The following is a 115,343-nucleotide window of genomic DNA, read 5'->3' as shown; positions in this document are numbered from 1 at the left end:
TTATAAATCGTTAACCCTTCTTCGGTTATTCTCCTTGCTTGCGCTAAGTTGTTAAAAAGATATAAATCGAGTACTTCAGTACGATAGGTACGATTAAATCGTTCAATATAGCCATTTTGATAAGGGCTACCGGGCTGGATATAATCAATGGCTATATCATGTGATTTAGCCCAGTTTATAAAGGTTTTTCCTGTAAATTCAGGTCCATTATCGCCCCGTATTTTTAACGGATAACCATGATACTCCGCCAATTTATCCAAATAACGAGTCACTCTACCTGCGGGTAAACTCACACCAATATCAATGCCTAATGTCTCACGGTTAAAATCATTTATCACATTGAAGGCGCTAAAACGACGTTGATTGCAACGACTATTACTCATAAAATCCATTGACTAACATTCACCTTATTTATTAGGAACCAATAGCTTTTCTGGTGTTCGTTGGGGGATACGTTTTTTGCGTTTAGCTCTAATATTAAGTTTTAACTCACAATACACCCGATAAACACGCTTATGATTCCATTTATAGCCAAGCTTTCTGATGCGATTAAAACATTTGGGAAAGCCCCAGCGTAAATGCCGGTCTGTGATAGCATTCAACACCGAAATAATCACCGAATCATCCAGTAACTTAGGTTGATAATAGTAAGCACAACGGCTTAAGCCAACAATGGCACAACTCATAGCAATAGTAACTGAATGATTTTGTTGTAGTTGCTGTGCCCACGTTTTACGTGCTTTTGTGGGCACTAAAGCTTTTTTATGATTTCTTCCTGAAGCTGGGATTTTAAGCTCAGTTCGGCAAACATCTGTTTAAGCTTACGGTTTTCAGCCTCAAGCTCCTTTAAACGTTTAATATCAGAGGTTTCCATACCACCGTATTTATCACGCCATTTATAGAAAGTTGAATTTGCCATGCCATATTTACGGCACAGTTCTTTAACGGGAATACCCGCTTCAGCTTCTTTTAAAATAGCGACGATTTGATGTTCAGTCATTTTTTTCATAATTAAATCCCCTTTACTTTTATCATAGAGAATTTTCTACTTTTTTGCTGTACTATTTTAGGGGATAGTTACAAATTCACAATACACCCGATATACCCGTTTATGATTCCATTGATAGCCGAGCTTTCTGATACGATTAAAAAATTTAGGAAAGCCCCAGCGTAAATGCCGGTCTGTGATAGCATTCAACACCGAAATAATCACCGAATCATCCAGTAACTTAGGTTGATAATAGTAAGCACAACGGCTTAAGCCAACAATGGCACAACTCATAGCAATAGTAACTGAATGATTTTGTTGTAGTTGCTGTGCCCACGTTTTACGTGCCCCAGTTGGCACTAAAGCTTTTTTATGATTTCTTCCTGAAGCTGGGATTTTAAGCTCAGTTCGGCAAACATCTGCTTAAGCTTACGATTTTCAGCCTCAAGCTCCTTTAAGCGTTTGATATCCGACGTTTCCATACCGCCATATTTTCCCCGCCATTTATAAAAAGTTGAATTACCATGCCATCTTTACGACAGAGCTCCTTGACGGAATACCCGCTTCAGCTTCTTTTAAAATAGCGACGATTTGATGTTCAGTCATTTTTTTCATAATTGAATCCTCTTTTACTTTTATCATAGAGAATTTTCTACTTTTTTGCTGTACTATTTTAGGGGGTAGCTACATGCTACATATAGAAGAAATACAGCTCAGAAGTGCGAATAATAAGCTCTGAAGTTATATTAAACATGGCGCTTTTGGAGGCAAATAGTTTAGGAGATAAATATATGACTGAATGGACAGGTGTTATGTATGGGTTTTATACTAATAAGACGATAGATGATGTGTTTTCTTCATTGATCAAAAAAATAGCATCTATTAATTATAAATATAAACGAGATAGTTTTCGAGATGAAGAGTTTCTATTTTTCTATAAAAATGATGAAATGCAAGATTCTCATCTTGAGAATGGCTATAATTTGGATATTAATGGTGAAGGTTGCTTTGGAATCGAGGCAAAAAATACAACGTTGAATGGGATCGCTACACTATTTGAATTCGATAATGATTCGGATTTTGAGCCTTATGATATAAATTTGCATTTTGATAATGTATTTTATTATGTACTTGTATTACCTGAACTAATTGAAAATTCAGTTTTTTGCCAGAATATACATAATTTATTTATTAATATTCTTCATGAGAAAAAATAGAATAAATACCTATCTAGCTACAGGTTTTACCTTGTTAATCTCGATTGGGCTGTTAGATGGATTTAATCTGTATCAGTATGCGTCTAATGGATTGACTTTAGTCGATCCGTGGAGGTTACATGCTAGCTCAACTTTTCCTTCTACTATAATAGTTAAAGATAGTGATATTATCATTGAGTACTATTATCATGGTAGGGGGCACCCTCTAGCACATGCTCACGTAAAAGGTGAAGGTGGAATGATAAGGGTTAGAGCTAATCAGAAACCAGTAAAAAGCTAACCTGAGTTAAATAAACAACGGCGCAGTGTTGTTGATCGAAATATATCAAAATTGGAAAGGGTTTAAATACAATTAAACGTTGGCTTAAATATAAAAATCATCGTAGTAGGGTATGAGGGAAAAAATAATGCAATCGTTTATATGGATTTTTCATGGAAATGAAGCTCAGTTTTGCTCAGGTGTTTATGAGGAGTTAAAACAGGCAGAAGACTTTATAAAAAGATATTGTTTAAGTGGGATTTTAACAAAGATGCCTCTAAATAAAAGTGTATATGAATGGACTATTGAAAAAGGTTTTTTTGAACCTAAAAAGCATTATCAACATAGTGGCAAGTTTATTCAAAATTTTACTAGTGCTTATTTGGTTCATTACCATTATCAAAATGGCGAGAGGATGGAATAAAAATGCTAATGACTTTGGGCTTTGTGTATTCAATATCTTCTCGATTAAGTAAAAACTCATACAGCTTATTGAACTCACGCCAAAGAAAACGACATAAGTTTAAAAGCCCTGCCTCCTTTTATTCTAAGGCGTTAAGACCAATTGCACTTCATGGTGTAATCTAGGTGGGCTTAGTTGTAGGCAGTTGATCCGCATAATGCGGTATTTTATTTTATTGAATTTGTCAACTAAACTAAAAATCATATTAATGAATTAGTAATTAATACAGTTAAATAATTAATATAATTTAAATTCCCATTATGATCCTACGCCATTTAAAGTTAGCTATCATCATAATCGATTAATCAAAAAGTTCGATTTTAATTTTTCTAGAATTGCTTCGTCCCAAATCATCCATCACTAATATTTTGAATGTGCCACTTTGTGTTGGGATCCAGTTAATTGCATTTCTTGGATCTGTTTGCCCAATAAAATTATTATTAACAAACCAGTAAAGTGTTTTTACATTGCCATCACTGGTAGCAGTAAAACTGATTTGTTCATTTTTTTGTTTTGTTGATCTAAATTGATAAACCACATTTTTAAGTGGTGAAGTTATTTTGGGTGGTTCACCTAAATAGTTTTGCGATGAACGGCAATGCTTGGTTGATGGTGGTGTTTTTTTAGGAATGCCTGCGCTTGCAAAAATAGCAGCTAAATCTGAAGGCCAGTATTCAAAAACGGCTAAGTGAGACGTTGTTAAGTCATAAGGCGGGCAAACTGCTTTACCTGTTTGGTTATCGATCATAACGGGTCTAAAAATAGTATCGGGGTTAATTGGTGACACACCCGGAATAAACCACGTTTTACCTTTTGCCTTGCACCATTGAGTAAAAAGATTACCACTGGTTAGGCAAATATCAATACGCTTTAAATTAGGCGGTAATGGGCGATTCGGTTTATGCAAGTTAGGATAATAAGCATTTATACTATCAACAATATTAAAAAAAAGTGGCGTAGCAGCATCTACACCTACAAAAGCATTATTGCCACTACCATCAAAATTACCAAGCCAAACGACCATAGCGTAATGGCCAAAAGTTCCTGCTGTCCAAGCATCACGAAATCCCCATGATGTACCCGTCTTCCATGCAACAGGAATTATTTTATTTTGCATTTTACTAAGAACATCTTGTGGGCGAGTATTTTGTTTCAGCATATCAATTGTCATAAATGCCGCTTGAGGGCTTAACAATTGTTGCGGTTCGGGTAACGTATGTTGTGGCTTGGGTAATATCGTTGGTTCCGTAAATTTTAATGGTTGCCAACGCCCTTCATTAGCTAACATGGCATACAGTCCAACTAATTCTTGCGCACTAATTTCACCGCCGCCGAGAACTAGAGATAAACCATAATGTGATTCATCAGCAAGTTTTTGAATGTGGGCATTAACTAAGAATTGATAAAAAGAGGGATTATGTAATTTAGAAGCAACCGTTACTGCAGGTATATTACGGCTATGAATTAATGCATCGGTTGCTGAGATAGGACCACGAAAGTTACGATCAAAATTTTCAGGAGTATATGCCCCAAAATCGGTGGCAACATCCTTTAGAATAGTACGAGGATGCAAAACGCCTTGATCAATGCCTAGCGCATAAATAAACGGTTTAAGTGTAGAGCCAGGTGAGCGTTTGGCAAGCGTGCCGTTAACTTGACCTTGAATAGAATTACCAAAGTAATTTGCCGATCCTAACAGCGCCTTAACCTGCATGGTTTGTGTATCAACCAAAATCACCGATGCATTATTAATGTTTTTTAAACGGCTTCGTTCAATAAACAAATTAACTTGCCGACTAATGATTTTTTGCAAATTACTATCTAACGTCGTTTTAACTTCTTGAGCATCGCTATGGTGTTGTTGAATTATCTGATTAACAAAATGAGGCGCACCAAAAGGCATTTGTTCAGGTTGACGTAAAACTAATTTTTGCAAAAAAAGAGCGGCAATATTGCTATCTACATCATATTTTTCTTGCCAGCGTTCAAATAATTGATTTCTGGCTTTTACTAATGCTTTACCTGCAAATCCCGTTTTACGATCAATACGGTATGTTGGAGATTGAGGTAGAACCACTAGCGTTAATGCTTCAGGTAAATTCACTTGCAATGGCGGCTTATTAAAATAGATTAACGATGCTGCACCAATACTCTCAATATTGCGCCCGAAAGGCGCATAATTTAAATAAGCCTCTAAAATATCATGCTTAGAATACATCAACTCTAATTGTATCGCTCGGGCAATTTGATGCAATTTACCGCCAATATTTTTAGTATTTAACTGCCAACGCATTCGTGCTAACTGCATGGTAATGGTTGATGCACCTTGACGGTTACCCCCACCCAAATAGGTTGCGCCAAAAGCTCTAGCTAAACTAAATGGATTAATACCGATATGATAATAAAACCACTGATCTTCGTGTAATAGTAATCCATTAATAATATCGGGTGAAACATCCTCTAAAGGTGTCCATAAACGATACCGATCATCCTTGGCTAATGTCATTCGAATGAGTTGGTTATTGTCATCATAATAGCGTTTTGAAAAAGTTAGTGGTTCACAAAGAGGTGGATGTGGATACAAACGAATCACAAGGATAGCAATAAATAATAGCAACAAAGCCATTAGCTTATTTTGATGACGAACAATAAATCCAATCATATTTAGTTATAAAAATTAAAATGTAATATATTTAAGCAAAAATGCCACTTATGCATTAGCATAGGTGGCGACTTAACTACATTTTATCAACCGTCTTAATACCCAACATGTCAAGACCAGTTTTAAGTGTTTTCGCTGTTAAAGAGGCTAATTTTAAACGGCTTTGTTTTAAACTTTCGCTTTCGGCTGCTAAAATAGGGCAGTTTTCATAAAAGCTTGAAAACAGCGTTGCAATTTCATAAAGATAAGCACAAAGCACATGAGGTGTTCCTTCACTAGCTACAATTGAAATAGTTTCATCAAACTGAATTAAACGCATTGCTAAAGCTCGTTCTTTGTCTGTGTCTAAACTAATTTTGCCTGTTAAACTGTCTTCGTTAATATTTTCTTTTTTAAATATGGACAGTACTCGAGTGTAAGCATATTGCAAATAAGGTGCGGTATTACCTTCAAATGACAACATATTATCCCAATCAAACACATAATCGGTAGTACGATTTTTTGAAAGATCGGCATATTTAACAGCACCAATAGCGACAGCATCAACTATTTGGGCAAGCTCACTGTCAGATAATTCAGGATTTTTGCTACGAATTAACGTTGTTGCACGTTCACACGCTTCATCTAACAAATCATTTAATTTAACGGTATCACCAGAGCGAGTTTTAAATGGCTTGCCATCTTTACCCAACATCATACCAAACATATGGTGTTCTAGTTTTAATGATTCAGGCACATACTTCGCTTTATGAACAATTGTCCAAACTTGCTCTAAATGTTGATGTTGGCGGGAATCAGTATAATAAAGTACACGATCGGCATGTAATGTTTCGTAACGGTATTTAGCGCAAGCAATATCGGTCGTTGCATAAAGGTAGCCACCATCACGTTTTTGGATAATAACACCCATTGGTTCGCCTTCTTTGTTTTTATACTCATCAAGAAAAACAACAATCGCCCCTTCACTTTCAACCGCAAGTCCTTTCTGTTTTAAATCGGCAACGATATTAGGTAGCATGCTGTTATAGATGCTTTCACCCATGGTGTCTTCAAGCGATAAGGTAACATTTAAACGTTGATAAGTGGCAATATTTTGCGTCATGGTAATATCAACTAGCTTGCGCCACATATCACGACAATATTCATCGCCACCTTGTAATTTCACTACATAATTACGCGCTTTTTCGGCAAATACTTCGTCTTCGTCATAATGTTTTTTAGCTGCGCGATAGAAAGATTCTAAATCTGATAGCGCCATGTCATTAGCATGCTCATTTTGCATTTTTTCAAGATAAGCAATTAACATACCAAACTGAGTGCCCCAGTCTCCAACATGGTTAGCACGGATAACGTGATGACCTAAAAAAGATAAAACACGAACACTGGCATCGCCAATAATTGTTGAGCGCAAATGTCCAACATGCATCTCTTTTGCCACATTAGGCGCAGAATAATCAACCACAATGGTTTGAGGTTTTGCAGGTAAAGTAATGTTAAGTTTATCACTGCTTAAAGCAACTTCATTTTGCTCAGCAATCCAACTATTTTTTAAAAAGATATTGATAAACCCAGGACCTGCAATCTCAACTTTTTCAGCAATATCATCAACATCAAGATGTTGTAAAACTGTCTGAGCAAGTTCCCGAGGTGGCATGCCTAGCTTTTTGGCAATTGACATAACGCCATTAGCTTGATAATCGCCAAATTGCACTTTAGTTGATTGCTTAATTAGCGCATCGCAGTTCTTATCTGCACCCGCCATAATCATTGCTTGCGAAACACGTTGTGTTAATAATTGTTGAATATTCACACTAAACCTAACTAATTATAATAAAATGACCAATATAATACCGACAAAGTCGATAATTGTCACTGATTGCATAAGTGGCTCGATGGTTTTTGCTTAAAGAAAAAGTGAAAAATTTAAGTAAAATCGATATTCTACTTTATGATTTATTATAAATAACCCTATTTGATTATTTGTCAGTATATTTAGGGTGTTAAAAAACTCAAGTAAAATCAATGGCTTTTCTGAATGATTTTTAAACGAAAAAATAAATTTATTTTATGGATTATGTGTTTGGAGAGCATTGGTGATTATCAATAACCCTTTTTACTAGCAAAGCTTAAAGAATCGAAATAAAGCCACTTCATACCAACAAAAACCACTAAAAAATGGAACAAAATGAAGTTATTTTATTAATTTAAGCAAATAGTGACTTATCTAATTAACTTTCATTATCTTTTTATTTAAAATTTTCTATTCAATCTCATTCTCCAATATTTAACGAGTTAGATTAAAAAATAGACACTATTCAATATCTGCAAGTTTATGACTTTGTATATTCAATAACCATTTATTATCTAATCGATTTTCGTTAATTTTTCCCAGTAGTTTTATGGTATCAAATATATTGAATGCACCATCTTTTTCACAAGGTGAAAGATAATAGCGTTTTGCCTGTATCTGAGTTTCGATATATTGGCAAAAAGCAATAAAATCACGGTGGTTTTCGGTAACAATTCGCACTTCATTGGCTGTTGGTTGGACTATTTTTTGATAGTGCGACTGGTAGCAAAATTTCGGGCTGAGGGCAATATAATCAATAAGCGCATCGACTTTGCCAAGACCGTTACTTTCAATAGCAATAAAATAACCAGCATTTTTTAATGACAAAAGTAGCTGTGGTAACGCTTTAACCCTAGTGGGTTCACCCCCTGTAATAATAATGTTTTTACTTTTGTATTCGTTTACTTTTGCTATTAATGCCTCTAAGGTAAATCGAGTAAATTGGCGAAAGTTAGTATCACACCAAGCACAATTTAAATTACAGCCTGCAAAGCGGATAAAAATAGCAGGCATTCCCGTATTATAACCTTCGCCTTGTAAAGATTCGAAGATTTCAACTATGCGAAATTCGATCATTTTGGGCTCCGATAATATTCACAATATGAAGTCGGTGTTTCCCATAATTTGATCATCGAAACAGGCAAATATCTAGATAAGCAATCAAAAATAAATTTACTCATCCCTTCGGCAGTTGTTCGGCACGGTAAGGCAAAGACTTTGCGATCCATTTCTTGCAATAATGTAGCAATACGGCACTCATTTCTATTATTTTGATTATAAAGGTAAGCGTGATCAAAAGGATCGACAATATACTTTTTAACAATCATTTTTAGATCGGCATAATCCATTACCATATCTTGACTTGAACCATTATCGATAAGATCACCGCTAATTTCGACTAATAAGCGGTAAGTATGACCATGCAGGTTATGACACTTTTTATTGTGCCCATCTAGCATATGACAAGCATCAAATTGAAACTCTTTGGCTATTTTGAACATGTTGTATTCCTAGTTTTTTTACGTGGGATGGGTTACGAACCACGGTTAGCACGCCTAACAAAATAAAGGCGTTAATATAATGGATAAAAGTTGATTTGTCATCTTTCAATACTTGTTGAAAGTGTATTTATGTATTGCAAACAATTTGATTTTGATGCTAATTAAGTTTTTAAATACTCGCTAATTTACTGTACAAATTTTATAAAAAATATTTTAAATTTGCTCTTGAAATTTAGGTTGCGACACTCATTTAGATATCATGCAAATGGGTTGAATGTATACACGTTTAACTCAAATCTATTGCTCAGGAGATAAATACGATGAGGTTAGATAAATTAACAAACAAGTTTCAACAAGCTTTAGCTGATGCGCAGTCAATGGCATTAGGTAAAGACAATCAATATATAGAGCCTGTGCATGTCCTATCAGCCATGCTTAATCAAGAAGGCAGCAGTGTAGCGCCATTGTTAGCTTCAGCGGGTGCAAATGTAGCTATTTTACAACAAGAATTAACTCAGGCGATTGATCGATTACCGCAAGTTCAGGGTGTGGGCGGGGAGGTTATTCCATCACAAGAGTTTATCCGTACACTTAATTTGTGCGATAAATTATCGCAAAAAAATGGTGATAGTTATATATCATCAGAGCTCTTTATCTTAGCTGCTTTAGAAGATAAAGGGAGCCTAAGTGATATTCTTAAAAAATCAGGTGTCAATAAAGACAAGTTTAGCCAAGCCGTCAATCAAGTAAGAGGTAGCGATAACGTGAATGATCCTAATGCAGAAGATCAACGTGGTGCGTTGAAAAAATATACCATTGATTTAACGCAACGGGCAGAACAAGGCAAACTTGATCCTGTTATTGGACGTGATGAAGAAATTCGTCGAACTATTCAGGTATTACAACGTCGTACTAAAAATAATCCCGTATTAATTGGTGAGCCAGGTGTAGGTAAAACCGCTATTGTTGAAGGATTAGCACAACGTATCGTTAACCGTGAAGTACCTGAAGGATTGCGTAATAAACGCGTTTTATCATTAGATATGGGGGCCTTGATTGCAGGTGCAAAATATCGTGGCGAATTTGAAGAACGTTTAAAGGCCGTACTTAAAGATTTAGCGAAAGAAGAAGGCCGTATTATATTATTTATTGACGAAATCCATACCATGGTTGGTGCAGGGAAAAGCGATGGTGCAATGGATGCTGGTAATATGTTAAAACCAGCATTGGCTCGAGGGGAATTACATTGCGTTGGTGCAACAACGTTAGACGAATATCGCCAATATATTGAAAAAGATCCTGCGTTAGAGCGTCGTTTTCAAAAAGTGTATGTTGCCGAGCCAACTGTTGAAGATACGATTGCTATTTTGCGAGGATTAAAAGAACGTTACGAATTGCATCATCATGTGCAAATTACCGATCCAGCCATTGTCGCTGCGGCAACGTTATCGCATCGTTATATTTCTGATCGCATGTTACCTGACAAAGCGATTGATTTAATTGATGAAGCGGCATCAAGTATTCGTATGCAAATGGATTCAAAACCAGAATCTTTAGATCGACTTGAAAGGCGTATTATTCAACTCAAACTTGAGCAACAAGCGCTTAAAAAAGAGTCTGACGATGCTAGTAAAAAACGTCTTGAGATGCTAAATGATGAACTTGCTGAAAAAGAAAAAGAATATGCATCACTTGAAGAAGAATGGAAGTCAGAAAAAGCGGCTGTTTCGGGTACGCAAAGCATTAAAGCTGAACTTGAAAAAGCGCGTACTGAAATAGAGCAAGCACGCCGCGCTGGTGATCTGAATAAAATGTCTGAATTACAATACGGTAAAATTCCAGAACTCGAAAAGAAACTTGCTTCAGCAACACAGTTAGAAGGCAAAACAATGAAGTTATTGCGCAACAAAGTGACTGATAACGAAATTGCTGAAGTGTTGTCTAAAGCGACTGGTATTCCGGTTTCTAGAATGCTTGAGAGCGAAAAAGACAAATTATTACATATGGAAGATGCCTTACATAAACGTGTCATCGGTCAAAATGAAGCGGTTGTTGCCGTAGCTAATGCGATTCGTCGTAGTCGTGCTGGGCTTTCTGATCCTAATAAACCAATTGGATCATTCCTATTTTTGGGACCAACAGGGGTCGGTAAAACCGAACTTTGCAAATCACTGGCTAACTTTATGTTTGACAGCGAAGATGCCATGGTACGTATTGATATGTCAGAGTTTATGGAAAAACACTCAGTTGCTCGCTTGATTGGCGCACCTCCTGGCTATGTCGGTTATGAAGAAGGGGGTTATTTAACCGAAGCAGTAAGGCGTCGTCCATACTCAGTGATATTACTTGATGAAGTTGAAAAAGCGCACCCAGATGTCTTTAATATCTTACTGCAAGTATTAGATGATGGGCGTTTAACGGATGGTCAAGGTCGCACGGTTGATTTTCGTAATACCGTCATAATTATGACATCAAACTTAGGATCTGACTTAATTCAAGGTCAAGTTGATCTAAGTTATGACGAAATGAAAGCCCTAGTGATGACAGTTGTAACTAAACATTTTAGACCAGAATTTATTAATCGTATTGACGAAACAGTGGTATTCCACCCATTAGGTCAAGAAAACATCAAAGCGATTGCAAAAATTCAGTTGGCGCATGTTGAAAAACGCTTAGATGAACGTGGTTACCAAATGGATATTACTGATGCAGCGCTTGAACATCTTGCTAAAGTGGGCTTCGATCCAATTTATGGTGCAAGACCGTTAAAACGCGCAATTCAACAAGAAATTGAAAATCCATTAGCGCAACAAATACTGTCAGGCAAATTAGTCCCAGGTAAAACCATTCATTTGGATTTAGTTGGTGATAATATCGAAGCTAAACAGTAAGCAAACATAAATTTACAAACCGACCTATTAGGGTCGGTTTTTTTATATTAGAATGGCGTTATCGTTTAGCAAAAAATCTTGAATTTTTTGTATAAAGAATAATAGCGTCACCCTATAATTTATGACGTTTTACATTATCAGACAAGTTAACGGTGCTTGTTGAATTACGTAGCGAGTGGCGTTTTTTATCTGTAACCGATTGATCAATTACCGCTAATCCCTTGTTATTCACTTGATTAATAAAACCTTGTTTCTTAAATTTAATTTATCAATAGCATGTATGCCTATAGCCGCCCCTAGTTTATTAGCAATGCTTGAGTAAATGAAATATTCAATTAATTTTTTGTATATTAAATAACTAAAATATACATGTTTGATGATAGTGCATAGTAAAAAGGCAAAGTAAACTTTTTATACTTAAAAAATATGTTTAGAGGTTTAAGAATAATATTATTGTTTAGTAGTAAGTTATTTTTATATCTAAAAATAAGATATATTAATAAATTTAAGCATAAATAATTTCTGGCAGCCGAATATCCCACGGCTTGTTATCAATATGCTGTACTTTTTGGCAAGCAAAAGCAAGCCCAATAGGTAAAATTTGTTGAGCTTGATAATTTGCTAGTAATCGGTCGTAAAATCCGCCACCCATCCCCATACGATAACCTCGTTGATCAAAAGCCACGAGTGGTGTAAATACGACATCAAGTTGATGGTAAGGCAGTATCTTTGATTGATTTAATTCAGGCTCTAATATACCAAATTTATTTTTAATAAGTGAAGTTTGTTTAGTATATTGCAAAAAAAGCAAATCTGTAGGTATCAAAGGATTGATAATGGGTAAGTAAACAGATTTATTTTGTTCCCATAAATATTCAATAATGGGCTTAGTTTCAACTTCGCCATCAAATGATAAAAATATAGCAATATTGTTTGCTGTTTTTATCGCTTGATGATGGGCGATTTTTTGGTATATAGCTTGTTGCGCAATGTCGCGTTCAGTAGGGGGTAATTGCCGTCTTTTTTGACGGATAATTTGCCTAATATTCATCGGTTTTTACAGTAGCTGAAAGGTCGAAGAAGCACTCCAAGATGCCGTTAGGGTCGTAACCCTTGAACCCAAGGTTCAAGGTGAACATCGTGTTTTAATTTTTAGGTTTCCTTACAAGTAAGGCATACACACCAACTAAAAGTCACTTCGTTCTAAAGATAAGAATATCGGCTCAGGGGACTAACCCATATCGCGAGCATCTCAGAGATAGATATCATAATACAAAATTTGACGGATCATACAAGACTATTTGTATTAAATTTACAATTAACTACATTAATTGTTGGTATTTAGGGCAGAATCAAGTAATTGTTGTAACATTTTTAGTCGATCGCTAAATTCATTACTTTTTTCTTTTTCTTTTGTAAGTTCATAAGAAATATTCAGTGCTGCCGTCATAATAAGTTGATCACTGGTAATCTGTGGCGATTTTTCTCGTAAATTTGTTAAACGCGTATCGAGATCTTTTGCAGCACTATTAAGTGCGTTAACTTCATCAATCGGGCAATTAAATTTTAATGTTCGTCCAAAAATTTGAATAGTGACAGCTTGAGTTTCCATATTTAACCTATTGATTCATAAAATTATTAATTTTATCGATAATGTGCTTTGGATCTAACCCTATTTCTTGCCTTATTTCGTTTTGAGATCCTTGAGAAATAAATTTATCGGGCAACCCAATATTTAAAATATCACATTTTATTTTTTTCGATAATAAATATTCACCGATGCCGCTACCGGCTCCACCTTTAATACTGTTTTCTTCAATGGTGACTAGTATATTATGTGTTTGGCTAATGTGCAAAAGGACTTTTTCATCTAATGGTTTTACAAAACGCATATCAACGACTGTAGCATCGATTTGCTCTGCTGCTTGTAATACTTCGGTTAGTAAAGTGCCAAAATTAAGTAAAGCAATATTTTTTCCTTCTCGACATAATTTCGATTGCCCTAACGGGATTACTTCTAATGGTTTTAATTGTGCTCCAGTACCTTCACCACGAGGATAACGCACTGCCACAGGTCCGTTATGAAAATAACCGGTATAAAGCATTTGTCGACACTCGTTTTCATCACTTGGCGTCATAATGACCATATTGGGCACGCAACGTAAATAACTTAAGTCAAATGCTCCTTGGTGAGTTTCGCCATCCGCACCAACAATTCCTGCACGATCTATGGCAAACAATACCGGTAAGTTTTGAATGGCGACATCGTGGATGACTTGATCGTAAGCACGTTGTAAAAAAGTTGAATAGATGGCAACAATAGGTTTTAAGCCACTAATTGCAAACCCAGCAGCTAATGTAACCGCGTGTTGTTCTGCTATTGCAACATCAAAAAATTGATCTGGATAACGATTGGCAAACTTTGTCATGCCTGAACCTTCACCCATAGCAGGTGTTATCGCCATTAAACGGTTATCATTTTTCGCCATTTCACATAGCCAATCGCCAAAAATTTGCGAATACGTTGGAATTGCTCTTGTGGTGACAGGTAATATGCCATCATTAGGGTTGAATTTAGGTACTCCATGCCATAGTGTCGGATCTTTTTCAGCTGGCTCATAGCCTTTACCTTTTTGCGTAATCACATGAAGCAACTGTGGGCCTTTTAATTGGCGAACTTTTTGTAAAGTCGTAACTAAACTATCTATATCGTGTCCATCAACAGGACCAATATAATTAAAACCAAGCTCTTCAAATAAGGTTGCAGGCGTGACTAAGCCTTTTAAGTGTTCTTCCGTTTTTTTAAAGAGCTCTTTTAGAGGGGGAATATTGGCTAATACACGTTTGCCACTTTCTCGAAAAGATGTATAGGCTTTGCTTGATAAAATTTGAGTAAGATGTTGGTTAAGTGCTCCAGTGTTTGCGGAAATCGACATATCATTATCATTAACAATCACTAGCATATCGGGTTTGATATGGCCTGCATGATTCATTGCTTCAAATGCCATACCTGCTGTTAGTGCACCATCACCAATGACCGCGACTACTTGTTTTCCCGATTGTTTTTTTTGTTCGCTAATGGCAATTCCTAGCGCTGCACTAATTGAAGTTGAAGAGTGCCCTGTAGTTAGCACATCATATTCACTCTCATTACGATGAGGAAATGGATGAAGCCCCCCTTTTTGGCGAATAGTGAGCATCTGATCTCTGCGACCAGTCAAAATTTTGTGAGGATAAGCCTGATGCCCTACGTCCCAAATAATTTTATCAAAAGGGGTGTAATAGACATAATGTAGTGCGGTAGTTAATTCAACCACACCTAATCCCGATGCTAAATGACCACTTGATTGACTAACACATGTTAGTAAATATTGCCTAAGCTCTAGGCAAATAGAGGATAACTGCGACTGAGGAAAACATCTTAAATCCTCGGGCGAGTTGATTTGTTTTAACAAAGGGTAATTATTTAAATTCATTATGTGATATTTTAATTAGTTACTAATTATTGCGATTAATAATAAAACCAGCAAGGTCATGTAAAGGTTGCGTATTATAAGGTATTTGCTTAAGACTATCGATAGCTTGTTGATAAAGTTGTTGAGTTAGCTTTATCGCATTATCCAGCCCAATTAATGCTGGATATGTGCTTTTTTCATGAATGAGATCTGAACCTTTTGGTTTACCCATTATTGATTGTTCGCCAATGACATCTAAAATGTCATCTTGAATTTGAAATGCTAGACCAATTGATTCGGCGTAGTTATCAAGCATTAGTTGATAAGGCTGCGCTATTTCGCCACTAGCAAATGCACCCAAACGGATCGCTGTTTTGATTAAAGCACCTGTTTTATAGCAATGAATATTTTGCAAATGTTCCACACTAATTGACTGATGTGTAGCCAGCAAATCCAGCGATTGACCTAGGCACATGCCAGTAGCGCCACTAGCATGTGCAAGTTCGGTTATCATATTAATCTTGGCATTTGAATTAATGCGTTCACTTTTTGCTAATAATAAAAAGGCAAAACTTTGTAAGGCATCACCGGCAAGGATTGCCTGAGCTTCACCGAATTGGATATGGCAAGTTGGTTTGCCTCGGCGTAAATCGTCATTATCCATTGCCGGTAGATCATCATGAATCAATGAATAAGTATGAATAGACTCAATAGCAGCAGCAGCCTCATCTAATTTAGAAAGAGGGCAATTGAATAATTGACCTGTTAAGTAGACTAAAATTGGTCGAATTCGTTTACCTCCAGCCAGCAAGCTATAACTCATTGCTTGTTGGAGTTTTGAGCTTTCAATTTGCGCAATGCATGTAGCTAAAAACGAATCAATTCGTTCTTGTAACGGTTTTAAACTATTCATTATCATCATTTGTAAATTCTGACAGTTCGGCATCACTATTTTCAGATAATAAAATCTCAATGCGTTGCTCGGCTTGCTGTAACTGTTTTTGTCCTGCTTTGGCTAATTTAATTCCTTTTTCGAACTCATTAAGCGCTTCATCCAATGGTAGATCACCGTTTTCTAGTTGAGATACAATAGTTTCGAGTTGCTTAAGTGTTTCTTCGAAACTCGGTTCTTTGTTTTGTTTTTTTGCCATATTCAGTTCCTCTTTACGGTTGATGAGTATACACTTATTTCAAACAATCGTGAATCAAGGCTTTTGCTTATTTATAACACCACAAGCGATGTTAATGTATGTTACCCTTTGATTTAGCGATTAGCTAATTTGTAGATTAACTCTCATCTGCGTTATTCGATTCTCCCATCGCTAATAAGGTAATATCTGGGTTAATCGGTTTTTTAACTTCAATACCCATTTCACGAAATCGTTCAATTTGTCCAATTACATTGCCACGACCTTTAGATAATTTATTCATGGAATTTTGATAGGTTTGTTGAGCTTTGTCTAAACAACTGCCTAGGTTTTCCATATCTTCAACAAAGCCGCGCATTTTGTCATACAATTTACTTGCTCTATCGGCGATAAGCTCAGCATTACGATTCTGATATTCAAATCGCCATAAATTATGAATTGTTCGTAACGCAACTAACAATGTGGTTGGGCTGACTATCATAATATTACTTTTCAAGGCATCATTGATTAATGCGGGGTCATTGTCAATTGCGCTTAAAAATGCGGGTTCGACAGGAATAAACATTAAAATATAATCTAATGAGTTAATACCAATGAGTTTATGATAATCTTTTTGGCTAAGTTGTTTTAAATGGTTACGGACAGCCGCTAAATGTTCGGTCATTGCTTTTGCTTTGACTGTTTCGTCTTCGCTATTAAAATGGCGTTCATAGGCAACTAAAGTTACTTTGGAATCAATAATGACGTCACCACCTTGCGGTAAGTGAACAATGACATCGGGTTGTAATCGCTGATGACTTTCGTTAGTTAAATTGACCTGAGTTTCATATTCATAGCCTGAGCGCAATCCAGAATTATCTAGAATTTGGCTTAGGATAAATTCGCCCCAGTTTCCTTGGGTTTTATTATTGCCTTTTAGTGCATTAGTTAGGTTATTTGCCTCTTTGCTCATTTGCTCATTAAGCTGTTGTAAATTACGAATTTCATGCGTTAATGTGTGACGCTCTTTTGCTTCTTGACCAAAGCTATCTTGTACTTGTTTTTTGAAACCTTCTAGTTGCTCTTTGAGTGGCGAGAGTAAAAAATCAAGACTTTGTTTATTTTGTTGTTCAATTTTTTTACCACTGTGTTCAAAAATACGGTTAGCTAAATTTTCAAATTGAGTCGTAAGTCGTTGTTCACTATGTTCTAGTATACTTTGACGTTCTTGTGTTGCTCTTAGCGTTTCTTCTAAACGTGTTTTGAGCTCACTAATTTTAACGTTTTGCGCTAGATTTTGTTGTCGATAGTCATCTAACTCGTGTTCCAGTTGTTTTATTTGGGTTATTAATGATCGATTTTCTTCATTTTTCTGGTTTAGTTGTAACTCAAATAATTGGTGTAGATTATTAATTAATAATTTAGATTTTATTAAAATCACAAGTAGAATTAAGGCGACTATGCCAATAATTATGGCGAGCCATTCGGTTAGTCCCAAAGCGTTGAACATAATTAAGCCCTTTCAAAAGTAAATGACATGACTTCATTTAAGTTATTGCCATCTAGAGCGAGCATAATTAAACGGTCTAACCCTACAGCAACACCAGCACAGTCTGGTAGCCCTGCTTCCATTGCGGCAAGGAGTTCAATGTCAATATTTTGCGTAGGTAGATTTAGCTTGGTGCGATCTAAATTATTTTGTTCAAAACGCATTCGTTGTTCTTGTGGGTTTGTAAGTTCTTTAAAGCCGTTAGCAAGTTCAACACCTTTGTAATAGAACTCAAAACGACTCGCTACGCGATGATCTTCTGAGCTGATAGCAGCTAATGCTGCCTGTGATGCTGGGAAGTGATACACTGCAATAGGTTTATCTTGACCAATATATGGTTCAATACCAAAAGTGAACAAGCATTGTAGTAATCCATCCTTATCATAACTTTCGGTATTAATGCCAATATCCAACTGGTTTGCCGCATTGATTAATGTTGTATGATCAGCTTCTAATGGGTCAATATTCAAATAGCGTTGAAATACTTTTTGATAAGAAATACGCTCAGCAGATTCACAATCCAAAATAGTTTGCAGTAAATCATCGACTTCGTTGATCATTTGCATCATGTCAAATTGGATGCGATACCATTCAAGCATGGTAAATTCTGGGTTATGGTAACGACTGACTTCTTCATGATTACGAAAGCACTTACACATTTGGTAAATAGGGCCACTACCTGCAGCAAGTAAACGCTTCATGTGATATTCAGGGCTGGTAATTAATGACATCTTTTGCCCTTGCTGTTCATTAAATTCACCGGGTTTTAAAAAAGTAGAATGAAAAGAGCTTAAATGCACATCGGTAACTGCATATTGGCTTAAGGTTGGTGTTTCAACTTCTAAAATACAACGATCAGCAAAAAATTGACGTATTTGAGAAATAATTTTTGCACGTTTAAGTAAATTATTAATAGATGCGGAAGGTTGCCAAGTCATAAAAATATCCATGGATTTGATTAGTTACTAAAAAGAAGAAAAATAGGGCATAGGCCCTATTTTTTATTGTTGGCGTTCATTTTGCCACAAAGCAAATAAGTTGTCGTATTTTTCTTGCTGTTGCCAAATATGGTGATGTAATGCAGAAAGAATAATTGGATCTTCTAAAATTGCTAACTGTTGTTCTTTATTGATTTTTTCTAAATCAGTTTGCAGATATTGTTCAATAAGCTCAATACGTTTTTGCTGATTTTTAGTATTAGGTAAATGTCGAGAAGTGGATAATGCACAAGCAAGTGCGTTATAGATAGGATCGACTAATGCTATAATAAAGCCATGCTCAACAAATGCCGCTTCGGTTTTAACTAAATATTCTCCAGTGAGTGTGAGGGCTCTTGCTGGATGTGTTTCTTCTGGTGTTAAGAATAATCCCATTTTCTTTGCTTTCATACCAATGCTTGAAAGCCCAGATACTCTAATCACTAAAGGAGAAATGGTTAAAGGTATCAATATGGCTATATACCAATAAGTAAATTGTGGGTTTAACCAGATAATCACAGCTAACCATACAATACCTAATAATGATAATGGCCAACAAAAATAAAATGATTCCCCCCACGTTAGCGCATCATCACTTCGGGACGGAGATTTCCATTGGATTTTACTGCCCATCCAAGCTTTAAGTACAAATTTACTGTGGAAGATCATCCGGATTGGAGCTAAGATCATTGACCAAATCATTTCAACAAATATCGATAGAGTTAATTTAAGAATACCACCAACATCTTTTGCTCTCGTTCTCGCTATTATAATGCCATAGCTGAAGAATTTAGGTGCAAACAATAAAACCATCGTGGTTGAAAGTAGTTGAATAGCCAATTGCTCATCCCACCTTGGCCAAGTTGGGTAAAATTGGTTAGGTTGGAAGAAATATTGAGGTTCGGAAATATTAAACACTAATAATAATAAGGTTGAGAATATTAAAAACACCAACCACAATAATGATGAAATATAGGCCATGCCACTGGTTGCAAACATTATGCGGTGTGTCAATTTAATCCCACTTTTGAAAATTAATCTTAAATTAATCAAGTTTCCCATACACCAGCGATTGTCTCGTTTTAGATCTTCTATCATATTACCTGGTAGTTCTTCGTAACTACCATTCATATTATAAGCGATCCAAACGCCATAGCCAGCACGACGCATAAGGGTGGCTTCAACTAGATCATGCGATAAAATATGAATTGGTTCTTTCCGTTTTGGGAGCGGTGATAGTATGCAATGCTCAATAAATGGTTTTAAGCGAATCATTGCATTGTGTCCCCAATACTGTGCTTCGCTTAATTGCCAAAAGTGTGTACCAGAGCAAAAAATATCGCTGTAAATTTGGTTGGCAAATTGTTGAATACGACCGTAAAGGGTGGTCATTCTTACCGATTTTGGTGGAGATTGTAAAATACCTGCTTTAGGCGTCATTTCCATCATGGCGATCATTTTTAAAATACAGTCACCAGTCATAATGCTGTCGGCATCAAGGATCATCATATATTCATATTGATGGCCCCAACGACGGCAAAAATCATCAATATTACCGCTTTTACGTTTTACTCGGCGTTTGCGGTGGCGATAAAAAACGTTACAACCATTGTTTTGTTTTGTTGCATTAAATTCAGCCCAAGCTTTAAGTTCGTTAACATACAGATCGGGATCGTTAGTATCACTTAATATATAAAAATCACAACAAGCTGCGTGGCCTGTTTCAGCTAAAGATTGATAAGTTGCTTGTAACCCAGCAAATACTCGAGCAACATCTTCATTACAAATTGGCATGACTAATGCGGTTCGATGCTTGCTATCAATATGCGCTGCTGGATCTGTGGGAATTTGGATAGTATAACGATCTTTACCCATTACAGCTAAAATTAACCCCATAATACTGGTCCAAAATCCAATAGAGATCCAGCAAAATAAAATCGCGAATAAGGTAATAATCGCGCCTTGAATAATATAAGGTATTATGCTGTAAACAGCTAATTCAGGATTGATATCCCAATTAGCCATGAAATTGATTTTTTGCCAGCTTTGATAAGGCAATAACGATGATAGATAAGTGGTTCCGTAGTATGTTTGTACTACAATGAGTGTAAACATAATAAAACGGCGAATTAAAGCAAGGATATTAGTACCATGCTTTGCTTTGGTAATAAAGCGTTGGTTCCAGATCTGGGGTTGAATTGAAACGCGATCCATTTCAGGGTAACTTGGTTGTTGTTGCCGCTCATCAATAAAAGAACAAGTATCGCCAACCTGATTTAAACGATATTTTAAAAATTCGACATCGTCAGGTGGAATCACATTGTTTTCAAATTTCTGACGCCAAATTTTAGCGCCAGAAAGATTTGCAAAGTAATCTTTTTTCATATTTTTAGCTTATTATAATAATTATTGTGCGGGGTATTGCCCACTCCACGTTTCAGAAATCACTTCATTGGTTGCTTGCGAAGCAAGTTGTATACGAATATCTGTTGCTTTTTTATTATCTTCAACGTTGAATCGAACAATGACTCTCCAACCTTTAATTATTGGATTGTATTGCACGTCACAACTTACAATAGCACCATTATTAATGCTTGAAATCACTTTAACTGGATCTTTTTCTGATAATTCAGGGCCTGCGAAATCAATTACGTATGCATTAGAGCCATCAAGTTTACGAATTAAATTAGCTTGTTTTATATCGCCTAGCGATAAGCGTGTACTAATTGCTTGTGCAACATTATTGGGATAACGCTGTTTTTCGTTTAAGGTATAATGTAATCGATATTTAGTATCAAGCACATCACCAGCTTGGTATTGTTTTTCTGGCACCCAAAATGCAACGATATTGTCGTTAGTCTCATCAGCTGTTGGGATTTCAACTAATTCAACACGGCCTTTTTGCCAGTTGTTTAGTATTTCTACCCAAACACTTGGTCGTTGTTCATAGTGATCATCAAGATCTTGATAATCATCAAAACCTTTATCACGCTGAATTAACCCAAATGCTTTCGGGTTTTCTAAACTATAAGATGAAAACGATAAACGTTTAGGGTTATTTAATGGACGCCATATCCACTCATTATTGCTAGCTAAGATCGAAAGGCCATTAGAATCATGCATTGCAGGGCGGTAATTTAGCAATGGTGATGGATAATTAGGGCCAAATAAGAACATGCTAGTCAATGGTGCAATACCTAATTTTTTTACTGAATTGCGGAAAAATACTCTTGCTTGTACGGTGATCGTCGTATCAATACTTGGTACAAGCGTAATTTTATAAGCACCAGTTACACTAGGCGAATCGAGTAATGCATAGATAACCAAGTGTTTTTGATTAGGTTCAGGCCTTTCAATCCAATATTCTTTAAAACGCGGAAACTCCTCCCCAGACATTTCACCTGTGTCAATGGCAAGGCCTCTAGCTGAAAGACCATAATGTTGATCTTTTCCTACGGCACGAAAATAGCTGCCACCAAGAGCCGAAAAAATTTCATCATCAGTTTTTGTTGGATTATTAATCGGATAATGGACTTTAAAACCAGCAAACCCAAGATTTTTACTGCTTAGTTTATCGAGATTGATTGGGCTTAAATCAAAATAATTTGGATCATATTCGATTGGGTTAACTTTATTATCGACAATTTCATTGATTTTTATTGGAACATCAAAGTACATCCCTTCATGATAAAACTCAAGTTTGAAACGATTTTTTCGATCGCCCCAATAGGCTTTTTGATGATTGAATAGGATTTTTTGATAATCAGCAAATTGTAAAGATGCTAATTCATTTGGAATATTTTTAGATGGTTGAACATAAGCCTTTTTGGATAGTTTTTCTGCTTTTTCAGCTACATCATCAAATGAGAAAGCCCACGAAGAAAAACTAATGCAAGAAACGCAAGCCATGCAAAGCACCTTGCTAATTAGCTTTTTACTAAAAGGGGTATTGGGTAATAAGTTGTACATACAGACTCGCATTATTATCTAAAAATATTGAAGTAATTGATAATATTTTTTTTTGGATCACTCAAGCATTTTTCAACATAATCTACTTTGATCTCTTGAAGAATGCTAGGATTTTCATCGATCAGGAAGTAAGAATAGTTATCTTTGGCAATCTTTGTTTGTAAGGATAAGATATCTTGTTCAGACATTTTGAATTGTGGCTGAAAGTATTGCTTTATTTTAGTGGTATCTTTGGTATAAATTGCAGTAACAAAATCAGCCGAATACTGGCAATAATTTTTAATATTGTTTTCGGTTGCTTTTATTTTGCTTAATTCAATATTATGTTCAGCTTGATTTTCTTCAACTACTTTTTTAAGTTGCATATCATATTTTAACTTATAATTTTCGTTCAGATAAAAACTTAATACACAAGATGATGGGGTATTGTCACTTTTACAATTTAAGATGCCACGTTTAATAACATAGTTGTCGAAATTTTTATCGCCAATAATTTGCAGCAATTGAGTTTTAGCATCAACGACATAGGGGTCATTAGCTTCTGTTTGCTGTTTTAATAAAGATAGTTGCTCTGTCTTTGAAATTGCCTCGCTATTTTTTGTAGGCAAATTTTTTTTTGCACAGCCTGCGGCAAGAATAGAAATAATGGTGCATATAAGGATTTTACTTACTTTCATTTATCAAATTCCATGAGCATATTTTTAGTTATTTCGGTTAATTTCAATTCGGTTAATTTCAAAGGGAGTAACAGTATTACTCATTTAGTTGCATTTTTATAACAAAAATCACTTATAACAATTATTAATATAGCCAGAAATTATATACTCTTATTTTTTTAAATAATACCAGTAGATTAAATTAAATTTATAAAAAGCCTACATTAGATATAATTACTTCTTCCTAATATTTGCATATTTTTTTATTATCGACGGTAAATTCAGATTTATGAGCAACAGAAGGCTTAAATTTACCCTTTGCTTTTAGAAAAGCAATAAGTTGCTCGGCATTCATATTAGATTTAGAGCAGGTGTGAAATACGGCGTTTTCACCAAACTTATTTTTGATAGCACTAAATAAGGAAGATTCTGTGTAATTGTTTCCTTCCATCATATGCAATACTTCATGCCCGTGAATTGACATTAAAACCTCCTCTGCAAATTGTTGTTTATTTAATGTATAATATTCGCCATTTAGAATGGCGAAAGATAGCAAATATTATGAGTAAAAAAAAGTGGTTAGATATTAAAAATATTGTCAATTTTATTTATTGCTTCCCCCTGATTTATATCAGGAGGTAACTAATACAAATGAGGCAAAATATTCAATCGAGAATAATCTTATTTTACTCTTTATTATTAGCTAATTTTACAATAATTGATTGATTTTCGCTTTTAACTTGGTGAATTACAACTGAGATAATATCAGCAAGTTTGTAGCCAACTTTATTTTCGATTTTGATTATTCCTTCATCGGGTAGGGCAGTGATTTCTTCCTTGACTGAATGAATCATTGAAAGCGGTACAAATGCAAAAGCGCCTATATCACATAAACGAACTCGAGCTCCACCACGATTGATATCAATAATTTCAGCTGTGTAACTTTCGCCAATTTTATCTGATAAGTATTGAGCATAAAGGTTTTCAGCCATATCACGCTCAGCAAAGCGTAACATCTTTCGCCTTTCATTCATGGTTTTTAGTTGTTCTTTATCTGGTGGAATTAGTTCTTGTAAGCGAATATATGCTTTGATTAGCCGATGGTTGATCATGTCGCCATATTTACGTATTGGGGATGTCCATGTTGCATAAGCATCGAATCCTAAACCAAAATGAGGCTTTGGCTCAATTGAAAAATCTGCAGGGCTTTGAAACTTGCGAAGCCTTGTGGCTAAAAATGGGATGTTGTCGATCATCCGACGCAACTTTACGTAGCCATCAAAAGATAATAGAGATTCTTTATCAAATTCAGTAATCCCATTATCGTTGAGAAAATTTAGCACTTGTTCGATATATTTATTATCAAAACCCGAATGAATATTAAAAACTCCAAAGCCAATTTTATTTTGTAATTGTAATGTTAAAGCTTGATTTGCTAGAATCATGACTTCCTCAACGATATGATTGGCAATTCGACGAGTTTCTTTAATGATTGATTTAACTTGGCGGTTTTCATTTAGAGCAAAACGATAATCGCCATTATCTTTAAAAACGAGTGCATGAGTTTGCCGCCATACTGTGCGAATATTAGCTAAGTCAGCTAACCAGCTAAGTTGTTTTTTAATATTAGGGTTATTATTTGCTAATTCACTACTATTTTCTAGAAAATCGGAAACATTACGATAAGTTAGTTTAGCTTTTGACTCAACCCAAGCCGGCATAAAGGTGATGTCATCGGTAATAATATCGCCTGCTTGGTCAATATTTATTTTGCATATCATAGCAGGTCGTTTTTGATTCGCTTTTAATGAACATAGCTCATTAGCAAGCTCTTTGGGTAGCATGGGAATATTAAAATCTGGCAAATAAGTTGTAAAATTCCTGATCTTGGCAATATTATCCAATTCGCTATCTTGTAATATATAAGCGGTGGGGTCAGCAATAGCAACCATAAGTTGATAATGGTCATGTTCATTTTTAGAAACCGTAATTGCATCATCCATATCTTCGGTATCTTCGCTATCAATAGTGAAAAAATTAACATCAGTTAAATCTTGGCGATTATTAAGCTCTGCATCGTTAATTCCTAATACTTCGGTGTGTGGCGGGATCGTTTCTAAATCATAACGAGCTAATGTTTTTAGCCAAAGTTGGTAAGGAGAATTACTGTCAGCAACAAAACGAGTAATTTCAGCAAAAAAATGGTTACTTTTTTCTTGTAACGGGTGAGAAGTGAGCATTGCAACAACCCAATCATTTTCTTTTAGCTTTTCGCTAACTTGATTGTGTACTTTACAACGAATGGCAAAATTAGCGGGCATATTTTCAGGATAAATAACCATTGCACGATCTTGAAAACCTATTTTGCCAATAAATTTTTGTAATGCACTCTCGATTAGACATTCAGGTTCAAAAGTTTCTTTACCGTTATTACTGATTACAGCCCCAGAAACCTTATCGCCATTACAAACCTTTTTCATTTTAGCAACAGGGATGAAATAGCTTTTTTTATTATCTACATCTAAAAAACCAAATCCTTTTTCATGTGCTCGAACAATGCCTTCAACGCGTGGGGTTTGTTCATGAAGCTCTTGCTTTAATTGTGCCAGTAGAGGGTTATTTTGAAACATATGCCTTAACACTATTTAAAAAATTTGGGTTAAATTCTATCATAGTTATGCAAGTTTTGGTTATTGAATTAATCGGTAATAGCGCTGAAAATAGACGTATAATAATGCCACTTAAAATAATGGATTAAATTAGTCTATGAAATTAAATTACAAATTACAGGGTGATGGGCAGCCGATAGTGCTTTTGCATGGCGTTTTTGGCAGTTTAGATAATTTGAATATGCTAGCAAAAGATTTTGTGCAACATTATCAAACAATTCAAGTTGATTTACGTAATCATGGAAATTCACCTTGGTCTGATCAGATAAGTTATCAAGTTATGGCTGAAGATGTTGCCGAGCTTTGTCATGATTTACGCTTAAATGATGTGATATTAATTGGTCACTCTATGGGCGGCAAAGTTGCTTTGCAACTGTCACAAGTGATATCAGATACTATCCAAAAAATTGTTGCAATTGATATTGCGCCGATAAAGTATCACCGCTCAGCTAATGCTACTATTTTAAGAGTATTAGTTTATTGTCTCAAAAATCATATTACCGATAAAAAACAGATCATGAATTTAATGGAACAAGCAGGTATTAACATGCCAACCATACTTTTTTTATTAAAATCTTTTAAAAATGAAAAATGGTCATTTAATATTCAAGCAATTAATGATCAGTATGGTCATATTTGTGATTGGCAAACAATACCACCTTGGTTAAAACCCACTCTATTTATTCGTGGTGGCAATTCTTCTTACATTATTGATGAATTTTACCCAGCCATTTTTTCGCAATTTCCAGATTCAAAAATTGAGTTGATTGAAGGTGCAGGTCACAATGTTCATGCTGAAAAAACACAGCAAGTACTGAAAATTTTACATAGCTGGTTAGGGAATTAAATGGCATGAAGCCTATAAATATTAAGGTGAATTACAAAAAAGGCGTTGCTGTTGGATGGTTTGCTTATTGGATGTTTTAATCGTTATAAAAACCATTTTACATTGAGCATTATATATTTGAGTGTTGATGTTATATTGCCAACCAGAAGGGATTATTTGGCTGATAGTATAAGGATAGCTATCAAGTAGCTGAAAAGCAATTTTATTAGCACGTAAGTTGTTGGCAAAATAGCGATGTTTGTTGAACAATGTTTGTTGATAATTGATAAAACCAAGCATGATCATTGAAAATAGTAATATTGCTATCATTACTTCAATTAGACTAAAGCCAGTTATATTTTTATTATTCACAATAAATAGCCTTTTTTTCTGGGCAATAATCGAGCCAATGTCCTTTTTCCACAATCAATCGATTATTGTCAAAATGTGCAAGTGTATACAAAAAAAAGTCATCGGCCTCGCCTCTTATTAATACGTAATCATCTATTTTTAATAAAGATTGTTTTATGCATGCTTTTAAGTGATAAGTTGGTTCAGTCATACATTGCCAATTGGCTTTAGGTGGTTGCCAATTTTGGCTTATTGCCCAAGTTAAAGATGAACTGGAATGATTAAATTTTTGATAGTATTTAATTTCTATCAAGATTGTTTTTTGCCATGAGGTTATAAGTAAATTAAAACCAATTAATCCCCCCAATCCCACAGTCATTAACATCATCATCATTAAAATAGTGCTAAATCCAGATGATGGAGAATTTTTTCTAAAATAGGTTTTCATTTTTGATAATTTCAGTTACATAGTATTTAATCTGTTTGTTTTTTCTTAATTCAGCATTGATTGATAAACTAATAGCATTTGGTAATTGCCTTATTGCAAAGTGGGTTATTTTGATTTCATTTGAATCGAATAAGTTTTCCCATTTACTTCCAAAACAATCTAACGATCCTGTTCTATAGGCTATGTTGTTTTCTTTATAGCGATAAGTAAAGACATCTGACTTTGTTGGGTTGGCTCTGTTCCAAACCCAAGAATTTCGAATTTCGCTATCATATCGAAGGATAATACATTTTGCCCGTTCCTTAATTTCAATAGCTTTATCTGTCATTTTTTTTGGATCATTAGCAATAAAACCAGCTCTTTTTATATCTTTTTTCAAACCAGCTAACCCAAAATCGATGGCTTGTTGTAAGCGAATTTTTTGATAATATTGCATGATGTTTGTTTGCAATTTGATGTAAAAAGCAGTCATGCCAATAACTATTAAACTTGATAGTACCAAACCAATGAGCATTTCTAGCAAGGAATATCCAGATACTTTTAACATGGTGGTAAACTAGCTATATAACAGTTTTCCGCACAAAATCGAATGCGCCCAAGCAAAGAAACAAAAATTCTACTGGTACCTATTTTATTTTTTAATTGAAAAGACATGGTTTGTGCCATGTTGCGACGCCCTAGAATAAAAGCACTTTTATTGTTTGATAGCTCACTAATTTGAACAGAATTATTGGGCTTGACAAAATAAAGTATGCCTTCACTGCATGTAGGTGGTTTGTCAGCCTTGGTAATTGAGATACACCAAGGTGATGAAAATTGATGAATAATATAGTTTTCGTTTTTACTTGATGCTTTTATTTGTGCTTCGTATATAAAATAGGCCAATTGCTTAGTTGTAGATGCTAATTCATTTTGCAGTTGTTGTTCTTTCCAATGCTCAATACCGATAGAGGCTAAAATAGCACTGATACAAACAGTTATTAACAATTCTAATAATGAGAATCCCAAATCATGCATAGTATGTCTTTTGTAAATATTGTGAGAGTTCGAGCATATATTTGAATAAAATAACTAGTTATTTAAAGATCTGAATTTGTGATCCACTATCCAAATAAATTACGATTTTTAATAAAAAAGGTTGAATAAGGTTTTATCAAGAATACTAGCGATATTATTGGCTTTATTTATAGTGGAGTTTTAGTTTTTTACGCAAATGATAATTATAAAAAATGATAGAGAATGTGCTGAATTTAGTGATCTGCTTAAACCACTTAAAAAGCAAAGCGGATTATATTATACTGTTTATCCATTTATTATTTGCTAACGGACTTAAACGTTAAAGGAAACGAGAGATGCAACAATTACAAACTATTATTGAAGCAGCATTTGAACGTCGTGCTGAAGTAACACCATCTAATGTAGATGTAGTAACACGCGATGCAATTAACCAATGTATCCATTTATTAGATAGCGGTAAGATGCGTGTGGCCGAAAAGATTAATGGGGATTGGGTTACTCACCAATGGTTAAAAAAAGCAGTTTTGCTCTCTTTCCGAATCAATGAAAACCAACTGATTGATGGTGGTCCGACTAACTATTATGACAAAGTTCCATTAAAATTTGCTGAGTATGATGAAGCAAGATTCCAACAAGAAGGGTTCCGTGTTGTTCCGTCCGCAATTGCACGTAAAGGGGCATATGTTGCGCGTAATACTGTATTAATGCCTTCTTATGTTAATATCGGCGCATACGTTGATGAAGGTACAATGGTTGATACATGGGTAACTGTTGGCTCATGTGCGCAAATTGGTAAAAATGTTCATTTATCAGGTGGTGTCGGTATTGGTGGTGTTTTAGAGCCGTTACAAGCTAATCCAACGATCATTGAAGATAATTGTTTTATTGGTGCTCGTAGTGAAATCGTGGAAGGCGTGATTGTCGAAGAAGGCAGTGTCATTTCAATGGGTGTATTTATTGGTCAAAGCACTAAAATTTACGATAGAGCAACCGGTGAAGTACATTATGGGCGAGTGCCAGCAGGTTCTGTCGTTGTTTCTGGTAACTTACCAACCAAAGATGGCAAGTATAGCCTTTATTGTGCGGTTATTGTGAAAAAAGTAGATGCTAAAACTTTAGGTAAAGTGGGCATTAATGAGTTACTTCGTACTATTGATTAATTTACGTTTACATGTTGAAGCCGCCTAAATTATTAGGCGACAATGATTTTATTTACAATTAGTGGTTTAATTGAGAATCCTAACCATTGGAAGAGGAGAATTTATGCCTTCTTTTGATATTGTGTCAGAAATCCAAATGCCAGAAGTTAAAAATGGGGTTGAAAATGCGACCCGAGAGCTAACGACCCGTTGGGATTTTAAAAATGTTGAAGCATCGTTTGAATTAAATGAAAAAAGTGAAACGATCAAAGTTACAAGCCAATCAGATTTCCAAGTACAACAATTACTTGATATTTTACGCGACAAATTAGCTAAGCGAGGTATTGATGGTGGATCGCTTGAAATCCCTGAAGAAATGGAGCATAGCGGCAAACTCTATAGTGTTACAGTTAAACTAAAACAGGGTATTGATAAAGAGTTAGCTAAAAAGATTGTAAAAGCAATCAAAGATAGCAAAATTAAAGTACAAGCTCAAGTTCAAGGCGAACAGGTTCGCGTTACTGGTAAATCGCGTGATGATTTACAAGCTACTATAGCGTTAGTTAAAAATGGCGAATTTGGTCAACCGTTTCAGTTTACTAATTTTAGAGACTAACCTTTTATTGAATTCATATTGTCGGCAAATGTCGACAATATTGTCCTTTAAACATTACAATTTATTTTGGTAAAAAATTTCTAGGAAAAGCTATGTTTGGGCATGGAATTATTAGGTAATCACAGAAATGATTTCTTAAACACTAATGTAAGTAGCGTAAAGAGCAAGATTTTTTTTTATGAATACGTTATGCTATCTACTTGTCTACCCTCTTAATTATAACAATATTTATTATGATGAAAAAATTAGCTCTATTTTTACTTTCTCTTATCTTTTCTGGATATCTATCTGCACAAGAGCTCAATAGCGAAGCAAAGAAAGTTTTTATTGATAATTTATTATCAAAAATGACGATTCAAGAGAAAGCAGGCCAATTACGTTTGATTAGTGTTGGGGGCGATTTAACTTTAGATAAAGTGCTTGATAACATTGAAGTGGGTGAAGTTGGTGGTATTTTTAATACCATTGTCGAGCCTGATCTGTCGCAAATGCAAGAACGAGCTTTAAAATCTCCGAATAAAATCCCGCTATTTTTTGGGTTTGATGTCATTCATGGGCACCGAACCATATTCCCTATTAATTTAGGTATTGCATCAAGTTGGGATCGTAGTGTAATAGCTAAAGTGGCAGAAATATCTGCTGAAGAAGCCACGGCCGATGGATTGAACATCACTTGGGCTCCAATGGTTGATATTACTCGCGATCCAAGATGGGGGCGTGTGTCAGAAGGTTTTGGCGAAGATCCTTATTTAACATCCGAAGCGGGGCGTATTTTTGTTGAGAGAATGCAAAAACAGTCGCTTGCTGATAAAAAATCGCTTGCAACGGCTGTAAAACATTTTGCGCTTTATGGTGCAGTTGAAGGTGGGCGTGAATATAACAGCACAGATATGAGTGAACGAAAAATGTTCCAAGAATATCTTGTCCCTTATAAAGCAGCAATTGATGCTGGTAGCCGTGCAGTCATGGTTTCTCTGGTCAGTGTTAATGGTATTCCTGCAACAGCTAACCATTGGTTATTGACCGAAGTGTTGCGCAATCAATGGCATTTTGATGGTGTTGTGGTTAGTGATCATGGCGCTATTCGGGAGCTAATTAACCATGGTGTGGCTAGCGATGCGAAAGATGCGGTTCGCGTTGCGATTAAAGCTGGTATTGATATGAGTATGAATGATGAATATTTCTTACAATTTTTGCCTGAATTAGTGAAAGAAGGGGCTATTACCGAAGATCAATTAAATCAAGCTTGCCGCCGAGTTCTTGAGCTTAAATATGATATGGGGCTATTTAGTGATCCTAATCGCTATTTAGATCCAAAATTAGATATCGAGACAATGTTTTCAAATAACCGCCTACATCGTGAAGAAGCGCGAGATGTGGCTCGTCGTAGCATTGTGCTATTAAAAAATGAGAATAAGATCTTACCGCTAGCCAGAAATAAGAAAATTGCGGTAATAGGTCCATTAGCTAATTCAAAACGAGATATTTTAGGTAGTTGGTCGGGTGCTGGGCGTACTAATTTGGCGGTAACACCATTAGAAGGCATCAAAAACACAGTTAAGAACCCAAAATCAGTTAGCTACGCATTTGGTGCTAATCTTTCTGATGATGTAAATTTATATCGTTTTTTAAATTTATATGGAGAAAACACTAAATTTGATGATAGGCCAGCGGATAAAATCATTGCCGAAGCTGTTAATATAGCGAAGAAATCTGATGTTGTTATTGCCTTTGTTGGCGAAGCCGAAGGCATGGCTCATGAATCATCAAGTCGAACAGATCTATCTTTACAAGCAAGCCAAAAACGATTGCTCAAAGCATTAAAAGAAACTGGAAAACCATTGGTTATTGTATTAATGAATGGCCGCCCATTAACATTAACTGAAGAATATGCTCAAGCTGATGCAATGCTTGAAACTTGGTTTTTAGGAACTGAGGGGGGTAATGCTATTGCTGATGTATTATTTGGTCAGCATAACCCTTCTGGTAAGCTGCCGATGTCTTTTCCTAATAATGTAGGGCAGATACCTGTTTATTACAGCCATTTAAATACTGGCCGTCCACGTGGAACCGAAAATATGGGGAAATATACAACTTCGTATTTTGATAGTCCAAACGAGCCATTATTTCCATTTGGTTTTGGTTTAAGTTATACCGACTTTGCTATGGATTTTTCTTTATCTAGCTCTGAAATGGACAAAGAGGGTGAAATTGTTGTTACAGTCAATGTTGAAAATATTGGGGATAAGGAAGGTATGCAAACAGTTCAACTTTACTTGCAAGATGTTACAGCTTCAGTTAGTCGCCCTGTTAAAGAGTTGATGGGTTTTGAAAATATCACCTTAAAACCACATGAAAAAGGTAAAGTAAAATTTACTATTAAATATGACATGTTAAAATTCTGGAATGACAAAATGCAATACGTTGCAGAGCCAGGTAAATTTAATGTGTTTATTGGTAGTGACTCTACAACACAAGATAAGCAAACTTTCACTTTGCTTGATAAATAAATTTTTAATTTTTCGTCGACATCTGTCGACGTTTTTATTTCTGCGGTCAGTATTGTGTTTGAATTCGATCTTGTCCTACACTTCTTCAACAAATTGTGTTTTTGGTGATTGCTTATTAACTCAGTAAAACACCAATTATTCCCCCTCTTATGCAAGTGACTGTTCATTTGTCTCATAAATTAGTCTGTTACTGCATTTTTTCGTTGTTTGGTATTATGATTAGTAGCTATTTTGGCTTACATATTTAGGAGAAATTACCGTTGAGGTTTGTATACTGCCTACAATTTTGATTGGATTGATTAGCGGATTATTGCATTATTATTTCTGATGAAAAATGGCAAGCTGATTTTATCAATAACCCTAACCTAATATCTGGGTAACTACCATTCCGGCTATCTGGTTGTTAATTTGTACCACTTGGGTACTAGTATTGAGACTATTCAATTAGGATCCTCAACTAAAAGAATTCTTTTATTTAGCGGAGGAATATAATTGCCCGTATTGTAGAAGATAGAAGTTTTACAGTACAACAAATCGATAATATGTATCATATTATTAATCATTATACTCATGCTGGTTTAAGTATTTTATTCTTATTCGTTGTGTACGATATTATCTTCTTTGATGTTAAAACCGTGCTGAAAGTACGCAATAATAAGCAAAGGACTGATAAAAAAATCGCTTATGTACCAATTCCGAAAGGTGCATTAAAATGTCAATGTCACACTAAGTATTGGTAGGATGCTATTCATGATAGCATCCTAGTTTAGCCGCCCTCAAAATAGGACTGCAAAAAATAGAAAATTCTTTATGATAAAACTAAAAATCCCATAAACCTTTTTTAGAATATCTTTTTGTAAAAGATATTCATTAGTTGATACTGTTTTAAATTTGCAAATAATTTATTACATAAAATTCAAATTACACCTAGCGTAAATAAGGAGAGTAACTGTAGAATGGCTAACTACAAGGAGAATTACTATGCAAAATGATATTACTTTTTACCAACGCTTTAAGTCTGATATTTTGGCTGGTTTAAAAATTATTACTATTCGCGATAGGAGTGAATCACACTTTAAAGTTGGTGATGAGTTACGTGTTGGTACTTTTGAAAATAATGAATACTTTTGTAACATAAAAATAATGAGTGTTACACCAATCACTCTTGAACAATTAACTGAAGAACATGCCAAACAAGAGAATATGACATTGAGTGATTTAAAAAAGGTGATTTTAGATATTTACCCAGATGAAAGACATTTTTTTGTAATTCGTTTTTCTCTTTTATGATCATAAAAAAATACGCGTTTGAACGCGTACTTTTATTTTTGATAAAAACAATCTAATGTCATGATCTATTTAACGGTTGCACATATAAAGTTAAACCATCAACAGAAATAACCTCAACATGCTGGCCCGCGTTAAGATCTTGATTACATTTTGCTGGCCAAGTTCCATCTTTGATTTTTACTCTTCCCGAACCATTAACAATAGGGACAGTGACAATAGTTTTTATACCAATTAAATCTTGTTGAGGCTGATTGATTTCACTTTTGCTGGATTTACCTTGTCCATTCCTTCGAAGCCAAAACCACCAAAGATAAGCAGATATCACAGTCAGAATTGCAAATAAGATCCATAAAGTTGACCAAGAAAGTGGTAATGCCCAAGCCATTAAACCAACAATTATGGCTGCACACCCAGCCCAAAGCCCATACCCACTTGTGCCAATTAATTCAGCAATCAGTAAAGTACCACCTAAAGCGATAAACACCCAATGAGGTGAATTATAAAAAACCATAAAAAAATTAGTCATTACGCTACCTTCAAAATCGATTAAGTTAAAAAACTCAAACATATAATCCATGACTTTTATCAAAAAGTTTTAGGAAATATTGTGTTTAAGTATAAAGTTCGATTTCTATTTCGTATTTTTAAGCAATTCAGCAATACCCCCAATACTGCCCATTAAACTTGACGCATCAAGAGGCACCATAATAACTTTACTGTTATCAGCTGAACCAATTTGTTGTAGCGCTTCAGTATATTTTTGTGCAACAAAGTAGTTAATGGCATTTATATTACCTGCTGCAATGGCATCTGATACCATTTGGGTTGCTCTAGCTTCAGCTTCGGCAGCACGTTCACGCGCTTCGGCTTGTAAAAAGGCTGATTGTTTTTCACCTTCAGCTTTTAAAATTTCAGATTGTTTTTCACCTTCTGAGCGTAAAATTGCTGCTTGACGAATACCTTCCGCTTCAAGAATTTCCGCACGTTTATTACGTTCAGCCTTCATTTGTGCGTTCATCGCAGCAATGAGTTCTGCCGGTGGACGAACATCTCGAATTTCGATGCGCGTGATTTTTATTCCCCAAGGACTTGTTGCATCATCAACAATATTTAGTAACTTAGAATTAATGTGATCACGTTGGGATAACATTTCATCTAATTCCATACTACCTAAAACGGTACGAATATTGGTCATCATTAAATTAATCACAGCACGTTCTAATTGATTAACTTGATATGCTGCCCTGGCAGCTTCTTGCACTTGAATAAAACACACGGCATCAATTTGTACATTGGCGTTATCTTTCGATATCACTTCTTGTGATGGAATATCAAGAACTTGTTCCATCATATTAATTTTACGACCAACACCATCCATAAAAGGGATAATGATGTTTAAACCTGGTTCAAGTGTATGTGTATATTTACCAAAACGCTCAATAGTATATTGATAACCTTGGGGAACAATAGTAATGCCTTTCAAAACGGTGATTAAAGCAAGTAAAACAATAACACAGATGGCGATATAAAATACTGGCATAGTTTAATTTCCTTATATTTATAATTAAATATGACTAGTTATTCTAAGCATTATTTTATTATTTGACTAGTTATAATTGATTTTTATAATGAAATTTATGATTGTTCGAATTTGTTAATACCTATAATTCATGCGTTGATAAGTTGCAAAATGTTAAATCTCAAAATTTACCATGGGATAAGCAAAGTAAATTAGAACAAGAAATTAAAAAAAGCTATCCTTGCAGTCAAGTGCGAGACGCTTACGTTAAAAGAGGGATGGGATATTGTCGATTTGATCAAAAAATTGAAGAATAATTGAATCTTTGTTTTTTATCTCGTTTATTAATTAGGAAGTGATAAATTTTTATATGTTATTATTTACTTGACATAGAATCAATGAACTAGTTTAATAGTACAAAATTTACTTTAAACAGATAACATAATGAAACGTCAATATTTCTTTTCTCACCTTTGTCAAGTCGCTAGCTTTGGTTGGTGGTGCATTGCTTTTTGTGGGTAATGTAGTGAAGTATTGTCTTAATTTACAAAACCCGCACTAGGCGGGTTTTTTTGTTTTAAGCAAAGTAAAAATCGGTATGAATTAAAATTAAACATAAATAGAGAGACAACAATGAACAAGCACGTACTAACGCAGATCACCAAAACGATTGATTATTATCAAAATCCCGCCCAAGTGTTTTATCAATTATGTGATAGTAGACCTGCAACATTGTTGCTTGAATCTGCTGAAATAGATAATAAGCAAGGAATTAAAAGTGTCATGATTGTTGATAGTGCCTTACGTATTTCAGCAATTAACAATGAAGTAACTGTTAAGGCTTTGACTAAAAATGGCGAAAAACTATTACCTTTATTACAAAAAAACTTTTTAGATAAGTTAGATAATATCCAACTGAATGAACAAACGCTTAAATTGGTATTTCCTACTATTAATAATATGCAAGATGAAGATTCAAGGTTAAAGTCATTATCCGTCTTTGATGTATTAAGAACCTTATTAACTATTGTAGATAATACCGAACAATATGGGCAAGATGCAATTTTTGTTGGCGGCCTATTTTGTTATGACCTTGTCGCTAGTTTTGAACAGCTTCCTATTTTGCCCTGTGAGCAACGTTGCCAAGATTTCTGTTTTTATTTAGCAGAAACATTATTAGAAATAAATCATCAGGATCATGTGTCAATTTTAAAATCAACAGCCTTTACGTCTGATGCACTAGAAATTGAACGGTTGACATTAAGATTAGCTGACCTACAAGCAACGTTAAATCAACCAATGAAGCCCATTTATACAAAATCGTTTGCTAATATTAATGTGACTTGTAATAAAAGTGATGATGATTTCAACACGATGGTGAAAAAGATGCAAGATGCTATTCAGCAGGGGGAGATCTTTCAAGCTGTACCATCACGGCGTTTTTCACTACCTTGCCCTGAGCCGTTATCTGCTTATCAGGTATTAAAAATCCATAACCCAAGCCCTTACATGTTTTATATGCAAGATCAAGATTTTGTCTTATTTGGCGCATCACCTGAAAGCGCACTTAAATATACTAAAGCAACCAACCAAGTTGAAATCTATCCAATTGCCGGTACTCGTCCACGTGGATTAACCACAAATGGTGAAATTGATTTTGATTTAGATAGTAGGTTAGAACTTGAAATGCGCACCGATAAAAAAGAACTAGCCGAACATTTAATGTTAGTTGATTTAGCGCGCAACGATTTAGCACGTATTTGTAAACCCGGAACCCGTTATACCAAAGATTTGCTAAAAGTGGATCGTTACTCTTTTGTGATGCATTTAGTTTCGCGTGTGGTTGGTCAGTTACGAAGTGATTTAGATGCGCTTCATGCTTATCAAGCCACTATGAATATGGGAACATTAACAGGAGCCCCTAAAGTTCGTGCGATGCAATTAATTGCTGAATCAGAAAAAGTTAAACGTGGTAGCTATGGTGGTGCTGTTGGCTATTTTACCGCAAATGGCGATCTTGATACCTGTATTGTGATTCGTAGTGCCTATGTCGAAGATGGCATAGCGACAGTACAAGCTGGTAGTGGTGTGGTGCTAGATTCTGAACCACAATCAGAATCTGATGAATCACGTAATAAAGCACGTGCAGTTATTCGAGCTATCATGGCAGCACATAATGTAGAAGGTGTATTCTAATGGCTAATATCTTATTTATTGATAATATTGATTCTTTTACTTATAACTTGGTCGATCAATTACGCAATAGTAAGCATTGTGTGACGATTTATCGAAATACTATTCCTGCAAATGTAATTATTGAAAAATTATCACAAATGCAAAACCCTATTTTAATGTTATCACCAGGTCCAGGAGCACCAAGTGATGCTGGATGCATGCCAGAACTGTTAAAACGTTTAAAAGGTAAATTGCCCATTATTGGTATCTGCCTTGGTCATCAAGCTATTGTGGAATCCTATGGGGGATCGATTGTGCCAGCTGGCGATATTTTGCATGGTAAGGCATCTTTAATTGAGCATGATGAGCAAGCAATGTTTACAGGATTACCAAACCCACTACCTGTTGCGCGTTATCACTCTTTAAAAGGAGAAAATATCCCAAAAAATCTGACTATTAATGCGATTTTCAATAATATTGTCATGGCGGTACGTAATGATGAAGATCGGGTTTGTGGTTTTCAGTTTCACCCTGAATCGATTTTAACTATTCAAGGGGGAAAATTACTAGAACAAACTATTGATTGGGCGCTTAATTCATCAGAGAAAAAAGGAAAGTCAAAACAAGAAGCTATAGTCGATAAGCAAGAGTACAACATTCAACCTGTGCTAAATAAATTATATTTAGGGCAATTGCTCACACAAGAAGAAAGTAAAATATTATTCAATTTAGTTATTCAAGGTAAGATAGAACCAACAGTATTAGCTACTGCAATTATTAGTATGAAAGTGCGCGGTGAAACACCTGATGAAATTGCCGGTGCAACGCAGGCCTTGCTTGAAAATGCAGATGCTTTTGACGTGCCAGATTATGATTTTACCGACATTGTTGGCACTGGTGGCGATGGCTCTAATAGTATTAATATCTCAACGGCAAGTGCCTTTGTGGCAGCTGCATTAGGTTATAAAGTGGCTAAGCATGGTAATCGTGGTGTATCAAGCAAATCGGGATCCTCAGATGTGCTTTCCGCTTTGGGTATTAAATTGAATATGTCTGCACAAGCATCTCGGCAGGCATTAGACAATCTTGGCGTATGCTTCTTGTTTGCTCAGCAATATCATTCAGGTTTTCGCCATGCAGCGTTAGTTCGTCAGCAGTTAAAAACACGAACTATTTTTAATGTGTTAGGGCCGTTGATTAACCCATCTCGTCCAAAACGGATTTTATTAGGCGTATATCATCCAGATTTGATTAAACCGATTGCTGAAACATTAAAAATGCTTAACTACAAACATGCTTATGTGGTGCATGGTGCGGGTATGGACGAAGTTGCTATTCATGGTGAAACTCAAGTAGCCGAAGTTAAGGAGGGTCAAATTGACTATTTTACGCTGACTCCAGATGATTTTGGGTTGCCGACATTTACCTTAAAAGATATTGAAGGTGGGACACCTGAACAGAATCGTGATATGTTAATTGCTATTTTACAAGGTCATGGTAAACCCGCACATGAATCAGCAATTGCCGCTAATGTCGCGATGTTAATGAGCTTGTTTGGCGATTCAGATTTAAAACAAAATGCTCAGCGAGCAATCGAAATGATGCATAGTGGTAAAGCTTATTTGCTATTACAACAATTAGCCGCAAGATAACAAATGGAGAATAACATGACAATTGCAGCCTTAGCAAAAGATGTTGAAATGGCAACAGTATTAAAAAAGATCATTAAAGATAAACAGATATGGCTCGTTGAACAACAAGCCATAAGACCACTTGATACATTTAAATCAATGGTAATGCCAAGTGATCGTGATTTTTATCAGGCACTAAATCAACGCAAAAATGTGTTTATTTTAGAGTGTAAAAAAGCATCACCATCAAAGGGATTGATTCGAAATGGTTTTGATCCAGCCCATATCGCTAGAGTGTACAAAAATTATGCTTCGGCAATATCGGTGCTGACTGATGAAAAATATTTCCAAGGTAGTTTTGAATTTTTGCCGTTAGTTCGTAATCAAGTCACACAACCAGTGCTTTGTAAAGACTTTATTATCGACGAATACCAAATCTATTTAGCTCGTTATTATCAAGCCGATGCGATACTATTAATGCTATCTGTATTGACTGATGATGAATATCGGCACTTAAGCCATATTGCTCATCAACTTAACATGGGGATATTAACTGAAGCTAGCACTGAAGATGAAGTCGAGCGAGCTATTCAACTTGGTGCTAAAGTAATCGGCATTAATAATCGTAATTTAAGGGATCTGACGGTTGATCTAAATCGGGTAAAAGTGTTATCTAAATCCATTCCTGATAATCGCATAATTATTAGTGAATCGGGCATTTATACTCACAATCAGGTTAAAGAGCTCAGTACTTACGCTAATGGCTTTTTAATCGGCAGTGCATTGATGTCTGAACCTAATTTAGAACTGGCAATTCGTAAAGTGATGTTGGGTGAAAATAAAGTCTGTGGTTTAACCCGTGTCGAAGATGCTGTAAGTGCTTATCAAGCGGGTGCGGTCTATGGCGGTTTGATTTTTGCTCCAAATTCTGCTCGTTATATACAACCAGTTAAAGCTCGAACAGTGATTGCAGGAGCACCACTTAATTGGGTAGGGGTCTTTCAAAATGAAGAGATCGAAATTGTGTGCCAAATAGCAAAACAACTATCTCTATATGCAGTTCAACTGCATGGCGATGAAGATGACAATTATATACAAAAATTACGTTACCAGTTACCAAAAGATTGCCAAATATGGAAAGCATTGAGTATTGGTGATGTTATGCCCAAATATAGTAATTCATTAGTTTCTCGTTACGTATTTGATAATGGAGCTGGTGGTACGGGCAAACATTTTGATTGGTCTATACTTACTGATCATAATTTAAATAATGTCATCTTAGCTGGTGGCATTAACCCACAAAATATAAAATCAGCTATAGCAACGGGTGTCATTGGTGTTGATCTTAACTCAGGCGTTGAAGTTTTACCCGGAATAAAAGATAAACAAAAAATCCAAGCTGTATTTGAACAAATTAAATTTTTATCTAAAAAAAGGAATAGTTATGTCTAAGTTAAACCCTTACTTTGGCGAATTTGGTGGGCAATATGTTCCCCAAATATTAATGCCAGTGCTTGAACAACTTGAAGATGCTTTTATCTCTGCAATCAACGATCCAAACTTTAAGAAAGAGTTTAACGATTTATTAGTTAACTATGCAGGTAGACCAACAGCATTAACTTTATGTAAAAATCTAACGGCAGGCACCAAAACCAAGCTTTACTTAAAAAGAGAAGATTTAGTGCATGGTGGTGCGCACAAAACTAACCAAGTTTTAGGACAAGCATTGCTTGCTAAAAGAATGGGCAAAACTGAAATTATAGCCGAAACAGGTGCAGGGCAACATGGTGTTGCTTCGGCTTTAGCCTGCGCACTACTTGGCTTAAAATGCCGAATTTATATGGGTGCAAAAGATGTTAAACGCCAAGCACCTAACGTATTTAGAATGCGATTGATGGGCGCAACAGTAATTCCCGTTGAAACAGGATCTGCAACCTTAAAAGATGCCTGTAACGAAGCATTGCGTGATTGGTCTGGAAGTTATGAAAAAGCCCATTATATGCTTGGTACGGCAGCGGGTCCGCATCCTTTCCCAACAATTGTACGTGAATTTCAACAGATGATCAGCCGTGAAGCTAAACAACAAATCCTTGAAAAAGAAGGGCGCCTACCTGATGCAGTAATTGCTTGCGTTGGTGGTGGTTCAAATGCAATTGGTATGTTTGCTAATTTTATTGAAGAAAAAACGGTCAGATTAATTGGTGTTGAACCTGGCGGACATGGTATTGAAAGTGGTGAACATGGTGCTTCGTTAAAACATGGTAAGCTTGGCATCTACTTTGGTATGAAATCACCTATGATGCAGACTGATGAAGGACAGATTGAAGAATCCTACTCAATATCAGCTGGATTAGATTTTCCATCAGTTGGTCCTCAGCATGCTTACTTAGATAGCATTGGTCGAGCAGATTACGTTTCAATTACTGATGATGAAGCATTAGACGCTTTTAAGGCTTTATCACGTAGTGAAGGTATTATCCCAGCATTAGAGTCATCTCATGCTTTGGCCTATGCTATTAAAATGATCAAAGAAAACCCAAACAAAGAACAATTATTGATTGTGAACTTATCAGGCCGTGGCGATAAAGATATCTTTACCGTTTATGACATTTTAAGAGCAAAAGGAGAAGTTGAATGAGCCGTTATCAAAAACTGTTTGCAACATTGACAGCCGAAAAAAGAGGTGCTTTTGTTCCTTTTGTATCTGTTGGTGATCCAACGCCAGAACTGTCTTTTAAAATCATCCAAACCTTGATTGAATCAGGCGCTGATGCTTTAGAATTAGGCATCCCATTTTCAGATCCAATGGCTGATGGGCCAACGATTCAAAATGCCAATATACGTGCATTTAAAAGAGGAATAACCGTTGAAAAGTGTTTTGAGATTTTAGGTAATGTTAGAGCACATTACGCTAATATTCCAATAGGGTTACTTATTTATGCTAATTTAGTTTTCAAAAATGGTATCGACAATTTTTATGCCAAGTGCACCAAAGCGGGAATTGATTCGGTATTGATTGCCGATTTACCTGTTGAATATGCAAAAGAATTTACAGTGGCGGCCGAAAAATACAATATAGCGCCAATTTTTATTTGTCCACCTAATGCTAATGATGAAGTCATTAAAAATATTGCTAAGCATGGTAAAGGTTATACCTATTTAGTCTCACGTGCTGGAGTTACAGGCACGGAAAATCGTGCTAATAAACCCCTTACTCATTTATTACAAAAATTGACGGAGTTTGGTGCTCCTCCTGCTATCCAAGGGTTTGGTATTTCCGAACCAGATCAAGTTAGCGAAGCGATTAAATCAGGTGCGGCAGGAGCCATTAGTGGTTCGGCAACGGTTAAAATTATTGAGAAAAATCTTGATAATCCTGAACAAATGCTTAGCCAGTTAGCGCATTTTGTTCAAACAATGAAAAAGGCAACTAGTCAGTCATTATAGTAATAAGTAATGGTCGCAATAATAGACTTGAAAAAACGGTTATTGCGCCAATATTCATTTCATTGTTATGCTTAAATTTATTGATACCCACATCTAAAGTAACAGGTGATATTGTTTGATAACTTCAAGCATATTTAATAAAATTAATGGGATTTTAAGTTGCATTTTATTCAAAATACGGTATAATTCTCATTCATCTATCGCGGGGTGGAGCAGCTTGGTAGCTCGTCGGGCTCATAACCCGAAGGTCGTTGGTTCAAATCCAGCCCCCGCAACCACTTGAATTTTCATTCATAAACCATCTATTCTGTTATTGTTTGGAAGTTAAAATAAAGTGGCTTCATTAATAGTTAGTTTTTAAATGTAAGCCTCGCATGTCGAGGTTTTTTTGCGTGTTGAGATTTAAGCGTAAGTTTAAAAAGAATGTTGGGCTTCATGCCCTTTTTTATTTTCTGCAGTGGAGGTTTGTTTGGCTAATATAGAACAGCAATTGACCGATATCATTCAAGAACCTGTGAATGCACTAGGCTTTGAATTAGTTGGTGTTGAATACATTCGTGGCCGTTATCCTGTGTTACGTGTTTATATTGATAATGAAAATGGTATAACTGTTGATAATTGTGCTGATGTTAGCCGACAAATTAGCTCAGTGCTTGATGTCGAAGACCCTATCAAGGATGCTTATAATCTTGAAGTTTCATCGCCTGGTATGGATAGGCCTTTGTTTACGATAGAACACTATCAACGTTTTGTTGGTGAAGAAGTCGCAATTAGTTTACGTATTGCTGTTGCTAACCAGCGTAAGTGGAAAGGACGTATTAAGTCTATTGATAATGAGATGATTACATTAACTGTGGATGATAATGATGAAGTGTTTGCTTTTAGTAACATTCAAAAAGCGAATATAGTACCTAATTTTAACCTTAAATAGAGTACGGGTGTAAAGGATGAATAAAGAAATTTTAGCTGTTGTTGAAGCGGTATCAAACGAAAAAGCGCTTACGCGCGATAAAATTTTCGAAGCATTAGAAACCGCATTAGCAACGGCCACTAAAAAGAAGCACGCTGTTGATATTGATGTTATAGTAAAAATTGATCATAAAACAGGTGATTACGACACTTTCCGCCGTTGGCTTGTGGTTAATGAAGTTACGCAACCAACTAAAGAAATGACGTTGGATGCAGCACAATATGAAGATGCATCTGTCAAACTGGGTGATTATGTTGAAGAGCAAATTGAATCGGTAGCTTTTGACCGTATTACCACACAAACAGCGAAACAAGTCATTGTGCAAAAAGTACGTGAAGCTGAACGTGCCATGGTAATTGACATGTTTAGAAATCGTATTGGTGATATTGTGACTGGTATTGTCAAAAAAACCAATCGCGACAGTGTGATCCTAGATTTAGGCAATAATGCAGATGCCATGATGTCGCGTCATGATATGTTACCGCGTGAAAACTTCCGAATTGGTGACCGTGTACGTGGTATTTTATATCTAATTGAGCAAAACAATAAACCCGCACAACTTTGCGTTAGTCGTTCAAATCCAGAAATGATGGAAGAGCTATTCCGTATTGAAGTACCAGAAATTGGTGAAGAAATGATTGACATTAAAGGCGTGGCTCGTGATCCTGGTTCCCGTGCTAAAATTGCGGTGAGTAGTAATGACCGTCGTATTGACCCTGTCGGTGCTTGTGTGGGAATGCGTGGTGCACGAGTTCAAGCTGTTTCGAATGAATTTGGTGGTGAGCGTGTTGATATTGTTTTATGGGATGATAATCCAGCACAATATGTAATTAACGCCATGGCACCAGCTGATGTTGTTTCGATTGTTGTTGATGAAGATAAGCACACCATGGATGTAGCTGTCAATGCCGAAACTTTACCGCAGGCTATTGGTCGAAATGGTCAAAATATTCGTTTAGCTTCTCAGCTTACTGGTTGGACACTAAATGTGATGACTACCGAAGAGTTGCAAGAAAAACACCATGCAGAATCTTTTGCTGCAATCAATAATTTAATTAAACATCTTGATATTGATGAAGGACTTGCACAGTTATTAGTTGAAGAGGGCTTTACTTCGCTCGAAGAGCTTGCCTATGTGCCAGTTGACGAGTTGCTTGAAATTGATGAATTGGATGAAGATTTGGTTCAAGCATTGAGAAGCCGAGCAAAAGACGCATTGACAACAATGGCTCTAGCAAATAGTGGTGATAAACAACCTGCGCAAGATTTACTCGAATTGCCAGGTATGACACAAGAATTAGCCTATCAACTAGCGCAACATGACATCATTACTTTGGAAGATTTAGCAGAACAAGGTACCGATGATCTAAATGATATTGAAGGCTTAACAAGCGAACAAGCTGGCGATTTTATTATGGCTGCACGTAATATTTGTTGGTTTGCAGATGAATAATTGAGGGAAAGTAATACATGACCAAAGTATCAATCGAAACACTGGCTCAAGAGATAAACACTCCAGTGCAAACACTTTTGCAACAGTTTGCCGATGCAGGTATGAATAAATCAGCATCTGATACTGTGACACAAAAGGAAAAAGAAGCTTTGCTTGCTTATTTAAAACCTCAGCAAGGCCCAACAAAGTTAACATTGCAACGTAAAACGCACTCAACCTTAAATGTGTCGAGCGGTGGTGGCAAAAGCAAGGAAATCAAAGTAGAAGTTCGTAAAAAAAGAACTTTTGTCAAACGCGATCCAGCCGAAATTGCTGCAGAGCAAGAAAAGGCTCGTCTTGAAGCTGAGCAAAAAGCGAAGGAAGAAGCCGAATTAAAAGCCCGCAAAGAAGCTGAGGAAAAAGAAAAGAAAGCTGCGCAAGAAGCGAAAAAACGTGCTCAAGAAGAAAAAGCTAAAGCTGCGCAAGAACACTCAGTTGATCCAAAAGTGAAAAAAGCCCAAGAAGAAAAAGCACGTTTAGAGGCAGAAGCTAACGAAATTAAACGTAAAGCTGAAGAAGAAAATCGCCGAAAATTAGAGGAAGATGCTAAACGCATGGCAGAGGAAGCTCGTAAGCTAGCTGAACAATATAACGCTGTTGAAGATAATGATAATACCGAAGATGAAGATTATCATGTGACGACCTCTAAATACGCCAGAGCAGCTGAAGACGATACCGATCGTGAAGTTGAAAGTGCTCGTGGTCGAGGTCGTAACACTAAACAGACCAAGCAGAAAAAAGGTAGCAAATTATCAGAAGGTAAAGCAGAGCGAGAAGAAGCTCGCGCAGCAACACGTAGTGGTCATAAAAAGAAAGGCAAAAGTACCTTACAACAGGGCTTTAATAAACCAGTTCAAGCGGTTAATCGTGATGTTGTTATTGGTGAAACCATCACTGTGGCTGAACTAGCTAATAAGATGGCAGTAAAAGGTTCAGAAGTAATCAAAACTATGATGAAAATGGGTGCGATGGCAACCATCAATCAGGTCATTGATCAAGAGACAGCGCAACTTGTTGCTGAAGAAATGGGGCATAAAGTTGTTCTTCGTCGTGAAAATGAACTAGAAGAATTACTAATGAGTGATCGTGATACTGGTGCAGAAAAAGTCTCTCGTGCCCCTGTTGTAACCATTATGGGACACGTTGACCACGGGAAAACTTCATTACTTGATTATATTCGTAAAGCAAAAGTTGCTTCAGGCGAAGCGGGGGGGATCACTCAGCACATTGGTGCTTACCATGTGAAAACCGCTAATGGTGAAATTACGTTCTTAGATACTCCAGGTCATGCGGCTTTTACATCAATGCGTGCTCGTGGTGCTAAAGCAACTGATATAGTCGTGCTTGTTGTTGCAGCTGATGATGGCGTTATGCCACAAACCATTGAAGCTATCCAACATGCTAAAGCGGCAAATGTGCCAATGGTTGTTGCGGTAAACAAAATTGATAAACCAGAAGCCGATCCCGAGCGTGTAAAAGGTGAACTAGCCCAATATGGTGTCATGTCAGAAGATTGGGGCGGAGATACTCAGTTCGTTCATGTTTCGGCAAAAGCGGGAACTGGTATTGATCAACTTCTTGAAGCTATTTTATTACAAGCTGAAGTGCTTGAACTGACTGCATACGAATCAGGTATGGCAAGTGGCGTAGTTATTGAGTCGTTCCTTGATAAAGGTCGAGGCTCTGTTGCAACAGTACTTGTCCAATCAGGAACTTTACGTAAAGGCGACATTGTTCTTTGTGGCTTTGAATATGGGCGCATTCGAGCTATGCGCAATGAACTTGGTAAAGAAGTAACAGAAGCGGGCCCATCGATACCGGTTGAAATCCTCGGCTTGTCTGGTGTGCCATCTGCTGGTGATGAAGCCACCGTTGTACGTGACGAAAAGAAAGCGCGTGAAGTTGCTCTTTATCGACAAGGCAAATTCCGTGATGTAAAACTTGCTCGTCAGCAAAAAGCGAAACTTGAAAACATGTTTACTAACATGACAGAAGGCGATGTTTCTGAACTCAATATCGTATTAAAAGCGGACGTTCAAGGTTCTGCTGAAGCGATTTCTGACTCATTACTTAAACTTTCAACAGATGAAGTTAAAGTTAAAATTATCGGATCAGGAGTGGGGGGGATCACAGAAACTGATGCCTCTCTAGCTGCTGCATCAAATGCGATTATTTTGGGCTTTAATGTTCGTGCTGATGCATCCGCACGTAAAGTAATTGAATCAGAAAACTTAGATCTTCGTTACTATTCAGTAATTTATGATCTGATTGACGAAGTTAAACAAGCCATGAGCGGTATGCTTGCACCAGAATACAAACAAGAAATTATTGGTCTTGCTGAAGTGCGTGATGTATTTAAATCACCTAAATTTGGTGCAATTGCCGGTTGTATGGTAACCGAAGGTGTGGTTAAACGTCACAACCCAATTCGTGTTCTACGTGATAACGTGGTTATCTATGAAGGTGAACTCGAATCATTACGTCGCTTTAAAGATGATGTTAACGAAGTGCGTAACGGAACAGAATGTGGTATTGGTGTGCGTAACTACAACGATGTTCGTGTTGGCGATACGATTGAAGTCTTTGAAACTATCGAAATCAAACGTACGATCTAATTACAACATATTAATGTTATAAGCAAGGTTTAGCCTTGCTTATTCATTTTTTAAGGGAAATAGATATGGCAAAAGCATTTAATCGTTCATCTCGGGTTGGACATGAATTACAAAAAGAGATTGCAATTATCCTACAACGTGAAATTAAAGATCCACGTTTAGGCATGGTAACCGTTTCAGGTGTTGATATTTCGCGTGATCTTTCGTACGCTAAAGTTTTTGTGACGTTCTTAAATGATGATGATCCACAAGTTATCGAACAAGGTTTAACAGTCCTTAATGAAGCTAAAGGTTATATTCGTACCTTAATTGGCAAAGCTATGAGCTTGCGAATCATTCCTGAAATCAAATTCTTTTATGATGAGTCATTAGTTAAAGGTATGCAGATGTCGAGTTTGGTTGCGGATGTGATTAAACAAGATAATGAGCGTCACAAAGATTAATATTAAAAACAACCCTGATATTTGTCAAAATTTTCAGGTAAACATGTGTTTCAATATAAAAATGATGAATATAAAAAAAGCCCGCCGTGATATTCACGGCGTTTTGTTGCTAGATAAGTCACAAGGTATGACATCAAACGACGCACTGCAAAAGGTGAAAAAACTATTTAATGCCAAAAAAGCAGGGCATACAGGGGCACTTGATCCATTAGCGACAGGCATGCTGCCTATCTGTTTTGGTGAAGCGACCAAATTTTCACAGTATTTATTGGATTCAGACAAACGTTATCGAGTAATAGCTAAACTCGGCGAGCGTACTGATACCTCTGATGCTGATGGTCAAATTATTTGTAGCAAACCCGTTAACATAAGCGAGTCGCAAATTAATGAAGCATTAACGCATTTTCGCGGTGACATTTTACAAGTGCCAACCATGTTTTCGGCATTGAAATATCAAGGTAAACCACTTTACGAATATGCTCGCCAAGGTATTGTTATTGAGCGAGAGGCAAGACCTATTACCGTTTATGACAATCAATTTATCCAATTTGATACCATAAAAAACGAATTAACGTTAGAGATACATTGCTCTAAAGGAACCTATATTCGAACCATTATTGATGATTTAGGTGAGCTACTGGATTGTGGGGCACATGTTATTTATTTAAGACGATTACAAGTTGCCAATTACCCAATTGAAAAAATGGTCACTTTAGATGATTTACAAAATATGGTGTTGAAAGATGAGTTGCTAATGCCAATTGATAGCCCCTTACAAGATTGCCAAAAAGTGACATTAACTGATGAGCAAGGTAAAGACATTTTATTCGGGCGGAGTATTGAACTTGATAATAGCATACCAGTTGAAACGCAAGTAAGAATCTATCAAGGCAAACAATTTATTGGCGTAGGAACGCAACGATTTAGGCAACTGTCACCAAAACGCTTAGTATCAATCTCTTAATATACCATTGTATTGTATATAGTTTTTAGTGTTATTGGCTAAAACAAAGTTAGTAAAAAGACTATTTAAATGTATGGCTTAATAAAATATTGATTCAGCTTCAATAATATGGCATTGTTTGATTGTTTTCTTGTTATTGTGTATGCGTTTGCAAAGTAAAGTTGCAGACGCTTTCCCCATTTCATACAAAGGCTTATTTATTCGGCTTAACCTATCTAATTCATTATATTGCCTATTTTGTGAGTGACTAAGATAAGTAATGATTAATGGCTGCATAAGTTGAGCTTCACTTTCATTGGCCTGATGTAAAGCTCCTAAAACGACACTATAAGGCGATAGGTAATGTTGTTCGTTGTGGTAATTTTCATCCAAATAATTTAAATTTGTATTATCACAGCAGACAATAGCTGTTGGGGGATTATTACTATCGATTAGCCTTTTAATTGCTGATCTGCCATGCTCATAAGTAATGCAATTTGGAATAAGATAATTTGTATTAATCGTTATATTTTTTCTTAACAAAGCTTGTTTATAGCCTTGCAAAAAAAGTATGGAGCTATGATTATTGTTATCATTAAATAAAACTGCGATTTTAGTATGTGAATTATTTAGCAAATATTGCGTTATTTGGTAGCCAATGACTAAATGGTCAAAATAGACACATGCATAATTAAGCGAAAAATGATTAGCTAGGACAAAGGGCGGTAAGATTTTTTTAAAATGTCTTAATTCTGATAAATAGGGTGCATCATTAATGATTAAAATGCCTGCAAAATTGTTTTGATTAATATATTTAATTAAATAATAAATATCTTTTTTAGTTTGATAAGGAAAGCGAAAATAAAAAATGATATAACCTGCCTGTTTCAAGGTTTGTTCTAAACCACAATTTATTAAAGTTCGAGTGATAAATTGATTATCAAGTACAAGTATTTTATTTGAGCCATTAGCATTCATCGATGATTTAAAATTGTCATGAATGTCAATATTTAGTTCTTCAATGGCCTTATACACTTTAGATTGCGTCATTGGCGAGGTTAAATGGGGTTTATTTAAAACCCTTGATACTGAGGCTATTGATAAATTAGCTTGTTTTGCAATGGTTGATAGTGTGCTTTTTGCCATAATGAATAATCTTAAGTGATAACTATGGTTGATTACTTTAGCGGTAAGCTTCCAATTTGTAATCCGATAGCATTTATTTTTTGGATCTGTGTTCCAAAACATCCATCATAATTTATTTAATAAAGCTCAAATTAATATGTTTGATTGAAAATTATGGAAGCAACCATATTTTCACCTTAATACATGACCAAATAGAGTGTAATGTCAGCTTGGTAATTAAAAATATGAGTAAATAATTAATCAACAGCTAGGGATTAATGTATAGTGAATATAGCGTTAGTTATAGATATGGCATTGTGCACTATAAACAGATAAAGAGCGTGTTTTACTCAATTGACAAAAAATATATAATTGAATTACTTCGCTAATAATAAGGTAGTAATAATTATATATGAAACTAATACATTTCTTTAATGCAATGCTATTGATACTGAGTTTTTTTACTTATGGTCATACTCTTGATATTAATCCAAAATATCGTGGTGAGCCATTCTTTGCTAGGGTTGATTTATATCAATTAGAACAGGATTGTTTAAGGAACGAAGATGAATATCAAAAACTTGATAAAAAAGAAAAGATAAAATATAACAGTCGTTGCCCATTGCATAATTTAAAATTTGATTTTAAAAAATTAGATGATTTAATCAATGATAATTCTTTTGTTTATAATGGTAACGATTTTCAACTGAAATTGGGCATTGCTCTAGCTAACCCTGATAGCAAAAATCAAGAATATTTACCTAATTTAGGAAGAAATATTACATTATCTTTGATCAACAAAAATCAGGTAAGTGATAAACTATTATTAGCAAATAACGCTTTTTCTGATAATCCAGATCTTTGGCATGGTTTTCAATATTACTATATAGCACCAAGTGGCGATATTTATACATTATTGTCTATAAAATCAGAACCAGTAGAATCTCAGTCTGGAATATTTCCTCGATTGTGGAAACATTACAATATTGATACAAGTAATATGAAATTTATGCTTAAAGAAGTATTAATTGGAGCGCCAGAAGCAACTTACCAAATCATTTACCCAAATCAATTTAATACCTATTTTCATGAAGGCGCTGTTGAGTACGGTATAACATTAGAACAGTCAATTGAACTTTTTAATCAATTGCCTAATACTGGTTCTTCTGATTATAGCCTTGGTTTTAGAGTATATAATTATTATCAAGATCAGCTAAAAAAGAAAATAAAATTGCTTGATAACAAAAAACATCAGCAAGAATCGTTTTCACTGTTAAATGATAATATGAATAAAGCTTGTTTAACAACGCTAGCGCCAATTTACGAACGGGATATTGATCCTTATTTAAACAAAGTGTTGACTTGTTTAATTGAACAGCAACGACAAGCAATAAAACACATAGAAAGTGAATTAGCCAATTAGTATGGGAGGTAATAACCTATACTCATTGGTTATCATAAAATTTATTTGCAAAAGATACATTAGTTCATGCAGATTTGAATAAGACTAAATCATTGAAAGGTTAAAACAATAAAGTAAATTTAACACAATGAATTATTTATATATTTATATAAACTACTCGATAAGATATAATCATCTATTGCTACTACCAAATATCTTTTTCCGCTATATTGAACAATATAGTGGTATAATTATCGCTAAATTTTTTTATTAGTTGGGTTATAAATATGTCTGCATGGAATATTGCTATTGTTGGTGCGACAGGACAAGTGGGTTCTGCGCTAGTTGAATTATTACAACAACGTAGTTTACAAGAGAATAGTTTAAAAATTGACAACCTCTATTTAGTTGGTAGTGATAATAGTGCTGGCGAAGTTGTTCGTTATGCTGGCAAAAATTTAACTGTCACCGATAGCGCACAAATGGACTGGAGCCAGTGTCATTTTTCCTTTTTTGTGGCTAGCGCTAAAGTTAGTGAAAATTACGCGCAAATTGCGGCAGAATCGGGTTGTGTGGTTATTGATGCAAGTGGTTATTTTGCCGAGCAAGACCACATTCCATTAGTCGTGCCAAAAGTTAATAATAGTGTGTTAACCGAATATCGTAATGAAAACATTATAGCGGTAGCAAGTGCGACTGTATGCCAATTGTTGCGATGTGTTGCGTCTTTAACTGACATTGAATTATTAACTAATTTACATGCTACCAGTTTTATTCCTGCATCTTTGTATGGTAAGCCTGGTGTTGATGAGCTTGCTGGACAAAGTGCTCGTTTACTAAATGGTATGCCAGTTGATAATGAATTATTTGACAAACAATTGGCATTTAACTTATTACCTATATCGCACGAACATCATGACTCAATGTTAGGTGAAAAGTCACAAGTTAACCAAATTCGTAAAGTACTTAGTAATTATGATTTACCGGTCTCGATTGAGTCAGTTATTGTGCCGGTGTTTTATGGCGTGTCACAAGCCATTAATGTATCAAGCAGCTTGCCAATTGAATTAGATATGACCCGTTTTGGTGAGTTTGGTGTTGAGGTGCAAAACGATAACTTACCAACTCCGGTAACTGAAGTCAGCGCTGAATCAGAAAATCAGCTAACTATTAAATTATCGAATTTAAGACACAGTTATGGTCATTATGAACAAATTCAATTTTGGTCTGTTGCTGATAATATCCGTTATTTGGGTGCGCTAATGCTAATTGAGACACTTGAGATCCTCATTAATGACTACCTGTAAAATTGCTCTGGGTATTGAATATGATGGTAGTGATTACTTTGGCTGGCAACGGCAACGCGCTGTTGACTCCATCCAAGAGCGGCTGGAATCTGCGCTATCGATTATTGCTAATTCACCAATAAACGTATTTTGCGCTGGTCGAACCGATGCCGGTGTACATGCAACAGGGCAAGTTATTCATTTTGAAACCCAAACAGTGCGATCACCTAGTGCTTGGACAATGGGAGTTAATTCGCATTTACCTAATAATATTGCAGTGCGCTGGTCACAAATGGTTGATGATAACTTTCATGCTAGATTTAGCGCAACGGCTCGGCGTTACCGTTATGTGATCTATAATCACCGTTATAGACCGGCGATTTTAGCTAAAGGAGTATCACATTATTATTTGCCACTGGACGAAACCTTAATGCATCAAGCTGCACAATATTTATTAGGTGAAAATGATTTTACCTCGTTTAGAGCGGCGCAGTGTCAATCATTAACCCCATGGCGTAATATTCACCATATTGAAGTTTGGCGACAAGGTGAATATATTGTTGTTGATATTAAAGCCAATGCATTTGTTCACCACATGGTGCGCAATATTGTAGGCAGTTTACTTGAAGTAGGTGCTGGTAATAAGCATCCAAAATGGATTGATGAGTTATTACAAGCTAAAGACAGAACGCAAGCTGCTGCAACGGCAAAACCTGACGGGTTATACTTGGTTCAGGTGGATTACCCATCTGAATATCAAATACCAACACAGGATTTAGGCCCCTTGTTTCTAAAATAACTGATTAGATAAATTAGATTATTTAAAAATGAATGAATTAAAAAGATGAATGTAATGAACACTAATGAAACAAGCATAAACAAAGATTATAAAAATCAAGATACGAAAAAATCAAATCTGCACAATATCAAGCTTCCACCGCACTCAATCGAAGCTGAACAAGCGGTGCTGGGTAGCTTGATGCTTGATAATCAACGTTGGGATGCGGTATCTGAAATGATCACTGAGCGGGATTTTTACTCGCGTCATCATCAATTGATTTTTTCTGAAATGCATACCTTGGTCAGCAAAGGGACACCAATAGATTTAATTACCCTTTCAGAAAGTCTTGAAAGTAAAGACCTATTAGCCGATGTAGGTGGTTTTGCTTATTTGGCGGAGCTTTCTAAAAACACCCCAAGTGCGATTAATGTTGTTGCTTATAGCGATATTATTCGCCAACAAGCGATTTTGCGTGAATTAATTAGTGCATCAAATGATATTGCTGATAACTGTTATGCTACCGAAGGGCGCGATAGTACCGAAATTTTAGACTTGGCGGAAAGTAAAATCTTCCAAATTGCTGAAAGCCGGACTAAACAAGGCGAGGGTCCAAAAAGTATAACCGAAGTGTTAGAAGCAACGGTTGCTAAAATTGAAGAATTGTTCCAACGCCCGCATGATGGTGTGACAGGTGTTTCAACGGGTTATATTGATTTAGACAAAAAAACGGCAGGGTTACAGCGTTCCGATTTAATTATCATTGCGGCAAGGCCATCAATGGGTAAAACCACTTTTGCTATGAATTTGTGCGAAAATGCCGCACTAGAACAAGAAAAACCAGTATTAATATTCAGTTTAGAAATGCCTTCAGAACAAATCATGATGCGTATGCTAGCTTCGCTTTCACGTGTTGACCAAACGAAAATTCGAACAGGACAACTGCAAGATGATGATTGGGCAAGAATTTCAAGCACAATGGGACTATTGCTCGAAAAGAAAAATATCTATATTGATGACTCATCAGGTTTAACGCCAATGGAGTTACGCTCAAGAGCAAGACGTATTTATCGTGAACATAAAGGCTTAAGTATGATAATGGTTGATTACTTACAGCTTATGCGTGTACCGAATATTTCTGAAAATCGTACTTTAGAAATTGCTGAAATATCGCGTTCATTAAAAGCCTTGGCTAAAGAATTACAAGTTCCTGTTGTTGCGCTATCTCAGCTTAATCGTAGTTTGGAGCAACGTGCTGATAAAAGACCAGTTAACTCAGACTTACGTGAATCAGGATCGATCGAACAAGATGCCGATGTGATTATGTTTATCTATCGTGATGAGGTTTATAATGAAGCATCTGAACATAAAGGCATTGCAGAAATTATTTTAGGTAAACAGCGTAATGGTCCAATTGGTAAAGTACGATTAAAATTCCAAGGTCAATTTTCGCGTTTTGATAATTATGCTGATTCCAGTAAATATTTTGATGATGAATAACGATTAAACTTAATAAACATTAGGAGCAGCGTAAAAAATATAAAAGATATATTTTACGCTGTTATTTTTTGTTAAAACAACCACTTTAGAAACACGGTTAACGGTGAGTTTTTTTGCTAGCAATAAACTGATAAATTTGAGCAATCAAAAAGATAGTTGCTTGTAAAATAACAATGCAGGCACTGGTTGACGCATTAGCATAATAGCTTATTAAAGTACCCATAACAGTTGAAAATGCCGAAACCAATACGGCAACCATTAACATTCGTTCAAAGCGTTTTGTTAGCGAAAAAGCAATTATGCCTGGAGCGATTAGCATCGCAATCACTAAAATCATTCCAGCCACTTTCAGCGATCCTACAATAGTTAAAGCCAACACACTCAATAAACCATAATGCAGTAGCTTAACGGGCAGCCCAACAACTTTGGCTTGCACAGGATCGAAGCAGTAAAGCATGAGATCACGACGTTTAATAATAACTAAAATTGATACTATAACGGCAATGAAAATAATTTGTTTAAGTTCGTCATAACTCGTACCAAGCACATTACCAAATAAGATATGATTTAAATGTTGTGAAGTATCTACTTTTGAAAAAAGCACTAATCCAAAGGCAAACATGCCTGAAAAGACAATACCCATGACGGTATCTTCTTTTATTCGGCTATTTTCCTTAATGTAACCTGTTGCAACCGAGCAAAACAAGCCCGAAGCAAAAGCGCCTATGATGATGGGAATGCCAGCTAAATAGGCTAGCACAATGCCAGGTAAAACTGCATGCGAAACCGCATCGCCCATTAACGACCAGCCTTTTAACACTAAAAAACAAGATAGTAGGGCACACACAATACCGGTTGCTAACGAAGCGAAAATTGCGCGCTGAATAAGAGGAAGAGTAAGCGGATAATAGATATATTCCCAAAACTCTGTCATACCTGCCTCCTTTTATTTAAACGGCTTTGGTGTATCCTAAAGCGATTCACAATTAACCCTTGCTTTGGTGCAAATAAAAAGGCAGCAATAAAGATTAGCGTTTGCAATGTCACAATAACGCCACCAGTTTCGCCATTTAAAAAGTAACTGATCCAAGCGCCAATAGCACTTGTTATAGCGCCAATTAAAACTGAAATAATCAATAAGTGCGAAAATCGATTAGTCAATAAGTAAGCGGTTGCACCAGGTGTAACAACCATAGCAATTACTAAAATCGCTCCAACTGTTTGTAGTGCTGCAACGGTACAGGCGCTTAAAATGGTAAAAAATAGGATTTTTAACGGTAGTGGTTTTAATCCAATGGATCGGGCATGGGTTTCATCAAAAAAAACCACTAACAAATCTTTCCAAAAAAACAGTAATAAGATAAATGAAATTAAGATAATAATTTGGACTTGCCACATATCATTATCATCAATCCCAAGGATATTTCCAAATATAATGGTTTGAGCATTAACCGAGGTTGGGTTGAGCGAAATAATTAATAATCCAATCGCAAAAAAAGTTGAAAAAATAAAGCCAATAATGGCGTCTTCTTTTAATCGCGTAAAGGCACGAACTAAAGTAATGGCGAGCGCAGCAAGTAAACCAGTAAAAAAGGCGCCAATTGAATAAGGCAAGCACAGTGCATATGCGCCAGCAACACCTGGCACGACAGAATGCGAAAGCGCATCGCCCATCAGTGACCAACCTTTTAACATTAAAAAAGCCGATAAAAAAGCACAGGCAGCACCGACAATACTACTTACCCAAATTGCTTTTAACATAAAACCGTAGGTGAATGGTTCAAGTAACAGTTCCATTTATTATTGCCCTTTTGGTTCATTATCGTGAGGGTCAACCAGCAAATCTCGATGGGGTGAATCATGCTTACCTTCCCCATAAAAAATTGCAGCACGTTCATCGTCGGTTAAGATCGATACTTTACGAGGATCTTCATCTTCATGCAATTTATCGCCTGACAAGCTAAGATAACGCAATGCACCACCAAAAGTGGTCATTAAATTTTGTGGTGTAAAAGTGGTTTTCGTTGGACCAAAAGTCAAAACAGTTTGGTTAATTAATACCACTTGATCACAAAATTCAGGCACACTACCTAAGTTATGGGTTGAAACTAAAATTAAATGACCTTCTTTACGCAGATCTTTCAAAAGATCAATAATGGCATTTTCAGTTTTAACATCAACGCCAGTAAAAGGCTCGTCTAGCAATAGTACTTTGCCTTGTTGCGCTAAGGCGCGCGCTAAAAAAACGCGTTTTTTTTGTCCGCCAGAAAGTTCGCCAATTTGCCGATGTTTAAAATCCAACATATTAACTTTTTCAAGTGCCATATTGACTTGCTTTTGGTCTTCTTTACTTGGAATACGTAAAAAAGACATATGGCCGTATCGTCCCATCATCACCACGTCAGAAACTAACACAGGAAAATCCCAATCGACTTCTTCGGTTTGTGGCACATAGGCAATAATATTTTGCTTTAAGGCTTGTTTTACGGGGATATCATTAAAAGTTACCTTACCTCGGGTTGGGCGAACCATTCCCATAATACTCTTAAATAAAGTCGACTTTCCACTACCATTAACGCCGACTAAAGCACAGATAGTACCGCCATTTAAGCAAAAACTGGCATCATAAATTGCGGTGTGACCATTATTATAAGTCACGGTGATATCATCAACATTTAAGCAAATTTGAGTCATTATTGTTCGAATCCTTTAGCGATAGTTTCAACAGTCACTTTTAACAAATCAATATAAGTTGGCACGGGACCATTTTGTGTGGAAAGTGAATCAACATATAAAACTCCGCCATATTTAGCGCCCGTCTCTTTACTCACTTGTTTGGCGGGTTTGTCGGAAATGGTGCTTTCACTAAATATAACAGGAATACTATTTTTTCGTACAAGATCGATCAGGTTTTTAACTTGCTTTGGTGTGCCTTGTTGTTCTGCATTAATTGGCCATAAGTAAGCCTCTTTTAAATGATAATCTCTGGCTAAGTAACTAAACGCGCCTTCACTTGTCACTAACCAACGTTTGCTTTCAGGGATCTTCGCTAAACGTTCACGCAGTGGGGCATCAAGTGCTTTAATTTTGGCAATATAATCGGCAGCATTTTTATTATAAATTTCTGCATTTTTAGGGTCATATTTAACAAACGCAGCACGAATATTTTCAATATAGGTTAATGCAAGCGTCGGTGACATCCAAGCATGAGGGTTTGGATTCCCTTTATAACTACCTTCTTGAATTGGCATGGGCTCAATGCCCTCAGTGACGATAACTGACGGAACATGTTTTACATCTTCAAAAAAACGCTTAAACCATAGTTCTAAATTTAGCCCATTCCATAAAACTAAATCGGCTGAAAGCACTTTGGTAATATCTTGAGGTGTGGGATCGTATTCATGGATTTCAGCCCCTACTTTGGTAATAGATTCAACTATAGCTGCATCCCCAGCGATATTTTGCGCGATATCTTGAATCACAGTAAAAGTGGTAACCGCTTTGAATTTTTTTTCTTCTGCGTGAGCCGATTTAGACAGAGTGAGCAAAGCGATAAATGAAGTTAAAACAACCTTTAATAATGTTGTCTGTTTTTTAGATAATTTGAACTTCATTAGCGACTCCTTGGGATTAACAAATAATAAAATTGTCTAATTTTGTAAAAGTGATTCGTAAATCAAGAGCATTTTTAGTATTTGAATTAGTTGTATTACAAAACAAACATTAATGATAATTATTATCATTAACAAATGGAAGTCAAATTTTTAAAAAATCCACATTACTTATCGTCATTGATTACTAATAGAGCTATATTACTCGTTCATTCTATATAAAACTTAATTAAATAGTAGATACTTCCATCTATTTAAATAATAGCTAGAGCAAAAGATATAATTGATTAAATCACAACAATGTTGCTTTATTGAATATATCGAAAGGTATATTATTAAAAGAATCTTTATTGTTATACCTTACCTTATTTTTAAAATCAAGCGAGGGGTTAGTATGAAATTACGTAAAGTGATGATTATCGGTGTGGGGAATGTGGGCTCAACCACTGCTTATACCTTTGTTAACCGAGGCATTTGTGAAGAAATTGCGCTTGTTGATCTCAATAAAGAGTTAGCCTATGGGCATGCGCAAGATTTGTTAGATGCTGCGGCTTATCGACAAAATATGGTTAAAGTGAGTTTGCGTGAATCAACGGATTGTGCTGATATTGATATCGCAATTATTACTGTTACATCAGGCATTGCGCAAAAAAGTCGATCCGAAGAACTCGCTGGCACCTCCAAAATTGTTGCCAGTATCGTGCCTAATATGATGAAAAACGGCTTTAAAGGTATTTTTGTCATTGCGACTAACCCTTGTGATGCCATAACCTATCAAGTTTGGAAACTCTCTGGCTTACCACGCCACCGCGTGATTGGCACTGGGGTGTGGCTTGATACGGTGCGATTGCGTCGCTTATTGGGCGAACAAATGGATATTGGTCCGCAAAGCATCGACGCATTTATTGTTGGTGAACATGGTGATTCACAATTTCCGGTCTGGTCACATTCATCCGTTTATGGAATAAACCTTAATCATCTAGAAAAAAATAAAATTGATTTTGCAGCAATAGGAACGCAAGCAAGAAAAATGGGGTTTGAAATTGCTAACCGAAAGCACTGTACTGAATATGGTATTGCTAGCACCATCACCGAAATTTGCCAGCACATATTCACTAATAGCCACCGTGCATTAGCACTTAGCTGTGTTTTAAATGGAGAATATGGTTATAAAAATGTCGCTATTGGTGTGCCTGCTATTTTAGATCAGCATGGAATAAAAAAAGTCATTGAACTTGATTTTACTGACAACGAAAAACAACTCTTTGAAAAAAGTATCAATATTGTAAAAGGGTATATTGATCATATCAAATTACCGTAGCAGCACTTATTTTTATTATTGCTCAATTAGAGTACTTGCTTATCGTCATCCATTCGTAGCGAAATTCTCATTCACGCCACGAATAGGAGGGAATTGTGATCATAAAATAAATAGATTTAGATCATAATGACTAATCTTTTAAGATGATGTTAAGTTGGTTTTCAAGTTTGTAGTATTCAGCATCACTTAAAAAGTGATAATGAGTATTTCTAATATAGTGAGCAATCTTTTTATAGGTATCCAGGTTTTCGGATACTGGATAACAAGCAATATAATCATTAAAAGCTGCAACATCAGCAATATCTGCAAGCTGTGTTTTTATAAGTTGGTTTAAATAGTTTTTAAGGTCAAGGGTTTGGCAGTTTGGCGCATGTTCTTCTCGCCAAAATTGATTGTTTTTAAACTGGTAAGTTAAATTTATATCTTTTTCACGATGATAATTATTATCCTTAACATCAATAAAATACGGCAATGAATAATGGCTTTTTATATAGACATGAAATAAATTATCGAGAGCTAAAGCCGAATACAAAAACATATGATCTTCATGCCCAGTTTTCCCAGTTAAAATAAGCTCATCTAAATATTTTCCATTTTCATCAAAAGCATTTAATATAGTCAAATCTTCCATAATTCCTTCACCTTCACTATCAAAGGTAAAGCGATAGATCACAAATCGAATATTATCAATTTCAAAGCGTCCAATAGCGGTAAGCTTTTCTAAAGTAAAATAACGTCGTTCCTTATCAGAAGAATTATCATAATAACGATAATCTTCGTCATTAAAATGAAAAAACTTGCTATCTACAAATTTACCTTTCGCCAAAGCATGAGTATCAAATGGTAAGGTTAAGATGGGTAAACTTTGGTAAAAATCATCAAAAGTATCAAAGTGCTCTCTATGTTTATATTGAGATGATGCTTTTTGGGTATCGGCTAAAGAATAATGAGCATTAAACCAGTTAAATAACAATAGTGCTAATAACAATATTAATTTTTGCATGGCAAACGGTTTTCCAAGTTAATTTTTTTACCCGAAGGATATTACACGGTTTTTCTTATTTTAATATTGATTATATCAATGACTTGCATAATATAGTGTTAATAAAAGCAATTGCAAGCAGTGTATAACGTATAACCATTGATTGACATTGGGCAAGTGGTGCTTTCAATGTAAGCAGCATATTATGGTAAGCCTAGCGGAAAGTAGTGTTGATTCTCGCTGGAATGATGGCAATGGGTATTCCATATGTACCTAACCCTAACGTTGAGTATTGATAAAATACCCTAAGTTTGCAAAAAGTAATATAAAGTGAGTTTAAGTCAAGCAAGTAAAGCATCCTGTAGTAAGGTGGCGATTGAATTATGCTCCTTTAGTTAAAGGCTTTTGTAATAGCAATAAAAACGATTTTTAATCAAGAAGTTAACTTTAGTACTATGGATAAAAATCACGTTAAAAACACCAAGAAAAAAATTCAATAAAATCAATGGGTTTTCTGAACTGTTTTTAAATACAAAAATATGCTTATTTCTAAAGCGTCTAACCTTTATAAATCTTAGCAAAAAAGTAGCGGTGCTATTAATTAACATTAAGCAAGTAAAAAGCTGCTAGCCGCTATATAGCAATTATTTCGATAAATTATATGACCCATATCACATAAATTATAAAAAAAGATTTGTTGGATACTAAATCAATATAATATCTATTGAATAGGTAAAGAAAAGGAAGGAATATTGTTATGAATAAAAGTAAATTAAAATTTGCCGCGATTATAAGTGGTATAATGCTCAGTACTTCAACGGCTTTTGCTGCACTTGATGATGTAAAACAATTAAAGATGATTAGCTATAATGCCTATAATGGCATGCAATTAGATCAATCAGAAGGAAAACAAAAGTTTATTCAATGGGCAAAAGCACAAGATGCCGATATTATTGCTTGGCAAGAAATGAATTTTTTTACTCGTGAAAAGCTTGAGAAATTTGCTGCCAGTTATGGACATAAATATGCTGTATTATTGAAAGAATCCCCCAAGGATGCTGCATTTTTCCCTGTTGCAATTACATCAAAATACCCAATTATTAATGTAAATAAAGTGATTGATAATATGTGGCATGGTGCTTTATATGCTGATATTGGCAAATATCATTTTGTTGTTACGCATATGAACCCATTTTGGACAGCAAAAAGAATAGATGAAATAAATCTTATTATTGATTCAATAAAATATAGCCATGATCCTCATGGCAAATGGATTATAGCGGGAGATTTAAATTCATTTTCACCTGCGGATAAAACCGAATATGACAAAAGTAATTTGCTTGAAGATATAAAAGAAAAACAAAAAAAGCGCCCAATTTTAGAAAACCTAGTTGATGGTCAGTTAAGTTATACCGTTCAGCAAAATCTTTTAGATGCTGGGTTTATTGATGCTTTGAAGTTAAAAAATAAAAATTTTGTTGCTACCGCGCCAACTAAAGTGTTTTATGATCAAGCATCAACACCATTACGCTATGATTATATTTATATTTCACCAATGCTTAAAAATGATGTCATGGATGTAAAAGTGTTAAAAGATGAGTTTACCGATAACTATTCTGATCACTACCCAGTACAAATGATTATAAAGAATAATTAGTTTTACATTAACCTTAACATAAAACTTTTTAATATAGTGCCGTTTTTTAGCTATCTTATTTTTGCTTATTGAACAATAACGAGCTTAGTTGTTTTGCCTTTATTTTAGCGAATAGCTTTGGCTAAATCACTATCCGACTTGATGGGGGGATAGTGATTATTGATTTTAATCTTGATTGATCAAAAATAGCTTAAGTGATGGATTATGCGTTTCGTTGTGAAAGCCATAACCCAGCTCGGCTAGGTGTTGATTGAATTGGTTAATGGTTGATTCGTCGATTTCGAATGCAGCAAGCACACGTCCGTAATCGGTGCCATGGCTACGATAATGGAACATTGAGATATTCCAATTGGTACCTAGCATTTGTAAAAATTTAAGTAATGCACCTTGTGATTCTGGAAATTCAAAACTGTAAACTTGCTCTTGAATAGGCTTGCAAGGTTTGCCACCAATCATGTAGCGCACATGTAGTTTTGCCATCTCATCTTCGGTTAAATCTACAACGGCATAATTTGCTGCAGTTAATTCTTGTATGATTTCGTCCTTTTCATTGCTTTGGGCAATTTTTACACCAACAAAAACACAAGCCGATTGGTCATCGTGATAGCGGTAATTAAATTCGGTTACCACCCGCCCACCTAGTAATTGGCAAAATTTTAAAAAACTGCCTTTCTTTTCGGGAATGGTGACTGCGAAAAGCGCTTCTCGTTTTTCACCTAGCTCACAACGCTCTGATACATAACGTAAATTGTGGAAGTTTAAATTAGCACCAGATAGTATATGCGCAAGGTTTTCACCACAGATGTTATGTTGATCTACATATTTTTTTAAACCAGCAAGAGCCACAGCGCCAGAGGGCTCGGCGATTGCCCGCACGTCATCAAATAAGTCTTTAACAGCAGCGCAAATTTCATCACTATCAACGGTGATGATGTCATCAATATATTGTTGACAAAGTCTAAATGTTTCATCGCCAATTCTTTTAACAGCGACACCTTCAGCAAATAGCCCAACACGTCTTAAATCAACGGGCTTACCTGCATCAAGTGCGGCCTTTAAGCAAGCGGCATCGGCTGGCTCAACGGCGATGACTTTTATTGTTGGCATGATTTGTTTAATTAATACCGCAATACCAGCAGCAAGCCCTCCACCGCCAACAGGTACAAAGATGCGATCAAGTTTAGCATTTTGTTGTAATAACTCCATGGCTATACTGCCTTGTCCTGCAATGACGAGTGGATGATCAAATGGTGGAATAAAAATGCGGTTTTGTTGGTTGGCAAGCTCCATTGCTTTGGTTTTGGCTTCGTCAAAATTGGCACCATAAAGGAGTACTTCACCACCAAAACTTTTAACGGCCTCGACTTTTATATCGGCGGTGGTTAATGGCATTACGATTAATGAATTTATACCAAGCTTACTTGCCGAAAATGCAACGCCTTGAGCATGATTACCTGCTGATGCAGCAATAACACCGCATTGGCGTTCTTCTTCGCTCAGGCTAGCTATCATGGCTTGGGCGCCACGAATTTTAAAGCTGTGGACTAATTGGCGATCTTCTCGTTTTACAAAAATTTGGTTTTTTAATCTGGTTGAGATTTTTTCCATTTTTTCAAGAGGCGTGACATCGGCCACATCGTATACGGCGCTACATAGTGTTGCTTTTAAGTAATCGGCACCAGTGAGCTTGTTGTTGTGTTGTTTCATATTAACCCCCTAGTTTGCTTTTATCACGAACAGCGCCTTTATCGGCACTCGTCGCTAAACTGGCGTAAGCTTTAAGCGCGTATGATACATAGCGATTGCGGTTATGCGGAGTAAAGGCTTTGTCGCCACGGGCAAGTTCGGCTACGCGACGGCGCTCAAGTTCATCAGCAGGCACATCTAATACTAATTTGCGATTTGGGATATCAATATCAATCATGTCGCCATCTCGTACCAGAGCGATTAATCCACCATTTGCCGCTTCTGGCGAGATATGACCAATGGATAAGCCCGATGAACCACCCGAAAATCTGCCATCGGTAATTAGTGCACAGGATTTGCCAAGCCCCATTGATTTTAAGTAGCTTGTTGGGTAGAGCATTTCTTGCATACCAGGTCCCCCTTTTGGACCTTCGTAAATAATGACAACCACATCGCCAGCTACGACTTTGCCACCTAAAATCGCATCAACGGCGTCTTCTTGGCTTTCAAACACTTTTGCTGGTCCTTTAAAAATGAGATTTTCAGCGGCAACCCCTGCGGTTTTTACAATAGCGCCATCAAGCGCAACGTTACCATAGAGTGTGGCAAGCCCGCCATCTTGGCTATAGGCATGCGCTTTGTTACGAATGCAACCATTTTGGCGATCATCATCAAGCGTATCCCAGTAGCAATCTTGTGAAAATGCTTTGGTGGTTCGAATGCCAGCAGGTCCACTACGATACATTTTTTTTATGGATTCATCGGTGGTTTGTGTGATGTCATATTTAGCAAAAGTTTCCTCTAACGAAAGCCCAAGTACATTATGAACATTACGGTTGAGTAACCCGGCTTTGTTTAATTCTGACATAATAGCTACAACGCCACCCGCACGGTGCACATCTTCCATATGATATAATTGCGTGCTTGGTGCCACTTTACATAAGTGAGGGACTTTGCGTGATAGTCTGTCAATGTCAGACATGGTAAAGTCAATTTCGCCTTCTTGCGCAGTTGCCAATAAATGTAATACTGTATTGGTTGAACCGCCCATGGCTATGTCAAGTGACATGGCGTTTTCGTATGCGGCTTTGGTGGCAATGGAACGAGGAAGATAAGATTCATCATCTTGTTCATAATAACGTTTGGTGATTTCAACAATACGTTTAGCTGCGTTTAAAAAGAGTTGCTCACGTTGTTTGTGTGTCGCAACCAGCGAGCCATTACCAGGTAGTGAAAGCCCTAAAGCTTCGGTTAAGCAGTTCATGGAATTGGCGGTAAACATGCCGGAGCAAGAGCCACAGGTAGGGCAGGCTGACTCTTCAATGGCTTTGCTATCCTCATCGCTAACATTGGGATTGGCACTTTGGATCATGGCATCGACTAAGTCTAATTTGATGATTTGGTCAGATAATTTGGTTTTACCAGCCTCCATTGGTCCACCTGATACAAATACCGTTGGAATATTTAAGCGAAGTGAGGCCATTAACATACCCGGCGTGATTTTGTCGCAGTTTGAAATGCAGATCATGGCGTCAGCACAATGTGCGTTAACCATATATTCCACTGAATCAGCAATCAGTTCCCGTGATGGTAAGGAGTAAAGCATCCCACCATGCCCCATAGCGATGCCATCATCAACGGCAATAGTATTAAATTCTTTGGCAATGCCACCAGATGCTTCAATTTGCTTGGCGACCAGTTGTCCAATATCTTTTAAATGGACATGCCCAGGTACAAATTGTGTGAATGAGTTAACCACCGCAATGATGGGTTTACCAAAGTCTTCATTTTTAACGCCAGTTGCACGCCATAATGCGCGGGCGCCAGCCATATTTCGACCTTCGATCGAGGTTGCTGAACGATATTTAGGCATTTCTTGCTCCCAATTTTTATGCAAGTAACCGTGTGTAACGGTTTATAGTTCTTTAAAATCTATCATCAAGTTAACATGCTATCCGCCAAATGAGTTGGCGGATTTTGTTTTTATAGTTTATTTAATTGGATCTAACCAACCGTATTTATCTTCAGTGCTACCATTAAATAACCCAAAAAATGCTTGTTGAATTTGTTTGGTAATTGGACCACAACGACCAATGCCAATTTGAATGCGGTCAACACTGCGCACAGGGGTGATTTCGGCAGCAGTACCTGTCATAAACACTTCGTCGGCTAGATAAAGTGATTCACGTGATAGTATTTGTTCGCGAACTTCAATACCAATATCACGTGCTAGCGTTAATACCGCGTCGCGCGTAATACCCGGTAGTGCTGAAGACGATAAAACAGGCGTATATAAAATACCGTCTTTAATAATAAATAGGTTTTCACCAGCCCCCTCAGATAAGTGACCATGCACATCTAATGCAATACCTTCTTGGAAGCCATTAGCGCGCGCTTCTGAGCCGATTAATAATGATGATAAATAGTTACCACCTGCTTTAGCGGCTGCTGGAATGGTATTTGATGCAACACGATTCCAAGAAGATACCATAGCATCAATACCTTGATCTAATGCTTCTTCACCTAAATAGGCGCCCCATGGAAATGCGGCAATCATAACATCAGTTTTATAGCCAGCAGGTGGGTTAACGCCCATGCCTACATCACCAATAAATACGAGTGGGCGAATGTAAGCGCTTTCTAAATTGTTTTTCTTGATGACTTGGCGAGTCGCTTCCATGATTTCTTCAAGTGAATAAGGAACAGGAAAACGATAAATTTTGGCTGAATTTAATAATCTTTGTGCGTGTTCTTTATGACGAAATATTGCAGGTCCTTTATGTGTATTATAACAACGAACACCTTCAAATACCGATGTACCATAATGTAAGGCATGCGACATCACATGTACTTTGGCGTCTGCCCATGGAACCATTTCACCATTTAACCAAATATAATCAGATTTTGTTGTCGAACTCATTGTGTTTTCCTCTTCAATTTTACTATTTGATAAGCATGTATTTTGCTTTAGATATTTTTGCTTTAACGGTCAAGCATTATACTATACTTTTTTGTTTATTTAACGGCTAAAATGTTTGCTACTTTATTTTAACTTATTGTTTAGTAATAAGTTGTTGTTGAAAGCTTTTATTCAATCGTTATCACATCCTCTAATTTTTCGACTTGCTTTTGTAATGTCGAAAGCCATCTTTCAGTTGTTAGAGTGATGGTTAGAATCAATAAATTGTTTTCAATAGTTTGCATTTGCATTGAAGTAATGTGCCCACCACGATGACGGAGCACCCGTAATATACGTTCAAGCGAGCCCAATTTGTCATAAGCTTTTATGGTCAATTGATGTTGTATTTGTTCGTTCATCACTTACTCCTTACCACTTTTATCTAACATGTTTTCGTTAGCCGCTCCTGGCGGTACTAAAGGCCATACGTTTTCTAATTCGTCTATGCATACATGCAAAAGGTAAGCACCGGTTGAATTGAACAAGTTATCAAGTGCTGTATTGATTTGTGATTTTTTACTGATACTTTGCCCCGGTATGTCAAACGCTTTGGCTAACATTAAAAAGTCTGGATTGTCTGATAAATTGGTTTCACTATATCTTTCGTTAAAAAATAACTCTTGCCACTGGCGAACCATGCCTAAGCGTTGGTTATCAATTAATACAATTTTTATTGGTAATTTTTTACGTTTAATCGTGGTTAATTCTTGGACATTCATCATAAAAGATCCATCACCTGATACGCAAATCACACAATCAGTTGGTCTTGCCATTTGTGCGCCAACTGCCGCAGGTAAACCAAAGCCCATTGTGCCAAGCCCACTTGATGTAATAAAGTTTTGTGGATGATTAAAACGCATATGCTGGGCTGTCCACATTTGGTGTTGCCCAACATCTGTTGTGATAATGGTGTTGGCCAATTTACGTTCCGAAATCATTTTTAATAATGTTGGGGCGTAAATAGCTTCACCTGGGTGATCGTAACGAGTTGGGTGTTGAGCTTTTAGTTCTTCAATCTTTTGGTGCCAAGCCTGTATCGATACGCTTTGATTAAGCAATGGTAATACCTGCTTTATGTCACCTTGTAATCCTAAGTGGCTTTGGCGTAATTTATTGATTTCGGCTTGATCAATATCGATATGAAGCACTTTAGCATGCCGCGCAAATTCATTAAGATTACCAGTCACCCTGTCATCAAATCGAACGCCTAGGGCAATTAATAAATCGCACTCTTGCACTGCTAAGTTCGCCGCTTTAGCTCCGTGCATACCAATTAATCCTAAATAATAAGGATTATTAATATCCGCAACACCAAGCCCTTTTAATGTTGATACACTTGGGATTTGTGTAAACGTCATAAAGTCTCTTAGCTCAGATATTGCACCAGACAGCCCAACACCGCCACCAATGTAAAGTACTGGCTTTTTGGCTTGGGCAATCATTTCTTTAGCGTGTTTTATATCACTAGGCCAGATTGGGTATAGTTGAGTTTTATCTTGAGTGGTTTTTAATGAGGATGGTGTTAAATATTGTTGATAGTCAAGGTTGGCAAGCTGTATATCTTTGGGAATATCAATCAATATTGGCCCAGGCCTGCCTGAGCAGGCTAAATTAAACGCCTGTTCTAAGGTATTTGGTAAGTCTTTGGCGTCGTCAATTAAGTAACTGTGCTTGGTGCAGGCTAGCGATAATCCTAAAACATCAACTTCTTGAAAGGCATCGGTGCCAATTAATTTGGTCGGTACTTGTCCTGTTATAGCAACAACAGGAACCGAATCAATTAAGGCATCAGCAAGACCTGTAATGATGTTAGTTGCACCAGGTCCCGATGTAGCGATGCAAACCCCGATTTTGCCAGTTGCACGCGCATAGCCAATGGCGGCCATAGCAGCTCCTTGCTCATGCCGACACAGTACATGTTCAATGCCGCCATCATAAAGTGCATCGTAAAGAGGCATAATTTGTCCACCAGGATACCCAAAAACGGTGGTTACGCCTTTTTCTTTTAAGGTTTTTACTATCCACTGTGTTCCTAACATTTATTCCTCACTTGTGCTTTTTTTGTTCAGTTGTTATTCATAAAAAAACCCCCGCTTTTGGGGAGCGGGGGTTTTTGAGTTATGTACGAACATATTTTTAATTCAAAAAACGCCCCCGCGTTGGAATAATGACCACGCTGACAATAATAATGTTGATGAGGACGAGTTTGAGTGAAAATTTCATAATGTTGTATAATTAACTTTTTTGGTCATTTTTAAAAACTATTTCTAACAAAATACTCGTTTTAAAAAAAAGTGCAACAGTTTTTTTAGCTTTTGTAATATGAAATGAAGAATTGATAAAAAAGTTTCAGTATTGAAAACAGCGATAGAGTAAAAGCGCTAAAAACATTTTCTTGATGGTGTTAACTATTGCTACGATATTAATTATAATAAAATCATTATAATTTAATTTAAATCAATTTGTTATCAATAAAAATAATTTGCTGTACTAAGCCTGTTATCACTAGCTTAATATATCGTAATTTGCTACACTTAATCAGGTGCAAGATTATGCAGCATTTATGGCTTTGGTATTAATGCTTTTATTGACCTCCACCAAGCCAATCATGGAAAGTCACCTTTTATTATTTAGTCGCCTAAAATTTTTATTCATTTAGTTTTTATGCATTTTGTTTTTATGCATTTAGTTTAAAAGTTTGGAGCAATGATATTGAGAAATACTATTAAGCTTTAAGAAATAAATATTCTAATTTTTTAGTATCGGTAAATATAATTTATTGAATTAGTTAGGTATTTTAAAGATATAAAATATGCTTAGCAATAGGATTTTGTGATCATTAATTAATTTTATTTAAGTTATATTGAATTTGTTTTCAAATACATGGTTAACTTAGGAGAAAATTATGAGCAAACACATCTATAATCCACTTACCAAATATCATCATACTAATTTCCCAAAACAAACACAGGCTGCCCCAGCTTTACAGTGCGAAATGACCCCAACTCCAGATTGTGGCGAAAAAAGTTATCAAGGTCACGGGCGCTTAGAGGGACGTAAGATACTTGTTACTGGTGGCGATTCAGGTATTGGTCGTGCAGCGGCAATTGCTTATGCTAAAGAAGGCGCTGATGTGGCAATAAACTACCTTCCAATTGAGCAAAAAGATGCAGAAGAAGTCGCCAAAGTTATTCAAGCATCTGGACGTAAAGCGGTGCTAATTCCTGGTGATTTAAGCGATGAAGCTTTTTGCAAAAAATTAGTTGATGAAACGCACCATCAATTAGGTGGATTAGATAATTTAACCTTGGTTGCGGGTAAGCAAACTGCGGTTGAAGATATTATGGATCTCACAACTGAGCAAATTAAGAAAACCTTTGAAATTAATGTGTTTTCGCTTTTTTGGGTTACTAAAGCGGCGTTGGGTTATTTAAAACCAGGTTCAACAATTATTACTACTTCGTCCGTTCAAGCTTATCAGCCGAGTGGTAATTTATTAGATTATGCCGCCACCAAAACGGCCATTATCGCTTTTACTCGTGGTTTAGCTAAGCAATTAGCGCATAAGGGCATTCGTGTAAATAGCGTGGCACCAGGGCCTGTCTGGACTCCATTACAAATTTGTGGTGGTCAACCAAGTGATGTCATTCCAGAGTTTGGTCAACAAACCCCATTACAAAGAGCAGGTCAGCCAGTTGAACTTGCTGGTGTTTATGTACATTTAGCATCGGAAGAGTCAAGTTATACCACTGGCGAAACCTATGGCGTTACAGGTGGTATGCATATTAACTAATTGATATTTTTTACTGCAAAAGGGCGGACTTAAGTCCTTTTGCTATTAATGCTATATAATTAATGATTTAAAATCAACAGACTATTATGTATAAAATCATTATAGTCACAATATAAAAATAGAAAACCAAAAGGGAAATAAAATGAAAATTTTAAAAGTGATTACGCTAGCAATGTTAGGCTTTTTTTTAGTTAATTGTGATAATTCAAACTCAACAACTGATGATGTTAAACAAAAAAGTGAGCAAACAGGCTCAGAAATGAGTGATAAGGCAGGGCAATTAGGCAGTGAAATGAGTGATAAAGCTGGGCAATTAGGTAGTGAAATTAGTGATAAAGCTAGTAAATTAGGTTCGCAAATTGAAGAGAAAGCCGAGCAATTAAGCTCACAAGTTAGTGATAAGACCAGCCAATTAAGTTCAAAAGTAAGCGAGCAAGCTAAGCAAGTTAGTTCAGCAGTTATTGATAAAGCTCAAGATTTGTATGAACAAACAAAATCTGAAAAAGATGATATGCTCAATAAGGTAAGAGACGGTCATTATGGCGTTGCTCAAGATTTAATGCTTAAAGCGATCAAAACAAAATTACCGGCCACTATTGATACAAGTACCACTTTAGTTGATGTATCAGCTGAGAATAATACCATTAATTATAAATATAATGTGAATAATATCACTAAGGATGCATTACAAAATGAAAGCAATCAAAAAGAGGTAAAAAATAACTTAATTGAGTTTTATTGTGGTGATAGTGCAAGTATGAAGACACTACGATTAGTCTTTCCACGAGGCGCTAACCATAATTACTATATCAATAATGATAAAGTTTTTTCAGTAGATGTAAAACCAAGTGATTGTGAAGATGATTAAATATACTCTGATTAAATAAAAATATAGTAAAAATTGATACATCATAAAAGGGCTAACCAAGCCCTTTTTAAAATTCTTCACTAATTTCAAGATAATTCAGAATATAGCAAAAATAGCGCGCTAACAGGCGGCTATGGTAGAGTTGAAAAGCAGTATTATCTTAATCTTAATAACGTATTTATAGCATTTATAGTGACGAGTATTGTCTAATATTTTGACAAGAATCAATCACTCAAAAAAGTGAGTATTATGGATGATATGAGCAACTATCAATAGATTGCATTCTTTAGCTATGCATGGGGGAGTTCATCTGTTGCGTTATATCTGCTTTTATTCATTTATTATTTAATTTATTTTAGAATAAAAAAATCCAGTAATTTGATACTGGATTTGTAATTGTTTTAATATTTTTATAAGTTAATCAGTTAATTAACTGGGTAAAAATCATTTGTAACACCGCTGTTATCGTCACTTTCGTGATCGTGGCTACTTGATCCTGGTATCGCTCTAGAGCGTTCGATAGGCACATAACTACCGCTTGGTGTTTCAACTTGGCATTCCCCCAAAAAGATAGAATATTTGGTGTTGGCATGCATACTTTCACCTCTAAAATAGCAATGAGTTGCATTGTATAAATCAGTTCGGCAAAGCACAGCAATGGTTAACCAAACAATGAGTACAGCTAAAGATACCCATTTTAATTGTTTCCATATTAAAGACCAAAATCCAATTCCTCTAAAACGGCAGTAGCCTAAAATAAGTAATAGCGTTGCAATAAATCCTAAAAATTCGTATAACCAAAATAGCCACATAGTTGTCTCCCCACACTTTAGTGTGGTTGTTATTTTATACTAACTTTTCTTATACATCTATACACTTGCAATGATGTTTATTGTTACATCCATGATCCGTTACGGATGATACCAACAGCAAGTCCTTCAATGGCAAAGTTTTGTTGTTCTAAATCAACTTCAATTGGTGAAAACTCTTCATTTTCGGCAATTAAACGGACATGCTTACCTTTGCAAGATAAACGTTTAACGGTGACTTCGTCATCAATGCGAGCAACAACGATTTGACCATTTTTAACGTCTTGAGTTTTGTGTACAGCTAACAAGTCACCATCTAATATTCCGATATCTTTCATTGACATGCCATGCACTCTTAATAAAAAGTCGGCATGAGGTTTAAACAGTGAAGGATCGACTTGGTAATGGCTTTCGATATGCTCTTGCGCTAGTATTGGTGATCCTGCGGCAACTTGACCAATAAGCGGTAAACCTTCAAAATCATTTTGTTCAACAGGACTTTCAAGCAAAAGGCGGATACCTCGTGAAGATCCTGCAATCATTTCAATAGCTCCTTTTTTAGCTAAAGCTTTAAGGTGTTCTTCGGCCGCATTAGCGGATCGAAACCCTAATTTTTTAGCGATTTCGGCACGCGTTGGTGGCATACCTGTGGTTTGAATGTTGTCTTTTATTAGATCATAAATTTGTTGCTGACGTGCGGTTAGTGGCCTCATTATTTTTTCCTGTTTTTATATACAGATATATGTAATTATATACAGCTAGTGATATAAAACAACTGTTTTATTTAATTTATTTTATAATCGTGGATAAATTTTTCGAATTATAGCTATTATGTGCTATTTGGGTGAATAATTTTGTTAATTGAATTATTAACTCAAGCTTATGGTTTGAGTTACATAATCAATCTACTTGTATGCTATAATAACTTAATATTTTTGTTGGATTGGAATTGACTTTATGCCTTATGTTGTTGCTTTAAGTGGCGGTATTGCCAGTGGTAAAAGTACTATTGCCAATTTGTTTGCCAAATTAGGTGTGCCTGTTATCGATGCAGACATTATTGCAAGGCAAGTTGTGCAAGTTGGTAGCGATGCGCTTAACCAAATTGTTAAGCACTTTAGCCAAGAAATTTTGCTTGCCAATGGCGAACTCGATCGCAGTCAGTTACGTGAGATTATTTTTAATAATGATCATGAACGCCTTTGGCTTAATCATTTACTGCACCCCATAATTCAACAAGAAACTCAAAAACAAATTGCTAGGCAAAATTCAACATATGTTATTTGGGTTGTGCCACTATTGATTGAAAACAATTTACACACATTAGCAGACCGCGTATTAATAATCGATGCCCCAATCTCGTTACAATTGGCGCGATTAATAGAAAGGGATAATATTAGTCAATCACTAGCTAAAAAGATGATAGGATCGCAAGTATCTTTGCAAAAACGCTTATCTTATGCTGATGATATCATCGTTAATGATGATAATTTTACGTCGCTAACTGTGCAAGTTGATCAATTGCATCAACAATATTTACATAACTTTAATGGTAAGATTTAGATAGATGAATGACATTATTTTTGAACATCCATTAAATGAAAAAATGCGTACTTGGCTCCGTATTGAATTTTTATTAAATCAATTAAATACACATTGTCATTTTGATCAGAATAACGCATTGCTTTTTTTTCATGCATTGTCCGAACTGTTAGAAATTATTGAGCGTAATGATGTTAAAGGCGATTTGACTAAAGAACTTGAATCGCAAAAACAAAAGTTAACTTTGTGGCTAACTTTTGATTGTGTTGATCATGATCTCATTAATGAATTGATCCACCAGTTTGATTGTTTTTCAGCTAAATTTAATGAGATAGGACGCTTGGGACAGCCATTAAGAGATGATCGTTTTATTACTGCTATTCGCCAACGTTTGATGATTCCAGGTGGGTGTTGTAGTTTTGATTTGCCTTCGTTCCATTTGTGGCTCAAAATTTCACAAGAAAAGCGCGATATTCAAGTTAAAAGTTGGTTAGAGCACTTGTCAACGCTGGATAAATCTCTAACATGCTATATGCAACTAATTAGGCAAATGGGCGAATTTAAGCGATTTGTTTGTTTTAACAATTTTTTTCAAGAGACTAATGGTGATGTAAACTTGGTTCGGATTCGAATTTCGTTAGATAAAAATGTGTATCCACAAGTATCAGGTCATATGTCGCGCTTTAGTATTCGTTTTTTATCGCTAGATGTTTGCGATAACGTCAACACCGGTGAGCTTGAATTTGAATTAGCTTGCTGTTAGTACTATTAAATACTGATTATTGAAAAAGAAAGAGTCGAAATGAATAAAAATACAGCTATATTTGTTAATTGCCCAACTTGTCAAAAAAAAGTGGAATGGAATAATGATAGTCTTTATCGCCCATTTTGCAGTAAACGCTGCCAGCTTATTGATTTAGGCGATTGGGCAACCGAAGAACATCGTATTGCCGATAAAGACATCACCGAACAAGATCTTTGGAGTGAAGAAGATCTTACCAATTTTGCAGGTAAACATTGATGAAGATTTTAGGTATTGAAACCTCGTGCGATGAAACTGGTATTGCCATTTATGATGATGCCAATGGTTTGCTTGCAAACCAGCTTTATTCGCAAATTAAGTTACATGCTGATTATGGTGGTGTAGTGCCTGAGCTTGCATCACGCGATCATATTCGTAAAACCGTACCCTTAATTCAAGCGGCATTAAAAGAAGCAAATTTGCTGCCAGCAGATATTGATGGTGTGGCTTATACAGCAGGTCCAGGCTTAATTGGTGCTTTAATGGTTGGTGCATCGATTGGGCGTTCGCTGGCTTATGCTTGGGACGTCCCCGCAGTTGCAGTCCATCATATGGAGGGGCATTTGTTAGCTCCTATGCTTGAAGATAATCCACCCGAATTTCCCTTTGTGGCATTATTAGTTTCGGGCGGACATACACAGCTTATTAGCGTTACAGGTATTGGTCAATATGAACTTATTGGTGAATCTATTGACGATGCAGCAGGAGAAGCTTTTGATAAAACAGCAAAATTGCTTGGTTTAGATTATCCCGGAGGAGCCAAATTGTCGAAATTAGCTGAGCAGGGTAATGGGAATCGGTTCCATTTTCCTCGGCCAATGACCGATCGTCCTGGGCTGGATTTTAGTTTTTCAGGTCTTAAAACAGCCGCTGCCAATATCATTCATCAACATAGTGATAATCATATGATTGATACGCAAACTCAAGCCGATATTGCTAGAGCCTTTGAAGATGCTTTGGTTGATACGTTAGTGATTAAATCGCGGCGAGCTCTTGATCAAACTGGATTTAAAAATTTAGTGATAGCTGGTGGAGTAAGCGCCAATCAAACACTGCGTAATAGGTTAACTGAGCTGATGCGTCAGCGTAAAGGACAAGTTTATTATCCACGACTCGAATTTTGTACCGATAATGGGGCTATGATTGCCTATGCGGGTATGATTCATTTAAAAGCGAGGCAGTATTCAGATTTAGCAATCAATGTTAGACCAAGGTGGCCAATTAGCGAGCTTAATGCTGGTTAACCGATATTTTGATTTAAAAACATGTTGATTAAAACAAAAGTAAAAAAATGCGGGACTCAGTTCCCGCTTTTTTAGCCTATATAGTTAAATCAATGATATTAATTAACTATTGGAGCTAGACGATTCTTCTTGTTTTTCGCAATCTGTGTTTTCGTTAGCTAATTTTTGAATATTGTGATTAATGTTAAATAGTACACAAATCAATTCAAAACCAATACGAGTTAAAATAAAGCCTACAATCAAGTTAATAATGCTAGTAAAAAAAGCAACTAAACCCATAGTGAAACTATGAGGAAATGCAGCAAAACTATCTAATATCATAGCGAGCGCATTAATGCCAATAAGAACTGATGCGATCCAATACGCGATAGTGATAAAAGAAGGTGTTAACATTTTATTAAAGAAGAAAAAATCTTTAATGGTAAGATCTTTAAAATCTATTTTTTTATATTTGCGTATAAAGTGATAAATTCTTGAAAGCGGTAAAGCGCAACAATTATAACATAAAATTATTTTGAGATTAACTTATGAAAACTTATATTCCGGGCAAAGATGCTGCCCTTGAAGATTCCATTAACTATTTTCAGCAACAATTAGCAAAATATGATTTAGACGTGAAAGAAGCTTCTTGGCTCAATCCTGTGCCCAATGTGTGGTCAGTACATATTCAAAATACAAAGTGCCCACTCTGTTTTGCTAATGGTAAAGGAGCAAGTAAAAAAGCGGCGTTAGCATCGGCCTTGGGAGAGTATTTTGAGCGATTATCAACCAATTACTTTTTTTCAGATTTTTATTTAGGTAAAAAGGCTGCAAATGCTGATTTTGTGCATTATCCGTCCGAAAAATGGTTTTCTATTCCTGAAGATAATTCCTTACCTAAAGGATTATTAACCCCAAACTTGCTGAAGTTTTATGATCCTGATAATGATCTATGTGCAACCGATTTAGTCGATTTACAATCGAGTCATAGTGAGCGGGGTATTTGTGCCTTACCATTTGAGCAACAATCTGATAAGCAAACGGTTTATGTGCCAGTTAATTTAATTGCTAATTTATATGCGTCTAACGGTATGTCAGCGGGCAATACTCGAAATGAAGCACGCGTGCAAGGGTTATCAGAAATTTTTGAACGTTATACCAAAAACAAAATCATAGCCGAAGCAATTAGCTTACCTCTAATTCCAACCGAAGTGATTAACCGATACCCAGCTGTTTTGGCAGCCATCAGCGCACTTGAAAGTGAAGGTTTTCCGCTTTATTGCTTTGACGCCTCATTGGGTGGTGAATTTCCCGTTATTTGTGTTGTGTTGTTTAATCCGCAAAATGGAACGTGTTATGCCTCATTTGGTGCACATCCTAATTTTGGGGTTGCCTTTGAACGAACCGTCACCGAGCTATTACAAGGGCGCAGTTTAAAAGATCTTGATGTGTTTTCTCCGCCAAGTTTTGATAATGATGAGATAGCGGATCTTAGTAATTTAGAAACACACTTTATCGATTCAAGTGGCTTGATTTCATGGGATCTATTTAAAGAGCAAGCCGATTATGAATTTGTGTATTGGGATTTTTCGGGTACCACAGATCAAGAGTTCACTAATTTAATGTCTATTTTCAATCGCCACAATACAGAAGTACTAATCATGGACTATGAGCATCTGGGCGTTTACGCTTGTCGTATTTTAGCTGTTGGCATGTCCGAAATTTACCCTCCTGAAGATCTATTACTTGCCAATAGCAACATGGCAATTGGCCTACGCGATCTTATTTTGTCATTACCTCATAAGAAATTTAGCACAAAACAGTATTTGGCAATGATTGAACAGCTTGATGATGAAGGTCTTGATGATTATGCACGCGTTCGTGAACTGCTTGGCATTGCAACGGGTAGCGATAATGCTTGGTTAACATTGCGAATTGGCGAATTAAAGGCGATGCTGGCCTTGGCAGGTAAAGACTTAGTGCAAGCACAACAATGGATTGATTGGACGGTTGAAATGAATGGTTCGATATTTACACCAGCACGTAATCATGCCTATCGTTGCTTGCAAACACTGGTTAATTTTATGATTGAGCGTGATCCTCAAGCATTTACTCAATACCAAAATGCATTTAGCAAAATGTATGGAAAAGATTGTGTTGATGAAATGTGGCAATATGCCAATGGTGAAAAAACATTTTTTGGCTTGGCGGATTTTGTCTCAGCCGATGAACTAGCCAATAACAATTTAGAGCAATTTGCAATGCATCAAAAGTTGTTAGCCGTGTATCATAAATTACATCAAGCGATGTTATAGCATCGCTATTAAAATTCCACCGAATCAATTCGGTGGAATAGTTAAATTTATCTGTTCATTTATCTAACTCGTTGATTTAACAAAAAAACAGAAAAATAAAAACTTTAATAAAATCAATAGGTTTTCTGAACAATTTTTGGCTTAAAATTTAAGTACTAAAAACAAATCGAGATCTTCTGCTTGTGCTTTCGTTAAGCGATTAGTTCAACCTATTGAGATAAAAAGAAAAGAATAAAAAGCCTTGTTTACAGGTAGTTTTATAGATAGTTGCTCAACACATTGAGTTAACTAAAAAAATAGAATATAAAAACTCCAATAAAATCAATAGGTTTCCTGAACGATTTTTGGCTTAAAATTTAAGTATTAAAAGCAAAATCGAAATCTTCCATTTGTGTTTTCGTTAAGTGATTAGTTCAACCAATTGGGATAAAAAGAAAAGAATAAAAAGCCTTGTTTACAGGTAGTTTTATAGATAGTTGCTCAACACATTGAGTTAACTAAAAAAATAGAATATAAAAACTCCAATAAAATCAATAGGTTTTCTGAACGATTTTTGGCTTAAAATTTAAGTATTAAAAGCAAAATCGAAATCTTCCGTTTGTGCTTTCGCTAAGTGATTAGTTCAACCTATTGGGATAAAAAGAAAGAATAAAAAGTCTTGTTTACAGGTAGTTTTACAGATAGTTGCTCAACACATTGAGTTAACTAAAAAAATAGAATATAAAAACTCCAATAAAATCAATAGGTTTTCTGAACGATTTTTGGCTTAAAATTTAAGTATTAAAAGCAAAATCGAAATCTTCCATTTGTGTTTTCGTTAAGTGATTAGCTCAACCTATTGAGATAAAAAGAAAAGGGTAAATAGTAGAAAACCACCAAGGTAATTTGCTGCCAACTGCTATAGCAATCCCCCCGTCCTTTAGGGGGGATATCAATTAAGCTTGTCTTGCGAACTCACTGGCTTGTTTAACCAGTTCTGCAGAAGGTGTTACGCCAGTGTATAGCACAAATTGTTCTAGTGCCTGTATTGTTGCAACATCTGCTCCAGAAATAATGATTTTATTTAGTTTTCTAGCATATTTTATCATGGGTGTTTCAACTGGCAATGCAACCACATCAAAAACAATATCGGCGTTGTTTATCATGGGTTGAGGAAAAGCTAATTCATCAGCTTCAACCCCACCAAGCATCCCAATTGGAGTGACGTTAATAATTAATTTCGCTTGCTGTGGTAATATGTCCTGCTCGTTTTTTACCCATGTGTAGTTGTATCGTTTGGCTAAAGCTTCACCTTTGAGTTGGTTACGCGCAACAATAATGCCATTTTTAAATCCTGCATCATAAAAAGCCCCAATCACCGCGTTAGCCATACCACCACTACCTTTTAAAACAAAGGGCGTAGTATGATCAATTTTATTGGCTGTAATAAGTTTAGCAACAGCAATATAATCTGTATTATAAGCTTTTAAGTGATAGTTGGTATTAACAATGGTATTCACCGATTGAATCGATTTTACCGAATCATCTAATTCATCAATAAACTCAATACAAGCTTCTTTATACGGCATTGAAATGGCGCAGCCTCGAATAGCTAAGGCCTTAATGCCATAAATTGCATCTTTTAAATTATTGGTAGTAAAGGCTTTATATAAGTAATTAAGATCAAGTTTTTCATATAAATAATTATGAAACCGAGTACCAAAATTGCTTGGCCTTGCTGAAAGTGACATACAAACCGTGGTATCTTTATTAATAATTCTTGCCATTTTTACTATTCCTTGTGATGATAAAGGTATGTTTTAGTTTTATTTTAACACTTTATTCAGTGGTTTTTTAGTTATGGTTGCCAATAATACCGGACCAAAGATTATTCAAGAGAAAAAAACGGTGAGTGCCATGCTCTATTTATATTGTCATAAACAGCATAATAGCAAAAATCATCAGTTATGTAATGAATGCAACGATCTGTTGCAATATGCTATGCAACGTTTAACAATGTGTCGTTTTGGTGAGAATAAAACGACGTGTGAACGATGTCCTAAGCATTGTTATCGTAAAGATTATAAACAAAAAATAAAGCAAGTCATGCGGTTTTCTGGTCCAAGAATGATGATTTATCATCCTATCATGGCATTGCGACATCTTTATAAAAATTTGTTGAGTAAGTAGTTTGTTAGCTAACAGTTACTATGCGGTAAATCGCATAGTAACAATTAGAGTAACCATTATGATATAAATAGTGCATATCGTGTTAAGTTTTCTATTTTTAAAATTTTATGCTAGCACTCACTATAGCGTGAAATTTTGCAGCGGGTATGCTTTCGTAGGCGGTTGTGTAGTTTTTATTTAATATATTGTTGATATCTAAACCAATTTTATATTGCCGATTATCGCCAAATGCCGTGCTGGTAGATAAATTTAATGTTGACCAACCACGATAACGATAAACTGATGAATCGCTACGCTGAGTTGCATTGCTGGCAAATCGCATAAATAGATCTGAATCAAGATCAAAGTGATCAAAATAGGCGTTGTGTTTTACGCCAACACTGCCAGTAAAGCGTGGGTTACCTGAATCATATGTAGTATATCGGTCAGTTTTAATCTGACGACGCAGATAATTGCCTTTAATATAAGGGATAAATGCAAAATCAAGGTATTCAATACTCAATTCTAAACCATGGGTTTTGGCTTTGTTGGCATTATTGTAATAATTAAAATTAGCCCCTGATGCGCCGTCGCAAATTGCAGTACCATTGCAGCTCATTTCTGTAATATAGTTTTTAGCTGCTGAATAGTAAATGGCCATATCAACTAACCATTTACTATTATTATAACGTAATCCAATTTCGTAATTATTTGACTTTTCAGCTTTTAATTTTGAGTTTCCATAAAGTGTTTGGCTTGCTGCTGAAGTTACAGCATAAAGATGAGAAAGCGTCGGGTAAACATAGCCTTGTGCAAAAGAGGCTCTTAATTGCGCATTTTTAATGCCAGAATAAGTTAACCCAGAAGACACAACAAAGTTATTATCACTGTCTTTCTTTTTACTATCAATTTTGTGTGTTACTAATGGTTGCCCGATTGTTGGTATTTTATTAATTGAGCTTGAACCACGTTTAAGTTTTGATGTTACCCAATATTGGCGAGCCCCTATATTCCATGATATATCATCAGTGATAGCCCAGTCGTTTTGAGCAAATAGCGAAAAGCTTGATTGTTGCCATTTATTGGCTAAATATTTGTGCTGACTATAACTGGCTCTTGGCAACGGCATTTTTGATACAACCGTATTATGTGAATGTTGATCAACATTGTCTTGTTGATATTGTGAGCCCATAATCAATCTCATATCTTTATGTAGAACAAAATCAGATTGGAATGTCATGCCATACGTTTTTTGTCCATCATTTGTGGCGGTATGGGTGGTGACATTCATTATCGGGCGTGGTGACACGACAACATGATTTATAAATTGTCGATTTAATTTTTGTACATAAGCATCGTAATGGATTTTTTTGAGGAATGAGTTATCAAGATCATAGTCATAAAATAGCCCCATTTTTTCACGTTGTAATTTAGGTAATTTAACAGAAAAATCCTTAATTGAAGGTGAATTATCATCTTTAGCAAAATAGGTTTTAGTATCAAGCTGGTAACTTTCAAGTGAAAGTCCAAATTTATGTTTGTCGATATTAAGCCCAAACCATGAACTTAAGCTCTCATTATCGAAATCAGTATTGTGCAATTTACCTTGATAGGCTTTACGATCGTTATTTTTAGCGTTAGAACCGCTAATTCTATAATCAAAAATACTATCGATGGTGCCATTAACGGTACCCATTTCGGTAAAGCCATCGGTGGATTGGTTATAAACAAGTTTAACATCGCCATTAAGCGGAGCGTTGTTTTTGCTCCCTTTACGTGTAATAAAGTTAACGACACCACCAATAGCCTGTGAGCCATAAAGAACGGAATGCGGACCTTTAATCACTTCTATTCGTTCAACGGATTCCATATCAATTAATACACCAGCACCAGAACCATGTCCTGAGCGGTGATATGTTACTTCTTGCCCATCAATTAACATTAAAATTCGCGCTGGAGCTTCGCCTCTGATCGTAATTTGCTTACGTCCAGCTAGTGAATTATCAGTAATTTCAACACCTGGAATATCACGTAACGCTTCGACAACAGAATCACCATTTTGTTTTTCGATATCATCACGATTAATTACGTTAACTGATACCGAACTATCCCATATGGTTTTTTCATTACGATCTGCGGTCACTATAATTGTGTCTTGTGGGGAAGTTCGGTTTTCTGCCGCAAAAGTATTTGTGCTTAGGTAAAGGCTTAGTAGTGTAATATATAATGTTGGCTTAATATAAATTTTTGAAGTAGCTAATTTCATTGTTTATTTTATCCTATACCAGCAAAAAGTTATTCAAATGATAATCTAAATAATAATTATTATCATTTGATATGTAAATAAAAAGCTTTTTAAATCAAAAAAGGCTTAACCTATTAATAGATATGTATAAAAATAAAAATTTGTTATTATTACAAACAGAATTTAAAATAGTCATTCAATCAAAATTCAGGTAAGTACATGTCTATTGCAGTTGTTGAAGTTAACCGTCAATCAGTTATTCATAATGTTGAATATCTTAAAAGTATAGCGCCTAATAGCCAGCTAGTTGCCATCATTAAAGCCAATGCTTATTCACACGGAATAAAAGAAATTGCACAGTTGTTATGTGATAAAGTCGATTATTTAGGGGTATCGAGAATTTCCGAAGCAATCGCGTTGCGCAATAATGGCATTAATGCGCCTATCGTGGCTTTGGAAGGTTTTTTCCCTCACGAAAGCATTGATGATTTGATTGATTTTAATATTCAACCTGTTATCCACAGTAAATGGCAAATCGATGCGCTGTGTTGCTCTCCTTTGAGTGAGCAAATTATTCCGTGGTTTAAACTTGATACAGGAATGCATCGGTTAGGATTTTGTATTGACGAGGCTAAAGCTGAATTTTATCGTTTAGCTCGTTGTTCAGTGGTTTGCAAGCCAATTAATATTATGAGTCATTTTAGTTCGGCCGATGATCTCACTTCTGAACAAACGTTAAAGCAAATAGCGCTATTTGATCAGTTTATTGCTTCAATTGATGACAAATCACTGATTGGAAAGCGTTCGCTTGCTGCATCAGGTGGTACATTGGCTTGGTCAAAAGCACATTATGAGGTGGTTCGCCCTGGAATTGCTTTATATGGCGTCTCGCCCTTTGAGGCGCCAGTTGCGGGGCTTAAACCAGCCATGACATTTAAATCTGAATTAATTGCAGTACGAAAACACAAAAAAGGGGAATCTGTTGGTTATGGGCAAATTTGGCGTAGTCAGCAAGATACCTTTCTTGGCGTCGTTGCGATGGGTTATGGCGACGGTTATCCTCGAAGTATTCCACAAAATACCCCAGTTTTGATTAATGGACGGAAAGTCCCCATTGTTGGCCGAGTCTCAATGGATATGATTGTGGTTGATTTGGGAATAAATAGCAGTGAAAAACCTGGTGACGAAGTCATATTTTGGGGACCTGAACTCCCTGTCGAGGAAATCGCTGAGCATACAGGTATAAGTGCTTACGAGTTAATAACACGCTTAACTTCACGCGCAAAAATTCATTATAGTAGATAAATAAGTTATGATTAAAAAAATATTTTTATACACTCTACTCCCCCTAGTATTAATTGTGGGAGGCTCAATTACTATTGGCTATTATTTTTTACACCAGTTTTCTCAACAGCAAATGCAAGTAAATGATGAAAATCAGATGTTTATTTTGAAGAAAGGCACATCTATGCATCAATTAGTTGCCCAAGTAAAAGAAAGCAAGTTAATGCAACAAGCTTATTTGTTACCTTATTTGTGTAAGCTAAATCCGTCATTAAAATCAATTAAAGCAGGCTCTTATCAATTACATCCACATATGACTGTTGAGGAGTTTTTGAGATTGTTAGTGTCTGGCAAAGAAAGTAATTTTTCAATTCAATTCATTGAAGGTAAACGCGCTAAAGACTGGTTGAAAGTAATTCAAAATACACCCTATATTCAGCAAACTTTAGTAGGTAAAACCGATGAAGAAATCGCGAAGTTGTTAGGCATTGACGGATCTATTGAGGGTTGGTTATCGCCCGATACTTACCGTTATACGGCAGACACGTTAGATATCAATATTCTCAAACGTGCGCATATGACGATGAAAAGTAATCTACAAAAAATTTGGGATAATCGTGATAGCAATTTACCGTATCAAACACCTTATGAATTATTGATTATTGCATCAATAATTGAAAAAGAAACAGGCGTCAGTTCTGAGCGAGCTAATGTGGCTTCAGTATTTGTTAATCGCTTAAATGCCAAAATGAAGTTACAAACTGATCCAACAATTATTTATGGTTTAGGTGATAACTATAAAGGAACTATTAGACGTGTCGATTTGACTGATACTGAAAATCCTTATAATACTTATGTTATTGAAGGATTACCGCCAACGCCAATCGCCATGCCAAGTCTTGCCTCGCTTGAAGCTGCGGCACACCCAGCTAAAACTAATTATCTGTTTTTTGTTGCTAATGGAACAGGTGGGCATACGTTTTCAAGTACTTACAGCAATCACCAGCAGGCAGTGAATGAGTATCGCCGAATGACTAGCGGTGGGAATTAGCGTTTTAAAAACAGCGTTAAATATAATTAACTCTGTAAAAGTATTTTATTTAAATACGTTCACTTTAACCATTACCGCATATTAATGCGGTAACTTTTTATGATTAAATCAATATAATTCATCAAGTTGCTTAATTAGAGAAAGTAGATGATTAACATTTTGTTTTTGCTCTTTTAGCGCTTCTTCAAAATAAGGATGTAAGGCAAATTGAGGTAAATTAGCTTTGGCATCAATTAGTGCTTGCATGCGTGGAATAAAAACCCATTGTAACCATTCGTGTGGTTGCATTGTGTCTAGAGCAAAGGGTTCTTGACTTAAAAAGGCATCTGGGTTTGGTGGCATTGTTTGCCATAAATTGATTTTTTGTAATTCTTTAGTTATTTTTTGAAGTTGATTCAGTAGCATATACTCTTGTGATTGTTGCATTAGCAAACTTTGATAATATTGCCAATCGAAACAAGGCCCTGGATCTGTTTTACGATCAGGGGCAATATCGCTATGCCCAGCAATATTTTCAATAGCATAGTGTTGTTGAAGTAATAAAGTGATTTTTGCGAGCTGTTGATATTGTATGCTAGTAAAGCTATCGGTATCGCATCCTTCCATTTCAATACCAATTGAAAAATCATTACAATTTTCTTGGCCTTCAAATACTGATTTTCCTGCATGCCAAGCGCGTTTATTGAATGGAACAAATTGAATAATTTCACCATCACGCCGAATAAATAGATGACTTGACACTTTAAGTTGATAAATCGAAGCAAAGTACGGGTGCTCCTCAGGATTAAGTTGCCCTGTAAATAGCTGTTCAACATAAGGTCCGCCATATTCATTGGGCGGTAAGCTAATATTATGGATAACAAGTAGCGATATCGGCTTATTGATTGGTCGTTCATCATAAAAAGGTGAAATAACTTGCTTAACACCCTGTAACCAACCATTAACAATTTTTAAGGACATATTGACTCCAACTTATCTGATCCGATGCCTAAATATTTTTGCGATCAGCTTCTCATAGCTTGCACATTTAAAGTAATAACTCATTGTGTTATGGATTTTATTTTCCACGCTTAACACTTCGTTATTATTCCACTTTTTTGTTTTGCTATAAAGACTCTTTCTATTGAATCATTCATTGATATTTTGAGGTATTTATGTCTAAACAAGCGGGTTTTACTTTATTTGAACTGATGATTGCTATTATTGTGATTGCTATTTTAACGGCTATTGGTGTGCCTGCTTATCAAGGATATGTAAAAAAAGCCGCGTTGACAGATATGTTGCAAATCATGACATCATATAAAACAGCCGTCGAAATCTGCGCAGTAGAACAAGGCAGTTTAACCAACTGTAGTAGTGGTAATAATGGTATACCGGCAAGCCGAACGTCTAATTATGTCACATCAATTACGGTCAATAACGGCGTTATTACCTTAGTTGGAACCAGTGCTTTAACTGGATTAACGGCCACATTAACACCAACAGTAAGTGCTACCCACGGTAATTTAGATTGGCACCGAGTTTGTACGACATCGCCAGCCGATGCTAGTTTAACCAGTGCTTGTGAAGATATTTTCAAATTTTGATGTTAACTCTTTAATCTTTTATGGATAAGGAAGCGCTTTTATGCAAGAAGATCAGCTCATTGAAAGTATTGACAAATTATTGCTTGAAGCATTAGATAAGCGAGCTTCGGATATTCATTTTGAGCCTTACCAGCATAGTTATCGTATTCGCATGCGTATTGATGGGGTTTTACATGATATGTTGTCACCACCTCTTGCGTTGGCTAAACAAATAACCGCAAGATTAAAAATTATGTCTAAGCTAAATATTGCCGAGCACAGATTACCGCAAGATGGTCAATTGAACATTGGTCGTTATACTATGCGTATTGCCACCTTACCGGTAATGAATGGTGAAAAAATAGTTTTAAGAGTTATGGATAATCATGAATCTGAACTAACCATTAATGATTTGGGATTAACAGATGAAGATCTTTTTCTATTCAAACAAATTTTAGACTATCCACAAGGATTGATATTGGTGACTGGACCAACTGGAAGCGGAAAAACGGTCACGTTATATAGTGCACTAAAGCAATTAAATAAAATTGAGCGTAACCTTTGTAGTGTTGAAGACCCTATAGAAATTCCTCTTGAAGGTATTAATCAAACGGCAATTAATCCCAAAGCTGGATTGACATTTGGTATCGTATTACGAGCCTTATTGCGACAAGATCCTGATGTGATGATGATAGGTGAAATTCGCGATCGTGAAACTGCCGAAATTGCTATTCAAGCTGCGCAGACAGGGCATTTAGTTCTATCAACTTTGCATACTAATTCAAGTGTCGAGGCAATAACTCGCTTAAATCAAATGGGTATTGAAAATTATCTACTTTCATCAAGTTTAAAATTAGTCATCGCCCAGCGGCTAGTACGGAAATTGTGTCCTCACTGCAAGGTGGTGGCAAGAGAACTAATTAAGTTAGACAACGAACAAGTGCCACATTATGTAGCTTCGGGCTGTCTAAGGTGTATTGGTGGATATAAAGGACGGGTTGGATTATACGAACTTTTAGTCATTACGCCTGACATGCAAAAGCAAATATTAGCTAATCAAGTTGTTTTGCCGGCGAATATGACTTCGTTAAAAACGGCTGGGCAAAAATTAGTTAAACAGGGCATGACAACACTAGCTGAATTAAACCGTGTATTAGGTGATACATAATGAAAAGGCTTTATTATTGGTATGATTTAGATTTTAACCAGCACAAAATCATCGCTAAATCGTCACAAGCTGTTAAACGGCAGTTATTGTTGCAAGGTAAAATTGCCATTAAAATTAAAGCAGGCGCAATTATTACCGCACGCAGTTTTAACTGTGCTGATTTGCTAATAATTACCAAACAATTAGCTACTATGTTAAAAGCGGGATTATCTATTATTGATACATTACATTTGCTAGTCCAAGAACAACCTAAACCGCATTGGCAATATTTGTTATCTGATATCAAGCAACAAATCGCTAAAGGTGAAGCATTGTCCCATGCACTACACCAACATCATTCGGTGTTTTCTCCTTTATATTGTGAAATTATTGCAGTTGGCGAGTTAACAGGACAACTTGATGAGAGTTTTGAACAGCTAGCATTATTGCTTGAAAAATCAATCAAATTACAAAAAAGTTTTAAAAAAGCAGTGCGCTACCCTTTGTTTTTATTATCTGTTGCGATGATCGTCAGTTTAGTGATGTTGTTATTTGTGTTGCCAAAATTTTCAGATATTTATCAAGATTTCGATGCTGAATTACCTGCTTTTACTCAATGTATTATTGATTTTTCCAACAATTTGCAACAAAGTTGGTTAGTGTGGTGTATAGGAATTATGATCAGTTATTTTTGTTATCAACGCTATTTTAAAATGCGTTATCGACTTCAAATTGAAGCGATGATAATAAAATGCCCTATTGTTGGTAAGGTGGTTCAAACTAGTTGTTTAACCCAGATTTTTCAAACCATTGCTATCACCCAAAAAGCAGGTATACCATTATTAACAGGTTTAGCTGCAACAACGAATATCACTTATTACAGCCTTTATCGTAATAGTATTTTACAGATCATTGCGGGTATTGAACAAGGTTATTCATTTAGTCGTGTTTTACACCAGCAATTATATTTTCCTAATTTATGCTCACAATTAATTCACGTAGGTGAAGAGTCAGGCACATTGGATTTAATGCTTGATAAGCTAGCAACCTATTATCAAGAGCAAAATCAGACCTTAACTGATAACTTATCGCAAGCTTTTGAACCATTATTAATGCTAGTGTTAGCCTTGATTATTGGCAGTTTAATTGTGGCGATGTATTTGCCTATTTTTCAAATGGGCGAGGTGATTCACTAATGCTAATGTTTATGATCATCTGTTTGGGGCTTTGCATGGGTAGTTTTGTTTATGTTGCTTATTGTCGTTATTTGCCATCAATGTCTACATTTCAGTATTTATGTTGTATTAGCGTTCAGCGATCCGCTTGTCCACATTGTCATAATAAACTCGAGTTTTGGCAATTGTTGCCAATTGTTTCTTGGTTTATCTTAAGAAGTCGTTGTTATAATTGCAATGCCAAGATTTCGTTACGCTATGTTAGTGTCGAATTATTTGTCGCTGGTTTATTTACTATAATCTATGTCGATAAAGGTATGCATTTTCAAAGTTACATCTTAATGTTTCTTGGCTGCTATTTTTTACTGCTGGCGTTGATTGATTTTAAATATTATTTATTACCTGATATGTTTACACAACCGTTGATGTGGGTAGGTGTTATGCTTGCCTATTTTAACATCACAAACCTTGAGTTAGCCGATGCTTTACTGGGCATTTTTTGGGGATATTTATTATTAAAAATACCTGCTACATTATTTTATTTAATCTCTAAAAAAGAGGGATTAGGTGGTGGGGATATCAAACTACTTGCCGCATTGGGAGCTTGGTTACCTTATACATTATTACCCCTGCTGTTATTTTTTGCTTCATCATTGGGGGTTGTGTATTATCTTTTTTTGCGATATGCATTCAATCAAAATCTTACAAAGATTATTCCATTTGGTCCTTTTTTATTAATATCGGGTTATGTGAACTATTATTATTTGTAGGGAAACATCGGCTGGTTTACATTTTATGATTACAATAACCTACTAAAAACTTATAAGGCGCTTTGTCGAAAATCGCTTAACCTTTTTGTCTTTTGAATCGCTAACTATGTGCTGATTATGCTATATCGCCATTTAAAGCACATATTACGCTTTCAGCTTACCCATTCATTTGAGAGCTGGCAGTTTTCGTGAATGTTTGATTGATACAATAGTCATCATACGTTATTCAACAAATAAATATAGTGGAGTCTCAATTAATCACCAAACGGTATAGAATCCTGAATATTTTTTACAAAAAATAGAGCCTAAAATGTAAATAGTTGTGTAAATATCCCATAGCGAGCACACTACTCATGTAGAAAATTACGCAGCCTGCTTTCGTGTTTGATATGCAATTACGTCAGGCTATTTAATTTCTATGAGATCTTTCAGCGTTATAAATGGACGAACAACATAAAACAGTTAGCCCAATTGGTGACGGTGATTTTACTTTATGGATATAAAGACTATATTCCTTGTCTGAGAAGATGTGTGATGCCTATTCATTACAGCCGTTTCTTGAATTACTGTAAATAACACGAGTAATTCCAGCATATGATTGTTACTTGAAATTGTTGTTAAAAAGTTTCAGGAAACCTTACGTTTCAGTCAATTTTTGTTAATCAATATTGTGTTAAAAGTGCATAAAGTTATTATTTTGTTCAAAATATGCAACATATAACCAAAATTGATATTCATAGTAAAAATAGTTATTTTTATAAAAGTGGGAATCACGTTATAGTGTTGATAAAAGCAGCGTGTTATGCTGTAAGTTAGTTACCCATTAAGGAATCACTCATGATATCAAATAGTATTAATGATCTAAAAAGTGAAATGATAGCATGGCGTCATCATATTCACGCTCACCCCGAAACGGCTTTTGAAGAAGTCAAAACTACGCAATTTATTATCGAAAAACTGCAATCATTTGGTATTACTCAATTATATACGGATTTTGCGCCAACTGGCGTAGTTGGTGTTATTAAAGGCAATAAAGAAGGGCGATGGATTGCTCTGCGAGCTGATATTGATGCATTAGATATTATTGAAGAAAATAATATCGATTATTGCTCCACTATCTCAGGCAAAATGCATGGCTGTGGTCATGATGGGCATACGGCAATATTACTAGGTACAGCCAAATATCTTAGTGAGCATCGTGATTTTTCTGGCACAGTTGTTGTTATTTTTCAACCCGCTGAAGAAAATGAGGGGGGCGCTCGTGTTATGGTTGAAAATGGTTTATTTGATAGGTTTCCTATTGAAGCTGTATATGGTATTCATAATCAACCTAATATGCATTTAAATCACTTTTACATTAACCACGGTCCAATGATGGCATCATATGATGTATTTGAAATTAAAATAACGGGTATTGGCGCGCATGCAGCAGCTCCTCATTTAGGTAAAGATACTATTTTAACGGCTACTCAGATTGTGAATGGTTTACAGAGTATTGTTAGCCGTAATGCTGATCCACTTAGCTCATTAGTCGTTAGCGTGACGCAAATTCACAGCGGGGATACTTGGAATGTATTACCTCAGCACGCAGTGATTCGTGGAACGGTTAGGGCATTTAGTGCTCAAGTGCAAGATATGGCTGAAAGTCGCATTAAACAAATAGCAACAGGTATTGCCGCAACATTTGAAGCCAAAGCCGAAGTCGATTATCAGCGACGTTATCCTGCGACAATCAATCATGCTAAACAAGCCAAAATTGCAATGACAGCCGCTAAAAAAATCGTCGGTGAAGATCACTTGATCATCGATCACAATCCGTCTATGGGGGCTGAAGATTTTGCCTTTATGTTGCAAAAAATTCCAGGCGCTTATGTTTGGTTAGGTGCAGGTAATGGCGCTAATTTGCATAATCCAGCATTTAATTTTAATGATGAAGTGTTAACAACGGGTGTAAGTTACTTTATAGCAATAGTTAATCAAGAACTTGCAAGCTAATTTTAAAAGATAGGCATAAAGATAACTGGAATAAGCATTATGTTATTCCAGTTTATCGCTAAAAATAACTAAAATGTCATTCGGCTGTTATCATTTCCATAAACTCTAAATGGGGTATTTAAATCAATCCCATTATTAAGTACTACTTGGACACAAACGCCGTCTTTTTCGTCTAATTTTGCAGCGGCTAATACAATTCCTCCTTCTCGCCAGCCACCAGCAAGCTTGTATTCAAGCGTGCTACCAATTTCAGGAAGAACATCACTGGTACCTTTTATTACATACATACCACGAGTGTTAGCACCGCGAAATTGTGCTCTTGCTACCATTTCTTGACCACAATAACAGCCTTTTTCAAAACTGATTGCATCACAAGATTGTAAATTACAGGCTTGCGGTAATAACGTTGCCATATTGTTATCATCAATAATAGGATAGCCTGCTTGTAAATCAAGTTTTAACCACTCATCGCATGGTAGTAAATCATCTTGAATAGGCTCTGGTGTTACCATTATAACGCGCATTTGTGGTAAAGGAAGTTTGATATAGGTAATGTTATTTTCAGTAAAACAGCTGATATTACTTAATTTGGTTGCAATTGTTGACGGAATCGCATTACCGACCAACCCAATTATATTCAAATCTTGGACTGGCTCAATAGTTACTTTAGAAAAAACAGCATATTTTGCTAGCTCAGCAATTTGTTTTTTTACAACGCTTTTACGCACAATATAGTAGATATCATCGCCTCGCTGAAATAACAGTAAAGTACTCCACATTCTGCCTTTATTATCACAATGAGCAGCATAGAGTGTTGCCTGTTCAGAAAGTCGATTAATGTCGTTAGTTATTTGCCCTTGCAGAAAAACTCGGTTATCTTGGCCTGAAACTTTAACTAATTGCCAATCAGCAAGGGAAGTTGGTTTAGAAAAAATATTGCTCATATTAGTACCTTTAGGTAATGAAGAATCCTAGTAACATGATGACTAGAAAAACTTAGGCTTTGAGTGTATATAAAAAATAAAAAATTAACAATCAAATCAACTAGCAATATTTAAATAAATAGGGATAGCTTATGAATATTATTCATGATATTGCAAAAATTAATTTTGTTAGCACCTAATTTTGCCTGTAATGTACTTAGTTAATTGACTTTATTGATTTTGTTTACAAGTTGATGCAAAATGATTCAGAAAATGACAAATCAGTTACATTGGAGGCAACAACCATGGCAAAACTGTCAGGTGCAGAAATGGTTATTCAATCTTTGATTGACCAAGGCGTAAAGCAGATTTTTGGTTATCCCGGTGGTAGTGTTCTTGATATTTATGATGCAATTCACACGTTAGGCGGCATTGAACATATTTTAGTTCGTCATGAACAAGCAGCGGTACATATGGCTGACGGTTATGCTAGAGCAACAGGCGATGTCGGCGTTGTATTAGTTACATCAGGCCCTGGAGCAACCAATACAATTACTGGTATTGCAACCGCTTATATGGACTCTGTGCCATTAGTTATATTGTCTGGCCAAGTCGCCAGTAATCTAATTGGTAATGATGCATTCCAAGAATGTGATATGATCGGCATTTCACGCCCCATTGTTAAACATAGTTTTTTAATTCAAGACAGTAAAGATATTCCAGAAACTATCAAAAAAGCGTTTTATATCGCTTCGACTGGACGACCAGGTCCAGTGGTGATTGATTTGCCAAAAGATATTGTTAATCCAGCTAATAAATATCATTATCACTACCCAAAATCTGTCTTAATGCGATCTTATAATCCAACTATTCAAGGACATAAAAAGCAGATTAAAAAAGCATTAACGACGCTATTAACTGCAAAAAAACCAGTGTTGTTTATTGGTGGAGGCGCAATTGCCTCTGATGCAAGTCAGGAAATTAAAACGCTGGCTGAAAAACTCAATTTACCTGTTACTTCAACATTAATGGGGATTAGCGCTTTTCCTTGTACCGATAAACATTATCTTGGCATGATTGGTATGCATGGCGTCTATGAAGCCAATATGGCTATGCATAACGCTGATGTGATTTTTGCAATTGGTGCTCGTTTTGATGATCGAACTACCAACAATGTTGAAAAATATTGCCCAAAAGCCAAGATTATTCATATTGATATTGATCCTACTTCTATTTCTAAAACTATTTTGGCTTCGATCCCTGTGGTGGGCGATGCAAAAGTTGTTCTTGAAACGATGTTGTCAATGTTAGATGAATTAAATACTGCACGTGATCTTGATGCTTTGATTGATTGGTGGAAGCAGATCGAACACTGGCGCGCTCGTCACTGTCTAGCTTATAGTCATGAAGGGCAAAGCATCAAACCACAAGAAGCAATTGAAGTATTATATAAATTGACCAAAGGGGATGCCTTTGTGGCAACCGATGTAGGGCAACATCAAATGTTCACGGCACTTTATTACCCGTTTGATAAACCACGCCATTTTATTACCTCAGGTGGACTTGGCACGATGGGATTTGGTTTGCCAGCAGCGCTTGGTGTTAAGTTAGCATTTCCTAAAAAAACCGTTGTGTGCATAACAGGTGATGGTAGTATTCAGATGAATATTCAAGAGCTATCAACCGCATTGCAATATGGTTTGCCCGTACTGGTGTTAAATTTAAACAACCGTTTTTTAGGCATGGTTAAGCAGTGGCAAGATATGATTTATGCTGGTCGGCACTCCAGTTCTTATATGGAATCTTTACCTGATTTTGCCAAAATTGCAGAAGCTTATGGCCATGTTGGAATGGTTATAACCAAGCGTGAAGAACTTGAACCAAAACTAAAACAAGCATTAGCCATTAAAAATCGTTTGGTTTTTGTTGATGTCATGACTGATGCTACTGAACATGTTTACCCAATGCAAGTGCGAGGTGGCGCAATGAACGAAATGTGGCTTAGTAAAACGGAGAGAACCTAATGCGTTATATATTATCAATTTTAACTGAAAACGAACCCGGCGCATTATCAAGAATAATTGGCTTGTTTTCACAGCGGGGTTTTAATATTGAAACAATAACCACCGCACAAACTGAAGACCCAACTATGCATCGTATGACAATCCAAACCACAGGCGATGAGCATGTGCTTGAACAGATCCAAAAACAGTTGCATAAATTGGTTAATGTTTATCGCGTGCATGATTTAACCGAAGGACCACATGTCGAGCGAGAAATCATGCTAGTCAAAGTTGCCGCAAAAGGTGCTGATGCGCGTGACGAAGTAAAACGTTGTGCCGATATTTTTAGGGGATCGATCGTGGATGTCACCGCAACGCATTATATTGTGCAATTATCGGGCACCAGTGAAAAGCTAGACTCATTTTTAGCTTCAATTCGCGAAACATGTAATATTGTTGAAATGGTTCGATCTGGGATCATTGGTTTATCGCGTAGTGAAAGAACAATCAAATAACTGTATTTTTAGTTAATATATTTAATTAAGGCGCGTTGTGTGCCTTAATTTAAGCAAAAGAAAATTTGAAATCATTCATATAAAAAGAATAGGTGCTATTCATCTAGAATCGATAAGCCAGAAAAGGCTTATTTCATTGATATATTAAATAATATTCGTAATTTTACTTCTCGGCAAAATATTAGATAATACTCGACGTTATAAATATATTATTTAGGTAATGCTGCTTTTCATTTTATTTTGGCGATATTGAGCCATCAACTGAGTGTCGATAAACTTGATTATAATAGATTTAAATATATTCAAGGCGATAATTTTTACTGTTATCGGTTTACCTGCACCTGATTTTCCTCATCCCTTTATCAAGCATAATTTAGCAATAGTTAAATGGTTAAGGATTTCGGCTAACCAAAGACAGGTATTGATAAAGCATTGTCAACCGTCTGTTATCTGAACACTGTACTGACTTTTTTGGCCATAATGTTTTCCTCTGATTTTTATTTATATTATTGAGATGACTTTTACTTATTTTTTTCGATAATAATTTATGTCTATTCTTCGCCATAATTTTTCCAATCACTATAAACAATGTAAGCGTTTTCCTGCAAATTGCTCAAAATTCATAAAATAAGTTGATAATGCAAATGATAATAGTTATCATTACGATTGATTTTTAGATTTGATAAAACAATAAAAGATAGGAAAAATAATGAAATTCGTTAATCAATTAACCATATTCGGCTTATTGAGTACAGCATCGGTTATTGTTTGTGCTCAGGAAAATATTAAATATGATACTAATATCGAGACCATGAAAGTTATCGCTAATGTTAAAGATAATAATGATCAGCGGATAAAAAAATCATCAACAGCGACAAAAATGCCTTTTGATATCAAAGATGTTCCGCAAACGATCAATTCAGTGAATCTTGAGCAACAGAAAATTTATGGGCAAAATGATTTAAATGTAATAGTAAATAAATTACCAGGGGTTGATACAACATATGATATGCGTGATGAGGGGGTAAAAATTCGCGGTTTTTCGGCAAGCTCTGGTGATATTTATCGTGATGGCGTTCGTGCTAGTGGGCAGGTTAGGCAAAGTACTGCAAATATAGAACGAATAGAAGTATTGAAAGGTCCTGCATCTGTGCTTTATGGACGTGGTTCGGGTGGTGGAATAATTAATATGATTAGTAAACAAGCTAATTTTGATTCACCAGCAACCTTAAGCTTACGTGGAGGTTCATGGGATAAATATGGCGGTATGATTGATATTAATCATATTTTGCATGATAAACTGGCGATGCGAATGACCATTGATCATCAATCAGATAAAAGTTTTCGTAAAGGGATTAAGCAAAGAGATACAATGGTGTCGCCAAGTCTACTTTATGATAATTTAGAGGGATTTAATTGGTTAGTTCAATACACGCATGATCATTTGTGGCGTAAACCTGATCGGGCGCCAGCTTATTATGATTTACCCAAAGGCGTATCAACTAAAACGTCTTATGCTCATCCAAATGATTATGTGAAAGATAATTTTAGTTCATTACGCTCTGTTATGGGATTTGCATTTAATCATGATTGGTCAATTAAATTAACGAATTTATACCGCCAAGCAGCTCAAAACTTCGATCACATTTATGCAGGTAGTTATTGCCATTTAAATGGAAAATTGAATAACGGCAAAGCTTGTGTCCATCCGGGGAAGTTGCAATTTCGTCGCGCTTGGCAAGAGACAGCCAATAAAACCTATAGCAATACTGTTGATTTAATGGGAAAATTTAATACGGTCAGTATTGTTCATGATATGCTTATTGGTGTGGAATATAACATTGAAAAACGTCAGCCAAGATTAGCCTTAACAAGCGCTTATCCTGAGGCCGTTGATCCTTTTCATCCTCATTGGCATTCCCAAAAGCCTCATTACAATAAATTAAATACCAAAACTAACCATAAAGCAACATCGACAGGCTTTTATTGGCAAGATTTAATTAGTTTTACAACACAGTGGAAGTTACTCGCTGGATTACGTTATGACGATTATAAATTTGCATCAGACGATAAATTAAAACACCAAAATCGTTCATATGATGGACACACGTTAAGTCCTCGAGTTGGTTTAATTTGGCAACCTATAGAATCACAGAGTTTTTATGCTTCTTATAGTAAAAATTTTGCACCTTATGGCGGGCGTGGGCTTATTACTATATCTACTGACTCAAAAACAGTTTATGATGATAAACCCCAATATTCACGCCAGTATGAAGTTGGTGTCAAAAGTGATTGGTTAGATGATAAGCTTTCTTCTCAAATTGCCCTTTATGATCTTGAATTATACAACGTCCGTTATCAACCTGATGCTATTAACGATCCTTATAATTGGGCGGTTAAAGGTAGTGATCGTAGCCGAGGTATTGAGTTAAGCGTTATTGGTCAGTTGGCATCAAAATGGTATATAAATAGTGGTATTGGTTATCAACAAGCCAAAGTTCACAAAGATAAAAAAACACCAGCCAATCAAGGAAAATATTTGCCTAATACTGCTAAAAATAGTGGTTATTTAAGCATTCGTTATTTACCTTACGATAATTGGTTTACAGAATTGGAAGTCAATTATAAAGGAGCTATGTATAACGATGATAAAAATCAATTTAAACGTGCTGGTTATAGTGTATGGAATGCTGCGGTTGGTTATCAATTGCCATCCTTTGAGGTAACGTTGGCATTGACTAATTTGTTAGGTAAAGCATATTGGCGCTCAAGTAGTATGCCAGGCACTCCGAGAGCTTTCTTGCTGACTGCAAGTTATAAACTATAAAGTGATATAAAAAAACAAATACTGAATTATTTGAGGATTAAAATTGGTAAATAATTATAAGTAATATAATTCAGTATGTTGTTAATAAATTTAGGGCATTTAGGCAAAAAATAAGTTAATTGGCATTTTTCTATACAGCACAAAAGCAAATAGTTTAATGTCGAATGTAGATGCTAATAATTTAGCAATTGAATTATTGTCTAAAAATTTCAAGTGAATAAAACATGAATTGAATAAAAATGTTTAAAAATTTTATTTTTTTTCAATAAGATAAATTCCTTAATAGACTGTGTTATTCAAACAAAGGGTTTTTGCGAACATTAAAATGGTTAAAAATTGCTGATGAATGTATAAAATGCCACTAAAAAGAATAACTCGATTAATATAGGTATAATAAATTCTCAATGTATTAATAAAAAGTTGTTCCTTTAAAAAATAAATTTTGCTAACGCGCTTAAAGAAACAGTTAAAATTAATTATTCAATTGTGAGACAAAGTAGATTCTGTTATACTAATTTCCCGTCTGATTCATCGTATATTGCTTTGGTTTTTAAGGTTTAAAATCAGTGCGATATTATTCTATTAAATTAATAATGGTCTGGTATTAATGGTCACGAATTATATTTTTGTTACAGGCGGTGTCGTTTCTTCACTTGGTAAAGGCATTGCCGCAGCATCATTAGCTGCAATTTTAGAAGCCCGCAATTTAAAAGTCACCATGCTCAAACTTGATCCCTATATTAATGTCGATCCAGGCACAATGAGTCCTATTCAGCATGGTGAAGTATTTGTGACTGAAGACGGTGCCGAAACTGATCTTGATTTAGGGCATTATGAGCGCTTTATTCGCACTAAAATGACGCGAAAAAATAACTTCACGACTGGACGCATTTATTCTGATGTGTTACGTAAAGAGCGTCGCGGTGATTATTTAGGTGCGACGGTGCAAGTCATTCCACATATCACTAATGCAATTAAGTCACGAGTGATTGATGGCGCAAAAGGATTTGACGTTGCGATTGTCGAAATTGGCGGTACGGTAGGTGACATTGAATCACTGCCATTTTTAGAGGCGATCCGTCAATTAGCGGTTGATGTTGGTCGTGAGCATACCCTATTTATGCACCTAACGTTAGTGCCATATTTAGCTTCAGCAGGTGAAGTGAAAACTAAACCAACACAGCATTCAGTAAAAGAATTATTGTCAATTGGTATTCAACCCGATGTATTAATTTGTCGTTCCGATCGTATTATCCCTGCTCACGAACGCGCTAAAATAGCGTTATTTTGTAATGTGCCTGAGCGCGCTGTTATTTCGCTTAAAGATGTGGATTCTATCTATAAAATTCCAGCATTATTAAAATCGCAAAACTTGGATACCTTTGTTTGCAAACGATTTAATCTTGAATGTAAAGAAGCCGATCTTTCTGAGTGGGAGCAAGTCATTTATGAAGAAGCCAACCCTGTTGGTGAAGTCACTATTGGTATGGTGGGTAAATATATTGCTTTGCCAGATGCCTATAAATCTTTAAATGAAGCTTTAAAACATGGGGGATTAAAAAACCGTTTAACCGTTCATATCCGTTATATTGACTCAGAAGATCTTGAATCTCGAGGTGCAGAATTACTTCAAGGGTTAGATGCGATTTTAATCCCTGGAGGATTTGGTTATCGCGGTGTCGAAGGCAAAATTATGGCTGCTCGCTATGCGCGTGAAAACAAAATTCCATATTTAGGTATTTGCCTTGGCCTACAAGTGGCTATGATTGAGTATGCACGTAATGTTGCTGGTATTAAAGATGCTAACTCAACTGAGTTTGTTAAAGATTGTTCAAACCCAATCATTGCTTTAATCACGGAATGGAGCGATAAATCAGGTAACGTTGTTCAACGCAGTGAAGATAGTGATTTAGGTGGTACGATGCGATTAGGCTCACAAATTTGTCATTTAGAACCAAATTCATTAGTATTTGATATGTATAAGAAAGAGTCAATTACTGAGCGCCACCGCCATCGTTACGAAGTGAACAATAATTTATTACCAGAAGTGGTTAAGGCAGGGTTAAAAGTCACTGGTCTTTCAACAGATAGGAAGTTGGTTGAAATCATTGAAATTCCAGATCATCCATGGTTTGTTGCTTGTCAGTTCCACCCTGAATTTACTTCAACACCACGAGATGGGCACCCACTGTTTAGTAGTTTTATAAAAGCTGCCAAAGCATATCAAGAGCAGCAACAAAAATAGTTTTGAATTAATATATATCAATATCTGTCATATAGAGGAAAATAACATGGCAAAAATCGTTAAAGTACATGGTCGTGAAGTCATCGACTCTCGTGGTAACCCAACTGTTGAAGCTGAAGTTCATTTGGAGGGCGGTTTTGTTGGTCTGGCAATTGTTCCATCAGGTGCATCAACAGGTTCTCGTGAAGCGCTAGAACTTCGCGATGGTGACAAATCTCGTTTCTTAGGAAAAGGCGTATTAAAAGCAGTTGAAAACGTAAATGGTCCAATTGCTAAAGCCGTTGTTGGTAAAGATGCGTTAGATCAAGCAGTAATCGACCAAATCATGCTTGACTTAGATGGCACCGATTTTAAATCTAACTTAGGTGCTAACTCAATTCTTGCTGTATCTTTAGCAACAGCTAAAGCAGCAGCAGCAGCTAAAGGTGTTCCACTTTATCAACACATTGCGGATCTTAATGGCACTCCAGGTCAATACTCAATGCCATTACCTATGATGAACATCATCAATGGCGGTGAGCACGCAGATAACAATATCGACCTTCAAGAATTCATGATTCAACCAGTTGGTGCTAAAACAGTACGTGAAGCAATCCGTATGGGTTCTGAAGTATTCCACAACTTAGCTAAAGTGCTTCACGCTAAAGGCATGAATACTGCTGTTGGTGACGAAGGTGGTTTTGCGCCTAACTTAGGTTCAAATGCTGAAGCTTTAGCTTGCATTAAAGAAGCAGTAGAAAAAGCTGGTTACGTATTAGGTAAAGATATTACTTTAGCGATGGACTGTGCAGCTTCTGAATTCTACAACAAAGAAACTGGTAAATACGTATTAAAAGGTGAAGGAAATAAAGAGTTCACATCTCAAGAATTCACTCACTACTTAGAAAGCTTAACTGAACAATATCCAATCGTATCAATTGAAGATGGTTTAGACGAAAGCGATTGGGATGGTTGGGCATACCAAACTAAAGCATTAGGTCACAAAATCCAATTAGTTGGTGACGATCTATTTGTTACTAACACTAAAATCTTCAAACAAGGTATTGAAAAAGGTATCGCTAACTCAATCTTAGTTAAAGTTAACCAAATCGGTACATTAACTGAATCTATCGCGGCAGTTAAGATGGCTAAAGATGCTGGTTATACTGCGGTTATTTCTCACCGTAGTGGTGAAACCGAAGATTCAACAATTGCTGATTTAGCTGTTGGTTTAGCTGCTGGTCAAATCAAAACTGGTTCAATGAGCCGTTCTGATCGTGTTGCTAAATACAACCAATTAATCCGTATTGAAGAAGCTTTAGGTTCAAAAGCACCATTTAACGGTTTAAAAGAAGTTAAGGGTCAATAATTAGTTTTTGATAAACTAAATTATCACTTATAAAAACGGTGACTAGTTCACCGTTTTTTATTTTCATATAATTTAATCCTGCTTAATGTAGGAATAGTTGCACCAACTAAGGTTGTGTTGTACTCTTACCGTTTGATTGTTTATGGCTTTTGAAAAATCAATATGTATTGATCAATGGCCTCCTAATAATTGATAAAATAACTAACTCGATTTAAAGCTCTACTTATGAATAATATTACGAATATGTCTCAGCCAAAAAGTAAATGGCAACTCTTTAACTGGCTTTATACTGGTAAACTACCGCTAAATGAATTATGGCTTAGCTCGACCTATCGTTATAAGTTTTTTTTAAGAACCTTGTTTTTAAGCCCAATAACGCTAAAATGGCTTGATAAATTAAGGCAGTACCCGCTACTTGGCTATTACTTTTCATGTCAAACAAATTTACCGTGTAAATTACAACGACCTTATTTAGCATCTTGCCTAAGTCAAAAAGCGCGGTATGATGCCTTAGTCTATCATTATGATTTTTTAGCAAAACAGCCTGATAGCTTGACTAAAGCATTTTACAACCCACAATCACCTTTTATACTGGCAGATATGTCGGTTAAAAATGAAACCAATATCCAAATTGCGGTTCAAGCTCGTAACAAATTTGCGAGGGAAGGTGAAATTAGCCTTTATTTTTATGATAGTGATGGAATTGATTTAGCAACATTAACATTTTCCATTATTGAATATCAAAACAAGCCCACTCTTTTCATTGCAGGATTACAAGGTACTGGCTACCCTGATGCACGCACGCGTGTACAAAAAGCAACTAAAGCATGTTATGGGTTATTTCCTAAGCGCGTTGTCGTCGAAGCGGCATTAATTGTTGCACGTTGTTATCACTTAACACAAATTATTGCTGTAGGGAACAAAACTCACATATACAACAATTGGCGCTATAATAGTCGTCAGGAACGTATTTTGTCTGATTATGATGAATTTTGGTTAACTATTGATGGCAAACAAAATGCTCAAGGTTTATTTTTACTACCCAACCAAATTCATCGAAAATCAATTGAAGAAATCGCCAGTAAAAAACGTTCAGAATACCGTAACCGTTATACGCTGTTAGATCAACTTCAAACCAAAATAGAAGAACAATTAACATCATTAAAATAAATTTGTTATTTTAATGCACTTAAGTACTTCTAAAACGAATACAAATAAATCGCTTGTATTAAATTCACACAAGCGATGTTAAAATCCAATAAACCCATTTTTTATAGTATAAATACAAAAATAAACTGTTAAGGAATATAAAATGTATTTTGGTATTCTTATTGCGCTAGTGCCTTTATGTATAGGCTATCTGATTAAATTAAATGAACCGAATTGGATTACCAAAATTAACCAAACCTTAAGCTGGATGGTTTATTTTATTCTGTTTATTATGGGTAGCGAGCTTGCCCGCTTAGATAATCTTACTGCTAACTTACAAATTATTCTATTTTATACTGGTATTATTTTTCTATGCACATTTGGTGGCAATTTTATCTTTTTGATATTGATTGAGCGGTGTTTTCCTTCGCAAGCTTCAAGTACAGTTCAAACTTATGAATCTCGCTTTAAAATGATCTTAGAGTCATTACGTGTTTGCATTGCGCTAGCTCTTGGTTTTGTTGTGGGGTTATTGCCACTTTTTATTTGGCAATATAGCGAAGATATTACCAAGGTTGTACTCGTTTTTTTATTGCTATTAATTGGAATTCAACTACGTAGCAATAATATTTCACTAAAACAAATTTTGCTCAATAAAGTGGGGATCGTGACAACGATTATAGTTGTCATTAGTGCATTTTTAGGTGGTATTATTGCTGCATTAATATTAGACCAACCAATACATGTTGGGTTAGCAATGTCATCAGGATTTGGTTGGTATTCGTTATCGGGCATTTTAATGACTGAAGCTCATGGACCAATTATTGGTAGTACTACTTTTCTAAACGACATTTTGCGTGAACTATCTGCTATCATATTAATTCCAACCTTAATAAAACGCTATAAATTTACCGCACTTGGTTTATGTGGCGCCACCTCAATGGATTTCACATTACCAATGTTGCAAAAAGGAGCAGGGGTAACCATAGTGCCTCCAGCAATTGTTCAAGGCTTTTTATTAACATTGATTATGCCAATATTTATGACGCTATTTAATTATGGAATTACTTAAAAAATCAAATGTAATAAACAATATTAACCAACTATTTTTATAAAAGATAGTTTAAAATATTCTCAATAGACCAAGGATCTGTGGCCTCTATCTATTTTGTGTAGGAGTAAACCTTTCAATTGCTTAAAATAGTATAATTTTAATACTGCTTTTCAAATAAAATTTGAAGCAAAATAGAGTGAAGAGACAAAATGATAACGATTAATACATTAACGCAAAATAAAAAACTATCCGATCCTGAAGAGATAATAGAATTTTTTGATAAGATTTGTGAATGCGTACCTTGTGAATCAGAACTACACATAAAACTGGAACGAAATGCTTTTTATGCCTTTGTTGTCATTAATACTATTTGCCACTGGCAAAGTGATGGTTGGTGTAACCTTTTATGGAATTTTTCTATAGCAAAATATATTGTACCAGCAATGCAAGCTGTCAATTTATCAGCAATTGCAGAAGCTATTAAACAGGTCGAACAGACCTATCCTATTTCCTATACAGAATGTAAAGACCAAGAAGAATTATTGGGTTTAGCTAATTTTATTGAAAACCCACGACAAAAGCGCAAATCTATTTACTCTGAAAGACTATTAGCTATTTCACAAGAACAACGCCAAATTTATTCGCAGAATTTTAATACTAAACTGAAAATATTAGATGATTTAGTTACACCTTTATGGGATTATCAAGCGCCAGAACAAGACATTTGGCAACCTGTCATTGATTTTATAAATCAACATAACGCCCATTAAATCTTAAAACATGCAGTGTAATTTTTTTATGAATTTTTTAGGTCATGATAAGGTATTTGTCTAGTGATATTGCTTGTAATAGGAAAAATACAATATCAATTTAGGCTGTTGATGATGAATAAAGAGTGGAAACCATTATTTCAAATACAATTGATTCATGTCATTAATAAATTACGAATTCATGGGCTTCATATTGGTGCGCCTGATTCAGTTATTTATGAAATAATGGGAGAGCCAGAGTTGCCTACCACAAAACTAAATAAAAAATCAAAAATATATTGTCATATATATGGTAATGTTACTATTTATTCAGAAAATAACATTGTGATAGCGATAGATATTGATTTGCATGGTGTTAGAAAAAAAGTAGTCGATTTTGGCGAAGTAGCTAACTGGAAACTTAATGATTGGCTGGCATTATCTAGACAAAAAGGCTGGCATGTTAATAACATATATGATGTGATACAGCTTGAAGGAAATGGCATCGTTATCGGTTTATCTCAAGAAGGTAAAGTAGGCGTGGTATCAATTAGATAATACGTATCAATCAAAATATATCATTTGATAAAGGCATGACTGCCACGGAAATTAAACATGCAGAAGAATATTATCAAATTACTTTTTCATCTGAATTAAAAGCATTTTTAATGGAAATATTGCCCACTTCGCCTGGTTTTTATTATTGGAATGATTATACGCTTGAAAAGCAAAACTACATTCGACAAGCCTTACATGCTCCTATCCATGCGCTTTTATTTGATATTTAATATAATCATTTATGGTTACCAAATTATTGGGGAACCGAGACAGAGAAACGAGAAGATAAATTAACAAGAGCGACACAACAATTGCAGAAAATACCTAAATTGATTCCTAGCTATTTACATCGCTATATTCCCCAATTATCAACACAACAATTAGCCCCAGTTTTATCAGTGTAGCAAATTGATATTATTTATTATGGCACAAATCTTTAGAACTATTTTGATTTTCAATTTGGTAAAATAAATTGCTCAGATATTGATATTTTCAAATATAGCATCAGCACCTTTTTGATTAGAATTCATTGAATAACATTGCGTATATTTTTATGTGCGCATTTTTATTAAGCACATAGTTAAATTAAACACATAACATTAAGCATGTTATCACAAAAAATAAAGCTGTTGCTGTAGCCAATTTATTTATAGGAAAATTAAGATATGAATATTAGTTTAGTTATTAACGAGAAACCTCCTGAATTGGATGAATTTTTAGATCAGGATGAAATGGAGCTATCCTCTTTTGAATTTGCTCTTGTTGAGTTATCTCAATATATTAATGGATTGATACATATCACATTTAAAAATGGGTTAAACGTTACTTTAGATCTGTTTTCTGATTTTTTGATCTGTTTAGATGACATTATTAACTCAATAAATGCGGCCAAATTATCACACACTAAAAAAGAAACAATATGGTTTTGTGAACAAGGATCTGATTTTTATTTATACTATGAAGTGAAAGATGAAACGATCCTTTTATCATATAAACAAGGTAAATCTACTGGAATGCCGAATAAATTACTACATGATTTTTCTATAGAAGTTGATTCATTAGCATATATTAGAAATTGGGAAAACATTTTTCAGGCGTTAATAATCGTTTTTGAAGAAAAACTTCAAAAGAAAATAGCTATCCCTTTTTGAACATGAATAAATATAAACGTATTTTCTTTTCTATAAAAAGTTTAAATACAAAAATTGAATCGATAACACAATAAATAATTGAATAAAAATTTGGGAGCCAGATATGGTTAAAACAATACATATTGACGTTGATTTTAATGGGATAATTATTTTTGATTATCCAGGAATACTGACTCTTTTTGGCGGGAAAATAGAGAATGGAAAAAACATTCTTCAAGAATTTACAACCACAGATAAAGGTGATTTTGTGCTTGATGAAGGTATTGCCTTACCTATCATGGGGATTGATGATGGTGGCTATATCGTTCGATTGTTTTTAAATGAAATGCCCAGTAATGATAATAGGCGTGTAATATTCAGTGATAAATATTTTTATCTTAATATCACTGGCGATTTATATATTGCCGATATGGCAACTTTTTGGGAATGGGAAGAATATACTGGTTGGAATAAGGCTAATATTCCCAAAGGCACCTATAAAGTCAACTTAGAAGGCGTTCATTTAGAAAAAGACGGCGATATTCAATATTGTTATGATTTAATTTTAGAAAAAATAAATAAGCTTGGTATAAGAAAAATTGAACCGCGCTCAGATGCTAGACTAAGCAAGTGATTGATGATAGGGTAATTACTGCGCTAAAACAAGATGTAAGTATATTAATAATATTATTATTTACGATAAGATAAAAATAAAATTTATAAAAATTAATTAGATACTAATCCATATGTTAAATAGGGGTAACAATATAGACAGCTTAAGTGTTGATGTTAAAATTGACTGGAAGCCTATACAACAAGGTGGAAAAAAGGCAATTCCAATAAATATAAAATATTATGTAATTACTCAGCCAATGAAAGGTAAAAGTGGTGATATGTCATCTTGGTCATTAGTGTTAAATGTGCAACGTTGCGAACTATTAGAACCCGACCAAAGAGTTGGCTTTGGAAAAGCCTATTTTTTAGTAGAGGATGCACCAAGTTTTTTACTCGAAAAAGGATTTACAATGAATATTTATGAAGGTTATAAGCTAGTTGGCAAGGTTGAAGTGCTTCAACTTCTTCAACTTCTTCAACTTCTTCAACTTCTTCAACTTCTTCAGCTTTTAAACAATAATCGACAATATTATTATAAACGCTAAAATATTTAAGATGTTATCTGTATGGCAATGGTTAATAGCGGTCTTTAAATATTCGACTGCTGCCTTTTAATTAAAAATAGAGGGGATATGAATACAAAAGAAATACAAACAAAATACGGTATTATTTATACACGAAATGCATTAATTTTATCTGAGGTTAAATTAGAATGTTATCCATTTACCTTGGTTGTTGATACGTCATTGTCATTGGCAGGTTGCAAACCAGAGATTTTAAATGTTCCTGAAGTTAAAGTGACATTTATGTTTAATGATATTGACCGTTTGTCTATTTATGAAATAGATGAGTATCCCTACGAAAAATATTCAAAATCTAGTTTTGATTTAGTCGATGAAGTTCATAAAGCAGGTAAACAACGCATAATACTTAGCACTTATGATCATATTTTTGATGTAATTGGTAGGTATGAAATCAAATATTATTAATCTATAACATAAAACCGATTATTTACCTAAATCACCTTACTAAACATGGCAAAGCGCTGAAAATACAAGTATTCAGCATAACTAATCTAGGTTTATTGTTAAAAAAATAACAAAAATAGACTAAAAAAAGGTTACATAGAATAAAAAATAATCTTATCTTAGCTAAAAAATACCTTTATTTTTCGGTTTTTTAATACTTTCTAAAGGAATTTAGGTAAATATCATGGAGCTTGCTGTTAGTCGTATTGCTTTAATCATCAATCGCTTTATTCAATATCCCTTTTTTGTCTTTTATAAGTTAAACGGGTTTTTAGCTTTGTTGGTTTTATTGCGCAATGCAAGGAGCAGATTATGCTAGCTATGCCACTGTCTCAATGGCGCACGATTACCGCTACCTCTGCCATGCCTTTGTATGCCGTACTTTCTAACGTCAGTGATGCGCAAGCGGTTAAAAACTACTATATCACTGATGGCTCACAAACGCCCTATGGTCTTTATAGTGGTACTCCTTACGAGCACTGGTTTTCTGTTATGCCTATGCTAGTGAGACTTGATGAGCATAGCCCCTTTTTAGATTGGATTAATAACACTGAGCACAAAGACTGGGGCTGGCTGGCACGCTCTCATTTACCCTTTGCAGACATCTGCGCCCATTTACGGAGCTTAACCCAGGCCATTATGCCCGATGGTGAAACGGTATTTTTTCGCTACTGGGATGGCGAATATTTGTCAATCATGCTTGATTATTTTACTGATAGCTGGCAAGACGTGCTGCCTGCTTTTGCTTTTTACTGGATTAATCATCAATCACATGTAGTGCATGTACCCGTTGAGCAAGCGGTGCAAACTTCGCCTTGGTGGCAGGTGCCAGAATCATTAATAAAAAAATTGGTAACCGATAAAGAGGATCTGCTATTAGAGAATATCTTACAAACGTTACAAGAAAGTTATCCGAAAATATATTGGGCCTATCGACATGATATTTTAGAGAGAAAAGTTAAACGTTTATTACAATGTAATCAGGGTAAAAGTGACGTTTGGAATTTCATTTTACAACAACTTCAATCATAGGATAACAAAATGACAGAGGACATCATTGCTCCCCCCTTATCAGAGCCTGTTATCACACCCGATGTACAAGCAGAAGCCAATAAAGTCATAAATGAGGTTATTACTGATTTTAAAAATTGCCTTAATGACTACAAATCACTAACCGATACTAGATTTATCGGACGCTTTTTTGATATGGATCAGCAAATTAAGGTGGGTGATATGGAAATTATTCAAAATGTCCAAAGTCGCGCACGAATGGATGGGGTGACCACCTGCCCATTAAGCGGCGAGCTGGTTATCATACATACGTTTCAAACCGCAGGTAAAACCATTCCAATCCCGAAAACCAAATACCGGGTATATGAGGTGGAATCAGGTTATATATGGGATAGTGATAATTACGTCAGCGAAGGTAAATTAGATGATAATGGTAAAGCTGTCTTAAAATTAAAGCCAAATCAAAAATATAAAATTATGTTTTATCCCAATCTTACAAAAAAAGATTTAGACAAGCTCTATGCTTCTTATGATGGTTTAATCAGTCAATGTGCAGATTGGTTAGAAAAAAACTGGAATAATCGGCAAAAGCAAGAATGGGAAGCTTATATTGCTAATGGTGCATCAATAGATTGGGTCGAGGCATGTAAAGAGTTTGCTGATGGTATCTGGACGACGTTAAAAGACATTTGGAATTTAGTGTGTAAATTATTTGATATATTTTGCCATCCTTTAGAAAATGCAAAAAAACTGAAACAACTTATCGGTGATGGCGCTGAAAAGTTAATTCAAATGTATGATGAACATAAAGATGAAATAGGCGATATGCTAATGATGCTTAAAGATGAAGCCATGCTATTTATCTTTTTTAATGCAACTTGGTGTCTTTTCAAATTGTTAACCCCCGAACAATTAGTTAACTTTAGTGCCAAAATTGTAGGGCAAGTATTAACCGAAGTGATTATTGCTATTATTTTACCGGGCGCAGTTCTAAAAAAAGGATTTGATATAGCAATGAACTTTGCTTAATAAGAAGGATTATAATAATGAAAAAAAAGGTAGCAAGCACATCAACTAAAGAGCTTATTGAAGCGCTAGAAGAGTTAACCGACATCGCTAAGCAAGCATGTAAAAAACATGTCAAAGATAACCATGAAATAATTCACAGTGGTGGCGTGGATGTTAATGCACACAAAACGGCAACAACCCATAGCAATGCAACGGGTGTAACTGAACATGGCAGCGTTGCTTCATCGGGGGGGAATCCACAGACAAAAATAGAAAATGCATCGTCACATATCACCGACACCCCAGAGGCCGGTAAAAATGCCAAAGGGCAGGCGGTTTCTTCTGATAAACAGACGCCTCATGATGGTGACCCCATATCGTTATTAACTGGCGAAGAGCTATTATCGGTTGAAGATGGTCACTTAACGGGTATCGTGCCTTTTATTTGGCAACGTTTTTATCGTACCAGTGCTGTTGAATTACAGCAAGGATTGGGCTATGGCTGGTCGCACTTTTTAAGTCAACATTTGGTATTTAACAACGATAGCATCACATGGTTAGACCATGAAAATCGCCAAGTTAGCTTTCCCTATCCAACCGAAAAATACACACAGAGATTAAATAGCTTATCAGAAGCCATGTTGTGCCAAGGTGAACAAGATAATGAGTTTATCATTGTTCAATCTAATCAACCTTTTTTAGTGTTTAAACGTGCAAAAGAGGGGACAACAGCTTGTTTGAAACGCATTATAGACAAGCATAACAATGCCATTAAGGTTATTTATAACGCCAATCGGCTACCTTCTGCCATTTTATCACCCGCAGAGCAACCGACGCGCAAGTTAGTCTTTATTTATGAAAATGAAATAGACGCAGCGACTAATGAAAATAACCCAAGCACCCCGAATACTAATATAAATTTAATCCAACAAGTTGAATTACACACCCGAGTCGCACAAGAATGGCAGCGTGTTTCGGTGCTAGCAAAGTACACTTATAACACGCTTTACCAACTTGTTGCGGTGACGAATGCCGCAAATGAGACCGAGCACTATACTTATGATGATAAGCATGTTATTCAATCACGGGTCATGGCGGGTGGGGCAACCTTTTATTGGGCATGGCAAAATGAAGGTAAGCAGGCACGCTGTTTACGGCAGTGGGCGAACTTTCCTCAATTGGATAGTCAGTATCAATGGAATGATGAAGAAAACAGTGTCACGATAATCCACCAAGATGGCAGTAAAAGTTATTATAAGCATAATACCCATGGTAAATTAATCCAAAAAATATCTGCGGCGGGTCATGTACAAAGCTACGAATATAATGATAAAGGGCAACTGACAGCTGAAATTGATGGCGAAGGTCATATTACCTATTATGATTATTCCCCCATCACTGGCGCGTTAGATACCATCACTTATCCCGATGGGCATAGTGTTCATTATGACTACTTGCATGGGGAAATTTATACCCTCACTCAGGGTGATAAAGAGACTTACCAACAATGGCGTTTTCGGCGTGATAGCCAAGGGAACTTACTGGAGCTAATCGACCCTCAAGAGCGCAGCACGGTATATCAATATAATGCTCAAGGTAAGCCCATTTTTATTCAATATCCTGACCAGAGTCACCAACGTTTAGTTTGGTCAGAGCAAGGGGAATTATTAGAGGATAACTCTTCAATTCAAGGTTTACGCCAATTTGGCTATGATGCTATTGGTCGCTTAGAATGGGAAAAACAACAAAACGGCAGTACCACACACTACCGTTATGATGCGTTAAATCGAATTACCCAAATTATCTTACCCAATAACACCACCCGTGAGTATCGGTATAATGCTTATGGTAAAGTGATTTGGTTTAAAGATGAAATGGGCAAAATCACTCAATATGATTACGCCGCACCGTTACACCTACTCACCCAATTACACCAACCTAATGGTGAAAAACTGGCTTTCCAATACGATAATGGGCATTTACAGATTAGCCAAATCACCAATCAAAAAGGGGAGCACTATCAATTTCGTTACACAGCTGATGGATTATTAAGTGAAGAAATTGGTTTTGATAATATAAAAACCACGTACCATTATAATAAAAACAACCAACTTATTGCCCGTTGTGAATACGGAGATGAACATCAATCTGAGCCATTTATTACCCGATATGAGCGTGACAGCCTTGGGCGATTAATTCAAAAAATATTACCGGATGGAAATATTGAGCACTATGAATATGATACTATCGGTCGCTTGATTGCGGTAAAAGATAACGATAATGTGTTATGTTGGGAATATAATAAAAGTAATCAACTCACAGCCGAACATCAAAATTGGGCGACTATCCGCCATCGCTATGATGATAATACAGGCTTACTCAATGGCACTAAACTGCCCGATGGGCAATGGTTAGAATATCATTACAATCAGGGTCAGCTACTGGGAATGACACTCGACCACCAGCCATTAGCCGCTTTTCGTTGGGATAAACAAGGGCGAGAGTGTGAACGTCGTCAAGGTAATGGACTAGTTAACCGTTACCAGTATGACCCGCTAGGGCAACTTATTGCCCATCAACGTTATCATGGTTATGATATCAGCACCCAAACCTCACCAACGCCAATTTGGCAACAGCAGTATCACTATAATCCTAACGGACAGCTTGCCGAAATCACCGGACATCAGCCACGCCGTTATCGTTATGATAACGCTGACCAGTTACACACCGTAACTTACCCTGAGGTCAATCCCGAGCAGCATCATGCTGAAAAAGTCGAGCAGTTTGATTATGACGCAACGGGCAATAAAATCAGTGAAACCCAAGCACTAGCCCCCACGCCTTTTCATGCCAATATCGCCAAAGGCAACCGATTAACCTTTTTTAGTGATAAACACTTTGAATATGACCGCTTTGGTAACCTAATTGCCGAAAAGCGCGGAAAAAACCACAGTCTAGTTACCCACTATGAGTACGACTGCCGGCACCGGTTAATCAAAGTGATTAAACCAACGGGGCTTATCATCACCTATACTTATGATGCCTTTAACCGTCGTACCAGTAAAACCGTAGATGGTAAAACTACCGAGTTTATCTGGCAAGGTAGTAAACTTATTGCCGAGACCGATAACGATAAACATTGGCAAAGCTACCTTTACGAGCTAGACTCTTACCGTCCCTTAGCCCTTGTGCACGGCAATGCCCAACAAGATAATATCAAACTCTACTGGTACCAAAACGACCACCTCGGCACACCCATTGCCCTTACCGGCAGCTTAGGTGACACGCTCTACGAATGCCAGTATAATGCTTATGGTCAGATAATAAACGAAACCTACCATCAGGACGATATAGATTCCCTGCCGAATAATCCGTTAAGGTTCCAAGGGCAATATTATGATGAGGAAACAGGACTTCATTACAACCTAAACCGCTATTACGACCCGTTTACCGGCAGATATATTACTCAAGACCCACTTGGTATACAGGGTGGCTTAAATAGTTATCAATATGCCGGTAGTGATCCGATAAATTGGATAGATCCGTTAGGATTGATTAAGGTTGAAAATAATGGGTTTGAGGGGGTTGCTGGAGAGGGAGCCAAAAGCTTACAACAATTAGCAAAAACAGAAATGGACAATCTAGCTGCTCTATATAACAATAAAAATATTCATCCTAAAGATTTTACCATTTCAGTAAATGGTAAAATACTCGTCGCCGATAAAAATGTCAGTATTGGTGCACCGGTATTCACTGGAGCATCTGAGGCTGATGTTATGGCTTATTTTAAACGTCTATCTGGTGTTGATACTATGCCAACAGCAAAAATTATTCCGGGGAAAGGAACGATATATTCAATTAAGATCACAGAAGGTCCCAATGCTGGTAGTAATATTACGTTAAGAAATTTTTCCGAATCTGTAGAACAAAATAAAGCAAAATGGACTATAGATATCAAAAACCCGAGTATTAATAAAGGAAACAGAGTGGAGATGAAATTTCAATGAATTTTAAAAAAATTTATAATTCTATTTTAGAAAGTGCTTTTGGTTATTCAATGGGCACAATGTGGCAACATTTAGATAATTACACGAAAGATATAAAAATACCCTACGAAATAAGAAAAGATTTATTTTTTAGAATATTAGAAAAATTAATAAAAGATGGACATATTAGATTAGCTAGAAATGGAATTTTTTTATCTGGCACAATTGAAGAACAAATTAATTCTATTAAGAATATTTGGCCTCCTTACCCTCCCGATAACGAGGATGATGATCTAGATGATGTAGGTATGTGGTTCTATGTGAAATTAAATTGCGGCATTGTTTGGATTACCAGTAATGGTCAAGAGGTTTGGACTTAAATTAAAAAATTACTATAAAGGCAATATTATGATGAAGAAAGACAATTACATTACAATTTAACCTTTATTACGACTTGTTTATCGGCAGATATATCCGACAAGATTCGTTC

At 35.8% G+C, this 115,343-nt stretch carries 99 protein-coding genes, 1 tRNA gene, 1 other RNA gene, 4 pseudogenes and 1 riboswitch (1 of these 106 running past the window's edge); of the genes and pseudogenes, 60 read left to right on the top strand and 45 right to left on the bottom strand.

Annotation, left to right across the window (positions count from 1 at the left end):
• The 3 genes and pseudogenes from A9G41_RS12925 to A9G41_RS13725 all read right to left on the bottom strand — a co-directional run.
• Positions 1-1,009, bottom strand: a pseudogene (locus tag A9G41_RS12925) (IS3 family transposase); it reaches 73 nt to the left of the window's first position.
• Positions 1,010-1,066: 57 nt separating this feature from the next.
• Entirely contained in the window at positions 1,067-1,348 is a 282-nt protein-coding gene (locus A9G41_RS12915) for a hypothetical protein (protein ID WP_065581911.1), read from the bottom strand.
• Positions 1,348-1,494: pseudogene (locus A9G41_RS13725) on the bottom strand (transposase); the annotation flags it as partial. The pseudogene A9G41_RS13725 and the gene A9G41_RS12915, both read right to left, overlap by 1 nt.
• 285 nt (positions 1,495-1,779) lie before the next feature.
• On the opposite strand from A9G41_RS13725, the gene A9G41_RS12905 reads away from it, so the two are divergent.
• From A9G41_RS12905 to A9G41_RS12895, 3 genes are all read left to right on the top strand, one after another.
• Positions 1,780-2,205 (top strand): hypothetical protein, encoded by a 426-nt coding sequence (locus A9G41_RS12905; RefSeq protein ID WP_065581912.1) that lies wholly within the window; start codon positions 1,780-1,782, stop codon positions 2,203-2,205.
• A 31-nt stretch (positions 2,206-2,236) separates the two neighbouring features.
• Positions 2,237-2,485, top strand: coding sequence for a hypothetical protein (locus tag A9G41_RS12900; protein WP_141675182.1), 249 nt, complete (start codon positions 2,237-2,239; stop codon positions 2,483-2,485).
• A gap of 127 nt (positions 2,486-2,612) precedes the next feature.
• Positions 2,613-2,888, top strand: coding sequence for a DUF7710 domain-containing protein (locus tag A9G41_RS12895; protein WP_065581914.1), 276 nt, complete (start codon positions 2,613-2,615; stop codon positions 2,886-2,888).
• Positions 2,889-3,228: 340 nt separating this feature from the next.
• On the opposite strand, the gene pbpC is transcribed toward A9G41_RS12895, so the two are convergent.
• The 4 genes from pbpC to queD all read right to left on the bottom strand — a co-directional run bounded on the left by pbpC (position 3,229) and on the right by queD (position 8,940).
• The gene (gene pbpC / locus A9G41_RS12890; RefSeq protein WP_065581915.1) at positions 3,229-5,589 is read right to left on the bottom strand and encodes a penicillin-binding protein 1C; all 2,361 of its coding nucleotides are present in this window, start codon (positions 5,587-5,589) and stop codon (positions 3,229-3,231) included.
• Between the two features lie 76 nt (positions 5,590-5,665).
• Entirely contained in the window at positions 5,666-7,399 is a 1,734-nt protein-coding gene (argS, locus tag A9G41_RS12885; protein WP_065581916.1) for an arginine--tRNA ligase, read from the bottom strand.
• A 501-nt stretch (positions 7,400-7,900) separates the two neighbouring features.
• A complete protein-coding gene (locus A9G41_RS12880; protein ID WP_065581917.1) occupies positions 7,901-8,515 on the bottom strand; it encodes a 7-carboxy-7-deazaguanine synthase QueE in 615 nt (204 codons plus the stop codon).
• Positions 8,512-8,940, bottom strand: a complete 429-nt coding sequence (gene queD, locus A9G41_RS12875) for a 6-carboxytetrahydropterin synthase QueD (protein WP_065581918.1) — start codon at positions 8,938-8,940, stop codon at positions 8,512-8,514. Before queD ends, A9G41_RS12880 begins: the two co-directional genes overlap by 4 nt.
• A gap of 3 nt (positions 8,941-8,943) precedes the next feature.
• A riboswitch (PreQ1 riboswitch) is annotated at positions 8,944-8,989 on the bottom strand.
• A gap of 271 nt (positions 8,990-9,260) precedes the next feature.
• On the opposite strand from queD, the gene clpB reads away from it, so the two are divergent.
• A complete protein-coding gene (gene clpB / locus A9G41_RS12870) occupies positions 9,261-11,831 on the top strand; it encodes an ATP-dependent chaperone ClpB (protein WP_065581919.1) in 2,571 nt (856 codons plus the stop codon).
• Between the two features lie 505 nt (positions 11,832-12,336).
• Here clpB and A9G41_RS12865 read toward each other — a convergent pair.
• The 13 genes from A9G41_RS12865 to A9G41_RS12805 form a co-directional block, all read right to left on the bottom strand.
• Positions 12,337-12,882, bottom strand: coding sequence for a 5-formyltetrahydrofolate cyclo-ligase (locus A9G41_RS12865; protein WP_065581920.1), 546 nt, complete (start codon positions 12,880-12,882; stop codon positions 12,337-12,339).
• Between the two features lie 29 nt (positions 12,883-12,911).
• Positions 12,912-13,093: non-coding RNA, 6S RNA (gene ssrS, locus A9G41_RS12860), on the bottom strand.
• Between the two features lie 65 nt (positions 13,094-13,158).
• Entirely contained in the window at positions 13,159-13,443 is a 285-nt protein-coding gene (zapA, locus tag A9G41_RS12855) for a cell division protein ZapA (protein ID WP_065566746.1), read from the bottom strand.
• A 7-nt stretch (positions 13,444-13,450) separates the two neighbouring features.
• On the bottom strand, positions 13,451-15,307 hold the full coding sequence (dxs, locus tag A9G41_RS12850) for a 1-deoxy-D-xylulose-5-phosphate synthase (protein WP_065581921.1): 1,857 nt from the start codon (positions 15,305-15,307) through the stop codon (positions 13,451-13,453).
• A 22-nt stretch (positions 15,308-15,329) separates the two neighbouring features.
• Positions 15,330-16,208, bottom strand: coding sequence for a (2E,6E)-farnesyl diphosphate synthase (gene ispA, locus A9G41_RS12845; protein WP_065581922.1), 879 nt, complete (start codon positions 16,206-16,208; stop codon positions 15,330-15,332).
• Positions 16,192-16,437 carry an exodeoxyribonuclease VII small subunit gene (gene xseB / locus A9G41_RS12840; protein ID WP_075539778.1) on the bottom strand — a complete coding sequence of 82 codons (246 nt, stop codon included), beginning with the start codon at positions 16,435-16,437 and terminating at the stop codon, positions 16,192-16,194. Before xseB ends, ispA begins: the two co-directional genes overlap by 17 nt.
• Positions 16,438-16,573: 136 nt before the next feature.
• Positions 16,574-17,923, bottom strand: a complete 1,350-nt coding sequence (gene rmuC / locus A9G41_RS12835; protein WP_075539777.1) for a DNA recombination protein RmuC — start codon at positions 17,921-17,923, stop codon at positions 16,574-16,576.
• Positions 17,924-17,925: 2 nt separating this feature from the next.
• Positions 17,926-18,900 (bottom strand): elongation factor P--(R)-beta-lysine ligase, encoded by a 975-nt coding sequence (epmA, locus tag A9G41_RS12830; RefSeq protein WP_218057931.1) that lies wholly within the window; start codon positions 18,898-18,900, stop codon positions 17,926-17,928.
• A 63-nt stretch (positions 18,901-18,963) separates the two neighbouring features.
• Positions 18,964-21,324: a glucans biosynthesis glucosyltransferase MdoH gene (mdoH, locus tag A9G41_RS12825; RefSeq protein WP_075539776.1), complete on the bottom strand. Its 2,361-nt coding sequence runs from the start codon at positions 21,322-21,324 to the stop codon at positions 18,964-18,966.
• 21 nt (positions 21,325-21,345) lie between these two features.
• On the bottom strand, positions 21,346-22,848 hold the full coding sequence (locus A9G41_RS12820) for a glucan biosynthesis protein G (RefSeq protein WP_065581927.1): 1,503 nt from the start codon (positions 22,846-22,848) through the stop codon (positions 21,346-21,348).
• Positions 22,849-22,922: 74 nt separating this feature from the next.
• Complete coding sequence (locus tag A9G41_RS12815) at positions 22,923-23,585, bottom strand: hypothetical protein (RefSeq protein ID WP_065581928.1); 663 nt, start codon at positions 23,583-23,585, stop codon at positions 22,923-22,925.
• 223 nt (positions 23,586-23,808) lie between these two features.
• Complete coding sequence (locus A9G41_RS12810) at positions 23,809-24,048, bottom strand: YecH family metal-binding protein (protein ID WP_065581929.1); 240 nt, start codon at positions 24,046-24,048, stop codon at positions 23,809-23,811.
• Between the two features lie 202 nt (positions 24,049-24,250).
• Positions 24,251-26,194, bottom strand: a complete 1,944-nt coding sequence (locus tag A9G41_RS12805; RefSeq protein WP_065581930.1) for an exoribonuclease II — start codon at positions 26,192-26,194, stop codon at positions 24,251-24,253.
• A gap of 136 nt (positions 26,195-26,330) precedes the next feature.
• Between A9G41_RS12805 and A9G41_RS12800 the strand changes: the two genes are divergently transcribed.
• Positions 26,331-27,080, top strand: coding sequence for an alpha/beta fold hydrolase (locus A9G41_RS12800; protein ID WP_065581931.1), 750 nt, complete (start codon positions 26,331-26,333; stop codon positions 27,078-27,080).
• 21 nt (positions 27,081-27,101) lie between these two features.
• Here the strand turns inward: A9G41_RS12800 and A9G41_RS12795 are convergent, their stop codons facing one another.
• From A9G41_RS12795 to A9G41_RS12780, 4 genes are read right to left on the bottom strand one after another with little or no spacing between them, the layout of a single operon-like run.
• On the bottom strand, positions 27,102-27,431 hold the full coding sequence (locus A9G41_RS12795) for a prepilin-type N-terminal cleavage/methylation domain-containing protein (RefSeq protein WP_065581932.1): 330 nt from the start codon (positions 27,429-27,431) through the stop codon (positions 27,102-27,104).
• A complete protein-coding gene (locus tag A9G41_RS12790; protein WP_065581933.1) occupies positions 27,424-27,858 on the bottom strand; it encodes a DUF2509 family protein in 435 nt (144 codons plus the stop codon). Before A9G41_RS12790 ends, A9G41_RS12795 begins: the two co-directional genes overlap by 8 nt.
• Positions 27,842-28,405, bottom strand: a complete 564-nt coding sequence (locus tag A9G41_RS12785) for a prepilin peptidase-dependent protein (protein WP_065581934.1) — start codon at positions 28,403-28,405, stop codon at positions 27,842-27,844. Before A9G41_RS12785 ends, A9G41_RS12790 begins: the two co-directional genes overlap by 17 nt.
• Positions 28,399-28,875 (bottom strand): prepilin-type N-terminal cleavage/methylation domain-containing protein, encoded by a 477-nt coding sequence (locus A9G41_RS12780; RefSeq protein ID WP_065581935.1) that lies wholly within the window; start codon positions 28,873-28,875, stop codon positions 28,399-28,401. Before A9G41_RS12780 ends, A9G41_RS12785 begins: the two co-directional genes overlap by 7 nt.
• A 335-nt stretch (positions 28,876-29,210) precedes the next feature.
• Here A9G41_RS12780 and dapD point away from each other — a divergent pair, with 335 nt between their 5' ends.
• The 5 genes and pseudogenes from dapD to yqfB all read left to right on the top strand — a co-directional run bounded on the left by dapD (position 29,211) and on the right by yqfB (position 34,430).
• The gene (dapD, locus tag A9G41_RS12775) at positions 29,211-30,035 is read left to right on the top strand and encodes a 2,3,4,5-tetrahydropyridine-2,6-dicarboxylate N-succinyltransferase (protein WP_065581936.1); all 825 of its coding nucleotides are present in this window, start codon (positions 29,211-29,213) and stop codon (positions 30,033-30,035) included.
• Between the two features lie 103 nt (positions 30,036-30,138).
• Positions 30,139-30,630, top strand: coding sequence for a YajQ family cyclic di-GMP-binding protein (locus A9G41_RS12770; RefSeq protein WP_065581937.1), 492 nt, complete (start codon positions 30,139-30,141; stop codon positions 30,628-30,630).
• A gap of 236 nt (positions 30,631-30,866) precedes the next feature.
• Complete coding sequence (gene bglX, locus A9G41_RS12765; RefSeq protein WP_081302139.1) at positions 30,867-33,140, top strand: beta-glucosidase BglX; 2,274 nt, start codon at positions 30,867-30,869, stop codon at positions 33,138-33,140.
• A 62-nt stretch (positions 33,141-33,202) separates the two neighbouring features.
• Positions 33,203-33,385 (top strand): annotated as a pseudogene (locus A9G41_RS15160) (hypothetical protein); the annotation flags it as partial.
• A gap of 736 nt (positions 33,386-34,121) precedes the next feature.
• Positions 34,122-34,430, top strand: coding sequence for a N(4)-acetylcytidine aminohydrolase (gene yqfB, locus A9G41_RS12760; protein WP_065581938.1), 309 nt, complete (start codon positions 34,122-34,124; stop codon positions 34,428-34,430).
• Positions 34,431-34,488: 58 nt separating this feature from the next.
• On the opposite strand, the gene A9G41_RS12755 is transcribed toward yqfB, so the two are convergent.
• On the bottom strand, positions 34,489-34,956 hold the full coding sequence (locus tag A9G41_RS12755) for an NfeD family protein (RefSeq protein ID WP_218057933.1): 468 nt from the start codon (positions 34,954-34,956) through the stop codon (positions 34,489-34,491).
• 105 nt (positions 34,957-35,061) lie between these two features.
• The gene (locus A9G41_RS12750; protein WP_065581939.1) at positions 35,062-35,970 is read right to left on the bottom strand and encodes an SPFH domain-containing protein; all 909 of its coding nucleotides are present in this window, start codon (positions 35,968-35,970) and stop codon (positions 35,062-35,064) included.
• Between the two features lie 612 nt (positions 35,971-36,582).
• Here A9G41_RS12750 and A9G41_RS12740 point away from each other — a divergent pair.
• From A9G41_RS12740 to truB, 11 genes are all read left to right on the top strand, one after another.
• Positions 36,583-38,145 carry an anthranilate synthase component 1 gene (locus A9G41_RS12740; RefSeq protein WP_065581941.1) on the top strand — a complete coding sequence of 521 codons (1,563 nt, stop codon included), beginning with the start codon at positions 36,583-36,585 and terminating at the stop codon, positions 38,143-38,145.
• On the top strand, positions 38,145-39,776 hold the full coding sequence (gene trpD / locus A9G41_RS12735) for a bifunctional anthranilate synthase glutamate amidotransferase component TrpG/anthranilate phosphoribosyltransferase TrpD (protein WP_065581942.1): 1,632 nt from the start codon (positions 38,145-38,147) through the stop codon (positions 39,774-39,776). The genes A9G41_RS12740 and trpD overlap by 1 nt, the downstream gene beginning before the upstream one ends.
• A gap of 15 nt (positions 39,777-39,791) precedes the next feature.
• Positions 39,792-41,207: a bifunctional indole-3-glycerol-phosphate synthase TrpC/phosphoribosylanthranilate isomerase TrpF gene (gene trpCF / locus A9G41_RS12730; RefSeq protein WP_065581943.1), complete on the top strand. Its 1,416-nt coding sequence runs from the start codon at positions 39,792-39,794 to the stop codon at positions 41,205-41,207.
• Positions 41,200-42,393 carry a tryptophan synthase subunit beta gene (gene trpB, locus A9G41_RS12725; RefSeq protein ID WP_065581944.1) on the top strand — a complete coding sequence of 398 codons (1,194 nt, stop codon included), beginning with the start codon at positions 41,200-41,202 and terminating at the stop codon, positions 42,391-42,393. The genes trpCF and trpB overlap by 8 nt, the downstream gene beginning before the upstream one ends.
• Positions 42,390-43,202, top strand: a complete 813-nt coding sequence (trpA, locus tag A9G41_RS12720; protein ID WP_065581945.1) for a tryptophan synthase subunit alpha — start codon at positions 42,390-42,392, stop codon at positions 43,200-43,202. The genes trpB and trpA overlap by 4 nt, the downstream gene beginning before the upstream one ends.
• A 201-nt stretch (positions 43,203-43,403) precedes the next feature.
• Positions 43,404-43,480, top strand: a tRNA-Met gene (locus tag A9G41_RS12715).
• A 191-nt stretch (positions 43,481-43,671) separates the two neighbouring features.
• Positions 43,672-44,133: a ribosome maturation factor RimP gene (rimP, locus tag A9G41_RS12710; RefSeq protein ID WP_065581946.1), complete on the top strand. Its 462-nt coding sequence runs from the start codon at positions 43,672-43,674 to the stop codon at positions 44,131-44,133.
• 16 nt (positions 44,134-44,149) lie between these two features.
• Positions 44,150-45,625 (top strand): transcription termination factor NusA, encoded by a 1,476-nt coding sequence (gene nusA, locus A9G41_RS12705; protein WP_065581947.1) that lies wholly within the window; start codon positions 44,150-44,152, stop codon positions 45,623-45,625.
• A gap of 17 nt (positions 45,626-45,642) precedes the next feature.
• Positions 45,643-48,279, top strand: a complete 2,637-nt coding sequence (infB, locus tag A9G41_RS12700; RefSeq protein ID WP_065581948.1) for a translation initiation factor IF-2 — start codon at positions 45,643-45,645, stop codon at positions 48,277-48,279.
• 65 nt (positions 48,280-48,344) lie between these two features.
• Positions 48,345-48,722 carry a 30S ribosome-binding factor RbfA gene (rbfA, locus tag A9G41_RS12695; RefSeq protein ID WP_065566718.1) on the top strand — a complete coding sequence of 126 codons (378 nt, stop codon included), beginning with the start codon at positions 48,345-48,347 and terminating at the stop codon, positions 48,720-48,722.
• A 61-nt stretch (positions 48,723-48,783) separates the two neighbouring features.
• On the top strand, positions 48,784-49,686 hold the full coding sequence (truB, locus tag A9G41_RS12690) for a tRNA pseudouridine(55) synthase TruB (protein ID WP_075539775.1): 903 nt from the start codon (positions 48,784-48,786) through the stop codon (positions 49,684-49,686).
• A 78-nt stretch (positions 49,687-49,764) separates the two neighbouring features.
• Here the strand turns inward: truB and A9G41_RS12685 are convergent, their stop codons facing one another.
• Positions 49,765-50,811: a LacI family DNA-binding transcriptional regulator gene (locus A9G41_RS12685; RefSeq protein WP_065581950.1), complete on the bottom strand. Its 1,047-nt coding sequence runs from the start codon at positions 50,809-50,811 to the stop codon at positions 49,765-49,767.
• A 391-nt stretch (positions 50,812-51,202) separates the two neighbouring features.
• Here A9G41_RS12685 and A9G41_RS12680 point away from each other — a divergent pair, with 391 nt between their 5' ends.
• From A9G41_RS12680 to dnaB, 4 genes are all read left to right on the top strand, one after another.
• Positions 51,203-52,213, top strand: coding sequence for a hypothetical protein (locus tag A9G41_RS12680; RefSeq protein ID WP_065581951.1), 1,011 nt, complete (start codon positions 51,203-51,205; stop codon positions 52,211-52,213).
• A 266-nt stretch (positions 52,214-52,479) separates the two neighbouring features.
• On the top strand, positions 52,480-53,499 hold the full coding sequence (locus A9G41_RS12675; RefSeq protein ID WP_065581952.1) for an aspartate-semialdehyde dehydrogenase: 1,020 nt from the start codon (positions 52,480-52,482) through the stop codon (positions 53,497-53,499).
• The gene (gene truA / locus A9G41_RS12670; protein ID WP_065581953.1) at positions 53,486-54,277 is read left to right on the top strand and encodes a tRNA pseudouridine(38-40) synthase TruA; all 792 of its coding nucleotides are present in this window, start codon (positions 53,486-53,488) and stop codon (positions 54,275-54,277) included. The genes A9G41_RS12675 and truA overlap by 14 nt, the downstream gene beginning before the upstream one ends.
• A gap of 54 nt (positions 54,278-54,331) precedes the next feature.
• Entirely contained in the window at positions 54,332-55,756 is a 1,425-nt protein-coding gene (gene dnaB, locus A9G41_RS12665) for a replicative DNA helicase (protein ID WP_075539774.1), read from the top strand.
• 97 nt (positions 55,757-55,853) lie between these two features.
• On the opposite strand, the gene A9G41_RS12660 is transcribed toward dnaB, so the two are convergent.
• Genes A9G41_RS12660 through A9G41_RS12645 form a run of 4 tightly spaced genes read right to left on the bottom strand, consistent with a single transcriptional unit; the run spans position 55,854 to position 59,370 of the window.
• On the bottom strand, positions 55,854-56,690 hold the full coding sequence (locus tag A9G41_RS12660) for a metal ABC transporter permease (protein WP_065581954.1): 837 nt from the start codon (positions 56,688-56,690) through the stop codon (positions 55,854-55,856).
• Positions 56,687-57,553 (bottom strand): metal ABC transporter permease, encoded by an 867-nt coding sequence (locus tag A9G41_RS12655; RefSeq protein ID WP_065581955.1) that lies wholly within the window; start codon positions 57,551-57,553, stop codon positions 56,687-56,689. Before A9G41_RS12655 ends, A9G41_RS12660 begins: the two co-directional genes overlap by 4 nt.
• Before the next feature lie 3 nt (positions 57,554-57,556).
• The gene (locus tag A9G41_RS12650) at positions 57,557-58,450 is read right to left on the bottom strand and encodes a manganese/iron ABC transporter ATP-binding protein (protein WP_065587879.1); all 894 of its coding nucleotides are present in this window, start codon (positions 58,448-58,450) and stop codon (positions 57,557-57,559) included.
• The gene (locus tag A9G41_RS12645; RefSeq protein WP_065566709.1) at positions 58,450-59,370 is read right to left on the bottom strand and encodes a metal ABC transporter substrate-binding protein; all 921 of its coding nucleotides are present in this window, start codon (positions 59,368-59,370) and stop codon (positions 58,450-58,452) included. Before A9G41_RS12645 ends, A9G41_RS12650 begins: the two co-directional genes overlap by 1 nt.
• Before the next feature lie 391 nt (positions 59,371-59,761).
• Here A9G41_RS12645 and A9G41_RS12640 point away from each other — a divergent pair, with 391 nt between their 5' ends.
• Positions 59,762-60,688 carry an L-lactate dehydrogenase gene (locus A9G41_RS12640; RefSeq protein ID WP_065581958.1) on the top strand — a complete coding sequence of 309 codons (927 nt, stop codon included), beginning with the start codon at positions 59,762-59,764 and terminating at the stop codon, positions 60,686-60,688.
• Between the two features lie 130 nt (positions 60,689-60,818).
• Here A9G41_RS12640 and A9G41_RS12635 read toward each other — a convergent pair whose 3' ends face one another.
• On the bottom strand, positions 60,819-61,691 hold the full coding sequence (locus tag A9G41_RS12635) for a hypothetical protein (RefSeq protein WP_065653501.1): 873 nt from the start codon (positions 61,689-61,691) through the stop codon (positions 60,819-60,821).
• 736 nt (positions 61,692-62,427) lie between these two features.
• Here A9G41_RS12635 and A9G41_RS12630 point away from each other — a divergent pair.
• Positions 62,428-63,327, top strand: coding sequence for an endonuclease/exonuclease/phosphatase family protein (locus tag A9G41_RS12630; RefSeq protein WP_081302137.1), 900 nt, complete (start codon positions 62,428-62,430; stop codon positions 63,325-63,327).
• 165 nt (positions 63,328-63,492) lie between these two features.
• Here A9G41_RS12630 and ilvA read toward each other — a convergent pair whose 3' ends face one another.
• The 5 genes from ilvA to ilvG form a co-directional block, all read right to left on the bottom strand.
• Complete coding sequence (gene ilvA, locus A9G41_RS12625) at positions 63,493-65,034, bottom strand: threonine ammonia-lyase, biosynthetic (protein WP_065581960.1); 1,542 nt, start codon at positions 65,032-65,034, stop codon at positions 63,493-63,495.
• A 1-nt stretch (position 65,035) separates the two neighbouring features.
• Positions 65,036-66,886, bottom strand: coding sequence for a dihydroxy-acid dehydratase (ilvD, locus tag A9G41_RS12620; protein WP_075539773.1), 1,851 nt, complete (start codon positions 66,884-66,886; stop codon positions 65,036-65,038).
• 117 nt (positions 66,887-67,003) lie between these two features.
• Positions 67,004-67,933: a branched-chain amino acid transaminase gene (locus A9G41_RS12615; RefSeq protein ID WP_065581962.1), complete on the bottom strand. Its 930-nt coding sequence runs from the start codon at positions 67,931-67,933 to the stop codon at positions 67,004-67,006.
• Positions 67,934-68,100: 167 nt separating this feature from the next.
• Positions 68,101-68,331, bottom strand: coding sequence for an acetolactate synthase 2 small subunit (gene ilvM, locus A9G41_RS12610; RefSeq protein ID WP_075539772.1), 231 nt, complete (start codon positions 68,329-68,331; stop codon positions 68,101-68,103).
• Positions 68,332-68,334: 3 nt separating this feature from the next.
• Entirely contained in the window at positions 68,335-70,011 is a 1,677-nt protein-coding gene (gene ilvG, locus A9G41_RS12605; RefSeq protein WP_075539771.1) for an acetolactate synthase 2 catalytic subunit, read from the bottom strand.
• Between the two features lie 866 nt (positions 70,012-70,877).
• Between ilvG and A9G41_RS12600 the strand changes: the two genes are divergently transcribed.
• Entirely contained in the window at positions 70,878-71,765 is an 888-nt protein-coding gene (locus A9G41_RS12600; protein ID WP_075539770.1) for an SDR family oxidoreductase, read from the top strand.
• 142 nt (positions 71,766-71,907) lie between these two features.
• Entirely contained in the window at positions 71,908-72,633 is a 726-nt protein-coding gene (locus A9G41_RS12595; RefSeq protein WP_065581966.1) for a hypothetical protein, read from the top strand.
• 425 nt (positions 72,634-73,058) lie between these two features.
• Here the strand turns inward: A9G41_RS12595 and A9G41_RS12590 are convergent, their stop codons facing one another.
• Both A9G41_RS12590 and lexA read right to left on the bottom strand, forming a co-directional pair.
• A complete protein-coding gene (locus A9G41_RS12590) occupies positions 73,059-73,445 on the bottom strand; it encodes a hypothetical protein (protein ID WP_065581967.1) in 387 nt (128 codons plus the stop codon).
• Positions 73,446-73,528: 83 nt separating this feature from the next.
• On the bottom strand, positions 73,529-74,155 hold the full coding sequence (gene lexA / locus A9G41_RS12585; protein WP_065566699.1) for a transcriptional repressor LexA: 627 nt from the start codon (positions 74,153-74,155) through the stop codon (positions 73,529-73,531).
• Between the two features lie 244 nt (positions 74,156-74,399).
• On the opposite strand from lexA, the gene coaE reads away from it, so the two are divergent.
• The 4 genes from coaE to tsaD are packed head-to-tail and all read left to right on the top strand — an operon-like array spanning position 74,400 to position 77,030.
• Positions 74,400-75,005, top strand: coding sequence for a dephospho-CoA kinase (coaE, locus tag A9G41_RS12580; protein ID WP_065581968.1), 606 nt, complete (start codon positions 74,400-74,402; stop codon positions 75,003-75,005).
• 4 nt (positions 75,006-75,009) lie between these two features.
• Positions 75,010-75,747, top strand: coding sequence for a cell division protein ZapD (locus A9G41_RS12575; RefSeq protein WP_075539769.1), 738 nt, complete (start codon positions 75,010-75,012; stop codon positions 75,745-75,747).
• A gap of 39 nt (positions 75,748-75,786) precedes the next feature.
• On the top strand, positions 75,787-76,005 hold the full coding sequence (gene yacG, locus A9G41_RS12570) for a DNA gyrase inhibitor YacG (protein ID WP_065581970.1): 219 nt from the start codon (positions 75,787-75,789) through the stop codon (positions 76,003-76,005).
• The gene (tsaD, locus tag A9G41_RS12565) at positions 76,005-77,030 is read left to right on the top strand and encodes a tRNA (adenosine(37)-N6)-threonylcarbamoyltransferase complex transferase subunit TsaD (protein ID WP_065581971.1); all 1,026 of its coding nucleotides are present in this window, start codon (positions 76,005-76,007) and stop codon (positions 77,028-77,030) included. The genes yacG and tsaD overlap by 1 nt, the downstream gene beginning before the upstream one ends.
• A 102-nt stretch (positions 77,031-77,132) precedes the next feature.
• Here tsaD and A9G41_RS12560 read toward each other — a convergent pair whose 3' ends face one another.
• Positions 77,133-77,450, bottom strand: a complete 318-nt coding sequence (locus A9G41_RS12560) for a DUF4282 domain-containing protein (protein ID WP_257005437.1) — start codon at positions 77,448-77,450, stop codon at positions 77,133-77,135.
• Positions 77,451-77,557: 107 nt separating this feature from the next.
• Between A9G41_RS12560 and ycaO the strand changes: the two genes are divergently transcribed.
• Positions 77,558-79,324 (top strand): 30S ribosomal protein S12 methylthiotransferase accessory factor YcaO, encoded by a 1,767-nt coding sequence (ycaO, locus tag A9G41_RS12555; RefSeq protein WP_065581973.1) that lies wholly within the window; start codon positions 77,558-77,560, stop codon positions 79,322-79,324.
• A gap of 935 nt (positions 79,325-80,259) precedes the next feature.
• On the opposite strand, the gene A9G41_RS12550 is transcribed toward ycaO, so the two are convergent.
• On the bottom strand, positions 80,260-81,090 hold the full coding sequence (locus tag A9G41_RS12550; RefSeq protein ID WP_065566694.1) for a shikimate 5-dehydrogenase: 831 nt from the start codon (positions 81,088-81,090) through the stop codon (positions 80,260-80,262).
• A gap of 73 nt (positions 81,091-81,163) precedes the next feature.
• Between A9G41_RS12550 and A9G41_RS12545 the strand changes: the two genes are divergently transcribed.
• Positions 81,164-81,493 (top strand): nitrous oxide-stimulated promoter family protein, encoded by a 330-nt coding sequence (locus tag A9G41_RS12545; RefSeq protein WP_065581974.1) that lies wholly within the window; start codon positions 81,164-81,166, stop codon positions 81,491-81,493.
• 97 nt (positions 81,494-81,590) lie between these two features.
• Here A9G41_RS12545 and A9G41_RS12540 read toward each other — a convergent pair whose 3' ends face one another.
• Positions 81,591-83,738 (bottom strand): TonB-dependent receptor, encoded by a 2,148-nt coding sequence (locus tag A9G41_RS12540; protein ID WP_075539767.1) that lies wholly within the window; start codon positions 83,736-83,738, stop codon positions 81,591-81,593.
• Between the two features lie 198 nt (positions 83,739-83,936).
• On the opposite strand from A9G41_RS12540, the gene alr reads away from it, so the two are divergent.
• On the top strand, positions 83,937-85,022 hold the full coding sequence (alr, locus tag A9G41_RS12535; protein ID WP_065581976.1) for an alanine racemase: 1,086 nt from the start codon (positions 83,937-83,939) through the stop codon (positions 85,020-85,022).
• Between the two features lie 7 nt (positions 85,023-85,029).
• The gene (mltG, locus tag A9G41_RS12530; protein WP_065581977.1) at positions 85,030-86,052 is read left to right on the top strand and encodes an endolytic transglycosylase MltG; all 1,023 of its coding nucleotides are present in this window, start codon (positions 85,030-85,032) and stop codon (positions 86,050-86,052) included.
• 108 nt (positions 86,053-86,160) lie between these two features.
• On the opposite strand, the gene A9G41_RS15155 is transcribed toward mltG, so the two are convergent.
• Together A9G41_RS15155 and ampD are read right to left on the bottom strand one after the other, a co-directional pair.
• Positions 86,161-86,457 carry a YqcC family protein gene (locus tag A9G41_RS15155; protein WP_442903300.1) on the bottom strand — a complete coding sequence of 99 codons (297 nt, stop codon included), beginning with the start codon at positions 86,455-86,457 and terminating at the stop codon, positions 86,161-86,163.
• An 18-nt stretch (positions 86,458-86,475) separates the two neighbouring features.
• Positions 86,476-87,012: pseudogene (gene ampD / locus A9G41_RS15150) on the bottom strand (1,6-anhydro-N-acetylmuramyl-L-alanine amidase AmpD); the annotation flags it as partial.
• Between the two features lie 194 nt (positions 87,013-87,206).
• On the opposite strand from ampD, the gene ppdD reads away from it, so the two are divergent.
• The 5 genes from ppdD (at position 87,207) to A9G41_RS12500 (ending at position 92,704) form a co-directional block, all read left to right on the top strand.
• A complete protein-coding gene (gene ppdD / locus A9G41_RS12520) occupies positions 87,207-87,638 on the top strand; it encodes a prepilin peptidase-dependent pilin (RefSeq protein WP_065581979.1) in 432 nt (143 codons plus the stop codon).
• A 40-nt stretch (positions 87,639-87,678) separates the two neighbouring features.
• Positions 87,679-88,785: an ATPase, T2SS/T4P/T4SS family gene (locus A9G41_RS12515; RefSeq protein WP_065581980.1), complete on the top strand. Its 1,107-nt coding sequence runs from the start codon at positions 87,679-87,681 to the stop codon at positions 88,783-88,785.
• Positions 88,785-89,960 carry a protein transport protein HofC gene (hofC, locus tag A9G41_RS12510; protein WP_065581981.1) on the top strand — a complete coding sequence of 392 codons (1,176 nt, stop codon included), beginning with the start codon at positions 88,785-88,787 and terminating at the stop codon, positions 89,958-89,960. Before A9G41_RS12515 ends, hofC begins: the two co-directional genes overlap by 1 nt.
• Positions 89,960-90,709, top strand: coding sequence for a prepilin peptidase (locus A9G41_RS12505; protein ID WP_075539766.1), 750 nt, complete (start codon positions 89,960-89,962; stop codon positions 90,707-90,709). The genes hofC and A9G41_RS12505 overlap by 1 nt, the downstream gene beginning before the upstream one ends.
• Positions 90,710-91,546: 837 nt before the next feature.
• Positions 91,547-92,704 carry a M20 aminoacylase family protein gene (locus A9G41_RS12500; protein ID WP_075539765.1) on the top strand — a complete coding sequence of 386 codons (1,158 nt, stop codon included), beginning with the start codon at positions 91,547-91,549 and terminating at the stop codon, positions 92,702-92,704.
• Positions 92,705-92,772: 68 nt separating this feature from the next.
• On the opposite strand, the gene ygfZ is transcribed toward A9G41_RS12500, so the two are convergent.
• Positions 92,773-93,648: a tRNA-modifying protein YgfZ gene (gene ygfZ / locus A9G41_RS12495; RefSeq protein ID WP_075539764.1), complete on the bottom strand. Its 876-nt coding sequence runs from the start codon at positions 93,646-93,648 to the stop codon at positions 92,773-92,775.
• A gap of 284 nt (positions 93,649-93,932) precedes the next feature.
• Between ygfZ and ilvI the strand changes: the two genes are divergently transcribed.
• From ilvI to A9G41_RS12405, 18 genes are all read left to right on the top strand, one after another.
• Positions 93,933-95,651, top strand: a complete 1,719-nt coding sequence (gene ilvI, locus A9G41_RS12490) for an acetolactate synthase 3 large subunit (RefSeq protein WP_075539763.1) — start codon at positions 93,933-93,935, stop codon at positions 95,649-95,651.
• On the top strand, positions 95,651-96,145 hold the full coding sequence (ilvN, locus tag A9G41_RS12485) for an acetolactate synthase small subunit (RefSeq protein ID WP_065581986.1): 495 nt from the start codon (positions 95,651-95,653) through the stop codon (positions 96,143-96,145). Before ilvI ends, ilvN begins: the two co-directional genes overlap by 1 nt.
• A 709-nt stretch (positions 96,146-96,854) precedes the next feature.
• Positions 96,855-98,972 (top strand): TonB-dependent receptor, encoded by a 2,118-nt coding sequence (locus A9G41_RS12480; RefSeq protein ID WP_075539762.1) that lies wholly within the window; start codon positions 96,855-96,857, stop codon positions 98,970-98,972.
• Between the two features lie 607 nt (positions 98,973-99,579).
• The gene (gene pyrG, locus A9G41_RS12475) at positions 99,580-101,217 is read left to right on the top strand and encodes a glutamine hydrolyzing CTP synthase (protein ID WP_075539761.1); all 1,638 of its coding nucleotides are present in this window, start codon (positions 99,580-99,582) and stop codon (positions 101,215-101,217) included.
• A gap of 46 nt (positions 101,218-101,263) precedes the next feature.
• Positions 101,264-102,565, top strand: a complete 1,302-nt coding sequence (gene eno, locus A9G41_RS12470; protein WP_065581989.1) for a phosphopyruvate hydratase — start codon at positions 101,264-101,266, stop codon at positions 102,563-102,565.
• A 225-nt stretch (positions 102,566-102,790) separates the two neighbouring features.
• Positions 102,791-103,735 (top strand): VirK/YbjX family protein, encoded by a 945-nt coding sequence (locus A9G41_RS12465; RefSeq protein ID WP_075539760.1) that lies wholly within the window; start codon positions 102,791-102,793, stop codon positions 103,733-103,735.
• A gap of 142 nt (positions 103,736-103,877) precedes the next feature.
• A complete protein-coding gene (locus A9G41_RS12460; protein WP_075539759.1) occupies positions 103,878-104,786 on the top strand; it encodes a lysine exporter LysO family protein in 909 nt (302 codons plus the stop codon).
• Positions 104,787-104,977: 191 nt separating this feature from the next.
• Positions 104,978-105,538 carry a hypothetical protein gene (locus A9G41_RS12455; protein ID WP_075539758.1) on the top strand — a complete coding sequence of 187 codons (561 nt, stop codon included), beginning with the start codon at positions 104,978-104,980 and terminating at the stop codon, positions 105,536-105,538.
• 63 nt (positions 105,539-105,601) lie between these two features.
• A complete protein-coding gene (locus A9G41_RS12450) occupies positions 105,602-106,075 on the top strand; it encodes a hypothetical protein (protein ID WP_143425479.1) in 474 nt (157 codons plus the stop codon).
• Between the two features lie 35 nt (positions 106,076-106,110).
• Complete coding sequence (locus A9G41_RS12445) at positions 106,111-106,305, top strand: hypothetical protein (RefSeq protein WP_065581994.1); 195 nt, start codon at positions 106,111-106,113, stop codon at positions 106,303-106,305.
• 435 nt (positions 106,306-106,740) lie between these two features.
• Complete coding sequence (locus A9G41_RS12440; protein WP_065581995.1) at positions 106,741-107,226, top strand: hypothetical protein; 486 nt, start codon at positions 106,741-106,743, stop codon at positions 107,224-107,226.
• Positions 107,227-107,329: 103 nt separating this feature from the next.
• On the top strand, positions 107,330-107,839 hold the full coding sequence (locus A9G41_RS12435; protein ID WP_075539756.1) for a hypothetical protein: 510 nt from the start codon (positions 107,330-107,332) through the stop codon (positions 107,837-107,839).
• Positions 107,840-107,951: 112 nt separating this feature from the next.
• Complete coding sequence (locus A9G41_RS14370) at positions 107,952-108,365, top strand: hypothetical protein (protein WP_075539755.1); 414 nt, start codon at positions 107,952-107,954, stop codon at positions 108,363-108,365.
• Positions 108,366-108,452: 87 nt separating this feature from the next.
• The gene (locus A9G41_RS12425; protein ID WP_065581998.1) at positions 108,453-108,809 is read left to right on the top strand and encodes a hypothetical protein; all 357 of its coding nucleotides are present in this window, start codon (positions 108,453-108,455) and stop codon (positions 108,807-108,809) included.
• 351 nt (positions 108,810-109,160) lie between these two features.
• Positions 109,161-109,880 (top strand): DUF4123 domain-containing protein, encoded by a 720-nt coding sequence (locus A9G41_RS12420; RefSeq protein WP_065581999.1) that lies wholly within the window; start codon positions 109,161-109,163, stop codon positions 109,878-109,880.
• Between the two features lie 9 nt (positions 109,881-109,889).
• Entirely contained in the window at positions 109,890-110,888 is a 999-nt protein-coding gene (locus A9G41_RS12415; RefSeq protein WP_065653073.1) for a hypothetical protein, read from the top strand.
• A 17-nt stretch (positions 110,889-110,905) separates the two neighbouring features.
• Positions 110,906-114,874, top strand: a complete 3,969-nt coding sequence (locus A9G41_RS12410) for an RHS repeat-associated core domain-containing protein (protein ID WP_075539754.1) — start codon at positions 110,906-110,908, stop codon at positions 114,872-114,874.
• Positions 114,871-115,233, top strand: a complete 363-nt coding sequence (locus A9G41_RS12405; protein ID WP_065582002.1) for a DUF596 domain-containing protein — start codon at positions 114,871-114,873, stop codon at positions 115,231-115,233. The genes A9G41_RS12410 and A9G41_RS12405 overlap by 4 nt, the downstream gene beginning before the upstream one ends.
• Positions 115,234-115,343 lie beyond the last annotated feature (110 nt).

Source organism: Gilliamella sp. Nev5-1, from assembly GCF_001690895.1.
Classification (GTDB): Bacteria; Pseudomonadota; Gammaproteobacteria; order Enterobacterales; family Orbaceae; genus Gilliamella; species Gilliamella apicola_C.
The sequence above is the reverse complement of the archived record's forward strand: the minus strand, read 5'-3'. Positions and strand labels throughout refer to the sequence as shown.

What these genes read in the sequence shown, in the direction of transcription:
- lexA (WP_065566699.1), bottom strand. Translation starts at nt 74,155, where the DNA reads ATGAGGCCACTAACCGCACGTCAGCAACAAATTTATGATCTAATAAAA.
- truB (WP_075539775.1), top strand. Translation starts at nt 48,784, where the DNA reads ATGATGAATATAAAAAAAGCCCGCCGTGATATTCACGGCGTTTTGTTG.
- mltG (WP_065581977.1), top strand. Translation starts at nt 85,030, where the DNA reads ATGATTAAAAAAATATTTTTATACACTCTACTCCCCCTAGTATTAATT.
- A9G41_RS12820 (WP_065581927.1), bottom strand. Translation starts at nt 22,848, where the DNA reads ATGGCTTGCGTTTCTTGCATTAGTTTTTCTTCGTGGGCTTTCTCATTT.
- ygfZ (WP_075539764.1), bottom strand. Translation starts at nt 93,648, where the DNA reads ATGAGCAATATTTTTTCTAAACCAACTTCCCTTGCTGATTGGCAATTA.
- A9G41_RS12505 (WP_075539766.1), top strand. Translation starts at nt 89,960, where the DNA reads ATGCTAATGTTTATGATCATCTGTTTGGGGCTTTGCATGGGTAGTTTT.
- ilvA (WP_065581960.1), bottom strand. Translation starts at nt 65,034, where the DNA reads ATGAAACAACACAACAACAAGCTCACTGGTGCCGATTACTTAAAAGCA.
- A9G41_RS12805 (WP_065581930.1), bottom strand. Translation starts at nt 26,194, where the DNA reads ATGTTTCAAAATAACCCTCTACTGGCACAATTAAAGCAAGAGCTTCAT.
- tsaD (WP_065581971.1), top strand. Translation starts at nt 76,005, where the DNA reads ATGAAGATTTTAGGTATTGAAACCTCGTGCGATGAAACTGGTATTGCC.
- A9G41_RS15155 (WP_442903300.1), bottom strand. Translation starts at nt 86,457, where the DNA reads ATGCTACTGAATCAACTTCAAAAAATAACTAAAGAATTACAAAAAATC.
- A9G41_RS12680 (WP_065581951.1), top strand. Translation starts at nt 51,203, where the DNA reads ATGAAACTAATACATTTCTTTAATGCAATGCTATTGATACTGAGTTTT.
- A9G41_RS12650 (WP_065587879.1), bottom strand. Translation starts at nt 58,450, where the DNA reads ATGACTCAAATTTGCTTAAATGTTGATGATATCACCGTGACTTATAAT.
- A9G41_RS12550 (WP_065566694.1), bottom strand. Translation starts at nt 81,090, where the DNA reads ATGGCAAGAATTATTAATAAAGATACCACGGTTTGTATGTCACTTTCA.
- trpB (WP_065581944.1), top strand. Translation starts at nt 41,200, where the DNA reads ATGTCTAAGTTAAACCCTTACTTTGGCGAATTTGGTGGGCAATATGTT.
- nusA (WP_065581947.1), top strand. Translation starts at nt 44,150, where the DNA reads ATGAATAAAGAAATTTTAGCTGTTGTTGAAGCGGTATCAAACGAAAAA.
- trpD (WP_065581942.1), top strand. Translation starts at nt 38,145, where the DNA reads ATGGCTAATATCTTATTTATTGATAATATTGATTCTTTTACTTATAAC.
- A9G41_RS12815 (WP_065581928.1), bottom strand. Translation starts at nt 23,585, where the DNA reads ATGAAAGTAAGTAAAATCCTTATATGCACCATTATTTCTATTCTTGCC.
- A9G41_RS12540 (WP_075539767.1), bottom strand. Translation starts at nt 83,738, where the DNA reads ATGAAATTAGCTACTTCAAAAATTTATATTAAGCCAACATTATATATT.
- A9G41_RS12755 (WP_218057933.1), bottom strand. Translation starts at nt 34,956, where the DNA reads ATGACTAATTTTTTTATGGTTTTTTATAATTCACCTCATTGGGTGTTT.
- xseB (WP_075539778.1), bottom strand. Translation starts at nt 16,437, where the DNA reads ATGGCAAAAAAACAAAACAAAGAACCGAGTTTCGAAGAAACACTTAAG.
- A9G41_RS12740 (WP_065581941.1), top strand. Translation starts at nt 36,583, where the DNA reads ATGAACAAGCACGTACTAACGCAGATCACCAAAACGATTGATTATTAT.
- ilvN (WP_065581986.1), top strand. Translation starts at nt 95,651, where the DNA reads ATGCGTTATATATTATCAATTTTAACTGAAAACGAACCCGGCGCATTA.
- A9G41_RS12435 (WP_075539756.1), top strand. Translation starts at nt 107,330, where the DNA reads ATGGTTAAAACAATACATATTGACGTTGATTTTAATGGGATAATTATT.
- A9G41_RS12405 (WP_065582002.1), top strand. Translation starts at nt 114,871, where the DNA reads ATGAATTTTAAAAAAATTTATAATTCTATTTTAGAAAGTGCTTTTGGT.
- pyrG (WP_075539761.1), top strand. Translation starts at nt 99,580, where the DNA reads ATGGTCACGAATTATATTTTTGTTACAGGCGGTGTCGTTTCTTCACTT.
- yqfB (WP_065581938.1), top strand. Translation starts at nt 34,122, where the DNA reads ATGCAAAATGATATTACTTTTTACCAACGCTTTAAGTCTGATATTTTG.
- ispA (WP_065581922.1), bottom strand. Translation starts at nt 16,208, where the DNA reads ATGATGATAATGAATAGTTTAAAACCGTTACAAGAACGAATTGATTCG.
- A9G41_RS12415 (WP_065653073.1), top strand. Translation starts at nt 109,890, where the DNA reads ATGACAGAGGACATCATTGCTCCCCCCTTATCAGAGCCTGTTATCACA.
- rbfA (WP_065566718.1), top strand. Translation starts at nt 48,345, where the DNA reads ATGGCAAAAGCATTTAATCGTTCATCTCGGGTTGGACATGAATTACAA.
- A9G41_RS12440 (WP_065581995.1), top strand. Translation starts at nt 106,741, where the DNA reads ATGAATATTAGTTTAGTTATTAACGAGAAACCTCCTGAATTGGATGAA.
- A9G41_RS12410 (WP_075539754.1), top strand. Translation starts at nt 110,906, where the DNA reads ATGAAAAAAAAGGTAGCAAGCACATCAACTAAAGAGCTTATTGAAGCG.
- ilvI (WP_075539763.1), top strand. Translation starts at nt 93,933, where the DNA reads ATGGCAAAACTGTCAGGTGCAGAAATGGTTATTCAATCTTTGATTGAC.
- A9G41_RS12770 (WP_065581937.1), top strand. Translation starts at nt 30,139, where the DNA reads ATGCCTTCTTTTGATATTGTGTCAGAAATCCAAATGCCAGAAGTTAAA.
- dnaB (WP_075539774.1), top strand. Translation starts at nt 54,332, where the DNA reads ATGAACACTAATGAAACAAGCATAAACAAAGATTATAAAAATCAAGAT.
- A9G41_RS12785 (WP_065581934.1), bottom strand. Translation starts at nt 28,405, where the DNA reads ATGTTAAAAGTATCTGGATATTCCTTGCTAGAAATGCTCATTGGTTTG.
- mdoH (WP_075539776.1), bottom strand. Translation starts at nt 21,324, where the DNA reads ATGAAAAAAGATTACTTTGCAAATCTTTCTGGCGCTAAAATTTGGCGT.
- ppdD (WP_065581979.1), top strand. Translation starts at nt 87,207, where the DNA reads ATGTCTAAACAAGCGGGTTTTACTTTATTTGAACTGATGATTGCTATT.
- bglX (WP_081302139.1), top strand. Translation starts at nt 30,867, where the DNA reads ATGAAAAAATTAGCTCTATTTTTACTTTCTCTTATCTTTTCTGGATAT.
- yacG (WP_065581970.1), top strand. Translation starts at nt 75,787, where the DNA reads ATGAATAAAAATACAGCTATATTTGTTAATTGCCCAACTTGTCAAAAA.
- coaE (WP_065581968.1), top strand. Translation starts at nt 74,400, where the DNA reads ATGCCTTATGTTGTTGCTTTAAGTGGCGGTATTGCCAGTGGTAAAAGT.
- A9G41_RS12640 (WP_065581958.1), top strand. Translation starts at nt 59,762, where the DNA reads ATGAAATTACGTAAAGTGATGATTATCGGTGTGGGGAATGTGGGCTCA.
- zapA (WP_065566746.1), bottom strand. Translation starts at nt 13,443, where the DNA reads ATGGAAACTCAAGCTGTCACTATTCAAATTTTTGGACGAACATTAAAA.
- dxs (WP_065581921.1), bottom strand. Translation starts at nt 15,307, where the DNA reads ATGAATTTAAATAATTACCCTTTGTTAAAACAAATCAACTCGCCCGAG.
- pbpC (WP_065581915.1), bottom strand. Translation starts at nt 5,589, where the DNA reads ATGATTGGATTTATTGTTCGTCATCAAAATAAGCTAATGGCTTTGTTG.
- hofC (WP_065581981.1), top strand. Translation starts at nt 88,785, where the DNA reads ATGAAAAGGCTTTATTATTGGTATGATTTAGATTTTAACCAGCACAAA.
- A9G41_RS12545 (WP_065581974.1), top strand. Translation starts at nt 81,164, where the DNA reads ATGGTTGCCAATAATACCGGACCAAAGATTATTCAAGAGAAAAAAACG.
- alr (WP_065581976.1), top strand. Translation starts at nt 83,937, where the DNA reads ATGTCTATTGCAGTTGTTGAAGTTAACCGTCAATCAGTTATTCATAAT.
- ilvM (WP_075539772.1), bottom strand. Translation starts at nt 68,331, where the DNA reads ATGAACGAACAAATACAACATCAATTGACCATAAAAGCTTATGACAAA.
- A9G41_RS12480 (WP_075539762.1), top strand. Translation starts at nt 96,855, where the DNA reads ATGAAATTCGTTAATCAATTAACCATATTCGGCTTATTGAGTACAGCA.
- A9G41_RS12810 (WP_065581929.1), bottom strand. Translation starts at nt 24,048, where the DNA reads ATGTCAATTCACGGGCATGAAGTATTGCATATGATGGAAGGAAACAAT.
- A9G41_RS12865 (WP_065581920.1), bottom strand. Translation starts at nt 12,882, where the DNA reads ATGAATATTAGGCAAATTATCCGTCAAAAAAGACGGCAATTACCCCCT.
- A9G41_RS12515 (WP_065581980.1), top strand. Translation starts at nt 87,679, where the DNA reads ATGCAAGAAGATCAGCTCATTGAAAGTATTGACAAATTATTGCTTGAA.
- A9G41_RS12880 (WP_065581917.1), bottom strand. Translation starts at nt 8,515, where the DNA reads ATGATCGAATTTCGCATAGTTGAAATCTTCGAATCTTTACAAGGCGAA.
- epmA (WP_218057931.1), bottom strand. Translation starts at nt 18,900, where the DNA reads ATGACTTGGCAACCTTCCGCATCTATTAATAATTTACTTAAACGTGCA.
- A9G41_RS12445 (WP_065581994.1), top strand. Translation starts at nt 106,111, where the DNA reads ATGACTGCCACGGAAATTAAACATGCAGAAGAATATTATCAAATTACT.
- A9G41_RS12675 (WP_065581952.1), top strand. Translation starts at nt 52,480, where the DNA reads ATGTCTGCATGGAATATTGCTATTGTTGGTGCGACAGGACAAGTGGGT.
- A9G41_RS14370 (WP_075539755.1), top strand. Translation starts at nt 107,952, where the DNA reads ATGTTAAATAGGGGTAACAATATAGACAGCTTAAGTGTTGATGTTAAA.
- A9G41_RS12905 (WP_065581912.1), top strand. Translation starts at nt 1,780, where the DNA reads ATGACTGAATGGACAGGTGTTATGTATGGGTTTTATACTAATAAGACG.
- queD (WP_065581918.1), bottom strand. Translation starts at nt 8,940, where the DNA reads ATGTTCAAAATAGCCAAAGAGTTTCAATTTGATGCTTGTCATATGCTA.
- rmuC (WP_075539777.1), bottom strand. Translation starts at nt 17,923, where the DNA reads ATGTTCAACGCTTTGGGACTAACCGAATGGCTCGCCATAATTATTGGC.
- A9G41_RS12595 (WP_065581966.1), top strand. Translation starts at nt 71,908, where the DNA reads ATGAAAATTTTAAAAGTGATTACGCTAGCAATGTTAGGCTTTTTTTTA.
- dapD (WP_065581936.1), top strand. Translation starts at nt 29,211, where the DNA reads ATGCAACAATTACAAACTATTATTGAAGCAGCATTTGAACGTCGTGCT.
- A9G41_RS12660 (WP_065581954.1), bottom strand. Translation starts at nt 56,690, where the DNA reads ATGACAGAGTTTTGGGAATATATCTATTATCCGCTTACTCTTCCTCTT.
- A9G41_RS12790 (WP_065581933.1), bottom strand. Translation starts at nt 27,858, where the DNA reads ATGAAAACCTATTTTAGAAAAAATTCTCCATCATCTGGATTTAGCACT.
- infB (WP_065581948.1), top strand. Translation starts at nt 45,643, where the DNA reads ATGACCAAAGTATCAATCGAAACACTGGCTCAAGAGATAAACACTCCA.
- A9G41_RS12615 (WP_065581962.1), bottom strand. Translation starts at nt 67,933, where the DNA reads ATGAGTTCGACAACAAAATCTGATTATATTTGGTTAAATGGTGAAATG.
- ilvD (WP_075539773.1), bottom strand. Translation starts at nt 66,886, where the DNA reads ATGCCTAAATATCGTTCAGCAACCTCGATCGAAGGTCGAAATATGGCT.
- A9G41_RS12455 (WP_075539758.1), top strand. Translation starts at nt 104,978, where the DNA reads ATGATAACGATTAATACATTAACGCAAAATAAAAAACTATCCGATCCT.
- truA (WP_065581953.1), top strand. Translation starts at nt 53,486, where the DNA reads ATGACTACCTGTAAAATTGCTCTGGGTATTGAATATGATGGTAGTGAT.
- A9G41_RS12425 (WP_065581998.1), top strand. Translation starts at nt 108,453, where the DNA reads ATGAATACAAAAGAAATACAAACAAAATACGGTATTATTTATACACGA.
- trpA (WP_065581945.1), top strand. Translation starts at nt 42,390, where the DNA reads ATGAGCCGTTATCAAAAACTGTTTGCAACATTGACAGCCGAAAAAAGA.
- A9G41_RS12635 (WP_065653501.1), bottom strand. Translation starts at nt 61,691, where the DNA reads ATGCAAAAATTAATATTGTTATTAGCACTATTGTTATTTAACTGGTTT.
- A9G41_RS12645 (WP_065566709.1), bottom strand. Translation starts at nt 59,370, where the DNA reads ATGAAGTTCAAATTATCTAAAAAACAGACAACATTATTAAAGGTTGTT.
- A9G41_RS12750 (WP_065581939.1), bottom strand. Translation starts at nt 35,970, where the DNA reads ATGCCAGTATTTTATATCGCCATCTGTGTTATTGTTTTACTTGCTTTA.
- A9G41_RS12630 (WP_081302137.1), top strand. Translation starts at nt 62,428, where the DNA reads ATGAATAAAAGTAAATTAAAATTTGCCGCGATTATAAGTGGTATAATG.
- A9G41_RS12655 (WP_065581955.1), bottom strand. Translation starts at nt 57,553, where the DNA reads ATGGAACTGTTACTTGAACCATTCACCTACGGTTTTATGTTAAAAGCA.
- A9G41_RS12600 (WP_075539770.1), top strand. Translation starts at nt 70,878, where the DNA reads ATGAGCAAACACATCTATAATCCACTTACCAAATATCATCATACTAAT.
- A9G41_RS12895 (WP_065581914.1), top strand. Translation starts at nt 2,613, where the DNA reads ATGCAATCGTTTATATGGATTTTTCATGGAAATGAAGCTCAGTTTTGC.
- A9G41_RS12500 (WP_075539765.1), top strand. Translation starts at nt 91,547, where the DNA reads ATGATATCAAATAGTATTAATGATCTAAAAAGTGAAATGATAGCATGG.
- clpB (WP_065581919.1), top strand. Translation starts at nt 9,261, where the DNA reads ATGAGGTTAGATAAATTAACAAACAAGTTTCAACAAGCTTTAGCTGAT.
- A9G41_RS12685 (WP_065581950.1), bottom strand. Translation starts at nt 50,811, where the DNA reads ATGGCAAAAAGCACACTATCAACCATTGCAAAACAAGCTAATTTATCA.
- eno (WP_065581989.1), top strand. Translation starts at nt 101,264, where the DNA reads ATGGCAAAAATCGTTAAAGTACATGGTCGTGAAGTCATCGACTCTCGT.
- ilvG (WP_075539771.1), bottom strand. Translation starts at nt 70,011, where the DNA reads ATGTTAGGAACACAGTGGATAGTAAAAACCTTAAAAGAAAAAGGCGTA.
- trpCF (WP_065581943.1), top strand. Translation starts at nt 39,792, where the DNA reads ATGACAATTGCAGCCTTAGCAAAAGATGTTGAAATGGCAACAGTATTA.
- A9G41_RS12575 (WP_075539769.1), top strand. Translation starts at nt 75,010, where the DNA reads ATGAATGACATTATTTTTGAACATCCATTAAATGAAAAAATGCGTACT.
- ycaO (WP_065581973.1), top strand. Translation starts at nt 77,558, where the DNA reads ATGAAAACTTATATTCCGGGCAAAGATGCTGCCCTTGAAGATTCCATT.
- A9G41_RS12465 (WP_075539760.1), top strand. Translation starts at nt 102,791, where the DNA reads ATGAATAATATTACGAATATGTCTCAGCCAAAAAGTAAATGGCAACTC.
- A9G41_RS12590 (WP_065581967.1), bottom strand. Translation starts at nt 73,445, where the DNA reads ATGTGGCTATTTTGGTTATACGAATTTTTAGGATTTATTGCAACGCTA.
- A9G41_RS12800 (WP_065581931.1), top strand. Translation starts at nt 26,331, where the DNA reads ATGAAATTAAATTACAAATTACAGGGTGATGGGCAGCCGATAGTGCTT.
- A9G41_RS12460 (WP_075539759.1), top strand. Translation starts at nt 103,878, where the DNA reads ATGTATTTTGGTATTCTTATTGCGCTAGTGCCTTTATGTATAGGCTAT.
- A9G41_RS12780 (WP_065581935.1), bottom strand. Translation starts at nt 28,875, where the DNA reads ATGCATGATTTGGGATTCTCATTATTAGAATTGTTAATAACTGTTTGT.
- A9G41_RS12420 (WP_065581999.1), top strand. Translation starts at nt 109,161, where the DNA reads ATGCTAGCTATGCCACTGTCTCAATGGCGCACGATTACCGCTACCTCT.